This is a genomic window from Streptomyces sp. NPDC048185, from assembly GCF_043202495.1.
Lineage (GTDB): Bacteria > Actinomycetota > Actinomycetes > Streptomycetales > Streptomycetaceae > Streptomyces.
Map to the genome: position 1 here is coordinate 56815 of NZ_JBIDAN010000010.1, position 110925 is coordinate 167739.

A 110925-nucleotide genomic window follows, 5' to 3' on the forward strand; every position below is an offset into this window, starting at 1 on the left:
CCGGTGAGACGTCGAGCGACATGGGTACTCCTCTCGCACCCCCGAACGACAGGGGTTGCCGGACAGTGAAGGGAGCGCGCGATGCCGGACACGCTGAGTACACACCTCGCGACCTCCCGTTCAATACCGTAAGCAACCGATCGTGACCGCACCAGGAGAATGCCCAGATGGGCATCATCCGGTACGCACACAATCGGCCAGTGCGCAACACGGGTCCAATGGGAGAAGTGGGGCGTTCCGTCGGGCGCCGGGGGCGGAGGCGAATCGCGCCGGGAGGGGCGCGTCGAGTAGCGTTGCCGACCATGCGTCTCGTCATTGCCCGCTGCTCCGTCGACTACGCCGGACGGCTCACCGCCCACCTCCCCTCGGCCCCCCGGCTGATTCTGGTCAAGGCGGACGGCAGCGTCTCGATCCATGCCGACGACCGGGCCTACAAGCCCCTGAACTGGATGTCGCCTCCCTGCACCCTCAAGGAGGGCGCCGGTGACGAGGCGGGCGTCTGGACCGTCGTCAACAAGACGGGCGAGAAGCTCATCATCACGATGGAGGAGATCCTCCACGACTCCTCGCACGAACTCGGCGTCGATCCCGGCCTGATCAAGGACGGCGTCGAGGCGCACCTCCAGGAGCTGCTCGCCGACCGCATCGAGACCCTCGGCGAGGGCTACACCCTGATCCGCCGCGAGTACCCGACGGCCATCGGCCCCGTCGACATCCTCTGCCGGGACGCCGACGGGAAGACCGTCGCCGTCGAGATCAAGCGGCGGGGCGAGATCGACGGCGTGGAGCAGCTCACGCGTTACCTGGAGCTGCTGAACCGGGATCCCCATCTCGCCCCGGTGCGCGGCGTCTTCGCCGCCCAGGAGATCAAGCCGCAGGCCCGGGTGCTGGCCACCGACCGCGGCATCGGCTGCCAGGTGCTGGACTACAACGCCCTGCGGGGCATCGAGGACGACAAGCTGCGGCTGTTCTGAGCGGTACGGGCGTCGAGCCCGTGCACGGAAGGGGCCGGGTCCGTGGTGCGGACCCGGCCCCTTCGTGTCGCCTCAGATGATCTGTCCGGTCGTCGGGGCGGATCCCGTGCCGCCGGTGGAGGTGCCGCTCTGCGTCGCGGTCGCGGTGCCGCCGGCGGGAGCGCTCGCGGTGGTCGGGGTGGTGGTGCCGGGGCCGCTCGCGCTGTCGGAGGTCTCCGGGGTCGACGGCGGGGGCGGCTGCGACGTCGGCGACTCGGAGGGCGGTTCGGACGTGGGCGTCTCCGACGGCGGAGTGGTGGGCGGCTTGGACGTCGTCGGCGGCTTCGACGTCGTGGGCGGCTCGGACGACGCCGGCGGCTGCGTCTTCGTCGGCGAGCCCGGGCCGCTCGGGCCGCTCGGGCCGCCGGAACCGCTCGGGTGTCCGGGCCCGCTGCTGCCGCCGGCGCTGCCCGACGGCCGGGCCGTCTCGCTCGGCGCCGGGTCGTCGGAGGTGCCGAGGGTGCCGTCCGGGCCGGGGTCGCTCGGACGGGCGGTCGCCTCGCCGGTGTCCGCGGAGCCGTTGCCGTCGTCCTCCGGCCGGTCGGCGCCCAGACTGCCGTCGTCGACGCCCTGGCTGGCCGACGGGTTGACGCCGACCTGGTCGGCGGGTGTGCCCGCGTCGCCCTCGGAGGTGGCGCCCAGCGTCACCACCGTGCCGAGCACGGCGACGAGCAGCGCGCCCGCGCCGGCGGCCACCAGATTGCGCCGCGCGAGGCCCTTGATGCCGCCTCCGGGCTTGCGGGACGGCCCGGGGGACGGTTCCCGGCGGACGACGAGCGTCGGGGACTGCGGGGACGGCTGGAGCGGCGGGAAGGGCGCGGGCACACCGGCCGGCGGCGACGCGGACTCCTCGTGCCGGGCGTCGGGCACCTCCTCGCCCGCGGTCGGACCGAAGACGGTGCCGAACGCGCTGCCGCCGGCCCCGAGTCCGGCCGCCGTGGCACCGGACGCGCCGGTGCCCGGGCCGGGTGTGTCGCCCGAGCGGTCCACCACCAGCGCGAGGGCACGGCGGCCCGCGACGGCGCCGCGCTTGTCGGAGAGCGCGCCGCGCAGGCCGATGGACGCCTCCAGTTCGGCGCGGGCCCGGTCCAGCTGTCCCTCGCACAGGGCGAGGACGCCGAGTTCGTGGTGGAAGTGCGCCTGCTCGGCGACGTCACCGGCGAGCCGGGAGGCCTCGGCGCCGGAGCGCAGCGCCCGTTCCCAGGCGCTCCAGTGGAGTCCGGCGGCGAACGCGGGCGCCGCGGTGCGGGCCAGCCGGACGGCGGGGCTCTCCTCGTCGTCCACGGGCGGGGTGGTCGCCGGCACCAGCACGGCGAGGGCGGCCAGTACGGCGTCGGCCTCGGTGCAGACCCGCTCGGGCGTGACCGAGGGGTGCCCCGCCCACCAGGCGTAGTGCCGGGCGGCGGCCAGTGCCCGCTCCCGGGCGTCGTCGGCGTACCCGGCGCTCTCCAGCTGGGTGAGGACCCCGGCGGCGAGCCGGTAGCGGGAGCCGACCGGCGAGACCAGTCCGCAGTCGGCCAGCTCGCCGAGGGCGGCGTCCGCGTGGGTGTCGCCGACCAGCGCGGGCAGGTGCGCCTGGTGCGGCACCTCGCCGCCGAGGGCGACGGCCAGTTCGAGGGCGGCGCGGGCGGAGGCGCTCAGCCGGGCGGCGAGCAGCGGCGCGGGTGCGGCGGCCTCGCCGACGGACGGCAGGGGCACCTCGTCGCCGTCGGCGCCGTCGTAGGGCGTGTCGTCGTCCGGGCGGGCGTCGGCGAAGACGCCGAACTCGTCGACGGCGTCGGCCCCGGCCCGCAGCCGGTCGCGCCGGCGCAGCAGCGCACCGGCCTGCACGAAGCGCAGCGGCAGGCCCTCGGACTCGAACCACAGGTCGCCCGCCCAGTTGGCCTCCTCGTCGGTGAGGGACCGTCCGGCCGCGCGCTCCAGCAGCTCCACGCCGTCCGAGCGGTCGAGGCCGGTGAGGAAGACCTCCTCGACGGCGGAGCCGGCGGAGGGGGCGGGCACGTCCGGCGTCGCGGCGACGAGGAAGGCGCACTCGGGGGTGGCGTCCAGCAGTTCGTCGAGGGCGGTGGCGCCGAGCTCGGCGTCGTCCAGGACGACGACCGCGCCGACATCCCGGACGAGGCCGAGCAGTTCGTCCCGTTCCGGCCGGTGCAGGGGGGCGCGGTACACGGCGTGGAAGAGGTCGTACAGCAGGTCGTCGACCGTGCGGCGGAAGCCGTTGAGGCGGATCACGCCGTCGGGGGCGAGGTCGGCGCAGTCCTCGGCGACGACGTCGAGGAGGCTGGTGCGGCCGGAGCCGGACGGGCCGGTCAGGCGCACCGACCGGCCGCGGGCGAGCAGCCGGGCCAGGCGCTCGCGTTCGTCCTGGCGGGCCAGGAGCCCGAGCGCGGGCGGCACCGGCCCCGGGGGGACGGGCGGCCGGGCGGCGCGCTCCAGCTCGGCGCGTTCGGCCGCGGTGAGCCGCTGCGGCCGGGCGGGGCGCTCGGTGGGCGGGCAGACCTCGATCTCGCTGCCGTCGACGGGGTTGACGGTGAGCAGGAAGTCGCCGGAGACGAGCCGCACGGTGCGGGCGAGCGCGGGCGCGTGCTGTCCGAAGTCGGGTGTGAGGGGGTCCCTGGGCGGGCGCGGGCGCGGCGTGCTGCCGTCGTGGCCGTGCTCCTCGGGTCCCCGGGTGTTCGGGTCCATAGGTCCAAGCCCCCCAAAAGCGTCGTGTGCCGGGTCCCCGGTCGGGACCACCCCTCCCGGCCTTGCCGCACACCGCGCTGTCGCTTCTGGTCCGGGCCCGCCAGTGGGTTGCGATGCGGCGGGCAGCCAGACCCTAAACCTTCGCTCAGTATGTCCGACAGTCCGGGGTGCCGGCCCGTCCGAGACGTCACGGTCTCGTGAGGATTGCGCGCGTCGGGCGTTTCGCCGGACCGTGTCCCGCGGGTCCGCGCGGCCGCCGGAGGGCACCGGCTCCCGGGCGTCACACCCTGGGCAGGGTCTCCACGCCGATGCCGCCCTCGATGGCCAGGATCCTGTGCAGCCGGGTGGCCACCAGCAGGCGCTGCATCTGCGGCGGTACGCCGCGCAGCACCAGGCGCCGGCCGCAGCGGCCGGCCCGCCGGTGGGCCCCCATGATCACCCCGAGCCCGGTGGCGTCCCAGGAGTCCAGCTCTGACAGGTTCAGGACCAGGTCGCCGACTCCGTCGTCGACGGCCGAGTGCAGGACCGTACGGGCGTCCGCCGCGCTGCGCACGTCGAGGCGGCCCCCGACGACCAGCTCGACGTGGTCGCCCCTGATGTGCATATGCGCTCCCCGGCATGCGTCTCGGCGATGTGTCCCACGGGGTGATTTCTCGTCCCGCGAGGTGGTCTCTCGGCGGTATCAGGTCATGCAACCTCTGACTGACCGGAACGATCGGAGGTTGCCGCCTGTAAGCGAACCGATACCGAATTCACCCCGGCGTGTGATGTTGCGCGGGCCGGGGGTGGACTCGGTGCGGACTCAGTGCTTGTAGAAGCCCTGCCCGCTCTTGCGCCCGATGTCACCGGCGTCCACCATCCGGCGCATCAGCTCCGGCGGGGCGAACTTCTCGTCCTGGGACTCGGTGTAGATGTTGCTCGTGGCGTGCAGCAGGATGTCGACGCCCGTCAGGTCGGCGGTGGCCAGCGGCCCCATGGCGTGGCCGAAGCCCAGCTTGCAGGCGAGGTCGATGTCCTCGGCGGTGGCGACGCCCGACTCGTACAGCTTCGCGGCCTCGACGACGAGGGCGGAGATGAGGCGGGTCGTCACGAAGCCGGCGACGTCGCGGTTGACGACGATGCAGGTCTTGCCGGTGGACTCGGCGAACTCGCGGGCGGTGGCGAGCGTTTCGTCGCTGGTCTTGTAGCCGCGCACCAGCTCGCACAGCTGCATCATCGGGACCGGCGAGAAGAAGTGGGTGCCGACGACCCGCTCGGGGCGCTCGGTCACGGCCGCGATCTTGGTGATCGGGATGGCGGAGGTGTTGGACGCGAGGATCGCCTCGTCCTTCACCAGCTTGTCGAGGGCGCGGAAGATCTCGTGCTTGACTTCCAGCTTCTCGAAGACGGCCTCGACGACCACGTCCGCGTCGGCGGCGGCGTCCAGGTCGGTGGTCGCGGTGATGCGGGCGAGGGCGGCCTCGGCGTCGTCCGCGGCGAGCTTGCCCTTGGCGACGAACTTGTCGTACGAGGCCTTGATGCCGTCGGTCCCCCGCCGGATCGCCTCGTCGGTCACGTCGCGCAGGACGACGTCCCAGCCCGCCTGGGCGGAGACCTGGGCGATGCCGGACCCCATGAGTCCGGCTCCGATGACGGCGAGCTTCCGTGCCACTGTGCGACTCCCCTGATACAGGCCGTTTGTGTCCTCTCGGCCGGAGATTAGCGGGCGTGAGCCGCTGTGTGACCGGTTAGTAACGCGCGTCACGTCTCAGATGACGGACATCACACCGGGGGGTGCCATTCGGGTGTCAGTCCGCGCCCCGGACGGCGTAGTTGAGGACCCGGTCGCTCAACAGGTCCTCCATCTCGTCCAGCAGCACGAGGGTGTCCCGGGACACTTCGGCGGGTTTCCCCCCGGCCGTCATGCGGCGGCCGACGGCCGTCATCACCGTGCCGTGCAGCCAGCTGATCTGACCGGCCATCAGCGACGGCACGGGGTCGTCGTCGGGGGCGCCGGTCACCTCGCGCAGGGTGCGCTCCAGGTCGTTCTGCACCTCCTGGGCGATCGCCCAGAGCCGGGAACGCAGGGCGGGCGAGGCCTCGATGACCCCCATGAACCGCGCGTATCCGTCCATGAGGCCCATCCGGGGCGAGACCGACTCGACCTCCTCGCGCAGCTCCCGCAGCACGGCCCGGGCCGCCGACTCCCCGTCGCGCCGCCCGCGCACCCAGCGCGAGAGCCGGTCGGTCACACCCTTGGAGCGGTCGAGGAAGAGATCCTCCTTGGCCGGGAAGTAGTTGTAGACGGTGTTGACGGAGACGTTCGCGGCGTCCGCGACCTCCGCCACCGTCACCGCCTCGAAGCCGCGCTCCAGGAACAGCCCCGTGGCCACATCCGAGATGTACTGCCGGGTCTGCCGCTTCTTCCGTTCCCTGAGTCCCTCTGCCATGTCCGCATCCTAGCTTCGCTGGGGCCGATCAAAACTTGGGGTCATTGCAAAATTACAGTGACTCTGTTTTTCTGGGCGCATGGCAATCATCAGTACGGCCGGACTGGCCCGTACCTTCGTCACGAAGCAGGGCCCGGTCGAGGCCGTGCGCGGCATCGACCTGACGGTGCGCGAGGGCGAGATCCTCGGCCTCCTGGGCCCCAACGGCGCCGGCAAGACGACGACCCTCCGGATGCTCACGACCCTGCTCGCCCCCACCGGCGGCGCGGCCACCGTCGCCGGCCACGACCTGGCGACCGACCCCGCCGGGGTGCGCCGGGCCTGCGGGTACGTGGCCCAGTCGGGCGGCGTGGACCCGCAGCTCACCGTGCGGGAGGAGCTGGTCACCCAGGGCCGCCTGTACCGCCTGTCCAGGGCGCGGGCGGCCGAACGCGCCGGAGAGCTGGCCCGCGACCTGGATCTGGAGGGGCTGCTCGACCACAGGTGCGGCGCCCTCTCCGGCGGTCAGCGGCGCCGGCTGGACATCGCGATGGCGCTCACCCACGGTCCCGAGGTGCTCTTCCTGGACGAGCCGACCACCGGTCTGGACCCGGGCAGCCGCGCCGGCCTGTGGGACCTGGTGCGCCGGCTGCGCGACGAGAACGGCACGACCGTCTTCCTGACCACCCACTACCTCGACGAGGCCGACGCGCTCTCCGACCGCCTGGTCGTCGTCGACCGGGGCGTGGTGGCGGCCGAGGGCACGCCGGCCGCCCTGAAGCTGGAGTACGGCGGCTCGCTCGACGCCTCGCTCCAGGACACCTTCCTCGCCATCACCGGCCGCGGCGCCGCGCCCGCGGACGCCACCCCCGTCGCCGTCTAGCACCCCCCGGGAACTCCGATGCTGCTCCACGACACCGGCCTGATCTACGGCCGCTATCTGCGCCAGTCCCTGCGCTCACGCTTCGCGCTGCTCTTCGGCGTCCTGATGCCGCTGCTGTACCTGCTCTTCTTCGGGCCGCTGCTGACCGATCTCCCGCTGGGCGGGCGGGGCAGCTCCTGGCAGGTGCTGGTGCCCGGACTGCTGCTGCAACTCGGGCTGTTCGGCGCCTCGTTCGCCGGCTTCATGATCATCCTGGAGAAGGGGCAGGGGGTGGTCGAGCGGATGCGCGTCACGCCCGTCAGCCGGCTGGCCCTGCTGCTGGGCCGGGTGCTGCGGGAGGCGACGGTGTTCGTCTTCCAGGCGGTGCTGCTGGTGCTGGCCGCCGTCGCGATGGGGCTCAGGGCACCGCTGCCCGGCGTGCTGATCGGGTTCGCGTTCGTCGCGCTGCTCACCGTCTCCCTGGCGTCGCTGTCCTACGCGCTGGCGATGAAGGTCGCCACCCCGCAGGGGTTCGGGCCGGTGATCAACGCGCTGACCATGCCCGCGATGCTGCTGAGCGGCCTGATGCTGCCCATGACGCTGGGCCCGCGCTGGCTGGACGTGCTGTCCCACCTCATGCCGTTCCGCTATCTGGTGGACGCCGTGCGGGACGCCTTCGTCGGCCACTACGCCACCGCGCACATGCTGTACGGCGCCCTGGTCGCCGTCGGACTGACGGCACTGTCCGTGACGGTGGGCACACGCGTGTTCCGGACCGCCGGGGCGTAACTACGCTGGCCCCATGGTCAACCTGACGCGCATCTACACCCGGACCGGCGACCAGGGCACCACCGCCCTCGGTGACATGAGCCGGGTCCCCAAGACCGATCTCAGGATCTCCGCGTACGCCGACGCCAACGAGGCGAACGCGGTGATCGGCACGGCGATCGCCCTCGGCGGCCTGCACGAGGAGGTCGTGAAGGTCCTCGTCCGCGTCCAGAACGACCTGTTCGACGTGGGCGCGGACCTGTCCACGCCGGTGGTGGAGAACCCGGAGTACCCGCCCCTGCGGGTCGAGCAGTTCTACGTCGACAAGCTGGAGGCGGACTGCGACCGCTTCCTGGCCGAGGTGGAGAAGCTCCGCTCCTTCATCCTCCCCGGCGGCACCCCCGGCGCGGCCCTGCTGCACCAGGCGTGCACGGTGGTGAGGCGGGCCGAGCGCTCGACGTGGGCGGCGCTGGAGGTCCACGGCGAGACCATGAACCCGCTCACCGCGACCTACCTCAACCGCCTCTCCGACCTGCTGTTCATCCTGGCGCGCGTCGCCAACAAGGAGGTCGGCGACGTGCTGTGGGTGCCGGGCGGGGAGCGCTAGCGCGCCCCCTCCGTCTCCCGGCCCGAGGGGGTCGGGACCGTCCCGCCCGGGGCCTTCTTCGGCCAGATCGCGTACGTCAGCGCGATCAGGCCGTGGATGCCCACCGCCCTGAGCGCCACCCACTGGAAGTTCCGCAGGGACGAGATGTTCCCGTCGTCCCCGACGTACCACACGGCGCCCTGGAGCAGCGCGCAGGCCACCGCGGCGCCCAGCACCGTGCGCAGCCACAGCCGTGCCTCGTGCAGGGCGCGGGCCGTGCCGTAGCGGGGCGGCTTCGGCGGGGGCGGGCCTCCGGCCAGGCGGTGGGCGGCGTGGCCGTCGAGCCAGCGGATCGTGTAGTGGCCGTACGCGACGGTGTAGCCGATGTACAGCGCCGCCAGGCCGTGCTCCCAGCCCGGCTCGGCCCCGTTCCTGAGGTCGACCGCCGTGACGGCGAACAGCACCAGTTCCAGCAGCGGCTCGCACAGCAGCAGGACCACACTGGTACGGCGCCACTTCAGCAGGTAGCGGGCGGCCAGCCCGAGCGCCAGCAGCACCCAGAAGCCGGCCTCGCAGGCGATGATCAACGCGACGACCACGACGCACTCCTCTCGTTCACCCTTCCAGGCTCCCGGGGGAATCCGCGGCGTACGTCGTCGCCGGTGACGAACCCGCGGTACATCGAAAGATGCAGTACCGGACCCTTCCCGGGGATCAGGCGGGCGGGGCGCGGGCCGTGTTGGATGGTGGCATGGCCGTCTCCCTCCCCCGCCCGCGCCGCTTCGACGTGTACGCCGCGTCGGCCGGTCTGCTCGGCGGGCTGCTGCTGTGGGGCATCGGCCTGGGCGTCCGGCCGGCCGACGAGCCGGTCGTGCTGTTCGACGGCCGCTGGCCGCTGCTGGTCCCGCTCGCCGTCACGGCGGGCTGCGAGCTGCTGCGCCGGGCCGCGCCGCGCACGGGCCTGCTGATCGGCACGGCCGCCCTGATCGCGGACACGCTCACGCAGGGCAGCCTGGTCACGGTGATCATGTACACCGACCTGATGTACGCCGCCGTGCTCTACGGCCCGCCGGCCTCGGCCCGCCGCATCCCGTGGATCACCGGCCTGCTCACGGTGGCCGGCACGGTCGTGCCGTTCGCGCTGTGGCGGGTGCCCGAGGCGCTGCTGATCGGCGTCGCGGTCGGCATCGTGTCGTTCGCGCCCGCCTCCACGGGCCTGATCGTGCGCAGCCACCGCGAGGCCGCCGACGCGGCCCGGCTGCGCGCCGAGCAGACCGCGCTGCTGGCCGAGATGGACCGCGTGCAGGCGGTCACCGCGGAACGGTCGCGGATGGCCCGCGAGTTGCACGACATGGTCGCCAACCACCTCTCCGCGATCGCCATCCACTCCACGGCCGCCCTGTCCCTGGACGACCCGGCCACCACCCGGCAGGCCCTGGGCGTGATCCGGGAGAACAGCGTCGAGGGGCTGGCCGAGATGCGGCGGCTGATCGGCCTCCTGCGGGACACCGGCGGCGACACCGGGCCGGCCGCCGCGCCCACCCTCGACGGTCTCGGCGCCCTGGTCGACGGCGCCCGCGCCAACGGCCTCGACGTCACCCTGGAGGCCGCACCCGGCGAAGGCATCCCCGCGCCGGTCGAGCTGGCCGCGTACCGCATCGTGCAGGAGTCGCTGACGAACGCGCTGAAGCACGCCTCGAAGGGGCCGGTCGGTGTGGCCGTCACCCGCGACGGACGCCTCCTGCGGGTCCGGGTCACCAGCGCGTACGGTGACCGGGACGTGCCGCGCGCCCCCGGCTCGGGCGCCGGTCTGGTCGGCATGCGGGAGCGGGCCGCACTGCTGCAGGGCACGTTCGAGGCCGGGCCGGAACCGGCGGGCGGCACGGAGGTCTGGGCCGTCCGCGCCACCCTGCCCCTGACCGAAGGAGACCCCGCATGATCCGCGTCCTCGTCGCCGAGGACCAGTCCGCCGTCCGCGCGGGACTGGTGCTGATCCTGGGCAGCGCCCCGGACATCGAGGTGGTCGGCGAGGCGGCGGACGGCGAGCGGGCGGTGGAGCTGGCCCGGGAGCTGCGACCCGACCTGGTCCTGATGGACGTGCAGATGCCCCGTCTGGACGGGGTGTCGGCGACCCGGCGGGTGGTCGGCGAGGGCCTGGCCGACGTGCTCGTGCTGACCACGTTCGACCTCGACGAGTACGTCTTCGGGGCGCTCAGGGCGGGCGCCGCCGGGTTCCTGCTGAAGAACACGGAGGCGAAGGACCTGATCACCGCCGTGCGCACGGTGGCGGGCGGCGAGGGGATCGTCGCCCCGGCCGTCACCCGGCGCCTGATCGCGGAGTTCGCGGCGCGGCCGGTCCGGGAGGCCACCGCCGACCCGGCCGTCCTCGACGGCCTGACCCGCCGGGAGCGCGAGGTCCTGTCCTGCCTCGGCGAGGGGCTGTCCAACGCCGCGATCGCCATCCGCCTGGACATGGCCGAGGCCACGGTGAAGACGCACGTCAGCCGTCTGCTGGGGAAGCTGGAGCTGCGCAGCCGGGTGCAAGCGGCGGTTCTTGCCCAGGAGTTGGGGATCTAGCCACCTTCGCGAGCACTGGTCCAGACCTATTGACCTATGGTCCAGACCTTTCTATTCTCGCGGCACGCTGGCATGAGGCTCAGTCATGCCCACAACAACATCCCCACATAAGGAGGCGCAGCATGCGCTTCGGACACAGAGCCGCGGCCCTCGCCGCGACCCTGGCCCTCCCCCTCGCCGGACTGGTCGGGCTCGCGAGTCCCGCCCAGGCGGCCACGAGCGCCACGGCCACCTTCGCCAAGACCTCCGACTGGGGGACGGGCTTCGGCGGCAGCTGGACCGTGAAGAACACCGGAACCACGGCCATCAACTCCTGGACCGTCGAGTGGGACTTCCCCACCGGCACCAAGGTCACCTCCGCCTGGGACGCCACCGTCACCAACTCCGGTGACCACTGGACCGCCAAGAACGTCGGCTGGAACGGGACGCTCGCCCCCGGCGCCTCGGTCTCCTTCGGCTTCAACGGCAGCGGCCCCGGCTCCCCCTCCAACTGCAAGCTCAACGGCGGCAGCTGCGACGGCACCTCCGTCCCCGGCGACGCGGCACCCTCCGCGCCGGGCACACCCACCGCCTCGAACATCACCGACACCTCGGTGAAGCTGTCCTGGTCGGCGGCGACCGACGACAAGGGCGTCAAGAACTACGACGTCCTGCGGGACGGCGCCAAGGTCGCCACCGTGACGGGCACCACCTACACGGACAACGGCCTCACCAAGGGCACCGACTACTCGTACACCGTCCAGGCCCGGGACACCGCCGACCAGACCGGACCGGCCAGCGGCGCCGTGAAGGTCACGACCACCGGCGGCGGGGACGGCGGCAACCCGGGCACCGGTGACGAGGTCAAGATGGGCTACTTCACCAACTGGGGCGTCTACGGGCGCAACTACCACGTGAAGAACCTGGTCACCTCCGGCTCCGCCGAGAAGATCACGCACATCAACTACGCCTTCGGCAACGTCCAGGGCGGCAAGTGCACCATCGGCGACGCCTACGCCGACTACGACAAGGCGTACACCGCCGACCAGTCCGTCGACGGCGTCGCCGACACCTGGGACCAGCCGCTGCGCGGCAACTTCAACCAGCTGCGCAAGCTGAAGGCCAAGTACCCGCACATCAAGGTCATCTGGTCCTTCGGCGGCTGGACCTGGTCCGGCGGCTTCCCCGACGCGGTCAAGAACCCGGCCGCCTTCGCCAAGTCCTGCCACGACCTGGTCGAGGACCCGCGCTGGGCCGACGTCTTCGACGGCATCGACCTGGACTGGGAGTACCCGAACGCCTGCGGCCTGAGCTGTGACACGACCAGCACCAAGAACGCCTTCAGCTCCATGATGAAGGCGATGCGGGCCGAGTTCGGCAACGACCTGGTCACCGCGGCCGTCACCGCCGACGGCTCCGCCGGCGGCAAGATCGAGGCCGCCGACTACGGCCCGGCGTCGCAGTACATCAACTGGTACAACGTGATGACGTACGACTTCTTCGGCGCCTGGGAGAAGAACGGTCCGACCGCTCCCCACTCGCCGCTGACCTCGTACGCCGGCATCCCGCAGCAGGGCTTCAACACCGCCGACGCGATCGCGAAGTTCAAGGCGTCCGGCGTGCCGGCCGGCAAGCTGCTGCTCGGCATCGGCTTCTACGGCCGCGGCTGGACCGGCGTCACGCAGGCGGCCCCCGGCGGCACCGCGACCGGCCCGGCGGCCGGTACGTACGAGGCGGGCATCGAGGACTACAAGGTCCTCAAGAACAGCTGCCCGGCCACCGGCACCGTCGCCGGCACCGCGTACGCGCACTGCGGCACCAACTGGTGGTCCTACGACACCCCGGCGACCGTGAAGTCCAAGATGGACTGGGCCGAGAACCAGGGCCTGGGCGGCGCCTTCTTCTGGGAGTTCAGCGGCGACACCGCGAACGGCGAGCTGGTGAGCGCCATCGACAGCGGCCTGAAGTAACTCTCACGGGCCTACGGGCCCAAGCAACATTGACGCTCCCCCAGACTTCGTCCGGGGGACCCCCACACAGCGAGTGACTGTGGCTACGCCACATTCACTCGCTGTCCGGGCGGGGCTGCTTCCAGCCACGCGAGGAATCCGGTCAGCGCGTCTTCGCTCATCGCCAGTTCGAGCCGGGAGCCGCGGTGCAGACACGCGAGGACGACGGCGTCGGAAAGCAGCGCCAGCTCCTCCTCCCCGTCCGGGAGCCGGCGGCCGGCCACCTCGATCGCGGACCGCTCGAGGACCCGGCGCGGCCGGGGGGAGTACGAGAAGACGCGGTACCACTCGACCCGGTCGCCGTTGTAGCGGGCCACGCCGTAGGCCCAGCCCTTGCCGCCACCGTCGTCGCCCTCCTCGGGCGCGTCCCAGCGCAGGGAACAATCGAAGGTACCGCCGGAACGCTGGATCAGCCTGCGGCGCAGACCGAAGACGAACAGTCCGACCACCACCAGGGCGACGACAATTCCGCACACGGTCAGAGCGAGGACCATCGGCACCGACCTCCTCGTCTCCTAGGTAACGGAACGGAAAAATCACCCTGATCTGCCTCAGCCGCGGCCGGGTCCGGATCGCTCCGGTCCCAGCCGCGGCTGAGTGACGTCATAGCACAGCGCCGTGGTTCAGCGCCCCGCCGCCGCGCGCAGTCGCACGTCCGCGCGACGCTCGGCGTGGGCGTCGCCCTCCGCCTTCGCGCGCTCGAGCTCCCGCTCCGCACGCTGGACATCGATCTCGTCCGACAGTTCGGCGATCTCGGCCAGCAGCGACAGCTTGTTGTCGGCGAACGAGATGAAACCGCCGTGCACCGCGGCGACGACCGTCCCACCGTCACTCGTACGGATGGTCACCGGGCCCGACTCCAGCACACCGAGCAGCGGCTGGTGACCGGGCATGACGCCGATGTCGCCGGACGTGGTGCGCGCGACGACCAGGGTGGCCTCGCCGGACCAGACCTCTCGGTCGGCCGCGACCAGCGCGACGTGCAGCTCAGCAGCCAAGGTGGCTCCTCGGGTCACCACCCGGCGGGAGAGCCGGGTGTTGGTTACAAGTCTAAGGGGCGTGCCGGAGGGGGCGGGACGTGCCCGCCCCCTCCGGTGTGAGCCCTGGGGCCCACGGTGAGCGCGAGGCTCAGGAGACGCCGAGCTCCTTGGCGTTGTTCTTCAGGTCCTCGATGCCACCGCACATGAAGAACGCCTGCTCCGGGAAGTGGTCGTACTCGCCGTCGCAGATCGCGTTGAAGGCCGCGATCGACTCGTCCAGCGGGACGTCCGAACCGTCCACGCCGGTGAACTGCTTCGCGACGTGGGTGTTCTGGGACAGGAAGCGCTCCACGCGACGGGCACGGTGGACGACGAGCTTGTCCTCCTCGCCGAGCTCGTCGATACCGAGGATCGCGATGATGTCCTGCAGGTCCTTGTACTTCTGCAGGATGTTCTTCACGCGCATCGCGGCCTGGTAGTGGTCCGCCGCGATGTACCGCGGGTCGAGGATGCGGGACGTCGAGTCCAGCGGGTCCACGGCCGGGTAGATGCCCTTCTCGGAGATCGGACGGGACAGAACCGTCGTCGCGTCGAGGTGGGCGAAGGTGGTGGCCGGGGCCGGGTCGGTCAGGTCGTCCGCGGGGACGTAGATCGCCTGCATCGAGGTGATCGAGTGACCACGGGTCGAGGTGATGCGCTCCTGGAGGAGACCCATCTCGTCGGCCAGGTTCGGCTGGTAGCCCACCGCGGAGGGCATGCGGCCGAGCAGGGTCGACACCTCGGAACCCGCCTGGGTGAAGCGGAAGATGTTGTCGATGAAGAACAGCACGTCCTGCTTCTGGACGTCACGGAAGTACTCGGCCATGGTCAGGCCGGCCAGCGCGACGCGCAGACGGGTGCCCGGCGGCTCGTCCATCTGGCCGAAGACCAGCGCGGTCTTGTCGATGACGCCGGACTCGCTCATCTCGTCGATGAGGTCGTTGCCCTCACGGGTGCGCTCGCCGACACCGGCGAACACGGAGACACCGTCGTGGTTGTTGGCGACGCGGTAGATCATCTCCTGGATGAGCACCGTCTTGCCGACGCCGGCGCCGCCGAACAGACCGATCTTGCCGCCCTTGACGTACGGGGTCAGCAGGTCGATGACCTTGACGCCGGTCTCGAACATCTCGGTCTTCGACTCGAGCTCGTCGAAGTTGGGCGCCTTGCGGTGGATCGGCCAGCGCTCACCGTCGTACTGCTCGTCGACGTTCAGCACCTCACCGAGGGTGTTGAACACCTTGCCCTTGGTGAAGTCGCCGACGGGGACGGAGATGGCCGTGCCCGTGTCGGTCACCGGGGCCTGGCGGACCAGGCCGTCGGTGGGCTGCATCGAGATGGTGCGGACCAGGCCGTCACCGAGGTGCTGCGCGACCTCGAGGGTCAGCGTCTTCAGCTCGCCGGCGTTGGCCGGGTCGGCGACCTCGACGTGCAGCGCGTTGTAGATGTCCGGCATCGCGTCGACGGGGAACTCCACGTCGACGACCGGGCCGATGACCCGCGCGACGCGGCCGGTGGCCACGCCCGACGCAGCGGTCGGCTCAACAGTGGTGGTCATTAGTTGTCACTCCCCGCGGTCGCGTCGGCCAGTGCGCTCGCGCCACCGACGATCTCGCTGATTTCCTGGGTGATTTCGGCCTGGCGGGCCGCGTTGGCAAGACGGGAGAGCGTGTTGATCAGCTCGCCCGCGTTGTCGGTGGCCGACTTCATCGCGCGCCGCGTGGCGGCGTGCTTGGAAGCGGCCGACTGCAGCAGCGCGTTGTAGATGCGGCTCTCGACGTAGCGCGGCAGCAGGGCGTCGAGGACGTCCTCCGCCGACGGCTCGAAGTCGTACAGCGGGAGGATCTCGTCCTTCGCCGCCGACTCCTGCGCGACCTCTTCGAGGCGCAGCGGAAGCAGCCGGGAGTCGACCGCCGTCTGCGTCATCATCGAGACGAACTCGGTGTAGACGATGTGGAGCTCGTCCACGCCGCCCTCGGCCGTCGCCTTCTCGATGGTCTCGATCAGCGGCGCCGCGACCTTCTTGGCGTCCGCGTACGTCGGCTCGTCGGTGAAGCCCGTGAACGACTCCGCGACCTTGCGCTCACGGAAGTTGTAGTGGGCGAGACCGCGCCGGCCGACGATGTACGTGTCGACCTGCTTGCCGTCGCGCTCGAGGCGCTCGGTCAGCTGCTCCGCCGCCTTGATGGCGTTGGAGTTGAAGGCGCCGGCCAGACCGCGGTCGCTCGTGAGGAGCAGAACCGCGGCACGGGTCGGGTTGTCCGCCTCCGTGGTCAGCGGGTGCTTCGTGTTCGACCCGGTACCGACCGCCGTGACCGCGCGGGTCAGTTCCTGCGCGTACGGCGTGGAGGCCGCCACCTTGCGCTGCGCCTTGACGACGCGCGAGGCGGCGATCATCTCCATCGCCTTGGTGATCTTCTTGGTCGCGGTGACGGATCGGATGCGACGCTTGTAGACCCGGAGCTGGGCTCCCATGAGTCAGGTCCCTTCCTTACGTCACTTGGCGGTGGACGGGGCGTCCTCGCCGAGCAGCTTGCCGTCCGAGGTCTCGAACTGCTTCTTGAACGACGCGATCGCCTCGGCGACGGCCTGCAGGGTGTCGTCGGACATCTTGCCGCCCTCGCGGATGGAGGTCATGAGGCCCTGCTCCTGGCGGTGCAGGTACTCGAGGAGCTCCTTCTCGAAGCGGCGGATGTCACCGACGGGCACCTCGTCCATCTTGCCGGTGGTGCCGGCCCAGACGGAGACGACCTGGTCCTCGGTGGCCATCGGCTGGTACTGGTCCTGCTTCAGCAGCTCGACCATGCGCTGACCGCGCTCCAGCTGCGACTTCGACGCGGCGTCCAGGTCGGAGCCGAAGGCGGCGAACGCCTCGAGCTCACGGAACTGGGCGAGGTCCACGCGCAGTCGGCCGGAGACCTGCTTCATGGCCTTGTGCTGGGCGGAGCCACCGACGCGGGAGACCGAGATACCGACGTTCAGGGCCGGACGCTGGCCGGCGTTGAACAGGTCGGACTCCAGGAAGCACTGGCCGTCGGTGATGGAGATGACGTTGGTCGGGATGAACGCCGAGACGTCGTTGGCCTTGGTCTCGACGATCGGCAGACCCGTCATCGAACCGGCGCCCATGTCGTCGGAGAGCTTGGCGCAGCGCTCCAGCAGACGGGAGTGCAGGTAGAAGACGTCACCCGGGTAGGCCTCGCGGCCCGGCGGGCGGCGCAGGAGCAGCGACACGGCGCGGTAGGCGTCGGCCTGCTTCGACAGGTCGTCGAAGATGATCAGGACGTGCTTGCCCTCGTACATCCACTGCTGGCCGATGGCCGAGCCGGTGTACGGCGCCAGGTACTTGAAGCCGGCCGGGTCGGACGCCGGGGCGGCCACGATGGTCGTGTACTCCAGCGCGCCGTTCTCCTCCAGCGCGCGGCGGACCGACGCGATGGTGGAGCCCTTCTGGCCGATGGCGACGTAGATGCAGCGGACCTGCTTGTTCGGGTCGCCGGTGCGCCAGTTGTCACGCTGGTTGATGATCGTGTCGACGGCCAGGGCGGTCTTGCCGGTCTGGCGGTCGCCGATGATCAGCTGACGCTGACCACGGCCGATCGGGGTCATGGCGTCGACGGCCTTGTAGCCCGTCTCCATCGGCTCGTGCACCGACTTGCGCTGCATGACCGTGGGGGCCTGCAGCTCGAGGGCGCGGCGGCCGGACGTCTCGATCTCGCCGAGGCCGTCGATCGGGTTGCCGAGCGGGTCGACCACGCGGCCGAGGTAGCCCTCGCCGACGGCCACGGAGAGGACCTCACCGGTACGCGAGACCGGCTGACCCTCCTCGATGCCGCTGAACTCACCGAGGACGATGGCACCGATCTCGCGCTCCTCGAGGTTGAGGGCGAGGCCGAGGGTGCCGTCCTCGAACTTCAGCAGTTCGTTGGCCATGGCCGAGGGGAGACCCTCGACCTTCGCGATGCCGTCGCCGGCAAGGGTGACCGTACCGACCTCCTCGCGCGAGGCCGCGTCCGGCTTGTACGACTGGACGAAGTTCTCCAGCGCGTCCCGGATCTCCTCCGGCCGGATCGTGAGCTCCGCCATCTGAGTTCCCTGCTCTCCTTGTTGGGCCCGAAGTTTCACTTGGGGGGTATTCCACGAGTCGGGACTCCCCCCAATAAGAGGTGAATCCTCTGCACGGCCCAACCAGGGCCGTCGTAAGTACGTACTGCTTGTTGTGCTGTTGTCGCGCGGGGAGCGTCAGCTCGCCAGACGGCGGCCGGCGTCCTCGAGACGGTCCGCGATGGAGCCGTTGATGACCTCGTCACCGACCTGCACCCGGATCCCGCCGAGGACCTCGGGGTCCACGTCGAGGTTGAGGTGCATCGGACGGCCGTAGACCTTCGCGAGGGCGGCGCCGAGGCGCTGCTTCTGCGTGTCGCTCAGCGGCACCGCCGAGGTGACGACGGCGACCATCCGGTCTCGCCGGTCGGCGGCGAGCTTGGACAGGGATTCGAGTCCCGACTCCAGGCTACGTCCCCGCGGCGCGGTCACGAGGCGCGTCACCAGACGCTCGGTGGTCCGCTCCGCCCGGCCGCCGAGCAGGCTGCGCAGCAGCTCGCCCTTGGCCGAGGTGGTGGCCGACCGGTTGGTCAGCGCGGCGCGCAGCTCGGTGTTCGAGGCGACGATCCGGCCGAACCGGAACAGCTCGTCCTCGACGTTGTCGAGCCGGCCCCGCTTCTGCGCGGCGGTGAGGTCGGCGGTGTTCGCCAGCTCCTCCAGGGCGTCCACCAGGTCGCGGGACTGCGACCAGCGGGAGCGCACCATGCCGGACACCAGGTCGGCGGCGGGGCCGCTGATCTGGGTGCCGAGGAGGCGCTGGGCGAGCTCGGCCTTGGCCTCGCCGGCCTGCGCCGGGTCGGTCAGGACCCGACGCAGCGACACCTCGCGGTGGAGCAGCGCGGTGACGGAGGCCAGCTCGTCGGCGAGCGAGCCGGCGTCCACGGACGTGGAGTCCGTCAGCGCGTCGAGACGCTCACGTGCGGCGGCCAGGGCCTCGCGGCTCGCTCCGTTCATCGGGTTGCCTCTGCCTTCGTCGCCTTGTCGTCCAGCTCGTCCAGGAACCGGTCGATCACACGGCTCTGGCGGGCGTGGTCCTCGAGGGACTCGCCGACCAGCTTGCCGGCCAGCTGGGTCGCCAGCTGTCCGACGTCCTGGCGCAGCGCGGACGCGGCGGCCTTGCGGTCGGCCTGGATCTGGGCGTGACCGGCGGCGATGATCTCCTCACGCTGCCGCTGGCCTTCCGCGCGCATCTCGGCGATGAGCGTGGCGCCCTGCTCCTGCGCCTCCTGGCGCAGGCGCGCGGCCTCGTGCCGGGCCTCGGCGAGCTGGGCCTTGTACTGCTCAAGGACGCTCTGGGCCTCGGTCTGCGCGGCCTCGGCCTTCTCGATACCGCCCTCGATGGCCTCGCGGCGCTCTTCCAGAACCTTGTTGATGTTCGGGAGGAGCTTCCAGGCGAGGAAGCCGAAGACGATGACGAAGGCGATCAGGCCGATGACGAGCTCGGGGATCGGCGGGACGAGGGGATTCTCCATCTCCTCGGCCGCGATCTGGAGCATCGGGCTCATGGGTTTGCCTTTCGTCTAGTCGGCTGGTCTGGGATCAGCGATCAGTAGCCGTAGACGAACGGCATGACCAGACCGATCAGGGCGAGCGCCTCACAGAAGGCGAAGCCCAGGATCTGGTTGGCGCGGATCAGGCCGGCCGCCTCGGGCTGACGGGCCAGGGCCTGGGTGCCGTTGCCGAAGATGATGCCGACGCCGACGCCGGGGCCGATGGCAGCGAGGCCGTAACCGATGGAACCGAGGGAACCTTCGACGGCAGCAAGGGTCTGGGACATGCCAGTTCTTCCTTTTCTCAACGGACCGGTGGGGGTTGGCCACCGGACGAATAGTGGAGTGTCGGGGGCGCGCTTGCTCAGTGGTGCTCGGCCATGGCGCCCTGGATGTAGGTGCACGTCAGAAGGACGAACACGTACGCCTGCAGAGCCTGGATGAAGAGCTCGAAGGCGGTCATCACCACGGTCATGATGAATGACACGCCCGCGTAGGCGATGCCGATGCCGTTCAGCAGGTACCAGCTGGCGATCGTGAAGAGCAGCAGCAGGGTGTGACCGGCGAACATGTTCGCGAACAGTCGCACGGCGTGGGTGAACGGCCGGATCAGGATGTTCGAGAAGAACTCGATCCCCATGGCCAGCGGCAGCACCGGGCCGAGCGACTTGTCGTAGCCGGTGACGTTCTTGAAGAACCCGACGAACCCCTGACGCTTGAAGGTCAGCGAGATCCAGGTGACGTAGACGATCGCCGCCAGCACAGCCGGGTACGCGATGATCGAGGTGACCGGGAACTGGGCGACCGGGATGATCGACCAGAGGTTCATCATCCAGACGAAGAAGAAGAGCGAGACGACGAGCGGGACGTACTTCTCGCCTTCCTTCTTGCCGATGGTCTCGTAGACGACCCCGCGCCGGATGAAGTCGTAACCCGCCTCGGCGACCATCTGGAGCTTGCCGGGGACGACCTTCGGCTTACGGAAGGCCGCCCAGAAGAACCCGACGATGACGATCGAACCGAGCAGCGCCAGCAGCATCGGCTTGTTGAAGTACACGTTGCTGTCGTGGTCGCCCCACAGGGGCTCGAACAGGAACGAGTGCAGGCCGGGAGAAGGGAAGCCACAGCCGTCAAAGATGTGGCAGTCGGTCTCGAAGGCGAGCACCTGCGTCGGGTCAGCACTCACCGCGGGCTCCTTCATCGTGGCGCATGGGTACGGCAACCTCGTTGTGTCGGCGCGGCGCGGGGCCGCGGTTCGGCACGGGACTGGTGTTACGGATGTGGGGGCGGCTGTGGGGCATCTCGCCTCGCGATTGAGCAGGCGTCAGCTGGGATGCCCGCGCCCGCGATGCCGCAGTTGGCACCGGACGATAGCAGGACTTCACATGCCTCTTTATCCCGGCCCTACCCCTCACGACGAGTGGCCCGTCTTTTCGGGCTTTTTACCCGACGACTCGGGCTCGACGTAAAGAATCTTGGACTTCATGTGGGCGCGCGTCTGGGCGGCGATCCAGGCGAGGGTGCCGGCGACCAGGGTGAGCGCGAAGGCCCGGGGGTTGAACAGCGTCGTGTTCTTGAACGCGGCGACGAAGACGAACAGCAGAAGAATCTGCGCCGCGTAGAGCATCAGGCCCATCGCCTGGAAGAGGTGCGGAAGCGATTTGGCGGTGCGCTGAAGGATGTAGAGACCGAGCCCCATGAAGAGAATCACCACGAGCGTTCCCACCACGGCTCCGACCGCCCCCTTGCCGCCGGCGACCACGGCGCTGACGACGGCGGCGACAGCGCCGACGGCAGCCGTGGGCACGGCAGCCTGAAGCAAGATCCGGACGTCATTGGACGGCATGGCGGCAACTCCGCTTTTCACAGGGGGCAGTGTGTCGTCATGGACGAGCGTAGCCCCGGGCCGAACGGGGTCCTGACGGCCAAGAGACCGTCGCACTACGGTCCTTAGGCTCTACCCGGGGGTTCTCGTGAACCGTATCACAAACTATTTGATGAGGTCTTTACCTGTGGGTGTGCTTGCTGTCACACATGAGAGTGACCGTGCGCGTCTGTGCAATTACCGCACCGACTTGTCTGGTATTGCGACGCTTCGTTCCCCCACGAGTTGGCAATGCTCTCGTCAGATTCTTACCTTGTGCCCGAGCGGGGGCCGACGGCGGTCGCGCCGTTGACGCCCGAGACGCCCGCGGCGACCGGGACGCGCTCCTCCGCCTCGTCCGCGGCGGCCGGCACCTCCTCCGCCGCCTTCCTGCGGCGCCGGTAACGCGGCGGCACGAAGTGCTCGGCCCAGCGCGGGGCGCGGGGGGTGAAGCGGGGCAGCAGGAGCAGCACCAGGCCGACCGCGCTGAGGAAGACGACGCCCAGCACGATCCACATCGACGCCGAGTTGACGGAGTAGGCGAGCGCGCCGAAGGCGATCAGCGCCGACCAGAAGTACATGATCAGCACCGCCCGGCTGTGGGAGTGCCCGACCTCCAGCAGCCGGTGGTGCAGGTGCCCCCGGTCCGCGGCGAACGGCGACTGGCCGCGCCAGGTGCGCCGCACGATGGCGAGGATCAGGTCGGCGGCCGGGATGGCGATGATGGTCAGCGGCATCAGCAGCGGGATGTACACCGGGACCATCTGGTGCACCGTGTTGCGCTCGGAACCGGAGAACAGCTTCATCACGTCCGGGTCGACCTGCCCGGTGACCGAGATCGCGCCGGCCGCGAGGATGAGCCCGATCAGCATCGACCCGGAGTCGCCCATGAAGATCCGCGCGGGGTGCATGTTGTGCGGCAGGAAGCCCAGGCACATGCCCATGAGGATGGCGGCGAACAGCGTGGCCGGGGCCGCGGCCTCGATGCCGTAGGAGTACCAGATCCGGTAGGCGTACATGAAGAACGCCGCCGCCGCGATGCACACCATGCCGGAGGCGAGCCCGTCCAGGCCGTCCACGAAGTTGACCGCGTTGATGGTGATGACCACCAGCGCGACGGTGAGCAGCGTGCCCTGCCACTGGGTGAGGGCCACCGTCCCGACGCCCGGCACGGGGATCCACAGGATGGTCAGACCCTGCACCACCATGACACCGGCGGCGATCATCTGGCCGCCGAGCTTGATCAGGGCGTCGATCTCGAACTTGTCGTCCAGGACACCGATCAGCCAGATCAGGGCGGCGCCGGAGAGCAGGGCCCGCGGCTCGTTGGACTTCTCGAAGACCTCGTTGAGGTTCGTGAGGTGGTCGGCGACCAGCAGGCCGGCGCACAGCCCGAAGAACATCGCGATCCCGCCGAGCCGCGGAGTGGGTTCCCGGTGCACGTCACGCGCCCGGATCTCCGGCATCGCTCCGGCCACGATCGCGAACTTCCGTACCGGCCCTGTCAGCAGATACGTCACCGCGGCCGTGACGCAGAGCGTCAGCAGGTATTCACGCACGGGCTTCCCCACAGGTCTCGCTGGCCATTCCCAGCCTCACACCCTAGCGATGCGCGCATATGGGTGAGGACTTCCGGGTAGCGACGATGGTTGCACGAGTGGCTGTGCACAGGTGTGCGCCTACCCTGCCTCAGGCCGGGTACGGCGGGAATCGCGCGGCCAGGTCGCGTACGCCGTCCCGGGTCGCGGCGGGGTCCGCGTCGTCCCGCAGCGCCCCCGCGAGCAGCGTGGCCACCGTCCGCATCTCCCGCTCCCCCATGCCCTGCGTGGTCAGCGCCGCCGTGCCCAGGCGCAGCCCCCGGGCGTGCGCGTGCGGCAGCGCACAGCAGTCCAGCACGATCCCGGCCGCCGCCAGCCGGCCCCGCGCGGCCCTGCCGTCGACGCCGAGCGGGGCGGGGTCGACGGTGAGCAGGTGGGTGTCGGTGCCGCCGGTGGTGACGCCGAAGCCCTCCGCGGCCAGGTGGGCGGCGAGGGTGCGGGCGTTGGCGACCACCTGGCGGGCGTACGCGGCGAAGGCCTCGGTCGACGCCTCTCCGAAGGCCACGGCCTTCGCGGCGACGGTGTGCATCTGGGCGCCGCCCTGGGTGAACGGGAAGACGGCGCGGTCGACCCGCTCGGCGAGTTCGCTCCCGCAGAGGATCATGCCGCCGCGCGGGCCGCGCAGCACCTTGTGCGTGGTGGCGCAGACGATGTCGGCGTACGGCACCGGACTGGGCGCCGCTCCCCCGGCCACCAGGCCGATCGGGTGCGCGGCGTCCGCGATCAGATGGGCGCCGACCTCGTCGGCCACGTCGCGGAAGAAGGCGTGGTCCAGGTGGCGGGGGTAGGCGATCGAGCCGTACACGATCGCCTTGGGCCGGTGCGTGCGGGCCAGGGTGCGCACCTGGTCGTGGTCGACGAGCCCGGTCTCCGCGTCGACGCCGTAGCCGACGAAGTCGAACCAGCGGCCGGAGAAGTTCGCGGGCGAGCCGTGCGTGAGGTGACCGCCGTACGGCAGGCCGAGCGCGAGGACCGTGTCGCCGGGGCGCAGCAGCGCGGCGTAGGCGGCGAGCACGGCGGAGGAGCCGGAGTGGGGCTGCACGTTGGCGTGCTCGGCGCCGAACAGGGCCTTGGCCCGCTCGACCGCGAGCCGCTCGGCCACGTCGACGATCTCGCAGCCGCCGTGGTGGCGGGCGCCCGGGTACCCCTCGGCGTACTTGTTGGCGAGCGGGGAGCCGAGGGCGGCCAGCACGGCGGGGGACGTGAAGTTCTCGGCGGCGATCAGCTGGAGCGTCGTCGACTGCCGGCGGCGTTCGGCGAGCAGGACCTCCGCCAGCTCGGGGTCCTGCCGCAGCAGGACGTCGAGCCCGCTGTCATCGGCCGCGAGGGCGTGGGTGACCGACATGATGCGCTCCGGGCATGCGTCGACGGTGACGTACGACCAATGTAGGCCCGGAAAGTCCCGAACGCCCGAATTACCGCGTCACGTCCGCGCCGCGACCCCCGTCAGCGCCGTGACCACCGGGTCCAGAGCCTGGTGTATCTCGTCCCCGATCGACCGGAAGAACGTCAGCGGCGCCCCGTACGGGACCCGAACCCCGACGCGCCCCTCGCACCGCTCGGCCCTGGCGGGCCTCCCGGGCATCGGCACGCTGCGGCGGACTCCGCCCGCCGGCACACCGGCCCTCACGTCCGCGCCGCGACCCCCGTCAGCGCCGTGACCACCGGGTCCAGAGCCTGATGTATCTCGTCCCCGATCGACCGGAAGAACGTCAGCGGCGCCCCGTAGGGGTCGTACACCTCGTCCGCCTCGGCCGTCGGGGCGAGGAGCCACCCGCGTAGAGCCGCCGCCGCGCGGACCAGGGCGCGCGCACGTGCGACCACGCCCTCGTCCAGGGACGGCAGGGTCGCGGGGTCGATGGCGTTCACCAGGCGGGTGAACTCCTTGAGCGTGAAGGTGCGCAGCCCCGCCGAGTGGCCCATGGAGATGACCTGCGCCCGGTGGTCCCGCGTCGCCGTCAGCACCAGGTCGGCCCGGATCACGTGCTCGTCGAGCAGTTCACGCCCGGTGAAGCCGGCCGCGTCCGCGCCGAACTCCGCGAGGACCGTCTCCGCGTTCGCCTCCATGGGCGCGCCCTCGTGGCCCCAGGTGCCCGCGCTCTCCACGATGAGGCCGCCGCCCAGGACGCCCAGCCGCTCCGTCACGAAATGCCGGGTCAGCCGCTCGGTGATGGGCGAGCGGCAGACGTTGCCCGTGCTGACGTGGAGGATGCGGAAGCTGTCCCGGGGAAAACCGAACGTCGTCGTGACCTCCGCGGCGCGTTCCCCGATGCCTATGCCACGCCCCGTCTCAGGGGCCGTCAATTCGCCACCTCGAGGTCGGGTACCACCTTGCGCAGCTCCTCCGCCGACAGCGCGCCGGCGCGCAGCAGCACCGGCACCTCGCCGGTGACGTCGACGATGGACGACGGGACGTTGCCGGGGGTGGGGCCGCCGTCGAGGTAGACGGAGACGGAGTCGCCGAGCATCTGCTGGGCGGCGTCGCAGTCCTCGGGCGCCGGGTGGCCGGTCAGGTTGGCGGAGGAGACGGCCATGGGGCCGAACTCGGTGAGCAGCTCGATCGCCACGGGGTGCAGCGGCATCCGCACGGCGACCGTGCCGCGGGTCTCGCCGAGGTCCCACTGCAGCGAGGGCTGGTGCTTGGCGACGAGGGTCAGCGCGCCCGGCCAGAACGCGTCGACCAGTTCCCAGGCCTTCTCGGAGAAGTCGGTGACCAGCCCGTGCAGGGTGTTCGGGGAGCCGATCAGGACGGGGCTCGGCATGTTGCGGCCGCGGCCCTTGGCCTCCAGCAGGTCACCGACGGCCTCCGACGAGAACGCGTCGGCGCCGATGCCGTACACCGTGTCCGTGGGCAGCACCACGAGCTCGCCACGGCGGACGGCGGACGCGGCCTCACGCAGACCGGTCACACGGTCGGTCGCGTCGTTGGTGTCGTATCGCCGAGCCATTTAGCGGGCCTCCTCGTACACGTACTGCGGGGTCGAAGTCATCAGGGTGTTCACGGCAGCGCCTTGCGGGCGGTCGCGAAGCGGGGGCGCTTGTTGAGGTCGGGGTGGTCGGCCGCGTCGGCCCAGCCCCGCTCCTCGGTGAAGATCCACGGCACCTGGCCGCCCTGGGTGTCGGCGTGCTCCACGACGACGACGCCGCCGGGGCGCAGCAGGCGGTGCGCGGTGCGTTCGAGGCCGCGGATCAGGTCGAGGCCGTCCTCGCCGGAGAACAGGGCCATCTGCGGATCGTGGTCGCGGGCCTCGGGGGCGACGTACTCCCACTCGGTGAGCGGGATGTACGGCGGGTTGGACACCACCAGGTCGACCTGGCCGTCGAGGTCCGGGAAGGCGGTCAGGGCGTCGCCCTGGCGCAGCTCGACCCTGGACCCCTCCATGTTCTTGCGGGTCCACACCAGGGCGTCCTCGGACAGCTCCACGGCGTACACGCGCGAGCGGGGCACCTCCTGGGCGAGCGCGAGCGCGATGGCGCCCGAGCCGGTGCACAGGTCGACGATGCACGGCTCGACGACGTCCATGGCGCGCACGGCGTCTATGGCCCAGCCGACGACCGACTCGGTCTCGGGGCGGGGCACGAAGACGCCGGGGCCGACCTGGAGCTCCAGGTAGCGGAAGTAGGCGCGGCCGGTGATGTGCTGGAGCGGTTCGCGGGCCTCGCGGCGGGCGACGACCTCCCAGTACCGGGCGTCGAAGTCCGCGTCCGGCACGGTGTGCAGCTCGCCCCGCTTGACGCCGTGCAGGTACGCGGCGAGCTCCTCCGCGTCGGTGCGCGGCGAGGGCACGCCGGCGTCGGCCAGCCGCTGGGTGGCCTGGGCCACCTCCGCGAGCAGCAGGTTCACGCTGGTCCTCCGGGGCTGAGCTGTGGTCCGGTGCGGGTGGTGCGGGGTGCTTAGGCGGCGGCCAGCTTGGCCGCCGAGTCCGCGTCGACGCAGGCCTGGATCACCGAGTCGAGGTCGCCGTCCAGGACCTGGTCCAGGTTGTACGCCTTGAAGCCGACGCGGTGGTCCGAGATGCGGTTCTCCGGGAAGTTGTACGTGCGGATCTTCTCGGAGCGGTCGACGGTACGGACCTGGCTGCGACGGGCGTCCGCGGCCTCCTTCTCCGCCTCCTCCTGTGCCGCCGCGAGCAGCCTGGAGCGCAGGATACGCATCGCCTGCTCCTTGTTCTGCAGCTGGCTCTTCTCGTTCTGGCAGGAGGCGACGACTCCGGTCGGGATGTGCGTGATGCGCACGGCGGAGTCGGTGGTGTTGACCGACTGGCCGCCGGGTCCGGAGGAGCGGTAGACGTCGATGCGCAGGTCGTTGGGGTTGATCTCGACGTCGATCTCCTCGGCCTCGGGCGTGACGAGCACGCCGGCCGCGGAGGTGTGGATGCGCCCCTGGGACTCGGTCGCGGGCACGCGCTGCACGCGGTGCACGCCGCCCTCGTACTTCAGCCGGGCCCAGACGCCCTGGCCGGGCTCGGTGGCGCCCTGGCCGCCCTTGGTCTTCACGGCGACCTGGACGTCCTTGTAGCCGCCCAGCTCGGACTCGGTGGCGTCGATGATCTCGGTCTTCCAGCCGACCCGCTCGGCGTAGCGCAGGTACATCCGCAGCAGGTCGCCGGCGAACAGCGCCGACTCGTCGCCGCCCGCACCGGCCTTGATCTCCAGGATGACGTCCTTGTCGTCGCTGGGGTCGCGCGGGACGAGCAGCAGGCGCAGCTTCTCCGTGAGCTCCTCGCGCTGCTTGTCCAGCTCCTTGACCTCGGCGGCGAAGTCCGGGTCGTCGGCCGCGAGTTCGCGCGCGGTCTCGATGTCGTCACCGGTCTGCTTCCAGGAGCGGAACGTGGCGACGATCGGGGTGAGCTCGGCGTAACGCTTGTTCAGCTTGCGCGCGTTGGCCTGGTCGGAGTGGACCGACGGGTCGGCGAGCTTCTTCTCCAGGTCGGCGTGCTCGGCGACGAGTTCCTCGACGGCCTCGAACATCTTGGGCTCCTGCTACTGCGGTGAAGGGGAAGGCGGGCGACCAAAAACGCCGGTCCCGGCGCCCCCCGCCCGGGGGTGCGGCCGTGGACCGGCGATCGGTGGCTCGCTACTTCTTGGAGCCGGCGGCAGCCTTGCCGAAGCGGGCCTCGAAGCGGGCCACGCGGCCACCGGTGTCGAGGATCTTCTGCTTGCCCGTGTAGAACGGGTGGCACTCGGAGCAGACCTCGGCCCGGATGGTGCCGGAGTCGATGGTGCTGCGGGTGGTGAACGACGCGCCACAGGTGCAGCTGACCTGCGTCTCGACGTACTCGGGGTGGATGTCGCGCTTCAAGGTGTCTCCTAGGTTCGGGAGGGCGCCGGGTCGCCGCCGCGGGATGCGGGAGCGTGAACCGGGGCCGACGTACCAGTCTGCCAGGACCGGCCGCATCTCCCAAAACCGGGGGGCGGCGGGATCTATTCCGCGGGTGCCGTCGGCGCCTTCGGGGTGCCGGGCGGCTCAGGACGCCGAGACGACGTCCTCGGCCTGGCCGCCGGCCGTGCCCTCGGTCGCGCTCGCCGGGATCGGCCGGTCGTCGCGCAGCGCGTCCCACACCTGCCGGGCCTTGGCCTCCTCGACGAGGACGCGGTTGCCGTCGGCGGGGTCGTAGATCACCGGCATGGTGACCATGTGCATGGCGCCGGGGCCGATGCCCTTGAGGCCGCTCGCGAAGGACATCAGGGAGTTCACCGAGCCCAGGTCGGAGTCGGTGGTGACGGTCTTGGTGGCGGTGTCGGCGATGTCGTACAGCTTCTTGGGGTTGCCGAGCAGGCCGATGTCCTTGACCTGGTCGACCAGGGCCTTGACGAAGGCCTGCTGGAGCTGGATGCGGCCGAGGTCGGAGCCGTCGCCGACGCCGTGCCGGGTGCGGACCAGGCCGAGGGACTGCTCGCCGTCGAGCCGGTGGGTGCCGGCCTCCAGGTCGAGGTGACTGTCGGGGTCCTTGATGTCCTCGGTGGTGGTGACCTGGACGCCGCCGAGGTCGTCGATGAGCTGCTGGAAGCCGCTGAAGTCGACCTCGAGGTAGTGGTCCATGCGCAGTCCGCTGACCGACTCGACGGTCTTCACGGCGCAGGCGGCGCCGCCGGTGGAGTAGGCGGAGTTGAACATCACGTCCGTCGCGGCGGGGTGCTCGTCGCCGTCGGTGCCGGTGCACTCGGGCCGGTCGATGAGGGTGTCGCGGGGGATGGAGACCACGCTGGCCTTCTTGTGGCCCTTGTGGACGTGCACGACCATCGCCGTGTCGGAGCGGGCGGTGCCGTCGTCGGTGCCGCCGCCGAGCTGCTTGTTGCCGCCGGAGCGGGTGTCCGAGCCGAGGACGAGGATGTTCTCGGAGCCGTTGTCGGCCTTCTCGGGCCGGTCGGTGCCGAGGGCCTGGTCGATGTCGACGCTCGTGAGGTTGCCGTTGAGCTTGAAGTACAGGACTCCGGCGCCGGTGCCGCCCAGGACCACGATGCCCGCGGCGGTCCAGGCCATGGCGAGCAGCGCCTTGCGCCGTCTGTCACGGGGCTTGCGGCGGCGTCCCTTGCCCCGGCGGCGGGACCCGTCGTCGCGGGACTCTCCGGGGCCGGGTATGGCGGGATCCGGCGTGCTCTCGGCGGACATGTGCTCCTCGGTTCTCGTCCGGTCGGCTTACCCCCTGTGCTCAGGGTCGGGTCGGTGCGGCTCCGGCGGTTGTCCACCGGTACCTCACCATCGTCCCCCCGTACGCGGGACGGCGGAACTCGGGACAGGGTTGCACAACGCACTGTGCCCGGCGCGTGTCGCGCCGGGCACAGAGAGTCGCCTCGTCGACCGCCGGCAGGGCGGTCACCTGCGGTTTCAGCCGATGATGTCGTACGCGCCGTAACCGCTGCCGGTCTTCACGGCTGTGGCGAAGATCGCGGTGCCGGCCTTTCCGGTACCGGCGTAGAGGTACATGTTCCCGGCCTTGGTGACGGCCAGGACGTCGGCCTTGCCGTCGCCGGTCACGTCGCCGGGCGAGACGACGCTCTTGACCTCGGGCCAGGCGCGCAGCTTGATGCGGGTGGAGAAGGCTCCGGAGGCCGTCCCGCGGCCCGGGTACAGGTAGAGGTCGCCGTTGCCGGCGCGGGCGAGCAGGTCCGCCTTGCCGTCACCGGTGAAGTCGCCGTGGCCGCGGAGCTGGTTGTAGGCGGAGAAACCGGTGGTCACCTTGATCGGGCTGCCGAAGGTGCCGTTGCCGCGGCCCGGGTAGAGCAGCAGGGTGTTCGCGGAGTCCAGCGAGAGCAGGTCGGCCAGGGTGTCGCCGGTCAGGTCGCCCGGCACGAGGATCTGCTTGCGGCTGCCCCAGCCGGTGGCGAGGGTCTTGTGCGCCCAGGACTGGGTGGAGGGCTGGTAGTGCGACCAGACCAGGCTGCCGTCGATGTCCCGGCTGACGAGGTCCTGGTAGCCGTCCCGGTCGAGGTCGGCCTGGACGACGAGGTTGACGCCGTTCCAGTTGCCCCAGGTCTCGCGGGCGGCGAAGGACGTGCCCTTGGAGTTCTGGGAGTAGCCCACCTTGTTGGACGCCTGGCGCAGCCACAGGTCGGCCCGCCCGTCGCCGTTGAGGTCGGTGTCGTCCACGCGCGGGTAGGTGGTGCCGGCGTAGGTGCTGACCTTGGAGAAGACGCCGTACGCGCCCTTCGCGACGCAGTCCTCCACGCCCCAGGAGACGACGCCGACGATGCGGCCGCCGACGACCAGGGGGCCGCCGGAGTCGCCGTTGCACGGCGTGACGGTGCCCGCGTCGGACCCGGTGGCCGGCGTGCCGGCGCAGACCATGTGGCCCTTGACGTAGTCGGCGCCCCAGGCGGCGGCGCAGGTGCCGTCCGACTGGACGGGCAGCGTGGCGGTCTTCAGGACCTCGGAGATGTCGTCGGAGGTGGAGCTGGTGCGGCCCCAGCCGTAGACCTTGGCGCTGGTGCCGGCCTGGTAGGAGGCCGTGTCGCCGGACGTCGTCATCGGGATCGGCTTGGCCGTGACCGGGTTCGGCAGGGTCAGCAGGGCCATGTCGTTGTCGAGGGTCACCGCGTTGAACGACGGGTGGTTCCACTGCCGCCACACGCCGGACACGGTGCCGCCGTGCAGGTCGGCGTCCGTGGCCAGCTGCGCGGTGCCGGTGACGACGGCGCCGTTGGCGTTCCAGTTGTAGCCCTTGACGCAGTGCGCGGCGGTGAGGATCTTCGTCGGTGCGACGACGGCGCCGCCGCAGAAGAAGCCGATGTCGTCGCTCTCGGCGGTGGTGCCGCGGTCGTCGTAGTACCAGAGCTGGGCCATCCACGGGGCGGTGGAGATGCCGGTCTGGGTACCGCCGATGATCTTCGGGTCGATGGGTGCGGCGCTGCCGGTGGTGTCGCCGCGCTGGGCGCGGCCCGTGCGGTCGCCGGGCTTGTCGTCGCCGGCCACGGCGCCCGCGATGCGGCGCTCCAGCTCGGCCTGCGGCACCGTCCTCGCGGCGGGCCGGACCGACGGGTCCGGCACGGTGGGCGCGGCGATGGCGGGCGACGTCGTCAGCGTGGCGGCCACGAGGCCGGCCAGGCCCGCGGCGAGCGTGGGCAGCGCGAGACGCGTCCCGCGTCTGTGACGGCGCCGTGCGGACGCGGGCAGGGATGTAGGCACTCAAGTCCCCCCAGGAGATGAGAGATTCGGGAAGCGAGCCGTGTGACGTCCGTTGGTCCCCCCGGACGCCGGGCACTCGCGAGGGCGTGATCGTACACCTGTTCACAGACAACGCACAGAGCCGCCCCCGTCACGGGTGTGACGGGGGCGGCTCTGTGCGTTGTCCGCGGCGTTCTCCGCGGTGGTGCGAAGACGTCAGTCGCCGTTGCCCGGCGTCGGAGTCGTCTTCTGGATCTGCAGCAGGAACTCGGCGTTCGACTTCGTCTGCTTCATCTTGTCGAGGAGCAGTTCGATCGCCTGCTGCGAGTCGAGCGCGTGCAGCACCCGGCGCAGCTTCCAGACGATGGCCAGCTCGTCGCTGCCGAGCAGGATCTCTTCCTTGCGGGTGCCGGACGCGTCGACGTCCACCGCCGGGAAGATGCGCTTGTCGGCGAGCTTCCGGTCGAGCTTGAGCTCCATGTTGCCGGTGCCCTTGAACTCCTCGAAGATCACCTCGTCCATGCGGGACCCGGTGTCCACCAGGGCGGTGGCGAGGATGGTCAGCGAGCCGCCGTCCTCGATGTTGCGGGCCGCACCGAAGAAGCGCTTCGGCGGGTACAGGGCGGTCGAGTCGACACCACCGGACAGGATGCGGCCGGAGGCCGGGGCGGCGAGGTTGTACGCACGGCCCAGACGCGTGATCGAGTCGAGCAGCACGACGACGTCGTGACCCAGCTCCACCAGTCGCTTGGCGCGCTCGATGGCGAGCTCGGCGACCGTGGTGTGGTCCTCGGCGGGGCGGTCGAAGGTCGAGGAGATGACCTCGCCCTTCACCGACCGCTGCATGTCGGTGACCTCTTCCGGACGCTCGTCGACGAGGACGACCATCAGGTGGCACTCGGGGTTGTTGTGGGTGATCGCGTTGGCGACCGCCTGCATGATCATGGTCTTGCCGGTCTTCGGCGGGGCCACGATCAGACCGCGCTGGCCCTTGCCGATGGGCGAGACGAGGTCGATGATGCGGGTGGTGAGCACGCCGAGGTCCGTCTCCAGGCGGAGGCGGTCCTGCGGGTACAGCGGCGTCAGCTTGTTGAACTCCGGCCGCCCGCGGCCGTGTTCGGGCGCCATGCCGTTGACCGAGTCCAGGCGGACCAGCGCGTTGAACTTCTCGCGCCGCTCGCCTTCCTTCGGCTGCCGCACCGCACCGGTGAGGTGGTCGCCCTTGCGCAGGCCGTTCTTGCGGACCTGGGCGAGGGAGACGTACACGTCGTTCGGGCCGGGCAGGTAGCCGGAGGTCCGGATGAACGCGTAGTTGTCGAGGATGTCGAGGATGCCCGCGACCGGGATCAGGACGTCGTCCTCGGTGATCTGCGGCTCCTGGACCTCGTCGCGCCCGCGGCGGCCCCGGCGGTCCCGGTAGCGGCCGCGACGGCCGCGGCGGCCGCCGTCGAAGTCGTCCCCGTCCTCGTCGGGCCGCTGCTGGCGGTCCTGGCGTCCGCCGCCCTGCTGGCGCTGACCGCCGCCCTGGTTCTGCTGGTCGTCGCCCTTGCCACGGCGGTCGCGGTCACGCCCGCGGTCACGGTCACGCCCGCGGTCACGGTCGCGGCGGCGGCCCTCGCCGCCGTCACCGGCGTCGCCGCGCGCGTCGCCCTGGTTCTGCTGCGACTGCTGCGCGGACGAGTCGTTGCGCGGCTCGCTCTTGACCTCGGCGACGGCCGTGTCGGTGGCGCCGGCCGGGCTGCCGGCGTCGGCGGTGGCCCGGCGACGGCGGCGCTCGGAGGGGGCGTCGTCGGCGGGGGCGCCCGACTGGTCGGCGGAGGCCGAGACCTTCGGGGACGGCTGGCCGGGGATGTCGATCTGCTGCTGGGCCACGGCCTGGTCGGCGGCCGTCTTGTCGGCCTTCTTCTCGGCCTTGCCGGCCTTCGCCGCCTTCTCGGCGGTGGCGTTCTCCTCGCCCGTCCGGGTTCGGGAGGTGGCGCGGCGCTTCGGCTTGGTCTCGCCGGCGGCGTCCGCGGCGGGCGCGGCCTTGGCGGGGGCGCCCCCCGCGGCCTGCGCCTCCTTGATGACCTCGATCAGCTGGCTCTTGCGCATCCGCGCGGTGCCCCTGATGCCGAGGCCGGATGCGACCTGCTGCAGCTCGGCCAGCACCATGCCCTCGAGGCCGGTACCGCGGCGCCGCCGGGAGCCGGCACCGGTGGCAGGCGCGGAGGCGTCCGTGGCGGGCGCGGCAGCGGTCTCCTCGACACGTGCGCCCATCAGATCGGTGGTGTCGCTCACGAAGGGTCCTTCCCTGGAGCGGACGTCGGCCTGTCTGGCTCGGCGACCGTTTGTGCTGTCCGGCTTCGGTCCTTGCTGTGTGAACCGTGCCGGGGCGGTGGTCCGCCCAATCGGCGGAAGAAATATCTGGTGATGGCGCGCCCCCTGGCCGTGGCACCCAGTGTCTGTGTCACGCGGTGTGGTCGCACCGGTTCCGAAGCGTGCCCGGCGGGCCGCTCAGTGTCCGTGTCGGCCGTACTGACGTACGACGTCGAGCACACAATGCGGCTTGGGGGGCTCCCGGAAGAATGTCTGTCCCGGACGGGGACACGAGGCACCTCGCCATGGTGGGGTCGGGTGCAGACTTGAGATTAACACTACCGGATCCAACAAACATTCCCCCTCTCGAAATCCGGCAACCGTCCGCGTCTAGAGGTCACCGGACGTCGCCAGTGGCAGGACGCTCGCGCCCCGCTGGTCCAGGCTCAGCCGGTTGGCCGCCCAGTCCGTGCCCGCCAGCGCCTCGACCTTGTCGGCCGTGCCGGCGTCGGCCAGCGCCATCACCGTGGGGCCCGCGCCGGAGATGACCGCCGGGATGCCGTCGCCGCGCAGCCGCTCCACCAGGGCGGCGCTCTCCGGCATGGCCGGCGCGCGGTACTCCTGGTGGAGCCGGTCCTCGGTGGCCGGGAGCAGCAGCTCGGGGCGCCTGGTCAGGGCCTCGACGAGCAGGGCGGCGCGGCCCGCGTTGGCGGCGGCGTCGACGTGCGGCACGGTGCGCGGGAGGAGCCCGCGCGCGGTCTCGGTCAGGACCGGCTTTCCGGGTACGAAAACCACCGGAACGATGGAATCGGAGGGGTCCATCCTGATGGCCCGGGCAGCGCCGGCCTCCATCCAGGACAGGGTGAAGCCGCCCAGCAGACAGGCCGCCACGTTGTCCGGATGGCCCTCGATCTCGGTGGCGAGGTCGAGCAGCGCGGCGTCGTCGAGGCGGGCCTCGCCGCCTATGGTCACCGCGCGCGCGGCGACGATGCCGGCGCAGATGGCGGCGGAGGAGGAGCCGAGGCCGCGGCCGTGCGGGATGCGGTTGGCACAGACGATCTCCAGACCGCGCGGCTGTCCGCCGAGGAGGTCGAAGGCGGTGCGCAGGGAGCGGACGAGCAGGTGCTTCTCGTCGCGCGGCAGCGTCTCGCTGCCCTCACCCGCGATGTCGATGTGCAGCCCGGAGTCGGCCACCCGGACGACCACGTCGTCGTACAAGCCCAGCGCGAGGCCGAGGGCGTCGAAGCCCGGGCCGAGGTTGGCGCTGGTGGCGGGGACGCGCACCCGGACGGCGGCGGCGCGGAACGCTGGACCGGCCATCGCTCGATGACTCTCCTTGAGCTGCGTGGTGGTCGAATGACGTTCGATCGGCATTCGGTGACGTACAGGAACTCCGGGGCCGCCGCTTCCTGCCGAACGGGCGACCGCACCGCTGCCGCTTGCCGACCGCGGAGACAGCGCGGTACCGCGGCATATGCGGCGGGCGGGTTCGGTACAGCCTATCGAAGGAAGGTTCTGTGGCGACACAGGGCGCACAGGAGGCGCACGATGCGTGTCGTAAGCCCCCTGTGCACCCCCCGTTCAGTGCTTTCCCGCTCGGGCGTCGCTTACGCCCGTTCGCGCCGGTGGGAGGGGCGCTTTTCCTCGTCGGCGGGGCGGCCCGGCCGCCCCGCCGAGTGCCTGGCGCGCGCCCGGCCGGGCGCGCTCTCAGACGAGGCCGAGGCGCTCGGCCGCGGTGGCCGCGTCGACCGGGACGGTGACCGGCTGGGGGGCGCCGGCGACGGCCCAGTCGGGGTCCTTCAGGCCGTTGCCGGTGACGGTGCACACGATGCGCTGGCCGGGGTCGACCTTGCCCTGCTCGGCGGCCTTCAGCAGACCGGCCACCGACGCGGCGGACGCGGGCTCGACGAAGACGCCCTCCTGGGACGCCAACAGCCGGTAGGCGCGCAGGATCTCACGGTCCGTCACCTCGTCGATGGCGCCGCCGGACTCGTCCCGCGCGGCGAGTGCGAAGTCCCACGAGGCGGGGTTGCCGATGCGGATGGCGGTGGCGATGGTCGACGGGTCCTTGACGACCTCGCCGCGCACGATCGGGGCGCTGCCGGAGGCCTGGAAGCCCCACATGCGCGGCGCCTTCGTGCTGACCTTGTCCGCGGAGTACTCCTTGTAGCCCTTCCAGTACGCGGTGATGTTGCCCGCGTTGCCCACCGGCAGGACGTGGATGTCGGGCGCGTCGCCGAGCATGTCCACGATCTCGAAGGCGGCCGTCTTCTGCCCCTCGATACGCACCGGGTTGACCGAATTGACCAGCGCCACGGGGTAGTTGTCGCTGAGCGCGCGCGCCAGCGTGAGGCAGTCGTCGAAGTTGCCGTCGACCTGGAGGATCTTCGCGCCGTGCACGAGGGCCTGGCCCATCTTGCCGAGCGCGATCTTGCCCTGCGGCACGAGGACGGCGGAGACCATCCCGGCCCGCACGCCGTACGCGGCGGCGGAGGCGGACGTGTTGCCCGTGGACGCGCAGATGACGGCCTGCGCACCCTCCTCCTTGGCCTTGCTGATGGCCATGGTCATGCCGCGGTCCTTGAAGGACCCGGTCGGGTTCGCACCCTCCACCTTGAGGTGGACCTCGCAGCCCGTGCGCTCGGAGAGCACCTGCGCGGGCACGAGCGGCGTGCCGCCCTCACGGAGCGTCACGACCGGCGTGCTGTCGGAGACCGGCAGCCTGTCCCGGTACTCCTCGATGATTCCGCGCCACTGGTGGGTCATTGCTGGTTACTCTCCTTCAACCCGCATGATGCTGGCGACACCCCGCACGGTGTCGAGCTTGCGCAGCGCCTCGACCGTACCGCCGAGGGCGGCGTCGGACGCTCGGTGGGTGACGACGACGAGGGAGGCCTCGCCGTCCTTGCCCGACTGCCGGACGGTGTCGATGGAGACACCGTGCTCGGCGAACACGGTCGCCACCTGGGCGAGGACGCCCGGTTTGTCGGCGACGTCGAGGCTGATGTGGTAGCGCGTGACGACGTCGCCCATCGGCGAGACGGGCAGTGCGGCATAGGCGGACTCGCCGGGCCCGGTGGCGCCGCCGATCCGGTTGCGGCAGACGGCGACGAGGTCGCCGAGCACGGCGGACGCGGTCGGCGAACCGCCGGCGCCGGGCCCGTAGAACATGAGCTGCCCGGCCGCCTCGGACTCCACGAAGACGGCGTTATAGGCCCCGCGCACGCTCGCCAGCGGATGGCTGAGCGGGATCATCGCGGGATGGACGCGCGCGGTGACCGACGCGCCGTCCGCGGCCCGCTCGCAGATGGCGAGCAGTTTGATGGTGCAGCCCATCTCCTTGGCGGAGGCGAAGTCGGCGGCGGTGACCTCGGTCATGCCCTCGCGGTGGACGTCGTCGAGGCGCACCCGCGTGTGGAAGGCGATCCCGGCCAGGATGGCGGCCTTGGCGGCGGCGTCGAAGCCCTCGACGTCGGCGGTCGGGTCGGCCTCGGCGTACCCGAGGGCGGTGGCCTCGTCCAGGGCCTCCTGGTACCCGGCGCCGGTGGTGTCCATGGCGTCGAGGATGAAGTTGGTCGTCCCGTTGACGATGCCGAGCACCCGGTTGACCTTGTCGCCGGCGAGGGACTCGCGCAGCGGCCGGATCAGCGGGATGGCGCCGGCGACGGCGGCCTCGTAGTAGAGGTCCTTGCCGTTCGCGTCCGCCGCGGCGTGCAGGGCGGCGCCGTCCTGGGCGAGGAGCGCCTTGTTGGCGGAGACGACGGAGGCGCCGTGCTCGAAGGCCGTGGTGATGAGGGTCCGGGCGGGCTCGATGCCGCCGATGACCTCCACGACCACGTCGATGTCCCCGCGCTTGACGAGGGCGGTGGCGTCGGTGGTGACCAGGGCGGGGTCGATGCCCTCACGCACCTTGTCGGGCCGGCGTACGGCGACCCCGGCGAGCTCCACCGGGGCCCCGATGCGGGCGGCGAGGTCGTCGGCGTGCGTCGTCATGATGCGCGCCACCTCTGAGCCGACCACTCCACAGCCCAGCAGCGCCACCTTCAGCGGACGCGTACGCATCATCCGACCTCGTTTCCTTCATACCTTCTACGGTTGGACCAGTCTCACGCACCGGACGCGATTTTCTTCCTTTCGTCCGGATCGTGAGACATATATTTCATTTTCGCAGGGGTGCCGGGCGGAAGATCTTCCCGTCGCCCCCTGCCCCGCGACTCAGCCGACGTCGAGACGGAGCAGGTCCTCCTCGGTCTCCCGCCGGACGATGACGCGTGCCTCACCGTCCCGCACGGCCACGACGGGCGGCCGCAGCACGTGGTTGTAGTTGCTGGCCATGGACCGGCAGTACGCCCCGGTGGCGGGCACGGCGATGAGGTCACCCGGTGCCAGGTCGCCCGGCAGGAAGGCGTCCTTGACCACGATGTCACCGCTCTCGCAGTGCTTGCCGACGACCCGGACGAGCATGGGCTCCGCGTCGGAGGCGCGGGAGACGAGGGCGACGCTGTACTCGGCGTCGTACAGCGCGGTGCGGATGTTGTCCGACATGCCGCCGTCGACGGAGACGTACGTGCGCAGCGCCTCCAGCGGCTTGATGGTGCCGACCTCGTAGAGCGTGAAGGCGGTGGGCCCGACGATGGCCCGCCCGGGCTCGACGGAGATACGGGGGGTGGCCAGCCGGGCGGCCTCGCACTCCCGCGTCACGATCTCGGTCAGCGCCTTGGCGATCTCGTGCGGCTCGCGGGGGTCGTCGTCGCTGGTGTACGCGATCCCGAGGCCGCCGCCGAGGTCGATCTCGGGCAGCTCGACACCGTGCTCGTCGCGGATGTCCTTCAGCAGCCCGACGACGCGGTGCGCGGCGACCTCGAAGCCCGACATGTCGAAGATCTGCGACCCGATGTGGGAGTGGATCCCGATGACCTCCAGCCCGTCGAGCTGCAGCGCCCGCCGCACGGCCTCGGCGGCCTGCCCGCCGGCCAGCGGGATGCCGAACTTCTGGTCCTCGTGGGCGGTGGCGATGAGCTCGTGCGTGTGGGCCTCGACGCCGACGGTGATCCGGATCTGCACGCGCTGGCGCCTGCCGAGCTCCTGCGCGACGTGGGCGACGCGGACGATCTCCTGGAACGAGTCGAGCACGATCCGCCCGACACCGGCCTCGACGGCCCGCCGGATCTCGCTCTCGCTCTTGTTGTTGCCGTGGAAGGCGATGCGGTCGGCGGGCATCCCCGCGGACAGCGCGGTGGCCAGCTCACCGCCGGAGCACACGTCGAGGTTCAGCCCCTCCTCGTCCAGCCACCGCACGACGGCCCGGGACAGGAAGGCCTTGCCCGCGTAGAAGACGTCGGCGTCGGCGCCGAAGGCGGTGCGCCAGGCCCGCGCCCGGGCCCGGAAGTCGGTCTCGTCAAGCACGTAGGCGGGCGTGCCGTACTCCTCGGCGAGCCGGGTGACGGCGATCCCGCCGACGGTGACGGCACCGTCCGCGTCGCGGGTGACGGTCTGCGCCCACACCTTGGGGTCGAGGGCGTTGAGGTCGGCGGGCGGCGCGGAGTAGTGGCCCTCGGGGAGGACGTCGGCGTGACGGGGCCCGGCGGGGTGGGCGGAACGGCTCATGGCGTCTTCAGAGCTCTCTCAGAGATGGTCGGGTGCGTCGATACCGAGCAGGGACAGGCCGCCGGCCAGCACCGCCCCGGCGGCTTCGGCGAGCGCGAGCCGGGCGCGGTGGGCGGCCGAGGGTTTCTCCGCCCCGCGCGGGAGCACGGCCGGCAGGAAGGGCAGCGCGGCGTCGGCGACGGTGACGAGATGCCGGGCGAGCCGGTCGGGGGCGCGGTGCTCGGCCGCGGCGGCGAGGACGCGGGGGTGGTCGGCCAGGGCGGTGAGGAGGGGGTCCGCGGGGAGGGGGGCGAGGGCCGCGGGGCGGCCGGGGGCGGTGGGGGGCACTGCCGGGGCCGGTACGGCGAGGGTCGCGGCGGGGGCCGCGGCGGGACCGGCGGGCTCGGTGCCGGGGCCGGGCACGGTACCGGGGCCGACGCCGGCGAGGGGGCCCGGCTCGGCGGGGCCCGCGGTGACATCGGAGAGGGCGGTGCTGAGGCCGACCGGCTCGGCGAGGGCCCCCGGGGCCGCGGTGAAGCCCAGGTCGGCGGCGTTCCGGGTGAGCGCGCGGGTGCGGGCGTGGGCGTACCGGACGCGGAAGAGCGGGTTGCTCTCGCGCTGGACGAGGTGCTCGTCGCCGGTGCGGGGCCGGTCGTGCGGGGCGGGGTGGAGCAGCGCCCAGCGACCGGCGTCGCGACCGAGGCGGAGGGGGTCGGGCTCGCCGGGGGCGGGGACGGGCCGGACGTTCACGGCGAGCTCCGCGGGCGCCGGCCCGGCGGCGTCGACGCGCACTCCGAGGGCGGCGGTCCACTCGGGGTCGGGGGCGGCCGCGCAGCTCGTCCGCACGAGGGCGCCCTGGGAGCGGAGGAGGCGGGCGGCGGCCTCGGCGACGACGACGGCACGCAGGTCGTGGGGGCAGTGCAGCTGCACGACCCGGCCGTCGGGGGCGTCCGCGTACCCGTAGCGCTTCCCGCGCCGCAGGATCTCCTCGACGAGGGCGACGGGGGCGGTGCCGTGGAGGCTGATGTTGAGGAAGCCGGGCCCGGTGAGGACGACGTCCGCGATGCCGTCGACGTCGACGAGATACGGCCGCAGCACCTCGGCGACACGGCGAGGGGGCTGCCCGGCCGGCCGGGCGAGCTGGAGGGCGATGTTGGTGGCGTAGTCGCCGCACCCGCCGGGCCCCGGCGGAGCGACGACGGCCCGCTCGGGCACGGCCACCCGGAGCTCACCCGCGTCGACGGCGCGACGCACCGCGTGCAGCACGGTGCGGGAGAGCTCTACGGGAGTCACGGGTCAAGCGTATGGGAGGAGGGGGGTGGGTAAGCGAACCGGTTATCGGCAATCCCGGGATGTGGACGGCAGCCCGCCTCAACGGTGCGGACGGACTACCCGGCCGACTCGGCCTGAGCGGACGCCTCGCTCTCCCCCGCGGCGCCGAAGACACCGCTGCGCCCGTCGACCAACTGCCGTACGAGGGCGACGAGCTCGGCGGGCTCGAAGGGCTTGGACAGGAAGGCGTCGACAGCGGCCTCGCCCCCTGCGCCGGCCTCGTACTGGGAGGTGGCACTGACGATGGCGAGAGGAAGGTCCCGGGTCCGTGGATCCGCACGCAGCCGCGCGGCGGTCCGGAGCCCGTCCAGCCGCGGCATGACCACGTCCAGCGTGACGGCGTCTGGCCGCACCTGATGGATCACTTCCAGACACTCGACACCATCGGCCGCGGTCACGACCTCGAAGCCCTCCAGCTCGAGATTGACCCTGATCAGCTGCCGGATGACCTTGTTGTCGTCCACAACAAGAACTCGGCCAGACGCCCTAGGCACAACTCGAGAGTAGGTCGGGCCCCGCCACCGCGTCCGGCGTTTCCCGACTTCCACCCCGACCGGGGGGCGCGGGGGTGCCGGCCTTGAACGCCGGGGCTCCGGTTGCGGCGCCGGTGGGGTGGGAGTCGGGGGCTCCGGTGGGGAGGGGCGCCGAGGGGCCTACTCAGGTGCCGCCGCCGGGACGGCGGGGACACAGGCGGTGCTCCGGCGGCCGGGGCGCCGGGACGCCGGTAGAACGGGCGGCAGGGCCCAGGCAGGCAGCCCCGGCCGCCGGGATGCCGGGGCGTCGTCGAGGGCTCCACCGGCTGGGACGTCGAGAGGAGAAACCCGTTGATGACCACCCCGGACGAGCTGGTAGTGTTCTACCCGTCGCCGCGAGCAACAGCTCACCGGCCGACACGCCCCCGTAGCTCAGGGGATAGAGCAACGGCCTCCGGAGCCGTGTGCGCAGGTTCGAATCCTGCCGGGGGCACCTCGCTTCAACCAGCCAGATCATGCGGTTGACCAGCGCAGATGCCAAGCATGAAGAGCGGGAACCAGTCTCACTGGGTCCCGCTCTTTGTCGTTGCTGCGCACTGATCGCGATAGACCTGCGATAGATCACGGTTCGCCCCACACGCGTTCGACTCTTCAGGCAACATCGGGCAGATGACCACTGAGGACGGGGAAGTACGCCGCATCGCCACCGTGACACGCCAACGAATCTCGCAGGCGGCGATGCGGAGAGCTATGCGTCTCGCAGGGGGGCGGTGCGCCTTCCCTGGATGCCCCTCCCCCAGGACGCTGGACAACGGGCTTCCCCTGCTGGAGATCGCTCAGATCTCGTCGTACGCGCCAGGCGCCCCCAGGTACGTGGATGGAGACCACCCCAGCGCTGAAGAGTTGGGCGACAACATCATTGTCCTGTGCCCCACCCATCACGTCCTCGTGGACAGGAATCCTGATTCATACCCCGTTGATGTGCTCTTGCGCATGCGTGAAGCCCACTTCGAGCGCGTCGCCAACGGATTCGAAGAATCTGGAGCAGCCGTTAATCGGCTGGCTGAAGCCTTGGCGGTATGGGAGAGTGAACGCAATAACTCCAGCGAGGAGTTCTGGCATCGCTTCTTTGCTGAGCGGCCGGAAGTACTAGCAATCCCTTTGGAAGGCAAGGCGTACAGCCTTCTCAGCAAATGTTACGTCGGCGGGAAGAACGTGACCAACTCTGGAGGAAACATTCTTGACTTCTTGGCCCAGAACACAGGGAACTGTGCTCTCTTGGAGATCAAGACCCCATCAGCCGAGCTCCTGATGCCTTCCCCGTACCGCACGAACGTATTTGCACCGTCGCGCGAGCTGTCAGGTTCCTGCGTGCAGGTTCTGACCTACAGGGAGAGCCTTACACGCGAACTCATGACATTCGCTTTCTCCGCACCTGACCTTCGCGCCATCAGCCCTCCATGCACGGTGCTCATCGGCGATTTGGAAAGCGAGGGCATGTCCGAAAGTGGACGACATTCTTTCGAGATATTCCGGTCCTCCCTCAAGGACGTTCGCGTTCTAACATACGACGAGCTGTTTCAGGGGATCCGCATGCTCCTAAGCGCTTTGTCATGACTCGGGGGCGCGCAGCCCTACCCCCGAGCCAAACAGCAGCTAGGGCCAGTCGAGTTCCTTTTCGATCTTCTTGTTCATGGCCTCCTCTTGGCCGAGGGTGGAAGCCTGAAGGTCCGGCGAGAGCTCGTACTCCCGAGCGTCCCGCCACACGCGCCAATAGGTGCTGCCGCCCACAGCTAGCGCGTAGAATCACACGGCTATCTGTCCGAGTTCTTCTTTTTCGAACACCCCTTCTCGATATGAAACCTTGACGTCATCCCCGTAGAAGGTGACATCAGACATCACGTCAGGCAGCAGGATGGGCATGCTGGCGATTACAGTTCGTACGGTCCAGTGATCGACCCGGAGGAATTCGGAAATTCCTGGAACCGAGGATGCCTTCAGGCAGAATAATCGTCCATTGTAGGACTCGGATCCGAACGACAGAACCCTGTACGGGCGAGGAGGCAGCGCCACCCTTCGGCCATCGACCCGGTACTCCAGCCACCGACGCCGGACATCCACCAATGCCTTTCGAAGTTCCGGATCGAACCAAGTGATGGTGCACGCCAGATCCGCCGGATACTCCACGGAGCATTCCGGGCACCAGGACGTAGTGACTGAAGACCTCCAGGGTTTGGACCCAGCCGAAGGGCTGAGCTTGTCCACCCTGCTCTAGGCGAGTTCGGTGTTCGTGGAGGTCTTTCCAGCTCCGCAGTAGTGATCCCGAGAATGCACCACCTGAATTCGAATCCACTAGGCGACAGCAGGTAGCGCAGAGTCAAATACCATTCGAGATATGGGATCGTTCTGCGTCCGACAGGCCGCCGGCCCCCGGGGCCCTTTCCGCAGCGGCAAAGATGTGAGCGGCTGTGCCCGTGTCGGTGACACCTTCCGAACCGAGGCCGGGCCCGATTGTGAGCGCCTCACACCTCGGGTTCGAGCAGCGAAAGGCCGCACGCTGGGCAAGGAGCCGTCGGGTCTTGTCGTTGAAGCCGGCTTGTCCACGACCGCTGCCGCTTCCCACAGTTGGCACCGAACATTCCCCCTCGTCTGCAGGTCGCTATGGGGCTGACGATACCTAGGTCGAGGCAGCCCTAACCCCTTTCGGTCTAGGCCGTAGAGACGGCGATTCCCCGGGTGTCCTCCGGGGAACGTGAGTTAGCGAGAAGGTCACAGTTCAGACGTGGCGAGCGGAGCCCGCTGTAAATCTGTCGAGCGCATGCATAGGGTCAGCTCTCGGGCCGTCTGTGGGTCGTCGAAGGGGGCACCGGGTGACCAACGACGACCGCTGACGACTGCCAGGGCCCCCGTGAGTGCTGCATGAGTGTCGATCGCCTGAGGTTGCTCTGGTGTCACGCCACTTCCTGCGCAACAAGCCGCGGGAGTAGAGGTCTCGGTACCGCGGGGACGGTGTTCGACCAAGAGGCTCATCGGCAGGGTGACGCCTGCTCTCTTGAGAAGACGAGTCGCTCTGCGCACGGTATGCGATAGAGATCGGCCCAAGGCTGCACGCGACGGGAAGGGCCCGCAGGTCACGGGTGGTTTCTAGATCGGCCTAAGCATGCCCTTCGGAGCCCTGTGCGCAGGTTCGAACCGAGGGCACCCAGCACGAGGTGCCCAAAGACCCCGTCACCAGCGGAAACGCTGAGGCCGGGGTCACTGCGTATGTGCAGGCCAGTGCGGCCCGGAGCAGTCTTGTGGCGCGGGTCATGGACTGTTCGCGGACACGAAGTTCAGGCTTCTTGCCTGGTCAGCACCGGAGAGCGCAACAGCCCCGAGATGCCTCCAGCCGCTCGATCGAGCGACCGCGGAATCGTCCCGGCGTCACTCCACAACGCCGTTCCCGCCTTGTAAGGTCGTCGGCCACCCTCGCTTTCCCGGATGTCCCGAAAGGTGCCGCATGGCCGAGCTCGCCACCGTAGACCTGACGAAGGCCGCGCCCACGGTCTCCCTGCACAAGCACGGTGTGACGTCGGGGCTGATCAAGGTCAACCTCAACTGGACCTCGCCGCAGGCCACCGCCCGGCGCACGGCCGGCGACGCCCGTGGACTTTTCGGTCGGATCCGGGCATCTCTGCGGTCGGCCGCGGCCAGGAAAGTGGATCTCGACCTCGGGTGCATGATCCGCTGCACCGACGGCACGAAAACAGTGGTCCAGGCCCTGGGGAACGCGTTCGGCGCGGTGGATCGCTTCCCGTACGTCGCACTGGACGCGGACGATCGGACCGGCTCCCGTGCGGTGGGAGAGAACCTCGTCATCAACCTGGACCATCAGGCGGAGTTCCAGAAGCTTCTGCTCTTCGTCTACATATACGAGGGGTCAGGCGACTTCCGCGGCCTCGACGCGGTGGTGACCCTGACCTCGGATCGTGGCGACCGCTTCCGGGTGGTTCTGGACGAGTGCCCGCCCCAGGCGCACGCGTGCGCCATCGCCCTCATCAAGCGTCAGAAGGGCGAACTCGTCATCGGACGCGAGGTGCGCTGGTTCACTCCGAAGGACGGACCCGGCGTCCAGGACGTGATCTCCCGCGCGTACCGGCTCGGCATGAAGTGGACGCCGGGTCGGAAGTAGCTACCGGGTCCTCCGGGAGTGAGGCTCGGTCTTCGGGGTGGTCGTCTACGGCGTGGGCTGGTCGCGGTAGCTGATCTCGCCCAGTACGGCGACCTCTTCCCTTGTCAGGCCGTCGCGTTCCATCGTGTAGGCCATGTGCGCCTCGCGTGCCGCCGCCGCGTCGGCTGCCAAGTGCTGAAGAAGGTCACCGATGGACGCTTCGGGGTTCCGTTCCGCCCAGGAGGCGACCGTGTCATGGCAGAAGGTCTTGATCTGCGCCTCCGTGCTCAGGCGGAATCCCTCGAAGGCGGTTCGTCGAGTCATGCGGCAATCCTGCCCGAGAGGACGCCGGCCCGTGCAGGTGGAGCTGTCGCTGGCCCGGCACGCTGCTATCACATCGGGATCGACGGCGGCCGGGAAGTGAGGAAGAGGCCCCGGTGGTCGGCGTGTTCGCGACCCTGTCTTCCGCTAAGGGATGGTTAACAGGGAGGTTCCGTCATGGTGTACGTGCGTACCAGCACACTCGACTGGATCGAGGACACCGTCGACCGCAACGACGGTGTCGCCGTCATCCGGAATGCTGCTGTGCGTGACCGGGAGGGAAAGGACCGGTTGCGGCTGACGCGTCTTCAGTCCGTGCGGAATCTGATCGTGCGCCGGGGGCTGCGGACGTTCCCCGATCGCTTGCTCTACTCCGAGGAGACCTGGTCCTTCGTCGTCTATCGGCCTGAACTGCTCGTCGTGGACGTCGGCGTGATCGCCGCCGATCCCGGGAAGCGTGCGGCTCTGGAGTTCGTCATGACCGCGCTCAACGAGACCGCCCACGGTCAGTTCTACGTCAGTGAGCACAGCTTCCGTAAGAATCTGCTGGCGCTCGCGTCGGCTCACCCCGACATTCGCTGGCAGTTCACGCGACAGAAGGCCACGGCGTAGGAAGCGGCGTTGCGCCGGCTCGCGCCCCGGCTGGGCGTACGCCGAATATGCACAGCTCGGGAAGGCACGGGCAAGGGCAGGCCCGTCGCGGAGTGGACGGGCCTGCCCTCCAGCTAGCCTGCGGAGCAGAGGCCTTCGTTCGGGCAGAACACCACTCCCGTGAAGTTGTAGCCGGTCCGGATGGTGACCGGATTCGGGTCGGGAGGGAAGTTGACGTAGGAACCGGCGTCAGCCGTGGCGGTGAAGTGGACGGTCGTCCCGACCACGAAGGTCGCGGTGCACGTGCCGGTCGGGGTGGGCGCCGGGTCCCCGGCGTACGGGTCGAACGCCGAAATGTGACAGTTGATTCCGGCGGGGCTGCTGGTGATGGTTCCACCACCCCAGCCGTCGGCCACGTACGCGCCGAGTTGAGCCGTGGACTGAGCATGAGCCGGAGCGACGAAGCCGAGGGCGGTCGTCGTGGCGAGTGCGGTGATGACTCCCATCCCGCGCCAGGCTCGGTTCCTGTGTGTACTCACGGGTGGCCCCTCCGATCGAAGCGATCCCCCTCTCATCACGTTATTCGCCTCCTCGGGGTCCGCAACCGGGGCTCTCCGGCCCTGGCATCGGCGGCGCGTCATCCGCTTCCGGAGTGCCTCACCCACGCCCCGCAGCGAGAGCAACGCACGTGGCCATCGTGGGTGCGTCAGCCTGCCGTTCGGGACAGTTCGATGCCCTCGCGGAGGCGGGCCGGGGCTCCCTCGCTGAGGGTCCAGCCGTGCGGGGCCGCGATGTCCAGGAGGCCGCGGGCGCCCACGCAGCGGTACTTGTGGGTCCAGATGAGCGTCGTGCGCTGTGTCGGCTTCTGCTTCCGGAGTTGCTTCTCTATGCGCTCCCGGTGGAAGGCGGGATCGTCCTCGCGTCGCAGTTCGCTCCAGGACGTCCACCAGCGTGGGCGGGCGGGGAAGACGCCGAGCGTTCGGTCCACGAGGTTCATCACCGGGCGTTCCAGGAAGGGGAGGATTCCGCAGACGACCTCCATCACCAGGCCGTAGGCCACGACGAAGGCCGTGATGGCCAGCCACAGCACCACGTGGAACGGGAAGTACAGCACCGTCAGGGTGTAGCGGAGCCGGCGGTCCGTCTTCGAGCGCGGTGGGCGTGGTTCCCACACGGCGGACAGTGCCGCCGCCGGTGGCGGGGCGGTGGGCCAGGGTGCCGGCTGGGTGTACGCCGGGTGGGCCTGGGCCTGGTGGCCCACCTGGGGGTAGGGGGCGTTCTGGCCGTTGGGGCCGTACGGGGGGTGAGGGAGCGACGGTTGCACCGGGTCACCCAATCACCGGCCCTGTCGGCATGGCAATGTGGCGCCACGCCGACGTCAATCCGTCGCTCAGATACGTCAGTTGACGAAGGGGGCCGTAGTCACTGCCGTGGTCTGGTCCGGGTCCGTTCGCTGGCCCGGGACGTGGTCGTCCACCACCGGCTTGCCCATCGCCGCGGCGATGTGGTCCTGGAGGACCCTGCGCCGTTGCTCGAAGAAGGCGTCGAAGTCGTCGGACCGCATCAGGGCGGGGTCCGCCAGGTGGGTCCTGATGCGCTGTTCGACGCCCTCCGGGCTGGTCTCGGCCGCCTTGGCCAGGCGGTGCAGGTACTCGGACGGTGCGTGGCCGCCGATGATGCGGTTGGTGCGGGCGGTCAGCGGGGTCTTGTTGACGATGGAGTTGTAGACCGCGCGGTCGTGGCCGTTCTTCTGGCACCAGGCCTGCGGGAAGATGTGGTGGATGTCCATCGCCTCGTCGAAGTAGACGCTGACCTCCGCCTTCTCCCCCGTCCGCCAGTCCGCGGCGCCCGCCTTGAGCAGGAGCGCGTAGATGCCCTTGTACGCGGCGCTCAGCCGTGTCCGCAGGGTGAGCAGGCGGCTCGCCGCGAACTGGGCCTGGGTGACGGTGCGGGGTTCGCGGGTCGAACCGCGGATCCATTCGACGACGTCGGGGAGGTCGAGGTTGAACCGGGTCTCGGTCGTGCCGCCGTAGAGCTCGCCGAAGACGCCGCACCAGTACCAGCGGGCCAGCTTCTCCTGTGCCCCGGCGGTCTCCGCCTCCTTGCCGGCGAGGGCGAAGATCGCTGCCAGCGGGATGAGTTGGGTGCCGTACGGGAGGAAGCGGGTGTCGAAGACGAACTGCTGGCGCAGGAACTTGGCGGCGGCCTTGAAGCCGGCGACGACGCCGGGCGCGTAGCGGCGGTAGTCCTCCAGGCTCAGCGCGAGCATGTCCTTGCGCTTGCAGCCGATGCGCGGCAGGCGCTCCTCGTCCGTGCCGGCCTCTTCCTCCTGCCGGCGGCGTTCGGCGGTGGCGAGGAGGGTGACCGCCTGGAGGAAGTCGGTGTTGGAGACCTCCCGCAGGATGGCGTACTCGGGCGCCTCCCAGGCGGTGCGGCACTCGTGCCAGTGCCGGCGCAGGTCGAACTCGTCGGCGGCGTACGTCGCGGTGAGCAACTCGAAGACGGTGAGGGTGACTCCGCCCGTGTTGACCTTCTCGAAGACCTGGCACACGGCCTGGCGCGGGGTGTCCTTGCCGAGTTCGATGACCGGGAAGTGGTAGAGCTCGAAGGGGTGGAGGAAGCTGTCCCGGAAGCCGTACCAGAGTTCCATCGCCTCCGGTGCGAAGCCCCAGTGGCGGGCGAAGCCGTCGCCCCAGGAGTTGTCGAAGAGGCTCCGCAGCGGGAAGACGCGGTGGCTGTACTCCAGCTCCGGTGTCGAGTAGTCCTCGAGGACTTCGCCGCGGAAGTTGACCACCTTGCGCGAGGACGGGATGAAGCGGATGGCGTCCTCCCGGTCCTCGTTCTCGTCGAGGGCCTTGACCATGTCGACGTAGAACCAGCCGCCCACCCTGCGCTTGCGTTCGTCCTGGGTGTCCACGGGGCTGTCCATCGCGAGCGACTGGAACAGGGAGGTGAGGCGCTGCTGGCCGTCGAGGACCAGTGACTCCGGGCGCACCTGTTCGCCGGGGGCCGCTCCCTCGATCGGCCGGTACTTGAAGCGGACGTCTCCGCCGCCCTTGAGCAGCATCACGGTGCCGATCGGGTAGTTGAGGGACACCGAGGCCAGCAGACTCGCGATGTTGGGCCAGGGCCAGACCCAGCCGCGCTGGAACTCGGGCAACTGGATCTTCCCCGCCTCGACCTGCCGCAGCAGGTCCCGCAGGGGCCGCTTGTCGATACTGAACGTCTCGGTCGCCACTTCTCCTCCTTGTGCAGCACAACGCGTCCGTCGGCGCTCGGTCACCGGCCCGGGGGCGGGGGTGCGGGCCGGGACGGTCGTCCACGTCGGCCGCGCTCCGACCGGTCTTCGGGTGTGGCTTCCACCCTGCCCGGGTGCGGCGCGTCCCGGGGGCGTTTTCGATCATTTCCGTGGTGTGCGGAGGCTCGTCACCCGTGCCTACGCTGAGCAGGACGGACGTCGTCCCTGGAGAGGGGCCCTCGGGTGCCGGTAGCTGGACGATCCGGGCTGTGCCGGGCTCGCCGGCGCGGGCGTGAGCGAGAAGGGACGGACACGGTATGCACTGGCTCTTCGGTGACCAGCTCGGTCCGCACTTCCTCGCCCCGGGCGACGGCGGGCCGGGTCGTGACGCGCCGCTGCTGATGATCGAGGCCCGTTCGGTGTTCCGTCGCCGGCGCTTCCACCGGGCCAAGGCGCACCTGGTGCTGTCCGCCATGCGCCACCGGGCGGCCGAGCTGGGTGACCGGGTGACCTACGTCCGGGCCGACACGTACCGGGAGGGGCTCGCGCGGGCCGCGGGCGACCGGCCGGTCACCGTCCACCACCCGACCTCGTACGCCGCCGTTCGGCTGGTGCGTTCCCTGCCCCAGGTCACGGTGGGGCCCGCGCGGGGGTTCCTGGTGGCGACGGACGACTTCGCGCGGTGGGCGGACGGGCACGGCGGCGGGCGGCTGCGCCAGGAGGACTTCTACCGGTGGGTGCGCCGGGGCCACGACCTGCTGATGGACGGCGACGCCCCGGCCGGGGCCCGGTGGAACCTGGACCACGACAACCGGCAACCCCCGCCGGGTGACGCCCCCACCCTCGGCGTCCCGCCGCCCTACCGGCCCCGCGAGGACGCGATCGACGACGAGGTGCGCCACGACCTGGACCGCTGGGAGCGCGACGGCGACGTGTCCTTCGTGGGCCGGGACGGGCCGCGCGCCTTCCCCGCGAGCCGTGCCGAGGCGCGGGCGGCGCTCAAGCGGTTCCTCGCGCACCGGCTGACGACCTTCGGCCCCTACGAGGACGCCGTGCTCGCCGCCGACCCGGTCATGAGCCACAGCCTGCTGTCGTCCTCGCTCAACCTCGGCCTGCTCGACCCCGCCGAGTGCGTCGAGCGGGCCGAGGCGGAGTGGCGCGCCGGCCGGGCGCCGCTCAACAGCGTGGAGGGGTTCGTCCGGCAGATCGCGGGCTGGCGGGAGTACGTGTGGCAGCTCTACTGGTACTTCGGCGAGGACTACCGCCACTCGAACGCCCTCGGGCACACCGACCCGCTGCCCGGCTGGTGGAACGAGCTGGACGCGGACGCGGTGGAGGCGCGCTGCCTGCGCACGGTGCTGGCGCAGGTGCGGGACACGGGGTGGACCCACCACATCCCCCGGCTGATGGTGCTCGGCAGCCACGCGCTGCAGCGGGGGTGGGACCCGGCCGCGGTCACGGACTGGTTCCACCGGTGCTTCGTGGACGGGTACGACTGGGTGATGGTGCCGAACGTCGTCGGCATGTCCCAGTACGCCGACGGCGGCCGGATGACGACCAAGCCCTACACGTCCGGCGGTGCCTACCTGCACCGGATGAGCGACCTGTGCGGGCCGTGCCGCTACCGGCCGGGCGACCGGACCGGCGAGCACGCCTGTCCCTACACGAGCGGCTACTGGGCCTTCCTCGACCGGCACCGGGAGCGGCTCGTCCACAACCACCGCACCGCCCGGCCGGTGCGGCAGCTGGAGGGGCTCGCGGGGCTCGACGAGGTGCGCCGCCGGGAGCGGGACCGCGGTGACGCACCGCCATGAGGCGGCTGCTGCTGGGCCGGTGGAGTGACCCTCGCCCCGGCAACCCGTCCGCCGGACGGCGATCGGCGCATCCATAAAGGGGCACTCAGCCGAAGCACTGGTGTGCGGGTGATCGAGAGCGACAAGGGGTTGTGCATGCTGGGACTGCGGCCCACGGTGGCCGAACAGGTCGGGCGGGTCGACGGTCCACGGACGGCGCGCGACGCGGTCCGCGCCGTGGAGGCGGAGCTGGGGCGCCTGCTCGACGACGCGCTGGGGCGGGCCCGGGACACCGATCCGGTGTTCGCCCGTGACGTCGCGGGCCGGGTCGCGGCGCTGGTCCTGCGGGGCGGGAAGCGGCTGCGCACGGCGTTCGCGTGGTGCGGGTGGCGTGCCGCGGGCGGGACGGGGGACGCCGCGGCGGTGCTGCGCACGGGCGCGGCCCTCGAACTCGTGCAGGCGTGCGCTCTCATCCACGACGACGTGATGGACGGGTCGCCGTTGCGCCGGGGCGCTCCGGCGGTGCACGTGGACCTGGCCCGCATGCACGAGGCGGCGGGCATGACGGGTCCGTCCGAGGCGTTCGCGGCCTCCGGGGCGGTGCTGGCGGGTGACCTCGCGCTGGCCTGGGCGGACGACCTGATGACCGAGACGGCGCTGGGCTCGCCGCACGGGCTCCGGCTGCACCGGGAGTGGCAGGCCATGCGGACCGAGATGGTCGCCGGGCAGTACCGGGACATCCACGCGCAGGCCACGGGTGAGTCCGGTGTGGAGGAGGCGCTGAGCATCGCCACCCTCAAGAGCGCCCTGTACACCGTGGAGCGGCCGCTGGCCCTGGGCGCGTCGCTGGCCGGCGGCGAGGGCGCGGTCCTGGACGCCCTGCGCTCCGCCGGTCGGTGCGCCGGCCTCGCCTTCCAGCTCCGCGACGATCTCCTCGGGGCGTTCGGGGACCCGGCCGTGACGGGCAAGCCGGCCGACGACGACCTGCGCACCCGCAAGCTGACCTGCCTGCTCGCCGTCGGCTCGCGGCTGGCGCGGGCGTCCGGTGACCGGGAGGCCGCGGAGGCGCTCGCCCCGGGCGGGCCCGCGTCCGACGACACGGTGCGCCGGATGCGGGCGGCGCTGGAGCGCACGGGCGCCCGCGCGGTCGTCGAGTCGAGGATCGCGGAGCTGGCCGCGGCGAGCGTGCGGCACTTCGAGGGGACCGGGGCCCCGCCGCCGGTGCGGCGGGAGTTCGCGGCGCTCGTGGAGCGGGCGGCCGGGACGGCGCCGCGGCGCACCGGGGAGGCGGCGTGAGGACCGTGCCGGGCGCCACGGACCACGTGGTGGTGGTGGGTGCCGGGCTGTCCGGGCTCGCCTGCGCGCTGCACCTGCTGGGCGCGGGCCGCCGCGTGACGGTCGTCGAGCGGGACGCCGGGCCGGGCGGCCGGGCGGGCCGGGTGCGGCTGGGCGGCTACGAGGTGGACACCGGGCCGACGGTCCTGACCATGCCGCACCTGGCCGACGAGGCGTTCGCCGCCGTCGGCGACAGCCTGCACCGGCATGTGGAGCTGACGGCCCTGCACCCCGCGTACCGGGCGTCGTTCGCGGACGGCAGCGCGCTCGACGTGCACACCGACGGCGAGGCGATGGAGGCCGAGGTCGAGCGGTTCGCGGGAGCGGCGGAGGCGGCCGGTTACCGTCGGCTGCGGGAGTGGCTGGAGCGGCTGTACCGGGCGCAGATGCGGCGGTTCATCGACACGAACTTCGACTCCCCCTTCCAGTTGCTGCACCCGGATCTGGCGCGGCTGGCGGCGCTGGGCGGTTTCGGGCGGCTGGACCGGCGCATCGGCCGGTTCATCGGCGACCCGCGGCTGCGCCGTGTCTTCTCCTTCCAGGCCCTGTACGCCGGAGTGGCGCCGGCCAGGGCCCTCGCGGCGTACGCGGTGATCGCCTACATGGACACGGTGGCCGGTGTCTGGTTCCCGAAGGGCGGCATGCACGCGCTCCCGCGGGGGATGGCGGACGCGGCCGGTGCGGCGGGCGCGGAGTTCCGCTGGTCGGCGGAGGTGACGGCGCTGGAGCGGTCGGGGGGCCGGGTCCGTGCGGTGCGCCTGGCGTCGGGTGAGCGCATCGCCTGCGACGCGGTGGTGCTGACCTGCGAGCTGCCGGCGGCGCACGAACTCCTGGGCCGCGCGCCCCGGCGCCCGGTGCGGCTGCGGCACTCCCCGTCCGCCGTGATCCTGCACGCCGGGACCGACCGGACCTGGCCCGGTCTCGCCCACCACACCCTGTCCTTCGGCGCGGCCTGGGAGCGGACCTTCGAGGAGCTGACCCGTGCGGGGCGGCTGATGAGCGACCCCTCCCTGCTGATCACCCGGCCGACGGCGCACGATCCCGGCCTGGCGCCGCCCGGCCGGCACCTGCACTACGTCCTGGCGCCGTGCCCGAACACCGACGTGGGCCCTTCGGGCGCCGAGTGGCGGGACCTGGGGCCGCGCTACCGCGAGGATCTGGTCGCGGAGCTGGAGCGCCGGGGCCTGGACGGGTTCGCGGCGAGCGTCGAGGAGGAGCTGCTGGTGACGCCCCTGGACTGGGCGGCGCAGGGGCATGCGGCGGGCAGTCCCTTCTCGGTGTCCCACACCTTCGCCCAGACCGGCCCGTTCCGGCCGCGCAACCTGGTGCGCGGCCTGGAGAACGTGGTGCTGGCGGGCTGCGGCACCACCCCAGGGGTGGGTGTGCCGACGGTGCTGATCAGCGGCAAGCTCGCCGCCGCCCGCGTGACCGGCGGCGGGACCGCCGGCGCCCGTCGCGCGCCCGTCCGTGCGGTGCGGCGGCCCGGCGCCCGGACCCTCACCCCGACCGCGGAGGGCACCCATGACGCGTCGTGAGCTGGACGCCGCGGGCATCACCGACCCCGCCCTGCGCGCCGCCTACTCCGCGTGCCGCCGGCTCAACGCCCGGCACGGCAAGAGCTACTTCCTGGCCACCCGGCTGCTCCCGGTGGAGCGGCGGCCGGCCGTGCACGCGCTGTACGGGTTCGCCCGCTGGGCGGACGACATCGTGGACGACCTCGGCCGGGACCGGACGCCCGCGGAACGCGACCGGCTGCTGCGGCGCCTGGAGGGCGACCTCGCCCACGGGCTGCGCACCGGCGCGGGCGACGAGCCGGTGGTGCGGGCGGTGGCCGACACCGCCGAGCGGTACGCGATCGAGCCCGCGCTGTTTGCGGACTTCATGGCCTCGATGCGCAGCGATCTGCACGTCACGGACTATCCGACCTACGCCGACCTGCGGGGCTACATGCACGGTTCGGCCGCGGTGATCGGGCTGCAGATGCTGCCCGTGCTGGGCACGGTCGTCCCCCGCGAGGAGGCCGCGCCGCACGCGGCGGCCCTCGGGGTGGCCTTCCAGCTCACCAACTTCCTGCGGGACGTCGGCGAGGACCTGGACCGGGGCCGGATCTACCTGCCGGCGGACCTGCTCGCCGCCCACGGCGTGGACCGGCCGCTGCTGGAGTGGAGCCGGCGCACGGGCCGCGACGACCCGCGGGTGCGGGCGGCCCTCGTCGCCGCGGAGGACCTGGCGCGGGGCGAGTACCGGGTGGCGGAGGCGGGCATCCCCATGCTCGACCCGCGCACGCGCCCCTGCATCGGCACGGCGTTCACCCTCTACGGCGGCATCCTGGACGCGATCGCGGACCAGGGGTACGCGGTCCTGCACCGCCGGGCGGTGGTGCCGCGCCGGCGCCGCGCGGCCGTGGCGGCGGCTGGAGCCGTGCGGGTCGCCCTCGCGCGCCGGCGCGCGGCCCGCACCGGACGCCGGGCGCCCCGCCCGGACGCCGCCCCGCTCGAGACGAAGGGAACCGTGGGATGAGTGACCGGGCTGACCGGGCCCGCTGGACACCTCCGCTGCGGCGACGCCGCCGGTCGGACTGGGGGACGCAGACGCCGACCTGGCGGGAGGCCCGCCCGGCGCTGATCGCCGAGGCGCTGAAGCGGGCCTCGGCCCGTCCGTCGGGCAACTGGTTCGTGGTGGGCTCCTCCCGTGAGGTGCGTGCCGGCGGCCGGCCCTACGGCAGGACGGTGGGCGGTGAGGAGGTCGTGCTGTGGCGGGCGGACACCGGTGAGCTGCGGGCGGGCCCGGGGGTCTGCCCGCACCTCGGCGCGCCCCTGCGGGACAGCCGGGTGGTGTGCGGGACGCTGGTGTGCCACTGGCACGGACTGGCCCTGGACGGCGGGCCGTTCGCCGGGTGGGACCCCTACCCGGTGCACGACGACGGGGTGCTGGTGTGGGTGCGGCTGGACGCGGTCGGCGGCGAGGAGCCCACGGACCGGCCCGTGGTGCCGGCGCGGCCGGCGGCGGGCAGCGGGGTGGACGCCGTCTTCACGGCCGTCGGGCGGTGCGAGCCGGAGGACGTGGTCGCCAACCGGCTCGACCCGTGGCACGGTTCCTGGTTCCACCCCTACTCGTTCGTCGACCTGACCGTCGCCCGGCCGCCCCGGGGCGAGGACGACGACGCCTTCGTCGTCGACGTCTCGTTCCGGGTGACGGGCCGCCTGGTGGTGCCGGTGCGGGCGGAGTTCACGGCGCCCGAGCCGCGCACGGTCGTCATGCGCATCACGGAGGGGGAGGGCCGTACGTCGGTGGTGGAGACGCACGCCACGCCGCTGACGGCCGCGGGCGCGGACCGGCCACGGACCGCGGTCGTGGAGGCGGTCGTGGCCGCATCGGACCGGCGCGGCTTCGCCCTGGCGCGGGCCGCGGCGCCCGCGCTGCGGCCGCTGATGCGCCGGACCGCCGGCCGGCTGTGGCGCGACGACCTCGCCTACGCGGAACGGCGCCGGGAGCTGCGCAGCACGGGCCGCTTCCCCGGCTGAGGGCGCGGGACGGTGCTCAGCCTGTCCCGACGCCGCTGAGAGCACGGCGGCGGTACTCAGCCGCTCCCGACCTCGTCGAGGGGGCGGGAGTGATGCCCAGCCGCTCCCCATGCCGCTGACGGCGCAGGTACGGTGCTCAGCCGGTCCGATGCCGCACGGGCACAGGGGCGGTGCCCAGCCGCTCCCGATGCCGCTGAGGGCGCGGGGCGGTGCCCAGCCGGTCCGCTGCCGCAGGGGCACAGGGGCGGTGCCCAGCCGGTCCGACGCCGCCGAGGGTGCCGCGGGCCGATACTCGGCCGCTCCTCAGCAGCCGGGGGCGCGACGGTGCTTCAGCCGGCCCCGGCGCCGACGAGAGCGCGGGGCCGGTGTCCAGCCGTTCCCCACCCCACCGAGGCACGGCGATACCGCAGCCGGTCCCCATGCCGCCGGCGCGGGGGTGCCGAGCCGCTCCCGGCCCCGCCGAGGGCGCGGGGCGGCTCAGCCGGCGCCGATGCTGCTGAGGGCGCGCAGGGCCGCGGAGCGGCCGGCCCGGGGCACCGTCCACAGGGTCTGGCCGCGTACCCCCCAGTCGGCGAGGAGGCGTCCGGCCGCCAGGAAGCCGGTGGTGGCCGCGCGTTCCATCAGGGCCACGGGCAGGTCGCTGCGGATGGCGTCGCCGGCCAGGGTCACCCTCGGGTGGGGCGTCGCCACCGTGGGCCGCCGGGCGTGGGAGCCGACGGGGAAGAACGGGCAGTCGGCGCGCCACTCGTGCCGGGCGTCGACGATCCGGGCCCGCCGGATCTCCGGGTACACCCGGTGCAGGCTGTCGATCAGGCGGTTCTGCACGGTCCGGGGCGCCGATCCGGCGGCGACGGCGTAGGCGTGCAGTTCGACGACGGAGCCGCCGGTGCGGGCGGCCCAGCGGGCGGCCTCGCCCTCGTAGCGGTCGAGGACGCTGATGTTGTCCAGGCCGTCGTAGCCGCTGGTGCCGAGGAAGCCGGGGCGGCCGGCGCGGACCGGCCGGTCGAGCCAGAGCCGGGAGACGAGGAAGGGCGGTGCGGTGGTCAGGGCGGCGACGTCGTCCCGCCAGGGCTCGGTGCCGAGGTCCGGGGACGCGGCGACCACGGCGCGCAGGGCCCCGGGGTCGAGGGCGAGGACCGCGGCGTCGTACCGCTCCAGGGTGCCGTCCGTGCGCACCTGGACGCCGCCGTCGGCGTCGGGGTGGACGCCGCGCACGGGCGTACCGGTGCGGATGTCGGTGCCGAGGCGCCGGAGGTAGTCGCCGAGGGGCTCCCAGAGGGCGTGCGGGAAGGGTTCGTCGGGGACGTCGAAGAGCAGGCCCTCGGCGGAGCCGAGGAAGTAGATGTGGAACATCAGCAGCAGCTCGGCGGCGGACAGTTCGCGCGGGTCGGCGAAGAAGCTGCGGGAGAACACCTCGAAGGCCAGGTGGTGCGCGGCCGCGGGGAAGCGGACGCGTTCCAGGAAGTCCGTGGCGCTCGTGCCGTCGAAGCGTTCGTAGACCCGCGGTACGCGGACGTCGAGGAGCGGCAGGGCGGCGCGGGCGTCCATGCCGGCGAGGTCGCGCCAGCCGAAGGTCGGGCTGAGGGCGACGAAGCCGAGGGCGCTGAGGGGCGGGGTGCGCGGGACGCGGGCGAAGCTGTCGGTGAGTCCGCCGCTGTGCCGCAGCGGGTAGTCGGGCAGCGGGCGGAGGCGGTCGAGGCCGGGGTCGGTGCGCCGCAGCAGGCCGCGCAGGTTGTAGTACTGGCGGAAGAAGGCGTGGAAGCCGCGGCTCATGGTCACCCCCGTCCCGTCGGAGAGCCGGGTGGGCCAGCCGGCGAGGCGGCCGCCCAGGGACTCCTCGCGCTCGTGGAGGGTGACGCGGGCGCCCCGTTCGGCCAGCAGGGTCGCCGCCGCGAGGCCGGCGATGCCGCCGCCGGCCACGGCGACGCGGGGGGCGTCGCCGGGGGCGAAGCGGGCCCGGCCGGGCGGGGGCGTGAGGATCTCGGCCTTGCGGTCGCGGCCGCGGCGGGCGGTCATCGGGCGCTCTCCGCGGCCGGGCCGGCGGTGCCGTTGCGTGCCGTGAAGGTGTGCACGATGCCGGTCTGCCATCCCGCGACGGGGGTGGCGCGTACGCCGGTGAAGCCTGCGTCCGCCAGGCGGGCGGTGAAGGCGGGGGCGGTGTCGAAGTCGACGACGCTGCGCCACAGGTGCCGGTAGAGGGCGCGGTCGCCGCTCAAGGTGCCGGCGGGGATGATCACGCCGTGGCACACGGTCGTCCACAGGGCGCGGTGGGCGGCGGAGCCGCTGAGGCTGTACTCGTGGACGGCGAGCCGGCCGCCCGGCCTCAGCAGCGAGCGGACGGCGGCGAGGACGCCGTCCGGGTCGGTGACGTTGCGGAACAGGTAGGCGGCGAACACGGCGTCGTACGGTCCCTCGCCCGCCGTCGTGGCCTCTTCGGCGGTCAGGTGCCGGAACCGCACGCGGTCGGGCCACGGCTTGGCCAGGGCGCGGCGCAGCATTCCGGCGGAGGCGTCGACGGCCGTGATCCGGGCGCGGGGCGCGGCGCGCAGGAGGGCCGCGGTGGACGCGCCGGTGCCGCAGCCGAGGTCGAGCAGGTGCAGGCCGGCCCCGGCCCGGGGCAGCCGCAGGCGGCGGGCCGAGCGCAGCAGGTCGGTGCGGTAGCCGGGGTTGAGGGCCGTCAGGCGGTCGTAGGTGTGGGAGGCGTGGTCGAAGGCCCGTGCCAGGTCGTGGTCGCGCAGCAGTGTCATCGGTGGCCTTCTCCGGTTCGTGGGGCGGGCGGCGGGCGGCGGGGCAGGAAGGGCAGTTCGGCGGCGGTCCGGAGCATGGGGCCGACGGGGGTGCGCAGGCCGACGCTCCACTCCTCCCAGGGGGAGGTGTCGCCGTCGAGGAAGCGCAGCAGGCGTGCGGGCGGGACGCGGCGGAACAGGTCCGTGAAGAAGGCGGGACCGTCGATGCGCCCGGTGTCCAGGGCCCGCAGCATCACGGCGTCCATGGCGAGGGCCCGGCGCCCGTGCGGCGGGGGGACGTGCGCGCGTCCCGCGTGGAGGGCGGCGGCGATGGCGCGGCTCTGGCGCTGGACGGCGGCGAAGGTGTAGCCGGTCGCCGGGCGGGTGGCGCCGCCGGCGGTGCCGATGCGGAAGACGGCCGGCCCGGTGCGCCGGGCGAAGCGCGCGTCGGTCATGGGGATGATCCCCTGCTCGGCGGACTCGACGGTGAACGCGCCGAGCCGCAGGACGTCGCGGCAGTAGTGGGTGAGCGCCGCCTCGTACGCCGCGGTGGTCAGCGGGGTGCGGGAGAACTCGGTGTACTCGACGAGGGCACGGTCGGGCGCCGTGGGCAGGACGTAGCCGAAGGCGAGGCCGTGGCGCGGTTGCGGCACCCGGAAGTCCATCAGGTCGGCGACGCCGGGGTCGAAGCGGTCCGTGGCGGTGTGCACGAACCAGCCGCGGAAGTGCTGGAGGAGCCGGGTGCGGGCCGGGGGGAGCGTGCGCCTCGGCCGGGAGTCGAAGACGTACCGTGCCCGCAGGGTCAGGGGCCGCCCGCCGGGGTCGGTGCACCGTACCTCCGCGCCGTCGGCGGTGTCGCGTACCGTGTCGGCCGTCGCGCGCAGGACGTGTACGCGCGGGGAGCGGGCGAGCCGGGCGTGCACGAGGTCCTCGAAGTCCGTGGACCGGAGCATGCGGTAGGTCAGCGGCGACGGTCGCACGGTGATCGCCCGCCCGTCGCCGCCGTGCACCCGGAGCCTGGCCCAGGAGGCGCTGACCGCCTCGTCGAGGTCGTCGCCGCCGTGGTCCCAGTAGCACCAGGTCCGCTCGCCGGGGCGCAGCGGTCCGTCGGGGGCCTCCACGAGGGTCACGGTGGGCGAGGTGGGCGCGGTGAGGCGCAGGGCCAGGCTGAGGCCGGCCGCGCCGCCGCCGAGGATGAGCACGTCGCAGGGCTCGGCGGCGGTGCGGGGCGGCCGGCTCACCCGACGCGCCGTTCACCGACGGGGCTCCCGTCCGGGGCGGTGCGCGGCGGGCCGGGCTCCGGCTCGGTGAGGTCCACTCTTCGCTCCCCCTCGCTGCGAGGTCACCGGCTGTCGTTCTCCATCGTGTGTTCCCCGCGCCGGGCACCGCTGGATGCGGCGTGCGCGATCCGGTCGGCTCTCACCCGGATGCCGGATCGCCGTGTGCGCGTGACGTCCACCGGGTCGCGTCCCGCCCGGCGTGGGGAGCGCCATCGGGCGCGCGTACCCGGCGGCGGCGCCTCCTCACCTGCGGACGACGGACTCGATCGCCGCCACGGCCTCCGCCAGCCCGGGAGGGTGCGGCGACCCGGGCACGGTCTGTCCGGCCCAGCCGGGCCCGAGGGTGAGGACGACCGGACTCCGGCGGGCGCCGCGCACTCCCCACTCGATCGCCGCGACGTACTGCGCCAGCGGCCGGCTGGCCGTGGTCCGGGACTGCGCCCACAGGGCCACCGCGGCCGGGCCGGTCCTGCGGACCGCGGCGACGAGGGACTCCACGGGCAGCGAGCCGCCGAACATCCTGATGGGCAGGCCCCGTTCGGCCAGGACGGCGGCCAGCACCTCGAGCGGCAGCGTGTGGTTCTCGGCGGGGACGCAGGCGAGCACGGTGACGGCGCCGGGGGGACCGGCCGGCCCCGGGGGCGTGTGGCGCCGCAGCGCGCCGGAGACGTGCCAGGACAGGAAGTGCTCGACCTCGACGTACCGCTCCCCCGAGCTCTCCCACTTGCGGCCGGCCGCCTGGAGCGTCGGCATGATCACCTCGGTCCAGGCGGCGACCAGGCCGTACTCCTCGATCACGCCGCCCAGCAGCTCGTCGAGGGCGGCGGCGTCCAGGCGCAGGGCGGCGCGGGCGATGCCCTTGCACTCCTGGCGCGCGTCCCCGAGCCGCAGCCCCGTCGCGGCCCGGCTGCGCGCCCGGGCCGTGAGCGGCGTGCCGGGTGCGCGGCCCTCCGGGGGCGGGGGTGTGCCGGTGGCCGGGGGCAGGGGTGCGCCGGTGTCCGCACCGCCGAGGGCCAGGCGGGCGGCCTCGGCCGGTGGCAGTCCGGTGGCCGTCAGGGCGCACATCCGCTCCAGCCGTGCCACGTCCCCGGCGGTCCAGCGGCGGTGCCGGCCGCCGGTGCGGGCGGCCGGACCGAGGCCGTAGCGGCGGTCCCAGGAGCGCACCGTCGTCGGCGCCACCCCCAGGCGGCGCGCCACCTCTCCCGTGGTGAGGCCGCCGCCGGGTCCCGCGTCGGCCGCGCCGTTTCCGTCCATGAATCCACCATACGACGCACAAGCGACGCATGTTGCCTGCGTCGTTCCGCGTGCGAAGAGTGGACCGTACGAGCCGGTGACGACGGCGTACGCGCCGCCTCCATCCGCTCCGCGGGCGGCCCTCCGCCACGGACGACGCAGACGGCAGGAGGAACAGGTCATGACCACGAACACGCGGCGCACCGGCGCACCCGCTCCCGCCGCGCAGGAGACCCCGTACGAGGAGGAACTCGCCCGTGGCCTGCTCGCCGCCGACGAGCACGCCTTCGAGGCCGTCTACCGGCGCTGGGGCTCGCTCGTCCACGGCATGGCCACGCGATCGCTCGGCGACGCGCACGAGGCGGAGGACGTGACGCAGCAGGTCTTCCTCGGCGCCTGGCGCGGCCGGAACGGCTACCGCCCGGAGAAGGGACCGCTGGGCGGCTGGCTGGTCGGCATCACCCGCCGCAAGATCGTCGACGCGCTCGCCGCCCGGACCAGGCGCCTGGCCCTCGTCGACACCGTCGGGCACGACGCCGACGCGGGGCGGCACGAGGACGGCGCGCCGGACGAGGTCCTGGACCGCGTGCTCCTGGTCGACGCGCTGTCCCGGCTGCCGCACGGCCAGCGCGAGGTGCTGTGCCTGGCCTTCTACCAGGACCTCACCCAGGCCCAGATCGCCCGGCGCACCGGGCTCCCCCTCGGCACCGTCAAGAGCCACACCCGGCGCGGCCTCCTCCGGCTGCGCGACGCCGTCGAACAGGGCCGCTCCGACGGGAGTGCGGCGCGGACGCCGGACGGCGGGTGCCACCGCACGCATCCGCGGCGGCCCCCGCGCACGAACCACTGACGAGACCGCGCGAACGTCGCGGCCGCCACGAAGGGATGATCCCCATGACCTCCCGGACCCCCCTCATCCTCGGCGCGTCGGCCGGAGCCTGCGCCCTCGCGCTCACCGTCGCCGCGCCCGTCATGGCCGCGCCCTCCGCGGCCGGCGGCGACACCGCCGAGGTGTCGGTCTTCCACGGCGTCCCCGGCCTGACCGCCGACGTCTACGCCAACGGCGACAAGCTCGTGAGCGACTTCGAGCCGGGCACGGTGACCGACCCCCAGTCCCTGGACGCGGGCACCTACGACATCAAGGTCTTCCCGGCCGGCCAGGGGCCCGACGGCACCCCGGCCGTCGAGAAGCAGATCAAGGTGCCGGCGGGAGCGAACGCCACCATCGCCGCCCACCTCTCCGCCGGCGGCAAGCCCGAACTGTCGTCGTTCGTCAACGACGTCTCCCCGACCGGCGCCGGCCAGGCCCGGCTGACGGTGCGCCATGTCGCCGCCGCGCCGGCCGTGGACGTCCGGGCGGGCGGCCAGCCCGTCTTCACGGGGCTGGAAAACCCCGACCAGGACACCGCCGTCGTCGACGCCGGCACCGTCTCGGCCGACGTGGTGCTGGCCGGCACCGGCACGGTGGCGATCGGGCCGGCGGACCTCCAGCTCAAGGCCGGCGCCGACAACATCGTCTACGCCTGGGGCAGCGCGGCCGACAAGAACCTCGCGCTGGCGACCCAGACGCTCAGCGGCACGGAGTCGGCACCGAAGGGCATGGGCGGCGGCGCCGCGGCCGCGGCCTCCTTCAACTCCTCGGAGCAGTGGCTGGCCTGGGCGGCGGCGACCGGCATGGTCACGCTCACGGGCGTGCTGGTGATCCGCCGGGCCGCGGGCCGGCGTGGATGACGCGGTACGGCGGCTCACCGGTCCCGTCGTGACGGCCGCCGCGCTCGCGGCGGCCGTCACGCTCGGCACCGCCTCCTCACGGCCGACGCCACCACCCGGCGGCGCCGTTCCGGTGCTCGTCGGGCACGTCGACGGTGGCGCCGGTCCGGTCGTCACCCCGGAGCCGACAGGAGAGTGACGGTGTCACACGTCGACGCGGCGCACCTGGTGGAGCTGGCGCTGGGCAACGGCGTCGCGCACGACGACGCGCGTGCCCTGGAGCACATCGCCGGGTGCGAACGCTGCCGGGACGAGCTGCGCCTGATGACCCGTCTGGTCACGGCGGCCCGCTCGGTCGAGGAGGCGGACCTCCCCGCCGCCCCGCCGGGACGGGTGTGGCGGCGCATCACCCGGGAACTGGCCGGCGACTCCGGCCCCGCGGCGAGGCCGGCCCGTGAAGTGCCGGCGGTCCCGGCCGGCCCGGACCGGCCGCGCCGCTCCCCGGGCGCCCCGCGCGCTCCCGGGCGGCGAAGCGGTCCGGCGTGCTGTCTGCTCGCCGGCGCACTGATCGCGTGGTGGCGCATCCGCAGACGCCGGCCCCGGGCGCCCGGGGCGAGCGCGCTCCCGGCCGGGCGGGGGCCGGGTCCGCCCCGTCTCAGCCGCCGACGAGGGCGACCAGCTTGACGAAGACCAGGGTGGCGCCGGCCGTGAGGTCCACGGTCTCGTCGAGGTCCTCCAGCTGGCGGTCGCCGGACAGGACGAAGAAGCCGTTGGCCGTGAAGGCGCGCTCGGCCGCCTCCGTCTGGCGGGCCGCGTCGACGGGACGCGGTCCGGGGAGGCGGTAGCCGTCCCGGACCGGTTCGGCGCCGTCGGGGCGGACCAGGCCGGTGAAGAGATCGGTGGGGTGGGCGTTGTGGCGGGCGGCCTCCTCCCGGACCCGGAGGCCGATCAGTTCTCGTACGGTCGTCCGGTCGGGCAGGCCGGACAGCTCCCACTCGGCGATCCCCTTGCCCGTCGCGGTCTCGTCCCGGAAGGTCACGGTGGCCATCAGGCACCTCGCTCGATCTGGCGGAGGATGGTCTCGTCGGTGATGTCGGTGTCGGCGGCCAGCAGGAACGCCTTGCTGAGGATCAGGGCGAGCCGTTCGTCGTCGAAGGGCAGGAACACCGAGCGGTCCGCCGGGCGCCGTGCCGCGACGACGCACAGGTAGCTGTCGTCCGGTTCCATCAGGACGTTGGCCGAGAAGAGGTGGATCCTGTAGGTGCGCAGATCGCCCCGGACGCGCAGGAAGCGGCCGTCGAGCGTGCAGCGGTCGGCGATCTTCAGACGGGGCAGGAGCCTCTCCAGTACCTCGCGGCGCGCCAGGGCGCTCTCGGTCAGCTCGCCGAACGCGGTCCGCTCCCAGTAGGCGCGGCGGTCGCCGCCGTCGCTCCAGTCGGGGTCGGTGGCGATCGAGGTCACGCCGACGAAGAGGTCCACGTCGCGCATGGCCTCGCTGAACACCAGCGGGGGCACGTCGGCGAGCGGTGACTCGCGCCAGCCGCCCTGCTGCCGGCGGTCGAAGCGCACCTGGTCGGTCGTGGCCAGGCCGTCGTCGCCCGCGGAGCCGGACCAGGTGTGCAGGAAGCGGACCCGCCACTCCCCCGCCGCCAGGGTCCGCTCGGCCTCGTCGCCGTCCCCGTCGTCCCAGGGCCCGAGCAGGCGGCTCTTCCACCCCCGGGCGCGGAACAGGGCGAACATCCTGCGGTAGTGGACGAGGTGCGCGGCGAAGCGGTGGGAACAGACGCCGGTCCGTTCCTCGGCCGGGGTGAGGAGGTAGACCTCGCGGAACGCCTGCTTGAAGGGCTGCCGTATGCGCCGTTCGGTGAGCAGGTCCCGCCAGGCCCGCACGGCGTCGGGGTCCGAGCGGAGTGGGTGCCAGAGTCGTACGGGGGTGTCGTCCGGCACGTCGGGGAGGGCCTCGCCCGTCGCGGGGAGCACGGCCCGCCACTCGCCGGGCGCGACCTCGATCTCCCAGATCAGGCGGCCGGTGAGGGTGCGGGCGAGGGGGTGGCCGGCCAGCTCGGTGCGCCACCGGCCGTACGGGTGGACGGTGTCGACGGTGAAGCCGCCCTCCAGGGCCCGCAGGAGGGTGGCCAGCTGGGCGTTCAGCCGCTTCACCAGGTCGCGCGTCTCCTTGACCAGGCCGGCGTGGTCGCGGCGGACCGGTGCCGGGACGGAGCGCAGCGGGCGGCCGTCCTTCTCCCAGGTCAGTGAGGCGGTGTCGGTGACCGTGACGACCGCCTGGTAGTCGCCGGCCGTCCGCCGCAGGACGCCGTCGTCGTCGAAGTCCAGCCTGGGCAGCCGTAGCGCCACGTCGGTGCGTTCGGCCAGGGCGGAGTCGGCCTTCTTGAGCATCTTGTCCAGTTGCCTGGGCACCCCCGCGTGACGGACGGTCCGGCGCACGGTGCGGATCGCGGTGACCAGCTCGGGGGTCGGGAAGTCCTGGGCGGCGCGGACCACCTCGTACAGCAGGGCCTGGGAGGGGAGCGTCCTGGCCGCCGTCGGGGCGAGCGCGATGCCGGGCAGCAGCCGGTCGAACAGCTCGGGGAGCCAGGGTTCGTCGCGCAGCAGCGCGACCCGCAGGGCCTGGCCGAGCGAGGTGACCTCCCGGTCGGTGAACGCCTTGTCCGCGCGGTAGGGGATCGCGCCGGCCCGGATGGCGTCGGTGCGGTCGGCGGCCGCTTCCAGCGCGCGGCGGGTGAACGCCACGTACGCCGGGCTGTCGGCCGACCGGTGCCAGGTGTGGGCGAGCGGCGGGGCGAATCTGCTCTCCCGGTCCATCTCGGACAGAGCCGCCTGTTCGGCCGGGGGCAGCCCGGCGACGACGGCTGTCTCGTCGGCGACGATGGGGCCGACGTCGCGGGAGAGCCGCTCCACGGCCGTGCTCAGCGTCTCCTCCCCGGCGAGGGCCGCGACGGCGAGCAGCGCGTACGGCTGGCGCACGACGTCCTTGTCCAGCCACGCCCCGACCAGGGCGCGGGCCGGTTCGGACACGTCGGGCGACGGCCCCGTGCGGTGCCGCAGCGCGTCGAGGCCCAGGGTGAGGTCGGCCCAGCCGTGCTCCGCGCACTCCTCGACGAGCAGTTCGAACATCCGGCGGCATGCGGCGGGCGTGTAGCGCGGCTGCCGTTCGGCGGCCGCGGCCCGGATTGCGAGGGCCGCCGCCCGCCTCGCGGGTGTGTTCGAGGCGTCCACCCGGTGGGCCGCGACGAGCAGCGTGCCGAGTTCCTCGTCGGTGACCTCCGACGGGTCGGGGAGCCCGTGCTCGCCGGTGTCGTCCGGGCCGGTCAGCGCGCGCATCAGCCGGTCGGCGGGGCTCGACGGACCCCTCTCACCGTCCCGGGTCACCTGGGCGTCGTTCAGCATGGCCGGATGATCGCAGAGGGGACTGACAACGGGGTCCGATCGCGAGGCTCGATACCCCCGGGGGTACCCGTGCTACGGTGGGAGATATACCCGGGGGGGTACTCAGCCCATGAAGGAGTGACCCGGATGTTCTTCGTCGACACCCTCGAGCTGGAGGGGCTCGGCAACCGTTCCTACCTGGCCGGCGGCGCGCGGAGCGCGGTCGTGGTGGATCCGCCGCGCGACATCGACCAGGTCCTGGCGGTGGCCGCCCGGCGCGGGGTGCGGATATCGCACGTCGTCGAGACGCACCTCCACAACGACTACGTCAGCGGCGGTCCGGAGCTGGCCCGGGTGACGGGCGCCCGCCACCTGGTGCCGGCCGGGGCCGGCGTCTCGTTCTCGCGGGTGCCGGTGTCGGACGGTGACACGGTCGGCGTCGACGCCGGGCTGGAGCTGTGGGCGGTGGCCACGCCGGGGCACACCCCGCACCACACCTCGTACGTGCTGCGGGAGAACGGCGCCCCGGTGGCGGCGTTCACCGGGGGCTCGCTGCTGATCGGCACCGTGGGGCGCCCGGACCTGGTGGAGCCGCGGCTGACCGAGGAGCTGGCGCGGGCGCAGCACGCCTCCGCGCACCGCCTGGCCGCCGAGCTGCCGGACGACACCTCCGTGCTCCCGACGCACGGCTTCGGGAGCTTCTGCTCCTCCGCGCAGGCCGGCGGAGACGCCACCACGATCGGCCGGGAGAAGGCCGTCAACGCCGCGCTGACCGAGGACGTCGACACCTTCGTGGCCCGGCTGCTGGCCGGGCTGGACGACGTGCCCGCGTACTACACCCACATGGGCCCGGCCAACGCCGGCGGTCCCGCGCCCGTCGACCTGACCCCGCCGGCCGTCGCCGACGCCGAGGAGATCGCCGCCCGGCTGGCGGCCGGTGAGTGGGTCGTGGACCTGCGCAGCCGGGTGGCCTTCGCCGAGGGGCATGTCGCCGGGTCGTACAACTTCGAGGCGGACGGCAAGCTCGCCACCTACCTGGCCTGGATGATCCCGTGGGGCAAGCCGGTCACGCTGCTCGCCGCGTCCCCGGAGCAGGTGGCCGCCGCCCAGCGGGAGCTGGTCCGGGTGGGCATCGACCGGCCCGCGGGCGCAGCGACCGGGTCGCCCGAGACGTGGGTGCCCGAGGGCGGGCGGCCGGTGTCGTTCCCGAGGTCGACGTTCGCCGGACTGGCCGAGCGCGGCACGGACGGCGTGGTCGTCCTCGACGTAAGGCGGGACTCCGAGCGGGCCGCCGGACACATAGCGGGCTCCGTGCACCTTCCGGTCCACGAGCTGCACGGGCGGCTGGGCGAGGTGCCGGCGGGCAGCGTGTGGGTGCACTGCGCCGGTGGCATGCGGGCCGCGATCGCCGCGTCGCTGCTGCACGCCGCCGGACGGGACGTGGTGGCGGTCGACGACGGTTTCGACGCCGCCGCGGCCGCCGGGCTGCCGGTGACCGGCACCGGCCCGGACGACCCGGGCCACGGCGGCCGGGGCCACGAGAGCGACCGCACCGACCGCACCGACCGCACCGACCGCACCGACCGCTGAGCATGACCGCTCTGATCGCCGCGCTCCTCGCCGGTGCCGTCGTCGGCCTGGCCCTCGGGGGTCTCGGCGGGGGCGGCAGCGTCCTCGCCGTACCCGCCCTGATCTACCTGCTCCGTTTCGACCCGGCCGACGCGACCACGGCCGGTCTCGTCATCGTCACCCTCACGTCCGTCACCGCGCTGAGCGGGCACGCCAGGGACGGCAACGTCGCCTGGCGCACCGGGCTCCTGTTCGCCGCCGCGGGTGTCGTGCCCGCGATGCTCGCCGGCACGGTGGCCGACCGGGTGCCCGCCGCGGTGCTCCTCGTGGCCTTCTCGGTCGTCGCCGCGCTGGCGGCGTCGCGGATGCTGCGTCCTCCGGTCACCGGCCCGTCCGGCCGCCCCGTCCGCCCCGCGAGGGCCGGTGCCGTCGGCGCCGGGCTGGGCGCGGTGACCGGGTTCCTGGGGGTGGGTGGCGGCTTCCTCGCCGTTCCGGCGCTGGTGGGCGTGCTGGGTCTGGCCATGCGCCGGGCCGTCGGCACCAGCCTCCTCGTCATCACGGTCAACTCCCTGGCCGCGCTCGGCGCCCGGGCCGGCACCGGGATGCACCTGGACTGGGCCGTCGTCGGCCCCTTCACCGCGGCCGCGGTGCTCGGCGCCTGGGACGGCAGACGCCTGACCGAGAAGGTCAGCGGCCGGACGCTGCAGACCCTCTTCGCCTGCGCGCTCCTCGCGGTGGCCCTGTTCATGCTCGCCGACGCGCTCGTCCCGTGAGCGGCCGCCACCGCACGACCGACACATCCGCAGAAAGGACCTCCCCATGACCACCCCCGCCGCTCTCGACCCCCGCCAGGCCCACGCCCGCCTGCACGAACTCACCGTCATCGACGTCCGCACCCCCGGCGAGTACGCCGGCGGTCACCTGCCCGGCGCCCTCAACGTGCCGCTGGACCGGCTCCGGCGTGCCCTGCCCGCCGTCCGTGCCGCCGCCGAGCGCGGCGACGTGCTCGTGGTCTGCGCCTCCGGCAACCGCTCGGCGAACGCCTGCCGTGTCCTCGCCGAGCACGGCATCCGCGCCGCGACCCTCGCCGGAGGCACCGGGGCCTGGGCCGCGCAGGGACACGCACTCGCCCGGCCCGAGGGAGCCGCGAAGGCCACCTGGGGCATGGAACGGCAGGTCCGCCTCACCGCCGGCCTCGTCGTCCTGCTCGGCCTCCTGCTCGGCGTGCTGGTGCACCCGGCCTTCCAGTTGCTGTCCGCGGGCATCGCGGGCGGACTGGTCTTCTCCGCCCTCACCGACACCTGCGGCATGGCGGCCGTGCTCGCCAAACTCCCCCACAACCGGCCCCGCCGCCCCGGCCTGGACGCCACGCTCGCCCGGCTGCGCGGCCACTGACGGCGCCCCGGCGCCGCCCTCAGACCTGCCGGAGCACCACGAGGACGACCAGGAGCACCGTCGCTCCCGCGCTCATGCCGTGCGCGACCACCCCGGTCAGCGGGAAGTGGCGTTCCGCCGTGCCGGTGGCCTGGGAGTGGCGGCCGGAGCTGGGCAGCCAGCGCAGCAGCATCATGAAGCCCAGGGCCGCCACGACCAGGACCGCGGCGCAGGCCGCCCACGCCGTGCCCCGGAGGCCGCCCAGGAGGTACACGGCCCAGGCGGCCAGTCCGCTGACGGCCAGCAGGACGTGACCGACCACCAGCCACAGCGGCAGCCGCGTCACGCCGGGCGTCCGCTGGCGCAGGCCGCCGTGCCGGATCCAGACCGTGGCGAGGTAGGTGCCCAGGGCCGCGGTCAGCAGCCAGGCGCCGAGGACGACCATGTCCATGTGTACCGTTCCCCCCTGCCCGGTGACGGCGCGCTGTGTCTCAGCGGACTCAGCACAGCGCACCCGGCGGGGGCGGACCGGACGTCCATTCCGGGATTCACCCGTAGGCGTGAACCATGGCGCCCGGGTCTGGCCAAACGGGGCCCGGAGTGTCAGGCCAGGGACAGCACCGACGTCAGCACCTGACGCAGCATCGCCGCGGGGTCCGGCGCCGGTCCGGGGGCACGCCACGCCACGAAGCCGTCCGGGCGCACCAGGACCGCTCCGCCCCGCGTCACGCCGTGGGCCTTCGCCCAGTCGGTGTCGTCGTCCTCGGGCAGCAGTTCGGCGTCCGGGGACTTGCCCACCCGGTACGCCGTCAGCGGGACGCTCATCTCGTGGGCCAGCCGCGTCGCCGCCTCGTGCCACCCGCTGGGCTCCGTGGCGTCGCTGAGCAGGACGAGGGTGCGCTCGTAGAGGTCGAGGGTGGAGACGCGGTCCTCACCGCGGCGCAGCCACAGGTGCGGGGCCCTGCTGCCGGGTTCGCCCGTCAGCGAGAGCGCGTCCGGGACCACCGGCGTCGCCGGGTCGGCGCCGACGACCGCGCCCTGGGGGTAGCGGTAGCCGAGGGCGACGTTGAGGATGCCGCGCTGCGGACCGCCGCCGCCTCCGGGGGCCGGGGGCGGGGCGAAGCCGGGGTGGCTGTGCTCGGCGGAGCGGGCGGCGGCACGGGCGCTGGTGGCCTCCGCGACCGGGCGGCGTTCGGCGTCGTAGGTGTCGATCAGGCCGTCACCGGCCCAGCCGTCGAGGACGGCGGCCAGTTTCCAGGCGAGGTTGTGGGCGTCCTGGATGCCGGTGTTGGAGCCGAAGGCGCCGGTGGGGGACATCTCGTGGGCCGAGTCGCCGGCCAGCAGGACGCGGCCCGAGCGGTAGCTGCGGGCGACGCGCTGGGCGGCGTGCCAGGGGGCCTTGCCGGTGATCTCCACGTCGAGGCCGGGGTCGCCGATCGCGCGGCGGATGTGGGCGGCGCAGCGCTCGTCGGTGAAGTCCTCGACCGTCTCGCCGTTCTCCGGGTGCCAGGGGGCGTGGAAGACCCAGTCCACCCGGTTGTCCACCGGGAGCAGGGCGCCGTCCGCGTCCGGGGCGGTGAGGTAGCAGACGATGAAGCGGCGGTCCCCCACGACGTCGGCCAGCCGACGGGAGCGGAACGTGATGCTGATGTTGTGGAAGAGATCCCCGGGGCCGCTCTGACCGATGCCGAGCTGCTCACGGACGGGGCTGCGGGGGCCGTCGGCGGCCACCAGGTAGTCCGCGCGGATCGTGGTGTGCTCGCCGGTCTCCCGGTTCTCCACGATCGCCGTGACCCCCTCGTCGTCCGCGTCGAACGACATCAGCTGCGTGCCGAAGCGCAGCTCGCCGCCGAGTTCGCGGGCGTGGGCGAGCAGTTCGGGCTCGAGGTCGTTCTGGCTGCACAGGCACCAGCCGCTGGGGCTGAACCGGGCGAGTCCGTTGCCGGGGTCGATCTGCTTGAACAGCCACTCCCCCTCGTCACCGACCAGCGTCGGCGTCTGGAGGATGCCGTGGTTGTCGGCCAGCGTGGCGGCGGCCCGGCGGATGCCCGGCTCCGTGCCCGACACCCGGAAGAGTTCCATCGTGCGGACGTTGTTGCCGCGTCCCCGCGGGTGGATGGAGGTGCCGGCGTGCCGCTCCACCAGGGTGTGCCGGACGCCGAGCCGACCCAGGAACACCGAGGTCGACAGGCCGACCAGGGACCCTCCGACGATCAGCACCGGGACGCGGTGGATCCCGGGTCCCGATCGATCGGCTCTTTCGTTCATCGCTCGTCCTCCGTTGGTCGGGCCCCGCTGGGCCGCGGTCGAGTGGCAGGTCCCGTGACATGCAGGGGCCGGGCCTTCATGCATGCCCCGTGACGCCTGCGGCGGCTCAGGCTTCACCCGCTTAACCCGCCTGGTTCGCGGTCCCCGCGGGCACGGCACACGATCGTGCTTGTGCGGCCGGCGCACCCCGCCCCACACGGCGCGCGCGGCGTGCGGTCGCACTCCCCCAGTCCACGAGGAAATTCCCCCGAGAAGAGGTGGGCCGGATGACGGTCTCTCCCGTCGTGTCGTCGGATGCCGCAGCCACGGGTGCCGGGGCGACGGCCGCCGTGTCCGCGGACGCGGGCGGCGTCTCGATATCGGCGTTCGACGGATCGCGCGTGCGGGTCGTGCTGATGCTCGACATCCACGACGGCATGCAGCAGGAGTTCCTCAACGCCTACGAGCGCATCCGTCACCGGGTCGCGGCCGTGCCGGGACATGTCAGCGACCAGCTGTGCCAGTCCCTGGAGAACCCGACGCAGTGGCTGCTCACCAGCGAATGGGAGAGCGCGGCGCCCTTCCTGGCGTGGGTCAACAGCGACGAGCACCTGTCGGCCGTCGAGCCGCTGCAGGACTGTGTCCGCGACACCCGCTCCCTGCGCTACAGCGTGCTGCGGGAGACCCTCGCCGACGGCATCGAGCCGTCCGCCGGGGCCGGTGAGGCGCTGCGGGCCGCTCCCCGGGTGGGGGGCAACGTCGTGCGGCACGCCCTGACCTTCACCGTGCGGCCGGGCAGCGAGGCCAAGGTCGCCGAGCTACTGTCCAACTACGCGTCGCCCGAGGCGCAGGTCGACGGGAACACCCGGCTGCTGCGCACCTCGCTCTTCATGCACGGCAACCGGATCGTGCGGGCCGTGGAGGTGCGGGGCGACCTGCAGAACGCGCTGCGCCACGTCGCCCGGCAGCCCGGGGTGCGGGCCGTCGAGGAGGCCCTCGACCCGTACCTGGAGCAGGACCGCGACCTGGACGACCCGCACTCCGCCCGCCGGTTCTTCACCCTGGCGGCGATGCCGGCCGTCCACCACGTGGCGTCCGCGACCGGGGCCGAGGCCCGCCCGCAGCGGTGTGCGCTGCTCTATCCCGTCCGGGCGGGTGCGGGACCGGAACTCGCCCGCCTGCTGGCCCGGCAGGACGCGTCCGCCGTGTACACGCCGGACGGTCCGGTCCTCGCCGCCACCGTCTTCCACCGCGACGACCTCGTCGTCCGGCTCGTCGACGTGGCCGGGGACCCGGACGAGTCGCCCGCGTTCGTCCTGGGACTGCACGACCGTGCCGGGTCCTCGGACGCGGCCGGTGTCGCGGTGGCCGAGCGGCTGCTGGACACCGCCTCCGTCGGCATCGACGGGCCGCTGACGGACGCCGGCACGCTGTCGCGGCTGCTCGCGCGGGCCCGCATGACGCCGCTCACCGACCGGCGTTCGCTCCCCTCCTGAACCGTCGGCGCGCGCCGGCCCGCCGGCCGGGCCGCGCGCCGTCCTCCCCCACCGCCTTCCGTCCTTCCGGAGTGACCGACATGACAGACCAGCAGGTACGCATCGTCTCCCTCGGCGACATCGCGCCCAACACGCGTCGCGGCGGAGACCTCCGCGCCCTTCTCACGCCCACCACCGCCGGGTCGACCAGCGGCTTCATGGGTGTGGCCATCGTGCAGCCGGGCGAGCGCATCGCCGAGCACTACCACCCGTACTCCGAGGAGTTCGTGTACGTCACCGACGGCACCCTCGAGGTGGACCTGGACGGGGCACCGCACTCGCTCTCCGTCGGGCAGGGCGTGCTGATCCCGCAGAACGTGCGCCACCGCTTCCGCAACGTCGGCGCGGTCGAGGCGCGGATCGTCTTCCACCTGGGGCCGCTGGCCCCGCGGCCGGAGCTCGGCCACGTCGACACCGAGGACGCGGAGGGCAACGCCCTGCCGCACGAGGGCCACGCGGGGTGCGCCGGGCACGAGCGTCCCGCCGCGGCGGCCGAGGCGGTGTCATGACGCGGCGACGGGTCGCCGTCACGGGCATAGGCGTCGTCGCCCCCGGCGGGATCGGCGTGCCCCAGTTCTGGGGCCTGTTGTCCGACGGCCGTACGGCGACGCGGCGCATCTCCCTCTTCGATCCGGCGGGCCTGCGCTCGCAGATCGCCGCCGAGTGCGACTTCGACGCCTCGGCGCTGGGGCTGGACATCGCCACCGTGCAGCGGTGCGACCGGTACGTGCAGTTCGCGCTGGTCGCCGCCGCCGAGGCGGTGCGCGACGCGGAGCTCGACCTGGGCCGGCTGGACCCGTGGCGGGCCGGTGCCACGCTGGGCACCGCGGTCGGCGGCACGACCCGGCTGGAACACGACTACGTCCTGGTCAGCGAGCGCGGCTCGCGGTGGGACGTGGACGACCGGCGGGCCGAGCCGCATCTGGAGCGGGCCTTCACCCCGGCGACGCTCGCGTCGGCCGTGGCCGAGGAGTTCGGCGTGCACGGGCCGGTGCAGACGGTGTCCACCGGGTGCACGTCCGGTCTGGACGCGGTGGGGTACGCCTACCACGCCATCGCCGAGGGACGTGTCGACGTGTGCCTGGCGGGCGCGGCGGACTCGCCGATCTCGCCGATCACCATGGCCTGCTTCGACGCCATCAAGGCGACCTCGCCGAACAACGACGACCCGGAGCACGCCTCCCGGCCCTTCGACGCCGACCGCAACGGTTTCGTCATGGGCGAGGGCGCGGCGGTCCTGGTCCTGGAGGACCTGGAGCACGCCCGGGCCCGCGGCGCGGACGTGTACTGCGAGGTCTCCGGCTACGCGACCTTCGGCAACGCGTACCACATGACCGGGCTGACCAAGGAGGGCCTGGAGATGGCGCGGGCCATCGACACGGCGCTCGACATGGCCCGGCTGGACGGCTCCGCGGTCGACTACGTCAACGCGCACGGCTCCGGCACCCAGCAGAACGACCGGCACGAGACCGCGGCCGTCAAACGGTCGCTGGGCGACCACGCCTACCGGACGCCGATGAGCTCGATCAAGTCGATGGTGGGCCACTCGCTCGGCGCGATCGGCTCGATCGAGGTGGCGGCGTGCGTGCTGGCGATGCACCACCAGGTGGTGCCGCCCACGGCCAACTACACGACCCCCGACCCCGAGTGCGACCTGGACTACGTGCCGCGCGAGGCCCGGGAGCGTTCGCTCCGTCACGTGCTGTCGGTGGGCAGCGGCTTCGGCGGCTTCCAGTCCGCCGTCGTACTCAGCGGTTCCGGTTCTGGTTCCGGCTTGGAAGGAGGGCCGCGATGAGCGGACGACAACGGCCCCGGCGGGCGGTCGTCACCGGCCTCGGCGTGGTGTCCCCGCACGGCATCGGGGCCGAGGCGCACTGGAAGGCCGTCGCGGACGGCACCAGCAGCCTCGGGCCCGTCACCCGGGAGGGCTGCGAGAACCTGCCGCTGCGGGTGGCGGGCGAGGTGCGCGGCTTCGACCCGTCGGAACTGATCGAGGAGCGGTTCCTCGTCCAGACCGACCGGTTCACGCACTTCGCGATGACCGCCGCTCAGCTCGCGCTGACCGACGCACGGTTCGGCCGTGCCGACGTGGAGTCGCCGTACTCGGTCGGTGTGGTCACCGCGGCCGGTTCGGGCGGCGGCGAGTTCGGGCAGCGGGAGCTGCAGAACCTGTGGGGCCAGGGGTCGCGGTACGTCGGCCCGTACCAGTCGATCGCCTGGTTCTACGCGGCCAGCACCGGCCAGATCTCCATCAGCAACGACTTCAAGGGTCCGTGCGGTGTCGTCGCCGCCGACGAGGCGGGCGGTCTGGACGCCCTCGCGCACGCGGCGATGGCCGTGCGGGGCGGCACCGACACGGTGGTGTGCGGCGCGACGGAGGCGCCGCTCGCCCCGTACTCGATCGTCTGCCAGCTCGGCTACCCCGAGCTGAGCCGGGCCACCGAAGCGGACCGCGCCTACCGCCCGTTCACGCAAGGTGCCTGCGGTTTCGCACCGGCCGAGGGCGGGGCCGTGCTCCTGCTGGAGGCGGAGGAAGCGGCGCGCGAGCGCGGGGCCGACCTGCGGGCGACGGTGGCCGGGCACGCGGCGACCTTCACCGGCGCCTCCCGCTGGGAGGAGTCGCGGGCCGGGCTGGCACGGGCGATCGAGGGCGCGCTGGCCGAGGCCGGCTGCCGGCCCGAGGAGGTGGACGTGGTGTTCGCGGACGCCCTCGGGGTGCCGGAGGCGGACCGAGCCGAGGCCCTGGCGATCGCCGACGCCCTCGGACCGCACGCGCGGCGGGTGCCGGTCACCGCGCCCAAGACCGGGACCGGGCGGGCGTACTGCGCGGCGCCGGTGCTGGACGTGGCCACCGCCGTGCTCGCCATGGAGCACGGGCTGATCCCGCCGACCCCGAACGTGTACGACGTCTGCCACGACCTGGACCTGGTGGCCGGCCGGGCCCGTCCCGCCGAGTCGCGCACCGCCCTGGTCCTCGGCCGGGGGCTCATGGGCTGCAACTCGGCGCTGGTCCTGCGCCAGGGCGCGCCCGCCGCCTGAGCACCGGCCCGGCCCGTCCGGAGCCGCCACCGTCCCGAGCAACACCGTCCCGAGCGGGCGCCGCCTCCCGGTGGGCGCCGATCCGAGTGAAGGAGCACCTCCGCATGACCGACCAAGTGGACTACCAGGTGACCGTCGAGGAACTGTCGGCGCTCATGAAGCGCACCGCCGGTGTGCACGTCGACCCGGTCACCCTCCAGCAGCAGGCCGACGCCGGTTTCGACACGTTCGGCCTGGACTCCCTCGGCCTGCTGGGCATCGTGGCCGAGCTGGAGAAGCGGTACGGGCTGGGCCTGCCGGAGCAGGCCGAGCGCTGCAAGACGCCCACGGATTTCCTCGCGCTGGTCAACGGCGCACTGAAGACGGGAGTGTGACGTGGCAGGGCACACGGACAACGAGATCACCATCGCCGCGCCGATGCCGCTGGTCTGGGACATGACCAACGACATCGAGAACTGGCCGCGGCTGTTCAGCGAGTACGCCTCGGTGGACGTCCTCGAACGCGACGGCGACCGGGTCACCTTCCGGCTCACCATGCACCCGGACGAGGAGGGGCGGGTGTGGAGCTGGGTGTCGGAGCGCGTCGCCGACCCGGTGACCCGCACCGTCCGCGCCCACCGGGTGGAGACCGGTCCCTTCCAGTACATGAACATCGTCTGGGAGTACACCGAGACCGCGGAGGGGACCCGGATGCGCTGGGTCCAGGACTTCGCGATGAAGCCGGAGGCGCCCGTCGACGACGCGGGGATGACGGACAACATCAACCGGAACTCCCGCACGCAGATGGCGCTGATCCGGGACCGCATCGAGCAGGCCGCGGGCGAGCGGCGGACCGCCGCGGCCGTCGCCGAGTGACACCGACGAGCCGACTGGCACCGACGAGCCGACTGGCACCGACGAAGGGCACCTCCCCATGCACCACACCCTGATCGTCGCCCGGATGGCACCGGGCGCGGCACCGGACATCGCGAAGGTGTTCGCCGAGTCCGACCGCGGCGAGCTGCCCCATCTGGTGGGCGTCAACCGGCGCAGTCTCTTCGAGTTCGGTGACGGTGTGTACCTGCACCTCATCGAGAGCGACGACGACCCGGCCCCCGCCATCGGCAGACTGACCGGGCATCCGGAGTTCCGCCAGGTCAGCGAGCGGCTGGAGCCGTACGTGTCGGCGTACGACCCGGCGACCTGGCGCGGTCCGAAGGACGCGATGGCGCGCTGCTTCTACACCTGGGACCGGAGCAGCGCCGGCTGACGCCGGTCCGCCGCCGCAGCGTCGGGGCCGCCCGCCTTCCGCGGGCTCGGTGCCGCCGCGGGTCCAGCCCGCGGCGGTCGGCGAGCCCTACGACCGCGACGGCGGCTACCTGGGCGGCCCCCCGGTTCCCTGACCGCGGCCGGCCGCGCCGGCGGGCGGTTCGCGGGACAGCCGGCGGGGCGAGGGGTGATGATCCCCTCATGACCACCACACCCTCCTTCGACCCGCGCGCCCTGCTGGCGGCGAGCCGGCTCGGCGTGCTCGCGACGATCAAGGCGGACGGCCGCCCCCAGCTGTCCCCCGTCAGCCCGTCCTACGGCCCGGAGTCCGGCGTCATCCGGGTCTCGACCCGCGAGGGCCTGGCCAAGACCGCCAACCTGCGCCGGGACCCGCGCGCCACGCTGGAGGTGACCGCCCCCGACGGCAGGTCCTGGGCCACCGCCGAGGGAACGGCGGTCCTGACCGGACCGGGCACCGACCCGCACGGCCCGGAGGTCGACGCGCTCGTGGAGTACTACCGGGCGGCCGCCGGGGAGCACCCGGACTGGGACGAGTACCGGGCGGTCATGGTGTCCGACCGCCGGGTGCTGGTCACGATCACCGTCGACCGGGTCTACGGGGCGGATCTCGGCTGAGCGGGTGCGGGTCGTGGGCCGGCCGGAGTTTTGTGCCGGAGCGGTGATCGATCCGTCCGCCGTTTGCGTACCTCCTGGCGTACGAGTCCCCCGTGTCGCCCTGGAGGCATCATGCGGCCGTCCCGCAGCAGGATCGGAGTCGTCGTCCTGTTCGGTGCGATGACCCTGACCCTCACCGCGCTGGCCTTCCCCGCCGTGCTCGGTCTGGACAAGCCCGACGGCGGTCAGGACCGCGTCGTCGCGAGCACGAAGTACGGCCCGCTGACCGAGGCCGACCGCGACTTCGTCGTCAAGGTCCGGGCCGCCGGGCTGTGGGAGTACCCGCTGGGCGAGATGGCCATGCGGCGCGGCACGACCGAGGCGATGAGGACGGCCGGCGAACACCTCGTCGTCGGGCACGCCGGCCTCGACGCGATGTGCCGCGAGATCGCCCCCGAGCTCGGCATCACCCTGCCCAACAAGGCCTCCCCGCAGCAGCAGGGCTTCGTGGCGACCGTCGACGCCAAGAGCGGCGGGGAGTTCGACTCCTCGGCGGTCAACATCATGCGCGTGACCCACGGTCAGATCTTCCCGGCCATCGCCAAGATCCGGGCCACCACGAAGAACACGCTCGTGCGGCAGCTCGCCGACCTGGCGAACGACACCGTCCTGGACCACATCACGGTCCTGGAGAAGACCGGGCTGGTCGAGTACGACCAGGTCACCTTCCAGCAGACCGGCCCGGCCAAGCTCCCGAAGGACAGGGTCACCCCGCCCCCGCCCCAGCCGGGCGAGGGGGTCCTGGTGCTCAAGCCGCGCCCCGACCTGGACGTGAACACCGCCGCGCCGGCGCCGACGCCGTCACCCGCCGCACCCTGACAGGGCGGCGGGCGGTCAGGCGCCGGGGGGCGCCGTGACGTCCGCCGCCCAGCCCAGCGGGTGCGGCTCGGAGTCGTCCGGTGCCGGGACCAGGGGCTCGCCGCCGGCCTCGCTGAAGGCGGTGAGCGCCTCGACGAGCGCCGCCCGCTGCCGCGGAGCGAGCCGTTCGACGATGGCGGCGACCTCCGTGCGGCGCCGCGAGGTGACGTGCTCCACCGTGCGCCGGCCCTCGTCGGTGAGCCGCAGCAGGGTCTCGCGGCGGTTGGCGGGGTTGGTCTGCCGGTCGGCGAGGCCGGCCGCGATCAGCCGGTCGAGCATGCGCATCGCCGTGGACGGGGCCACGTGCAGCAGGTCGGCCAGGGTGACCAGTTTGGTGGCGCCCCTGGTGGAGAGGACCACCAGCATCCTGAACTGCGGCAGGGTCACCCGCTCCTCCACCTCGGCGAGCGACCGGGCGGAGACCGCCACCAGCAGTCTCGACGCGGCCAGCACGGCGCGGGTGACCGCGTCGACGTCGTCCAGGGCCCCCGCGGGCGTCTCACGCTCCGGCATGTCTCCTTTCTACCGTGCCCGCACGGCCCCGCCACGCACGCGACCGGAACCGCACCTGCCGCCCACCTTTCGACTGTGCAAAGGTGGGCTCGGAAGACGGTTCTCGGTCCGGGCCCGTGCCGGTCGCCCGCGAGAGCCGGGATCCCTGCCACCGAAGGGCGAGCATGACGCGCACCGACACCCCTCCGCACCGGCCCCCGCCGCCCGCCGGATGGCGGCGCTTCGCCGCCCGGCTGCCGATCCTCCTCCACCGCGTGGGGCTCGGACCGCTCTTCGGCGGACGGCTGCTTCTGCTGCACCACACCGGCCGGGTCAGCGGCCTGGACCGTCAGGTGGTCCTGGAGGTGGTGTCCCACGAACCGCAGGGGCCGGCCTGGACCATCGCCTCGGGCTTCGGCCCGCAGGCCGACTGGTACCGCAACCTGCGGCAACAGCCCAAGACCGTCGTCCAGTTCGGCAATCGCCACCACGCCGTCACCGCCCGCTTCCTGCCGGCCGAGGACGGTGCCGCGGTCATGGCCGCGTACGCACGGCGGCACCCGGGGACGGCCCGGCGCCTGTGCGCGTTCATGGGGTTCGCGGTGGACGGCGGCGAGGCGTCGTTCCGCGAGGCCGGGCGGGCCGTCCCCTTCGTGCGGCTCGACGCGTCCGAGGGAGGCCGCCGGGCGTGAGAACGGGCCGGCGGGCCCGGCCGCCGCGCGGGCGGCGCGGGTCACGCGCTGCGCCTGCGGGACGCCGTCTTCTTCGCGGTGCTCTTCGAGGCGGCGCTCTTGGCCGTCGTCTTCTTCCCCGTCGCCTTGGCCGCCGTCTTCTTCCCCGACCGCCCGGCCGACGACTTCTTCGTGGCGGCCGTCTTCTTCGCCGCCGTCTTCTTCGCGGCCGTCGACGTGGACTTCTTGCCGCCGGTCTCCTTCGGCGTGCGGGAGGCCGCCGCCTTGGGCAGCGTCCTGACCTCGGCCTCCTCCCCCTCCTCGCCCCGGGACTCGCGCGCCGCCCGCACGCTGTTCTCCAGGGCGGCCATGAGGTCCAGCACCTTGCCGGACCGCGCCGGCTCCGGGCTCTCCGGGGGTGTCTCGCCGGCGGCCTTGGCGGCGATGACCTCCTCCAGGGCCTCGCGGTACTCGTCGTGCAGGTCGTCCAGGTCGATCTCGCCGAGCGTGTCCATCAGGGCGTCCGCGAGGTCCAGCTCCTGGTCGCGGACCGTGACGTTCGTGTCCGGGGCGACGCCCTCGGGAGCGCGCACCTCGTCCGGCCACAGCAGGCCGTGCATCGCGATGGCCTCGCCGACGACCCGCAGCATCCCGAGGCGCTCGCGGCCCCGCAGCGCGTACTTGGCGATGGCCACCCGGTTGCTGCGCTTGAGCGCCTCGCGCAGCAGGGTGTACGGCTTGGCGGCGGGGGCGCCGCTCGCCGCCAGGTAGTACGCGGCGTCCAGCTGGAGCGGGTCGATGCGCTCCTCGGGCACGAAGGCCACGATCTCGATCGTCCGCGCGGTCGGGATCGGCAGGTGGGACAGGTCGTCGTCGGTGATCGGGATCATCGAGCCGTCCGCGTCCTCGTACGCCTTGCCGATCTCGCCCTGGGTGACCTCGCGGTCCTCCAGCTCGCAGACCTTGCGGTACCGGATCCGGCCGCCGTCCTCGGTGTGGATCTGGCGGAAGGAGATCGCGTGGCTCTCGGTCGCGTTCACCAGCTTGATCGGGATGCTGACCAGGCCGAAGGAGATGGCGCCGTTCCAGATGGACCTCACGTGCAGCTCCTTTCTGATCGCTTGCCACGCTGGGCGGTTTGTCCATGTTTCATGAGTTTCGTGAGATTCTCATCGTATGGCGCCTATCACGGAGGTGGAGGGGCGGCGGGTGGCCCTCAGCAACCTGGAGAAGGTGCTGTATCCGGCGACCGGCCTCACCAAGGGCGAGCTGCTGCACTACTACGCGACCACCGCCGAGGTGCTGCTGCCGCACCTGCGGGACCGCCCGGTGTCCTTCCTGCGCTACCCGGACGGACCCGACGGCCAGCTGTTCTTCACCAAGAACGTGCCGCCGGGTACGCCCGACTGGGTCACCACCGCCGAGGTGCCCCGGTCGGAGGGGCCGGCCCGGATGGTGCTGGTGCAGGACCTGGCGAGCCTGATGTGGGCGGCGAACCTGGTGACCGAGTTCCACACGCACCAGTGGACCGCGGACGATCCCGGCGAAGCCGACCGGCTGGTGTTCGACCTCGACCCCGGGCCGCCCGCGACCGTGGTGCAGTGCTGCGAGGTCGCGCTGTGGCTGCGGGACCGGCTGGCGGCGGACGGGATCGAGACGTACGCCAAGACGTCCGGCGCGAAGGGGCTGCACCTGCTGGCCGGGGTGCGCGGGTCGTCGTCCGAGCGGGTGTCGGAGTACGCGAAGGCGCTGGCGGTGGAGGCGGAGCGGGCCCTGCCGCGGCTGGTGGTGCACCGGATGACGCGCAGCCTGCGTCCGGGGAAGGTGTTCGTGGACTGGAGCCAGAACGCCGCGCGCAAGACGACCGCCGCGCCGTACACGATGCGCGCCCGCACCGAACCGGCCGTGTCCACACCGGTGACATGGGAGGAGGTGGCCGGGTGCGGGCGGCCGGAGCAGCTGGTGTTCCGGGCGGGGGACCTCGCGCCGCGGGTGCGGGACCACGGCGACCTGCTGGCGCCCCTGTTCGACCGGCGCCGTGCGGCGCCGCTGCCCTGACGGTCCTCGGGCCCGGCCGGGCGCCGAGACGGGTTCCCGGGCCGGCGCCGGGCCGGCGGGCCCGCGTCACGCGATGCCCTTTTCACGCCCGTGCGTGCACTCCGCCCGGACGGTCCCCGTGCCGGACCGTCAGACCCGCGCCCACGCGGTGCGGTCCCGGGCCATCGCGTGCAGGGCCTCCACGTCCGCCGGCTTGAGCACCCCGCCCTGGCGGGCCAGACCCGGCAGCTCCTCGGCGGTCAGGACGCGGACCTCGCGCGGCGGGACCGTGACCTCCACACCGGCCGGGCCGGCGAGGACCAGGACGGGACGCACCTCGGCGGTCAGGGCGTAGGAGGCGCGGCCGGCGTCGGCGCGGACCCGGTCCAGCAGGGGCCACGGCGCGCGGCGGCCCAGCGTGACCAGCGGGTCGGCGACCCGGACCCACTGCCTGCGGGCGGGCAGCACGTGGACGGCGAAGAGGCCGCCGGGCCCGATCACCAGGTGGTGGATGCGGTCGCCGCCGGGCAGCGGGACCGAGTGCAGGGTGTGCCAGCCGGCGCCGTCGAGCCGGTCGAGGACCTGCCCGGTCAGCTCCTCGGCCGCCAGCTCCCGGCGGCGCGGGTCGGGGCGCAGCCGGTGCGCCGGACGGGGGTCGCGGTCCAGGGCGACCAGGAGCGCCTCGCCGGGCCGGTTGGGGGCGAGGTCGTCGTCCGGGTGGAGGGAGAGCCGGGCCAGCTCGGCGGGGGTGGGGACCGGGGGCGGGCCGACGGTGACGGCGCCGGTGAGGAAGGGGCCCAGGGCCTCGAGCACCTCGTCCTCGCGCTCGTCGCTCAGCAGGCTGACCCGGGCCGCCTCACGGTCGTACCAGGCGACGTTCCCGCCGTCCGCGCGGCAGACGTAGAGCCGCTCCCGGCCGTGCCGCCAGGTCGGTACGACGCGCAGTCCGCTCATGCACCATCACCCCACGACCATGGGACCAGGAGGGTGCTCCCGGGGCAAGACCGGGCTACCTTTGGACGGGAGCGGGCAGGTCCTCGGGCGGGGTGGGGAGGCGCGTTGCGTACCCGTGGCAAGGGATCCGACGTACCGGCCCCGGCCAGGCCGTGGGACGAGATCGTGCCCGGGCTGTGGATGGGCGGGCACGAGTTCAGGCGGCAGGGCGGGCTGCTGGAGTCCGCCGTGGTGCGGGACGAGTTCGACCTCGTGCAGACGCTGATCAGGCTGCCCGGTCACGGCCCCGGCCCGGGCGTCGAGCACCAGGTGTGGCCGATCCCCGACGGGCCCCTGGACGGGACACAGCTGGCGGGGGTGATCCGGCTCGCCCAGGCCGCGGGCGAGGCGCTGGACGCGGGACGCAGGGTCCTGGTCCGCTGCTACCACGGGTACAACCGCTCCGGGCTCGTGGTCGCGCAGGTCCTGATGTACCGGGGCCGCGGCGCCGAGGAGGCGATGCGGCTGATCCGGACCCGCCGCTCGCCGTGGGCGCTGCACAACGAACTGTTCGCGGAGTACCTGCGGGCCGGTCTGGTGACCGCCCGGCTGCTGGAGGAACTGGCCGAGTAGCCCGGCACGCGACCGGGCAGGCAAAATGGACTCCCGTACGAACGAGGGTGCGGGCCACAGACGATCGCCGACTCGACGGTCACCGAACTCCAGGAGAGCCGTGCTCCCCAGCCGCCGTGGGCGCCCGGCCCGTCTCCCCGCCGCCTGCGCGCTGCTCCTGGCGACCGCGGCGGCCTCGGCGGCACTGGCCGGCTGCGGCGACACGGGCGGGCTGCGGAGCGCCGGCGCCACACCCACCGCGGTCAGCCCCGCCCGCCTGTGGCCGGACCTGACGCCGGCCTCGTCCCCGGCCTACGACATCGGCGAGGTGGACCACGAGGTGGTCGAGGGCGTCGCCGTGCCGGACGGTGACATCCGCCGCGCGGACCCGGTGGCCGCCGTACGGGCCGAGATCGCGGCGCACCCGGACGACTACGCGGGCGACAAGGCACCGTACCGGGAGACGGCCCGCCGCATGCGGGACTGCGGCGCGGCCGGCGAGAGCGCCCGCTGCCCCGTCCTGCGGCCGTACTACCGGGACCTGACCGGCGACGGACGTCCCGAGCTGACGCTGGGCTTCCGGCTGCTGCCCGCGAAGATGACGGCCGTGCGCGTCTACGGCGTCGAGAAGGGACGGCTCGTGCGGGTCATGTCCTACGAGGACGCCGTGAGCGCGGTCGAGCTGGCCGGGCGGTCGGTGATCGTCCGGTCGCCGTCGGAGGTGGCGGGCTACGAGTACCGCCTCCAGTGGACGTGGGACCCCGACCAGGACGCGATGCTCCTCACCCACGACGAGATGCTGCGCACCGGCGACGCGGCGGGCACGGAACGCCCCTCGCCTTCCCCGTCGGTCTCTCCGTCGGCCTCTCCGTCGGTCTCCCCGTCGGCGAGCACCCGGTGAGGGCCGTCCTTCCGCGGTGGGCCGGCCCGCTCGCCCTGAAGGCGGCCGTCTTCATCACCGTGATGTGCTGCGCGCTCGCCGCCCTGCTCGGCGTCCTGGTGCACGTCTCGGTGACCGACCAGACCGTGGGGCAGGCCCGCGACGTCGCCCTGGCCCGGCTGCGGGAGGCGACGGAGGCGTACGAGGCCGGGGACCCGCTGCGCCGGGGCGCGGGCGTCGATCCGCCGGGGCTGCCGCGGTCGCTGCGGGAGCTGGCCGCCTCCGGCCGGCGCGGCACGATGGTCGCCGAGCACGACGGACGCCCCACGATGTGGGCGGCGGGCCCGGCCGCCGGCGGCCGGGCCATCGCGGTGCGGGTCGACCACTCCCAGGGCGAACGCACCATCGACGGCCTGGACCGGGCGATCGTGTGGTCGTCGGGGCTGGCGATCGGGGCGACGCTGGTGGTGGGCGCCTTCGCCGTGACCCGGGTGACGCGCCGGCTGCACACCACGGCGCGCGTGGCCCGGCGGATCAGCGCGGGCGACCTCGACGCACGGGTCGGCGACCCCCGGACGAAGGATCCGACGCGTCCGCAGGACGAGGTGGCCTCGGTCGCCGCCGCGCTGGACTCCATGGCCGCGTCGCTGCAGGGCAAGCTGCTCGCCGAGCAGCGGTTCACCGCGGACGTGGCGCACGAGCTGCGGACCCCGCTGACCGGGCTGCACGCGGCGGCCGAGCTGCTGCCGCCGGGCCGTCCGACCGAGCTGGTGCGGGACCGGGTGGCCGCCCTGCGCACGCTGACCGAGGACCTGCTGGAGATCTCCCGGCTGGACACCGGGCGGGAGCGCCTGGAGGCCGACCCGGAGGAACTGGGCGCGCTGGCCCGGCGGGTCGTGCGGGGATCCGGCACCGGCGCGCGCGTGGACGTCGTACGGGACGCGCGGGTGGAGACCGACCGGCGGCGGCTGGAGCGGGTGCTGGGCAATCTCGTCGCCAACGCCGACCGGCACGGGCGGGCTCCGGTGGTGCTCACCGTGGACGGGCCGGTGATCACCGTGCGGGACCACGGCGACGGCTATCCCGAGTACCTCCTGGCGCACGGTCCGCAGCGGTTCCGCACCGAGAGCGGCGCGAAGGGGCACGGGCTCGGGCTGACGATCGCGCTGGGGCAGGCGGAGGTGCTCGGCGCGCGGCTGGAGTTCGCGAACCCGCCCGGCGGCGGGGCGCTGGCCGTCCTGACGCTGCCTCAGCGGCCCTGACCGGCACGGGCTCCGGACGGACCGCCCGGCCCGTCGCCCGGTCCTTCCCCGATGGCGCAGTGCGACGGGCGACCCCCGCCCGGCGCTCCTAATGTGGCGGTTAGTCACATTCGGCCACGTCGGCACTTTCGACCGCGTCGGCGCTCTCGCCTCCCGGGAGGTATCCATGTCGCTGCTGCACCCTCGTTCCCCCCTGACCCGGCGCATCGCCGTGACGGCCGCCGCCGGCGCGCTCGCCGCCGCCGTCGCCGTCGCCGTCACGCCCGCCGTCGCGAACGACGACTGGGGCGGCGGGGGCTCCGCTTCGGACAGTGCCGGCGTCAACCCCGCCGGGGGAAACGGCGGCGACGGGGGCGGGCGCGACGGCCGGCAGCAGCAGGGCGAGTACCGGGGCCGTGTCACGGCCGACCGGCTCGCCCTGCGCACCGCGCCGAACCGCGGCTCGAAGGTCATCCGGTACGCCCGCCGGGGCGAGGTCGTCCGCATCTACTGCAAGACCCCCGGCGACCGGGTGCAGGGGAACCCGCTCTGGTACCTCCTCACGGACGGCACCTGGGCCTGGGGCGCGGCCCGCTACATCGACAACATCGGTCCCGCGCCGCGCTGGTGCTGATGCCGACGGCCCCCACACCGCACCATTTGGGTAAGTTCCGGACATGACCAAGGCCGGAACCGAGACCGGAATCACCGTGGCACAGGCGGACACACCCGCTCCCGCCGCCCGCCTCCCCCGGCGCCGTGGCATCGAACTCGCCCTCATCGTCATGGCCGTCCTGCTGTCGGTGTTCGGTTACTGCAACGTCGGCCTCGCCCAGCAGGGCGCCCTGCCGCCCGGCGCCGCCGGTTACGGCGCCGGGCTCGGCGTGCTCGCGGTCCTCGCCCATCTGGCGGTACGGCTGCGCGCCCCCTGCGCAGACCCGCTGCTGCTGCCCATCGGCGTGCTCCTCAACGGCCTCGGCCTGGTGCTGATCTACCGGCTCGACCTGGAGACGCCGGGCGACCGGGCGGCCCCGGCCCAGCTGGTGTGGTCCACGCTGGGCGTGGCGCTGTTCATCGTCGTCGTCCTGCTCCTGCGCGACCACCGCGCCCTGCAGCGCTACGCCTACGTCTGCGTCGCCGCCGCGCTCGCCCTGCTCACCCTGCCGATCCTGTTCCCGGCCGTGAACGGCGCCCGCATCTGGATCAGGATCGAGGGCTTCTCCATCCAGCCCGGCGAGTTCGCCAAGGTGCTCCTCGCTGTGTTCTTCGCCGCGTACCTGGCCGCCAACCGCAGCGCCCTGGCGTACGCGGGCCGCCGCGTGTGGCGGCTGCAACTGCCCACCGGACGGGTGCTCGGCCCGATCGTCGCCGTGTGGCTGGTCAGCGTCGGCGTCCTGGTCCTGGAGCGCGACCTCGGGACCTCGCTGCTCTTCTTCGGCCTGTTCGTCGTCCTGCTCTACGTCGCCACCGGCCGCACCGGCTGGATCGCCGTCGGTCTGCTGCTGGCCTCGCTGGGCGCGGTCGCCGTGGGCTGGCTGGAGCCGCACGTGCACAGCCGGGTGGAGGACTGGCTGCACCCCTTCGCGTCGATCGAGGCGGGCGGGGGCGCCAACCAGCTCGCCCAGTCGCTGTTCGCCTTCGCCGCGGGCGGGGTGACCGGCACGGGCCTCGGCCTCGGGCACTCCGTGCTGATCGGGTTCGCCGTCAAGTCGGACTTCATCCTGGCGACGGCCGGGGAGGAGCTGGGCTTCCTCGGCCTGACCGCGGTCTTCCTGCTGTACGCGCTGCTGGTGGAGCGCGGCTTCCGTGCGGGCCTCGCCGCGCGCGACCCGTTCGGCCGGCTGCTCGCGGTCGGCCTCTCCTCGATCGTGGCGCTCCAGGTGTTCGTCATCGCGGGCGGCGTGACCGGGCTGATCCCGCTCACCGGCATGGCGATGCCGTTCCTGGCGCAGGGCGGCTCGTCGGTGGTCACCAACTGGGCGATCGTGGCGCTGCTGATCCGGGTCAGCCACGCGGCCCGCAGCCTGGGCGACGGGCGGGCGGCGCCGTGAGCGGGGAGGGGCCGCGGTGACCCGGCACATCCGGCACGCCGCCGCCTTCTGCGCCCTGCTGCTGGTCGCCCTGGTGCTGAACGCCGCCCGCGTGCAGATCGTTCAGGCGCCGGAGTACGACGACAACCCCGCCAACCGCCGTCCGGACATCGCCCGGTACCAGCAGCCGCGCGGCAACATCCTGGTCGGCGGCGAGCCGGTCACCGGCTCCGTGGACACCGGCGAGCACCTGCGCTTCGAACGGACGTACGCCAACGGCCCGATGTACGCCCCGATCACCGGCTTCGCCTCGCAGGTGTACGGGACGACCCTGCTGGAGCACGCCGAGGACAGCCTGCTGTCCGGTGCCGACCCGATGCTCGCGCCGCTCCCGCTGTGGAACGACGTCACGGGCAACCGCAATCCGGGCGGCGACGTGGAGACCACGATCAACGGTGCCGCGCAGCAGGCCGCGTTCGAGGGGCTCGGCGGACGCAAGGGGGCGGTGGCCGCGATCGAGCCGTCGACGGGACGGATCCTGGCACTGGTGTCCACCCCGTCGTACGACCCCCAGCTGCTGTCCGGCAACAGCGCGGCAGCCACCCGGACCTGGCAGCGGCTGAACGACGACCCGGACAGGCCGATGCTCAACCGGGCGGTGCGTCGGACCTACCCGCCCGGTTCGACGTTCAAGGTGGTCACCGCGGCGGCGGCGCTGGACGCCGGAGTGGTCCGGGACCTCGACGCGCCGACCCGCTCCCCCGACCCGTACACGCTGCCCGGAACGCGGACCCGGCTGACGAACGAGGGCGAGGGCTGCCGGGACGCCTCGCTGCGGGAGGCCTTCGAGTGGTCCTGCAACACGGTGTTCGCCAAGCTCGGCGTGGACGTCGGCGTGGCGGACATGGCGGCCACGGCGGAGGCGTTCGGCTTCAACGACGACGGGCTGCGCGTCCCGTTCTCGGTCGCGCGGAGCACCTTCGACACCTCGGTGGACCGGGCGCAGCTCGGACTGTCGTCGATCGGCCAGTACAACACGCGGGCCACCCCGCTGCAGATGGCGATGGTGGCGGCGGCCGTGGCCAACGGCGGCCAGGTGCGGGCACCGTACCTGGTGGAGCGGACGGTGCGGGCGGGCGGCAGCCTGGTGGCGGCGGCCGGGTCGCGCCCCGCCCGGGAGGTGATGCGGCCGTCGACGGCCAGGCGGCTGAAGGAGCTGATGACCGGCGTCGTGGAGGACGGCACCGGCGCGAACGCGGCGATCCCGGGTGCCACGGTCGGCGGCAAGACCGGCACCGCCCAGCACGGCGTCGGCAACTCCGGCACCCCGTACGCCTGGTTCGTCTCCTGGGCGCAGGGCGACCTCGACCTGGAGCCGAAGGTCGCGGTGGCGGTGGTCGTGGAGGGCTCCCCGGGCGGCCGGGAGGCCATCAGCGGGGGCGGGCTGGCGGCGCCGATCGCACGGTCGGTGATGGAGGCGGTGCTCGCGGAGTGAGCCGGGCACCGGCCCGCGGCCGGCCCGGCCCGACGTCTGAGCACCCCTCACTTCTTTACTCGCGGTCAACAAGTCCCGTCCAGGGGATTGACGAGCTTGCTGACAGGCAGTCTCATAAGACGAGTGAGTGACCGCGGGTGACACGAAGAGGTGGGACAGCCATGACGACCCTGACGGAAGCCGACGCGCTCGACGGTCTGCGCGACGCGCTCGGCCTGCTCAAGGACCGGGAGCAGGTGGCCGAACGGCTCCTCGACTCGTCCGCCAAGCACTCCTTCGACCCGGACAAGGAACTGGACTGGGACGCGCCCTTCGAGGAGGGCAAGTGGTTCTGGCCTCCGGAGCTGGTGTCGCTGTACGACACCCCGATGTGGAAGCGGATGAGCGAGGAGCAGCGCATCCTGCTCTCCCAGCACGAGGCCGCCGCGCTCGCCTCCCTCGGCATCTGGTTCGAGCTGATCCTCATGCAGCTGCTGGTGCGGCACATCTACGACAAGTCGGCGACGAGCGCGCACGTGCGGTACGCGCTGACGGAGATCGAGGACGAGTGCCGGCACTCCAAGATGTTCGCCCGGCTGATATCCCGCGGTGAGACCCCGTGGTACCCGGTCAGCCCGGTCCACCAGCACCTGGGCCGCCTGTTCAAGACGATCTCCACCACGCCCGGCTCCTTCACCGCCACGCTGCTCGGCGAGGAGGTCCTGGACTGGATGCAGCGGCTGACCTTCCCGGACGAGCGCATCCAGCCACTGATCCGCGGCGTCACGCGCATCCACGTCGTGGAGGAGGCCCGTCACGTGCGCTACGCCCGTGAGGAGCTGCGCCGCCAGATGGTGACGGCCCCGAAGTGGTCGCAGGAGTTCACCCGGGTCACCTCCGGCGAGTTCGCCCGCGTCTTCTCCAAGGCTTTCGTCAACCCCGAGGTCTACACGAACGTCGGCCTCGACAAGCGGGAGGCCGTGGCCCAGGTCCAGGCCAGCGGCCACCGCAGGGAGATCATGCAGACCGGCGCGAAGCGCCTGACGGACTTCCTGGACGACATCGGCGTCCTCCGCGGCACCGGCCGCCGCCTCTGGAAGTCCTCCGGCCTCCTGGCGTAACCCACCCCCGCGCCGCCCCAGCCACGCGTAGTCGCGCCGCCGTGCCACCCCAACTGCCGGCAGTCGTGCCACGCCGCCGAGCCCCCGTGCCGCACAGCTGCGGGCAGGCGTACCGCACAGCTGCCGACAGTCATGCCGCACAGCTGCGGGCAGTCGTACCGCACAGCTGCCGGCAGTCATGCCGCACAGCTGCGTGCAGGCATACCGCACAGCTGCCGGCAGTCGTACCGCACAGCTGCCGACAGTCGTACCGCACAGCTGCGGGCAGTCGTGCCGCTGGGGCGGCACGGGTGGGCGCAGCGGCACCCCGTCAGCGCCGGACCACGCGACCCACCCCCGCCGAGCCTCGGCGCCGGGCACCCCCGTGGCGCCGGGCCACGCGACCCACCCGAGCCTCGCCTCGGCGCCGGGCACCCCGTCAGCGCCGGACCACGCGCCTCACCCCACCCAGCCACCCCCACGGCACGTTCCGGACACCACCCACCCCACCGACCCCCCAGCCGCACCCAGCGGAGCGATTACGCTGCGGTCCATGACCCCGCAGGCCCCCACCCCCGCCTACCGCCGGCTCAGCGTCGAGGAGCGCCGCGGTCAGCTCCTCGATGCCGCGCTCGCCCTCTTCGCACACCGGCCGCCGGAGGAGGTCTCCCTGGACGACGTCGCCGAGCAGGCCGGGGTCTCGCGCCCGCTGGTGTACCGGTACTTCCCCGGCGGCAAGCAACAGCTCTACGAGGCCGCCCTCAGGTCGGCCGCCGACGAGCTGCGGCAGTGCTTCGACGAACCCCGCGAAGGGCCCCTGCTGACCCGGCTGTCCCGCGCCCTGGACCGCTACCTGGCCTTCGTCGACCAGCACGACACCGGCTTCAGTGCGCTGCTGCGGGGCGGCAGCGTCGCCGAGACCTCCCGGACCACGTCCATCGTGGACGGCGTGCGCCGGGCCGCCGCGGAGCACATCATGAGCCACCTGGAGGTCGCCGAGGCCGGCCCACGGCTCCGGATGACCGTGCGGATGTGGATCACGGCGGTGGAGGCGGCCTCGCTGATCTGGCTGGACGAGGGCAAGCAGCCGCCCGTCGACGAGCTGCGGGACTGGCTCGTCGAGCAGTTCCTCGCCATGCTGACGGTCACCGCGCGACGCGACCCGCAGACCTCGGCGCTGGTCGAGGTGCTGGCGGAGGATGTCTGACACTGGTGCCGTGAAGAGCGAAGACACCCCCTTCGAGGGCGGCCCCATGGACGGGCGGGTGCTGCCCGTGCTGGTCGGCGCGACCGGGCACCCGCCGAAGACGTACCGCATCCCCGTACCGGCCCCGGACGGCGGACCGCCCACCGTCCTCGTCTACCGGCGCGTGCCCCGCTCGGACCGGGGACGGATCGGGTTCGCGCGGTGGAAGTACGCCTACGACCCCGAGGGCGGCAAGGGCTCCCGCCGGCGCTGGCCGTGGTCCCGGCCGGACGCCACGCCGGATGCCACGCCGGGCGGCAAGCCGGACGACGCCGACGGGTGACGGGATTGCGCCGAACCGCGCACACTCGGCGCGCGCGATCCGGAGGGCCCCCTGATGCTCGCGGTGCGGAGCGGACGAAGGGGCCGCCGCACCGGAGGTGACAACATGTCAGGAAGGCTTCTCCGTCTGGCCTGTACGGCGGCGGTGACGGCGGGGATCGTGTTCGCGCCCGTGCCCGCCACGGCACAACCCGCGCCCCCGCCCGCGCCCGTACTCTCACCCCCGCCCGCTCCCGCTCCCGCAGCCGCACCCGCACCCGCGCCCGCACCCGCGCCTGCGCCCGCATCCGGCGAGCGGTCCGTGACCGAGCTGCTGACAGAGCTTCAGGGCCTGTACCGCGAGGCGGAGAAGGCCACCGAGGCGTACAACGGCACCGAGGAGAAGCTGACGCGACAGCGCGCCGTGGTGCAGCGACTGGAGACCGAGCTGGCCCGGGCCCGGCTCTCCCTGCGGGACGGCCGGGGCGAGGTGGGCCGGCTGGCCCGGCAGCAGTACCGGAACAGCGGCGACCTCTCCCCCTACCTGCGGCTGCTGCTCGCCCGCGATCCCCAGCACGCGCTCGAACAGGGGCATGTGATCGGGCGGCTGGCCCTGGAGCGGGTCGAGACGGTCGGTCGCCTGGCCGACCACGAGGAGAAGGCCGACGACCTGGCCCGCCGGGCCCGCGAAGCCCTCGATGAGCAAGTCGCCCTCGCCGGCCGGCAGAAGAAGGAACGGGACGGGGTACGCGACCGGCTCCATGCCGTCGAGGAACTGCTCGCCTCGCTCAGCGCCGAGCAGCTGGCCCGGCTGGCCGCCCTGGAGAAGAACGGCATCGCCGAGGCCCAGGAGCGGTTCATGGCGTCGGGCGCGATCGGCGACGACGACAAGCCGTCCGCGGAGGGCGACCGGGCGGTGCGCTTCGCGGTGGAGCAGCTCGGCAAGCCGTACGAGTGGGGCGCGGAGGGCCCGGCGGCGTACGACTGCTCGGGGCTGACCTCCGTGGCCTGGCAGCGGGCCGGGACGCCGATCCCCCGGACCAGTCAGGAGCAGTGGGCGCGGCTGGAGCGCGTCTCGCTGGAGGACCTGCGGCCCGGGGACCTCGTCGTCTACTTCCCCGAGGCCACCCACGTGGCGCTGTACCTCGGCGACGGCATGGTCGTCCAGGCGCCGCGGCCGGGCGCCGAGGTCAAGGTGTCGCCGATCGCGGCCAACCCGGTGCTGGGCGCCGTACGGCCCGACCCCGGTGGGGAGCCCCTGCCGCGGTACACGCCGCCGAAGCTCCCCGAGGGGGCCGCGGGCGGATCCGACGAGGGATACGCCGCGCCCTACGCGCCGGCGGCTCCGGAGACCTCCATCAGGTAGCCCTCGGTCTTCTGCGGGTCGAAGAAGAAGTTGTCGAAGTCCGCCGGGTTGTCGAACCCGTTGGCGAAGCGGTCGGCGACCGGCTGGAGCTGACCGGCCGCGCCGATCAGGTTCAGCACGTGCTCCGGCGGCGGGGCGAGCATCGCGTTCGTCCACTTGACGACGTGCTGGGCCGTCTCCCAGTAGCGGTCGAAGGTCTGCTGCATCCAGACCTCGTCGAACTCCTTGTCCCCGTGCTCGAGGATCGAGGCGAGGTAGGCGGCGGCGCACTTGGAGGCCGAGTTGGAGCCCTGGCCGGTGATCGGGTCGTTGGCGACGACCACGTCGGCGACACCGAGGACCGCGCCGCCGCCGGGGAGCCGGCCGATGGGGTTGCGGACGGTGGGGGCGTAGCGGCCGGCGAGGGTGCCGCCGGCGTCGGTCAGTTCGACCTTGGTGGCCCGCGCGTACTCCCAGGGGAGGAACTTCTCCATGAGTTCCAGGGTCAGGGAGAGGTGCTCCGAGGGGTCCTTGACGTCCTTGAAGGCGTCGAGCGGGCCGCCGGGTATGCCCTCCCAGAACAGGATGTCGGCGCGGCCGGAGGTGGTGACGGTCGGCATGATGAACATCTCGCCCACGCCGGGCACCAGGTTGCAGCGGACGGCCTCGGTGTCCGGGTGCTCGGGGCGCGGGCCCAGCCCGTGGACGTAGGCGACGGCGAGGGCGCGCTGCGGCGTGCTGTACGGGGAGCGGGAGGCGTCCCGGCCGAACATCTGAACCAGCTCGCCCTTGCCCGCCGAGACGAGGACCAGGTCGTAGGCGCGGGAGAAGTAGTCCAGGTCGCCGACGGCCACGCCGTGGATGACGAGCTGGCCGCCGCGCTGGGCGAAGGTCTCCATCCAGCCGGCCATCTTCACCCGCTGGTCGACCGACTGCGCGTAGCCGTCGAGCCGGCCCAGCCAGTCGATGGCGCGCTGCGAGGGGCCCGGGTCGAAGGAGCCGGGGGCCGCCACCGAGACGCCGAGTCCCTCGATCTTCGGGGCCTGGGACTCCCAGAAGTTCAGCTGGAGATCGCGCTCGTGCTGGAGTGCCGTGTGGAACATGCACTGCGTCGACATGACCCGGCCCGTGCGGATCTCGTCCGCGGTCCGGTTCGACATCAGGGTGACCTCGTAGCCGTGCGACTGCAGGCCGAGGGCGAGCTGGAGACCGGACTGACCGGCTCCGACGACGAGTATCTTCCGCATGCGGTGTTCCGTCTTCTACTCGGGGGTTTCGTCGAGCGCGTGGCCCACGAGGGACAAGAGGGTCTCGATGGCCGAGATCCGGCGGCGCGCATCCATGATCATTACAGGTATGTGCGCGGGGATCGTCAACGCCTCCCGCACGTCCTCCGCCTCGAACAGCTCGCTGCCGTCGAAGTGGTTGACCGCGACGACGTACGGCAGTCCGCAGCTCTCGAAGTAGTCGAGCGCCGGGAAGCAGTCCGTCAGGCGGCGGGTGTCGGCCATGACGACGGCGCCGATCGCACCGCGCACCAGGTCGTCCCACATGAACCAGAACCGCTGCTGGCCCGGCGTGCCGAACAGGTAGAGCACCAGGTCGTCGTCGAGCGTGATGCGGCCGAAGTCCATGGCCACGGTGGTGGTGAGCTTGTCCGGGGTGGCGGTGAGGTCGTCGGTGTCCTCGCTCGCCTCGGTCATCAGCGCCTCGGTCTGCAGGGGCGTGATCTCGGAGACGGCGGTGACCAGTGTGGTCTTGCCGACGCCGAAGCCGCCCGCCACGACGATCTTCGTCGCGATCGGCGCACGGGTGCGGTCCGTCTGCCAGGGCTGCACGGTCTCGTCCGGTTCGACGAGTGGGGAGACGCCGTAGGCGGCGGCGTCAGAGACGACGGAGTCCACTGAGCACCCTTTCGAGCAGAGCGCGGTCCGGGCGGCCCGTGCCGTGGCCGGTTCCGGTGCCGTACACACGGATCTTTCCCTGGTCCGCGAGGTCGCTGAGGAGCACGCGGACCACGCCGAGCGGCATCTTCAGCAGCGCGGCGATCTCGGCCACCGTACGCATACGGCGGCACAGTTCGACGATGGCCCGCATCTCCGGCATCACCCGGGAGGTCAGCGAACCGTTCGTCAGTTCCTTGCGCTCCTCGGCGGCTTCGAGCGCCGCGGTGCCGGCCGTGGCACCGACGAACGTCTCGACGAGCAGCACGTGGCCGAAGCGGGTGCGGCCGCCGGTGAGCGAGTAGGGGCGGACGCGGGCCGGCTTGCGGTCCGCGCCGCGCACGGGGAGGTTGTTCGAGCCTTTGCTCGGACTGCTGCTCATCGGGCGCTCCCGGTCGACTCGGACTCCAGGGACTGCCGCAGCTCGCTGCGGAGTTCGGGGGTCAGGACGTGACCGGCACGGCCGACGAACAGCGCCATGTGGTACGCGATGACGCTCATGTCGCAGTCCGCGGCGCCGTGCACGCCGAGCAGCGAACCGTCGCTGATCGACATCACGAACAGGCTGCCCTCGTCCATCGCGACCATCGTGTGCTTCACGTTGCCGAAGTCCATCAGCCGGGCGGCGCCGATGGTCAGGCTGCCCACACCGGAGACGACCGTGGCGAGGTCGGCGGCGGAGCCGCGCGGGCCGGTGCGCCGCTCGCCCCTGGCCACCCGGGCCGCCTCGTTCCTGTCCTGGTCGGAGGAGAGCAGGAGCAGGCCGTCGGAGGAGACCACGGCGACGGACAGGATGCCGGGGACCTCCTCGACGAGGTTGGTCAGCAGCCAGTGTAGATTGCGGGCCTCGCTGCTCAGCCCGAACGTACTGGGAGCGGTCAACTGCTTGCCTCCTCGACAGTGCCCCCCGTGGCTTCTTCGGTCGTGCCTGCGGCCGGCGGCGCCTGGTTCTGGTCCGTCCGCTCGGCGATCTCGGCCTCGACGTCGCGCCGCCCGGCCTCCGCCCCCCGGCGGAACCCTCCCAGGCGGCGGCGCAGCGCCTCGGCGTCGACGGAACCCGCCGTGCGCGGCCGTGGGACCGCGGCGGGTGCGGTGATCTTGGGTGTCCGCTTGGGCAGGCCCTTGGCGGTGACGGTGCCACCGGCCGGCTCGGCACCCTCGTCCGCGGTGCGTTCGTGGACGTCGGGGCCGATGGCGTAGGGATCGGCGGCAGCCGGCGCCTCCGGCGGGGCGGCGGCGTGCGGCGGAGCCGGAGGCTGCGGGGCGGCAGGTCCGGGGACCGGGGGCTCGGCCGGAGCCTGGTCCCGAGTCTCGGTGCGCTCCTGCTCCTGCGGCTGTGCCGGGAGGAAGAGCTCCATGGTGGTGTCGTCCGGGAAGTCCCTGACCCCATGCGCGCCGCCCGTCTCCGGGGCTTCCCGCGGCTCGGCGAACTCCTGGGGCTCGACGGCCTCCCGCGGCTCGGCGGCCTCCCGCGGCTCGGTGAACTCCCGCGGCTGGGCGGCCTCCGGCTCGCCGGTGTCCGCGGCCTCGCCGGTGGGCTCCTGCGCGTGGGCGCCCGCCTCCGTCGGCTGGGAGGTTGCCTCAGCGTCCGACACCTCCGTCGGGTCGGGGGCCGCCGCCTCGGCCGCCGACTGCGCGCCGGCCTCCGCCTCCGCGCGCCGTACGGCCTCTTCCGCCGAGGCCACCAGCGGGTCGACGTCCTGGCGCGCGCCCTTCTCCGCGCGGCCCTGCAGGACGTTGGAGTTGGCCTCAGCGTCGGCGCCCGGCAGCGTGAAGGAGCCCGTGCCGTCGGACACCGGCGCGACCGGGGCGAGGGCCGCCGGGGGTGCCGCCGCGAGCAGCGTGCTCGGCAGGACCACGACGGCCGCGACGCCGCCCTGCTTCTGCTCCCGCAGCCGCACGCGAGCCCCGTGCCGGTGGGCGAGCCGGGCCACCACGTACAGGCCGAGCCCGAGCCCGTCCTCCCCCTCCTGGTCGTAGGGAGCTTCCGGGTCGAAGTCGGTGAGGTGGGCGTTGAGCCGCTGGAGCCGCTCGGTGGCCATGCCGATGCCCTCGTCCTGGACGGAGAGCATCACCTCGCCGTTCTCCAGCAGCCAGCCGGAGACCTCGACGGGCAGGTCGGGCGGCGAGAAGGAGGTGGCGTTCTCCATCAGCTCGGCGAGCAGGTGGGAGAGGTCGTCGGCGGCGAAACCGGCCACGTGCGCGTGCGGCGGCAGGGCGGCGATGCGGACGCGTTCGTAGCGCTCGATCTCGCTGACCGCGGCCCGGACGACGTCCACCAGCGGCACCGGACCGGCGCTGTGCTGGATGTGCTCGGTGCCGGCCAGCACGAGGAGGTTCTCGCTGTGCCGGCGCATGACCGTGGCGAAGTGGTCGAGCTTGAACAGGGTGGCGAGGCGGTCCGGGTCCTGCTCGCGGTCCTCCAGGCTCTCGATGACCGCGAGTTGCCGCTCGACCAGGCCCAGGGTGCGCAGCGCGAGGTTGACGAAGGTGGAGCCGATGCTCTTGCGCACGACCTCCAGCTGGGCGGCCGACTCGGTGAGTTCGGCGCGCAGTTCCTCGCGGGCGTCGGCCATCTTCTGCCGCTGGCCGACGAGGTGCTTGCGGTCGGCCTCCAGCGTGGTGACGCGTTCGGCGAGCGTGGCGGCGTGCGCGTGCAGGGTGTTGACGGAGCGCACGACCTGCGCGAACTCGTCGTTGCGGCCGGTGAAGGCGACCGGCTCCTCGACGGCGGGGTCCGCGGCGCCGGCCAGGCGGGCCGAACCGCGGCGCAGCACCGAGAGCGGGCGGGTGAGGGTGCGGGCCATGGCGGTCGCGATGCCGAGCGCGAGCAGGATCAGGGCGCCGAGGGCGGCGATCCGGATCTCCAGCGCGGTCACGTCGTCGTCGCGCAGCTGCTCCAGCGCCGTGGTGCGCTTCTCGTACAGGGCGGACTCGGCGCCGCGCATGGCGTCGACGCGGGCGGAGAGCGCGGCGTCCAGCTTCTTGACGGAGGTGCCGAGGTCGTCGTCGGACAGGGTGGGCTGGTCGGTGAGGCCGGCGAGGTACTTCTCGGCGGAGTTGACCTCGGGCCCGGCGACCGTGGCGTCGAAGCTGTCCCGCGCCGCCTTGGGCGCTCCCTCGCGGAAGTCGGCGAGGGCCGCGTCGGAGCGCACCCGGGCCTGCTGGGCGGCGGCGGTCAGGGCGTCGCGCTGCTCGGTGTCGGCGTCCGAGGAGGTGACGGACTCGGTCGGCAGCCCGGTGATCGGGTCGATGACGGTCTCGGTGCTGCTCGGCACGCCCAGGGCGGCGAGGAGCAGTCCCCGGGTGGCGGCCGCCTGCTGGACGGCGGTGTCCAGTTCGGCGAGGGCGTGGGCGCCGGCGCCCGCGCGGGGCGGCATCTGCTCGGCCAGGTCCTCGGCCAGGGCGTGCAGCTCGGCGATCGCCTCGGAGTAGGCCTCGTGCGCCTGGAGGGCGGTGCTCTTCCCGGTGAGCGCCGACCGGCGCAGCGCGGCGACGGCGTCGAGGTCCTCGCGCAGGGACGCGGGCGTGTCGGTGTCGGCGAGCAGCTCCTCCACCTGCCGGTCGACGCGTGCGCTGCGCTGTTCGGAGGGGGCCTTGGACTTGGGGCGGCCCGCCGCGATGTAGGGGGTGACCTCGTCCCGCTCGTCGGCGAGGGAGTGGGCGAGGGTCAGCGCGTCCTGGGTCTGCTCGGCGAGCGTCACCAGGTCCTGCGAGTCGTGCAGTTGTCCGGAGGCGGCCACGACCGAGGGGGCCCCGGCTCCGGCGACGGCGGCTGCGACGATCGCCACGGCGACGATGAGCCGGTTGCGTACATGGGTGGGACGGCCCTTGCCGACGGGCGGCGCCTCGGCCGCCGGGGTGGAGGGGGTGCCGGGGGCGGTCCGCTCCGCACTCCCCGCGGGGGCCGCCTGCTTGCCTGTGCGACGAGGCCGCGTCTTCTGCACCGGTGCTCGCATTCCTGACTCGTGTACCCGTGGGCCCGGGTGGCGCTCCGTCAACTGGCCGGCCGGCGCGTGCACCCTTTCCCAAGCTCTGGGCCGCTCCCCCGCCGCCGACCGTGCGCCGGACGGGGTGACCTCGTGAGCAGGGCAGGCCCCCCACCGGTTCCCGACCCTCCCAGTGCCGGTGGGCGGTGGGCGTGCATCACCTGACCCGCCACCCGAAGGAGTGAACCCCGGACGGGAGTTGGTGGGCAAGTTTTCGTGGCTCGCGCGACGGGCCCGGCGCGCGCGCCGGTTGGACGTCTGCGGCGGGCGGTGGCACTATGTGCCGCCACGCGCTCCCGGAGTGAAGCATTCCAGCCCAAATCCGGCTGCTGACCTGCGTGACCGGGGCGTTTTCCGGGAGACTTGCCAGCCTTTTGCGGACGCTGTGAAGAGGTCGTGCAGACTGGCCGGATGCGTACGGAAGTCGTTTCGGAACCAGGCCTCGCGGACCGACCCAACGAGGACTTCGCGAGTGTCGCACTACCGGCCTCGGGACAGGGCGGTTCGCTCGTCGTGCTGGACGGCGTGACACCGCCGAGGATCGCGACGGGCTGTCTGCATTCCGTGCCGTGGTTCACCGCGCGGCTCGGTGGGGCGCTGGCCGAACTGACCGTTTCACTCGCGGATGTTCCTCTCTCCGACGTCCTGTCCCGCGCCATCGCGCGTACCTCCGCGGCACACGCGGAAACCTGTGACCTTTCTCACCCGCGCACACCTCAGGCAACCGTGGTCGTGGCGCGCTGGTCCCCCGACCTGGTCGAGTACCTGGTGCTGTCCGACTCGGCCCTGCTCGTGGAGTCTCCCGCCGGCACGGTCACGGCGGTACTGGACGACCGGCTGGCCCGCCTGCCGCGCTCGGCCCTCGCCACGGACGCGATCGTGGACGCCGGCTTCCGCAACAAGGAGGGCGGCTTCTTCACGGCCGCGGCCGACCCGGCGGTGGCGGCGCGGGCGGTGACGGGGACGCTGCCGCGCGAGGAGGTGCGGGCGCTGGCGGCGCTGACGGACGGGGCCGCGCGCTGGGTGGAGAGGTTCCGGGAGGGCGACTGGGCGGACTGCCTCGCCCTGGTGCGCGAACAGGGCGCGCGGGCGCTGGTGGACCGGGTGCGGGAGCTGGAACGCGGGGACGCGGCGGGGACGCGGGAGTACCTCGGCGGCAGCAAGACGCACGACGACGCGACGGTGGTGTACGCGGAGCTCTGAACGGGGCGGTCGCCTCCGGCGCTACTTCTCCATCCCCCGGTTCAGTTCGTGCAGCAGGCGGGCCAGTTCGGCCACTTCGCGCGGGTTCCAGTCGCCGAGCCGGCGGGCGTAGCGGGCACGGCGGGCCTCCCGCACCCTGCCCACCCGCTCCTGCCCTTCCGGGGTCAGGGTGACCAGCCAGGCGCGGCCGTCGGCGGGGTCGGGCTCCCGGGCGACGAGGCCGAGTTCCTCCAGGGCGCGCAGCTGGCGGGACATCGTGGCCTTGCCGACGCCGATGTAGGCGGCGAGCTCCGTGGCGCGCTGCCCACCGGACTCGCCGAGCCGGACGAGGAGGCCGTAGGCGGACGACTCCAGGTCGGGGTGGACCTCCCGGGCCATCTCCCCCTGGTTGGCCCGGGCGCGCCGGAAGAGGACCGTCAATTCCCGTTCCAGCGCCAGGAACTGCGGTTGGTTCACACCACTTCCGGACGGGAGGGATTCGCCCTGGCGACCGCCGCCGTTTCCGTCTTCGTGCACGTCAGCCCCTGCCTCGATTTTCCCGGTCCTGAAAGTTTCCGCCACGGGCCGCCATCACCGCAGCTCGGCAAGTATTTCGCAGGCTTAGACCAACGGCAGCTTCCGGCTCCTCTTCCCAGCCCCGGTTCTACGTGCGTAGCGTCTTCACCGGTCCTGTGAATGGCATGCCCACGCCACTCACGGATTCTCCCCACTCGCGCAACCCCCACCGAGCACCACCGAGCCATCGGAGGCACGTTCATGCTCGTGCACAGATCCGGATCGGCCCGCGGCCGGCGTTTCGCCGCCACCGGGATTCTGCTCGCCGCCCTCTCCCTCCTCCTCGCCCAGCCCGCGTCGGCCGCGGACGTCCCGGCGCGGGGCTCCGCCCACATGGGCATGGGCGTCCTGGCGCACGACGGACAGCAGGGCACCCCCGTCCCCGGCGACGCCACCCAGACGGAGGGCGTGGACGTCTCCGGCCACCAGGGCAACGTCGCCTGGTCGACCCTGTGGAACAGCGGGGTCAGGTGGGCCTACGTGAAGGCCACCGAGGGGACGTACTACACGAACCCGTACTTCGCCCAGCAGTACAACGGCTCCTACAACGTCGGAATGATCCGCGGCGCGTACCACTTCGCCACCCCGGACACGACGAGCGGCGCCACGCAGGCCAACTACTTCGTCGACCACGGCGGCGGCTGGTCCCGGGACGGCAAGACGCTGCCGGGCGCGCTGGACATCGAGTGGAACCCGTACGGGGCCGCCTGCTACGGCAAGACACAGAGCGCGATGGTGACCTGGATCCGGGACTTCCTGAACCAGTACAAGGCCCGCACCGGCCGGGACGCCGTCATCTACACGGCCACCAGCTGGTGGACCCAGTGCACCGGCAACTACGGCGGCTTCGCCGCGAACAACCCGCTGTGGATCGCCCGGTACGCCTCCACGGTGGGGACGCTGCCCGCCGGCTGGGGCTACTACACGATGTGGCAGTACACCTCGTCCGGCCCGACGGTCGGGGACCACGACAAGTTCAACGGGGCGCTGGACCGGGTGCAGGCACTGGCCAACGGCTGAGCGACACACACCCGGCCGGGGGCCCGGGGGTCGCCCCCCGGACAGACACGGCAACGGGGCGCTGGACCGGGTGCAGGCACTGGCCAACGGCTGAGCGACACACACCCGGCCGGGGGCCCGGGGGTCGCCCCGCGGACAGACACGGCAACGGTGCGCTGGACCGGGTGCAGGCACTCGCCAACGGCTGAGCGACACACACCCGGCCGGGGGCCCGGGGGTCGCCCCCCGGACAGACACGGCAACGGGGCGCTGGACCGGGTGCAGGCACTGGCCAACGGCTGAGCGGGCACCGCGTCCGCGCGGCTGCTGACGGCTCACCCGCACGGGGGCCGGGCCCGGGTCTCCCTCTCGGGGACCCGGGCCCTCACCTCTCCCGGTCACGTCCGTCACGCCGCGACCGGAACCTCCGGCTCGGCACCGCTCGCCGCCGGTGCCAGGGCCAGCTCCAGGACCTGGCGGACGTCGGTGACGGCGTGGACGTCGAGCCTGTCCAGCACCTCCGCCGGGACGTCGTCCAGGTCGGGCTCGTTGCGCTTGGGGATGATCACCGTGGTGATGCCGGCCCGGTGCGCGGCGAGCAGCTTCTGCTTCACACCGCCGATGGGCAGGACCCGGCCGGTCAGCGACACCTCACCGGTCATCGCCACGTCCGTACGGACCAGACGCCCGCTGAGCAGCGAGGCGAGGGCGGTCGTCATCGTGACGCCCGCGCTCGGCCCGTCCTTGGGGACCGCGCCGGCCGGGAAGTGGATGTGCACGCCCCGGTCCTTCAGGTCGGCCACCGGCAGCTCCAGCTCGGCGCCGTGGCTGCGCAGGAAGCTCAGCGCGATCTGCGCGGACTCCTTCATCACGTCGCCCAGCTGACCGGTCAGCGTCAGACCCGCCGCGCCCGTCTCCGGGTCGGCCAGGGACGCCTCGACGTACAGCACGTCGCCGCCCGCGCCGGTGACCGCGAGGCCGGTGGCCACGCCCGGCACGGCGGTGCGCCGCTCGGCCGGGTCCTGGGCGGACTCGGGCACGTGGTGCGGCCGGCCGATCAGGGCGCGCAGGTCCCCGTCGGTGACGGTGAACGGCAGCTTCCGCTCGCCCAGCTCGTGCTGGGCCGCCACCTTGCGCAGGAGCCGCGCGATCGACCGCTCCAGGGTGCGCACGCCGGCCTCGCGGGTGTACTCGCCGGCCAGCCTGCGCAGCGCACCCTCGTCGATCGTGACCTCGTCCTCGTCCAGACCGGCCCGCTCCAGCTGACGCGGGAGCAGGTGGTCGCGGGCGATGACGACCTTCTCGTCCTCGGTGTAGCCGTCGAGGCGGACCAGCTCCATGCGGTCCAGCAGGGCCTCGGGGATGGCTTCGAGGACGTTGGCGGTGGCGAGGAACACGACGTCGGACAGGTCGAGCTCGACCTCCAGGTAGTGGTCCCGGAAGGTGTGGTTCTGGGCCGGGTCGAGGACCTCCAGCAGCGCGGCGGCCGGGTCGCCCCGGAAGTCGGAGCCCACCTTGTCGATCTCGTCGAGGAGCACGACCGGGTTCATCGACCCGGCCTCCTTGATCGCCCGCACGATCCGGCCGGGCAGCGCGCCGACGTACGTGCGCCGGTGGCCGCGGATCTCGGCCTCGTCGCGGACGCCGCCGAGGGCGACGCGGACGAACTTGCGGCCCATGGCGTGCGCGACGGACTCGCCGAGCGACGTCTTGCCGACGCCGGGCGGCCCCACCAGGGCCAGCACCGCACCGCCGCGCCGGCCGCCGACGACACCGAGGCCGCGGTCGCTGCGGCGCTTGCGCACGGCCAGGTACTCGGTGATGCGCTCCTTCACGTCCTGGAGCCCGGCGTGCTCGGCGTCCAGGACGGTCTGGGCGCCCTGGATGTCGTAGGCGTCCTCCGTGCGCTCGTTCCACGGCAGTTCGAGGACGGTGTCCAGCCAGGTGCGGATCCACGAGCCCTCGGGCGACTGGTCGGAGGACCGCTCCAGCTTGTCGACCTCCTTCAGCGCGGCCTCGCGGACCTTCTCGGGCAGGTCGGCCGCCTCGACGCGGGCGCGGTAGTCGTCGGACTCGTCGCCCTCCTGCTCGCCGCCCAGCTCGCGCAGCTCCTTGCGGACGGCTTCGAGCTGACGGCGCAGCAGGAACTCGCGCTGCTGCTTGTCGACGCCCTCCTGGACGTCCTTGGCGATGGTCTCGGCCACGTCCTGCTCGGCGAGGTGGTCGCGCAGCTGCCGGGTGGCGAGCTTCAGGCGGGCGACCGGGTCGGTGGTCTCCAGCAGCTCGACCTTCTGCCCGGTGGTGAGGAAGGGCGAGTAGCCGGAGTTGTCGGCGAGCGCGGAGACGTCGTCGATGGCCTGGACGCGGTCGACGACCTGCCACGCGCCGCGCTTGCGCAGCCAGGCGGTGGCGAGCGCCTTGTACTCCTTGACGAGTTCGGCGACCTGACCGGGCAGCGGTTCGGGCACGCTCTCGTCGATACGGGTGCCCTCGACCCACAGCGCGGCTCCGGGGCCGGTGGTGCCGGCGCCGATGCTCACCCGGCCCCGGCCGCGGATCAGCGCGCCCGGGTCGCCGTCGGCCAGCCTGCCGACCTGTTCGACCGTGCCGAGGACTCCGGTCTTCGCGTAGGTGCCGTCGATGCGCGGGACGAGGAGGACCCGGGGCTTGCCGGGCTCGGACCTGGCGGCGGCCTGGGCGGCCTCCACCGCGGCCCGTACCTCGGAGTCGCTCAGGTCCAGGGGGACGACCATGCCGGGCAGGACCACTTCGTCGTCGAGCGGCAGCACGGGCAGGGTGAGCGGTGTGAAGGCAGCGGACTCAGCAGCCATGATCTCCCCTTCGGCAGTCAAGTTGAGTTATGCCGACTCAATGCTTGGGGACCGATGATTGTTCCCGCGGGGCTGTTCGCTGTGAGCGATCAAGGTGCGCCGTCGGCCACGAGCCGCCCTCACCCCTCACCAGCGCGGCCGTATCGCCGGTCATTCCCCCTGCCGGAGTGCCAGGATGGGCCGATGCCCATCACCTCTTACGGCACCCACGACACCCCGGAAGTTCTGGACCGTCGCGAGGGCCCGTACGGCGAGGTCGTCCTGCGCCGGCACGGGGCGCTGCTGCAGATCATCGCGAACGGCTGCTTCCTGATGGACACCTCCGACGGACGCTCGGAGCGCCGGCTCGTGGACGCGGCGGCCGAGGCGCTCGACGGCCGGGCGGCACCGCACGTCCTCATCGGCGGGCTCGGCGTCGGCTTCTCCCTGGTCCACGCGGCCGCCGACCCCCGCTGGGGCCGGATCGCCGTGGTCGAACGCGAGCGCGCCGTCGTCGACTGGCACCGCGCCGGACCGCTGGCCGAGCTGTCCGCCGGGGCGCTGGCCGATCCGCGCACGGAGATCGTCGAGGCGGATCTGGTGGACTACGTCAATGAGACTTCCGCCACGTACGACGCGCTCTGCCTCGACATCGACAACGGCCCCGACTGGACCGTCACCGAGGGCAACGACGGGCTGTACTCACCGTCCGGACTGGCGGGCTGCGCACGGGTGTTGAGGCCCGGCGGAGTGCTTGCCGTATGGTCCGCACAGCCCTCTCCGGAATTCGAAGAAACCTTGCGTAATGCCGGGTTCCAGCAGGTGCGTACCGAAGAGATCCCCGTTGCCCGGGGCGTTCCGGACGTCGTCCACCTCGGCATCGGGCCTGGATAGCAAAGGCGCGGCACCTCCCCGTACGCTGCTGCCCTGGCGCAGATCATTCAAGCGTCAAGCGCAGTCATGGGATCACCCCACGGATTCCGGAAAGCACACCTCAGGGGCGGGCGATGGAGCAGACACAGACCTCCCACAACGGCACGGCGACGGCCACCCAGGGCGCACAGCGCCGCGTACTCGTGGTCGAGGACGACCAGACGATCGTGGACGCCATCGCGACCCGCCTGCGCGCCGAGGGCTTCCTGGTGCAGACGGCGGGCGACGGACCGGCCGCCGTCGACACGGCCGAGGCCTGGCAGCCCGATCTGCTGATCCTCGACATCATGCTGCCCGGCTTCGACGGCCTGGAGGTCTGCCGACGTGTGCAGGCCCAGCGTCCGGTTCCGGTGCTGATGCTCACCGCGCGTGACGACGAGACGGACATGCTGGTCGGGCTCGGCGTGGGCGCCGACGACTACATGACCAAGCCGTTCTCGATGCGTGAGCTGGCCGCCCGCGTGCACGTGCTGCTGCGCCGGGTGGAGCGGGCCGTCGTGGCCGCCTCGACGCCGCGCAGCGGCATCCTGCGCCTCGGTGAGCTGGAGATCGACCACGCGCAGCGCCGGGTGCGGGTGCGCAGCGAGGACGTCCACCTGACGCCCACCGAGTTCGACCTGCTGGTCTGCCTGGCGAACACCCCGCGCGCGGTGCTCTCCCGCGAGCAGCTGCTGGCCGAGGTCTGGGACTGGGCGGACGCCTCCGGCACCCGCACCGTCGACAGCCACATCAAGGCGCTGCGCCGCAAGATCGGGGCCGAGCGCATCCGCACCGTCCACGGCGTGGGTTACGCGCTGGAGACGCCGACGCCATGAGCGACGGACGGGAAGCCGCACGGAGGAGCCCCGGGGAACCCTGGGGCGGCGTACGCCCGTTCTCGATCAAGACCAAGCTGGGCGCGCTGGTCGTCACGTCGGTGCTGATCACCACCGGCCTGTCGGTGATCGCCGTGCACACCAAGACGGAACTGCGCTTCATCACGGTCTTCTCGATGATCGCCACCCTGCTGATCACGCAGTTCGTGGCGCACTCGCTGACCGCGCCGCTGGACGAGATGAACGCCGTGGCCCGGTCCATCTCGCACGGCGACTACACCCGCCGGGTGCGCGAGAACCGGCGCGACGAGCTGGGCGACCTGGCCGTCACGATCAACCGCATGGCCGACGACCTGGAGGCCCAGGACCTCCAGCGCAAGGAGCTGGTGGCGAACGTCTCGCACGAGCTGCGCACCCCCATCGCGGGCCTGCGCGCGGTGCTGGAGAACATCGTCGACGGCGTCACCGAGGCCGACCCGGAGACCATGCGGACCGCGCTGCGGCAGACGGAGCGGCTCGGCCGGCTGGTGGAGACGCTGCTGGACCTCTCCCGCCTGGACAACGGCGTCGTACCGCTGCGCAAGCGGCGTTTCGAGGTGTGGCCGTACCTGTCGGGCGTGCTGAAGGAGGCCAACATGGTCGCCTCGGCGCGCGCGGGCATCGCTTCCGGATCCGGCAGCCACACGCGTACCGACGTGCATCTGGCCCTCGACGTGTTCCCGTCCGACCTGACCGCCCACGCCGACCCCGAGCGCATCCACCAGGTGGTCGCCAACCTCATCGACAACGCGGTGAAGCACAGCCCGCCGCACGGCCGGGTGACGGTCAGGGCGCGCTGCGGGGCACAGCCGGAATCCCTCGAGCTGGAGGTCCTGGACGAGGGGCCCGGCATTCCGCGGTCGGAGTGGCGACGGGTGTTCGAGCGGTTCAACCGGGGTTCGGTGTCCCGGCCGCACGGTCCCGGCAGCGACGGCGGCACCGGGCTCGGCCTGGCGATCGCCCGCTGGGCGGTGGATCTGCACGGCGGCCGGATCGGTGTGGCCGAATCCGAGCGGGGCTGCCGGATTCTCATCACTCTTCCGGGCCTGCCGTCGGCGTCGGGTTGACGTAGGGTTCGAAGCGGAGCACCAAGATCCACGAGTGTTCGCGCTGACGGACACGTGTGACCAGGCACAGGCCCGCGCATTCTTCGCGCAGGGCCGCGGTCTCCCCTTCCCACCCGCAACAGAACCTCGCTTGTTTCCCGCCATTTCCAGCGCCGAAACACGGTCCGCGATGTGACTTACGCGACGTTGAACGGGCCCGGTCTGACCTTCCGGTCCGGGGAGGCGTAGCCTTGATTCCCGCTGTCCACCACCTTGTGAAGCGGAAGAGGGCGGTTCTCGCCGTGTCGCCACAGTCCCCCAGTAACTCGAGCATCTCGACCGACACCGACCAAGCGGGCAAGAACCCCGCTGCCGCGTTCGGTGCCAACGAATGGCTCGTCGACGAGATCTATCAGCAGTACCTCCAGGACCCGAATTCCGTGGACCGAGCCTGGTGGGACTTCTTCGCCGACTACAAGCCCGGGGCGGCCGCCGCCCAGGCCGCGTCCGGCTCCGCGACCGCCACCGGCACGCCGCAGGCCGCCCCGGCGCCCCAGGCGCAGGCTCCCGCCCCGGCCGCCCCTGCGCAGCCCGCCCCGGCCCAGGCCCCGGCGGCTCCCCGGCCGGCCGCCGCCCCCGCGAAGCCGGCCGCCCAGCCCGCGGCCGCGGCTCCCGCCGCTCCGGCGGCTCCGGCGGCTCCGGCGGCGAAGCCCGCCGCCAAGCAGGCCGCGAAGCCGCAGGCGAAGGCCGAGCCCGCCAAGGAGGCTCCCGAGGGCCCCGAGCACGTGACGCTGCGCGGCCCCGCCGCCGCGGTCGCCAAGAACATGAACGCCTCGCTGGAGCTGCCCACGGCCACGTCCGTGCGCGCCGTCCCGGTGAAGCTGCTGTTCGACAACCGCATCGTCATCAACAACCACCTCAAGCGCGCCCGGGGCGGGAAGATCTCCTTCACGCACCTGATCGGCTACGCGATGGTGCAGGCCATCAAGGCCATGCCGTCGATGAACTACGCGTTCGGCGAGAAGGACGGCAAGCCGACCCTGATCAAGCCGGCGCACGTCAACCTCGGCCTGGCCATCGACCTGGTGAAGCCCAACGGCGACCGCCAGCTCGTCGTGGCCGCCATCAAGAAGGCCGAGACGCTGAACTTCTTCGAGTTCTGGCAGGCCTACGAGGACATCGTCCGCCGCGCCCGCGACGGCAAGCTGACGATGGACGACTTCACCGGCGTCACCGTCTCGCTGACCAACCCCGGCGGCCTCGGCACCGTCCACTCCGTGCCGCGCCTGATGCCCGGCCAGTCGGTGATCATGGGCGTCGGCTCCATGGACTACCCGGCGGAGTTCCAGGGCACCAGCCAGGACACCCTGAACAAGCTCGGCATCTCGAAGGTCATGACGCTCACGTCGACCTACGACCACCGGGTCATCCAGGGCGCCGCCTCCGGCGAGTTCCTGCGCCAGGTCGCCAACCTGCTCCTCGGCGAGAACGGCTTCTACGACGAGATCTTCGAGGCGCTGCGCATCCCCTACGAGCCGGTCCGCTGGCTCAAGGACATCGACGCGTCCCACGACGACGACGTCACCAAGGCCGCCCGCGTCTTCGAGCTGATCCACTCCTACCGGGTCCGCGGCCACGTCATGGCCGACACCGACCCGCTGGAGTACCAGCAGCGCAAGCACCCCGACCTGGACATCACCGAGCACGGGCTCACCCTGTGGGACCTGGAGCGCGAGTTCGCCGTCGGCGGCTTCGCCGGCAAGTCGATGATGAAGCTGCGCGACATCCTCGGCGTCCTGCGCGACTCGTACTGCCGCACCACCGGCATCGAGTTCATGCACATCCAGGACCCGAAGCAGCGCAAGTGGATCCAGGACCGCGTGGAGCGCGCCCACTCCAAGCTGGAGCGCGAGGAGCAGCTGCGCATCCTGCGCCGGCTGAACGCGGCGGAGGCCTTCGAGACCTTCCTGCAGACCAAGTACGTCGGCCAGAAGCGGTTCTCCCTGGAGGGCGGCGAGTCCGTCATCCCGCTGCTGGACGCCGTGCTGGACTCGGCCGCCGAGTCCCGCCTCGACGAGGTCGTCATCGGCATGGCCCACCGCGGCCGGCTGAACGTGCTGGCCAACGTGGTCGGCAAGTCGTACGCGCAGATCTTCCGCGAGTTCGAGGGCAACCTCGACCCGAAGTCGATGCACGGCTCCGGCGACGTGAAGTACCACCTGGGCGCCGAGGGCACCTTCACCGGCCTGGACGGCGACCAGATCCGCGTCTCGCTGGTGGCCAACCCCTCGCACCTCGAGGCGGTCGACCCGGTCCTGGAGGGCGTCGCGCGCGCCAAGCAGGACATCATCAACAAGGGCGGCACGGACTTCACCGTCCTGCCGGTGGCGATCCACGGCGACGCGGCCTTCGCGGGCCAGGGCGTGGTGGCCGAGACCCTGAACATGTCGCAGCTGCGGGGCTACCGCACCGGCGGCACGGTCCACATCGTCATCAACAACCAGGTCGGCTTCACCGCGGCCCCCGAGTCCTCGCGTTCCTCCATGTACGCGACGGACGTGGCCCGCATGATCGAGGCCCCGATCTTCCACGTGAACGGCGACGACCCGGAGGCCGTCGTGCGCGTCGCGCGGCTCGCCTTCGAGTTCCGCCAGGCGTTCAACAAGGACGTGGTGATCGACCTCATCTGCTACCGCCGCCGCGGGCACAACGAGTCCGACAACCCGGCCTTCACCCAGCCGCTGATGTACGACCTGATCGACCGCAAGCGCTCGGTGCGCAAGCTCTACACCGAGTCCCTGATCGGCCGCGGCGACATCACCCTGGAAGAGGCCGAGCAGGCGCTCCAGGACTACCAGGGTCAGCTGGAGAAGGTCTTCACCGAGGTCCGCGAGGCCACCTCGCAGCCCGCGGCCGCCGAGCCCACCGACCCGCAGGCCGAGTTCCCGGTCTCCGTGAACACCGCGGTCACCGCCGAGGTCGTCAAGCGGATCGCCGAGTCCCAGGTCAACATCCCCGACCACATCACCGTCCACCCGCGCCTGCTGCCGCAGCTGCAGCGCCGGGCGGCGATGGTCGAGGACGGCACGATCGACTGGGGCATGGGCGAGACCCTCGCCGTCGGCTCCCTCCTCCTGGAGGGCGTGCCGGTGCGCCTGGCCGGCCAGGACTCGCAGCGCGGCACC

Annotated in this window: 104 protein-coding genes, 1 tRNA gene and 1 pseudogene (2 of these 106 cut by a window edge); 50 read left to right on the plus strand and 56 right to left on the minus strand. The window is 72.5% G+C overall.

Annotated features, from left to right (window positions below; genetic code table 11):
* Positions 1–22, minus strand: partial view of an SCO5389 family protein gene (locus ACGF3H_RS26535; RefSeq protein WP_362496940.1) — the 5' portion only. Its footprint begins 371 nt before the window's first position; the window shows 22 of its 393 coding nt (coding positions 1–22); its start codon is at positions 20–22; its stop codon lies off the left edge, out of view.
* A gap of 280 nt (positions 23–302) precedes the next feature.
* On the opposite strand from ACGF3H_RS26535, the gene nucS reads away from it, so the two are divergent.
* The gene (nucS, locus tag ACGF3H_RS26540; protein WP_362496943.1) at positions 303–974 is read left to right on the plus strand and encodes an endonuclease NucS; all 672 of its coding nucleotides are present in this window, start codon (positions 303–305) and stop codon (positions 972–974) included.
* Positions 975–1046: 72 nt separating this feature from the next.
* Here nucS and ACGF3H_RS26545 read toward each other — a convergent pair whose 3' ends face one another.
* The 4 genes from ACGF3H_RS26545 to ACGF3H_RS26560 form a co-directional block, all read right to left on the minus strand.
* On the minus strand, positions 1047–3698 hold the full coding sequence (locus tag ACGF3H_RS26545; protein WP_362496946.1) for an ATP-binding protein: 2652 nt from the start codon (positions 3696–3698) through the stop codon (positions 1047–1049).
* A gap of 280 nt (positions 3699–3978) precedes the next feature.
* On the minus strand, positions 3979–4302 hold the full coding sequence (locus ACGF3H_RS26550; protein ID WP_362496949.1) for an STAS domain-containing protein: 324 nt from the start codon (positions 4300–4302) through the stop codon (positions 3979–3981).
* A 198-nt stretch (positions 4303–4500) separates the two neighbouring features.
* Positions 4501–5349, minus strand: a complete 849-nt coding sequence (locus ACGF3H_RS26555; protein WP_362496952.1) for a 3-hydroxyacyl-CoA dehydrogenase family protein — start codon at positions 5347–5349, stop codon at positions 4501–4503.
* Between the two features lie 136 nt (positions 5350–5485).
* Complete coding sequence (locus tag ACGF3H_RS26560; RefSeq protein WP_362496955.1) at positions 5486–6127, minus strand: TetR/AcrR family transcriptional regulator; 642 nt, start codon at positions 6125–6127, stop codon at positions 5486–5488.
* Positions 6128–6206: 79 nt separating this feature from the next.
* Here ACGF3H_RS26560 and ACGF3H_RS26565 point away from each other — a divergent pair, with 79 nt between their 5' ends.
* Genes ACGF3H_RS26565 through ACGF3H_RS26575 form a run of 3 tightly spaced genes read left to right on the plus strand, consistent with a single transcriptional unit; the run spans position 6207 to position 8343 of the window.
* Positions 6207–6989, plus strand: a complete 783-nt coding sequence (locus ACGF3H_RS26565; protein ID WP_362496957.1) for an ATP-binding cassette domain-containing protein — start codon at positions 6207–6209, stop codon at positions 6987–6989.
* Between the two features lie 18 nt (positions 6990–7007).
* Positions 7008–7757 (plus strand): ABC transporter permease, encoded by a 750-nt coding sequence (locus ACGF3H_RS26570; RefSeq protein ID WP_362496960.1) that lies wholly within the window; start codon positions 7008–7010, stop codon positions 7755–7757.
* A gap of 13 nt (positions 7758–7770) precedes the next feature.
* Positions 7771–8343, plus strand: coding sequence for a cob(I)yrinic acid a,c-diamide adenosyltransferase (locus ACGF3H_RS26575; RefSeq protein WP_362496964.1), 573 nt, complete (start codon positions 7771–7773; stop codon positions 8341–8343).
* Here ACGF3H_RS26575 and ACGF3H_RS26580 read toward each other — a convergent pair.
* Positions 8340–8921: a hypothetical protein gene (locus ACGF3H_RS26580; protein ID WP_362496967.1), complete on the minus strand. Its 582-nt coding sequence runs from the start codon at positions 8919–8921 to the stop codon at positions 8340–8342. The two genes, ACGF3H_RS26575 and ACGF3H_RS26580, sit on opposite strands and share 4 nt — an antisense overlap.
* Positions 8922–9073: 152 nt before the next feature.
* On the opposite strand from ACGF3H_RS26580, the gene ACGF3H_RS26585 reads away from it, so the two are divergent.
* The 3 genes from ACGF3H_RS26585 to ACGF3H_RS26595 all read left to right on the plus strand — a co-directional run bounded on the left by ACGF3H_RS26585 (position 9074) and on the right by ACGF3H_RS26595 (position 12848).
* Positions 9074–10261, plus strand: a complete 1188-nt coding sequence (locus tag ACGF3H_RS26585; protein WP_362496970.1) for a histidine kinase — start codon at positions 9074–9076, stop codon at positions 10259–10261.
* Entirely contained in the window at positions 10258–10899 is a 642-nt protein-coding gene (locus ACGF3H_RS26590) for a response regulator transcription factor (protein WP_362496972.1), read from the plus strand. The genes ACGF3H_RS26585 and ACGF3H_RS26590 overlap by 4 nt, the downstream gene beginning before the upstream one ends.
* Positions 10900–11021: 122 nt before the next feature.
* Positions 11022–12848 (plus strand): glycoside hydrolase family 18 chitinase, encoded by a 1827-nt coding sequence (locus ACGF3H_RS26595; RefSeq protein WP_362496975.1) that lies wholly within the window; start codon positions 11022–11024, stop codon positions 12846–12848.
* Between the two features lie 83 nt (positions 12849–12931).
* Here ACGF3H_RS26595 and ACGF3H_RS26600 read toward each other — a convergent pair whose 3' ends face one another.
* The 27 genes and pseudogenes from ACGF3H_RS26600 to ACGF3H_RS26730 all read right to left on the minus strand — a co-directional run bounded on the left by ACGF3H_RS26600 (position 12932) and on the right by ACGF3H_RS26730 (position 41274).
* Positions 12932–13381, minus strand: coding sequence for a DUF2550 domain-containing protein (locus tag ACGF3H_RS26600; RefSeq protein WP_362496978.1), 450 nt, complete (start codon positions 13379–13381; stop codon positions 12932–12934).
* Between the two features lie 129 nt (positions 13382–13510).
* Positions 13511–13885, minus strand: coding sequence for a F0F1 ATP synthase subunit epsilon (locus ACGF3H_RS26605; protein ID WP_019326852.1), 375 nt, complete (start codon positions 13883–13885; stop codon positions 13511–13513).
* 130 nt (positions 13886–14015) lie between these two features.
* A complete protein-coding gene (gene atpD, locus ACGF3H_RS26610) occupies positions 14016–15464 on the minus strand; it encodes a F0F1 ATP synthase subunit beta (RefSeq protein WP_362496981.1) in 1449 nt (482 codons plus the stop codon).
* Positions 15464–16381 (minus strand): F0F1 ATP synthase subunit gamma, encoded by a 918-nt coding sequence (locus ACGF3H_RS26615; RefSeq protein WP_350719327.1) that lies wholly within the window; start codon positions 16379–16381, stop codon positions 15464–15466. The genes atpD and ACGF3H_RS26615 overlap by 1 nt, the downstream gene beginning before the upstream one ends.
* Positions 16382–16402: 21 nt before the next feature.
* The gene (gene atpA / locus ACGF3H_RS26620; protein ID WP_362496985.1) at positions 16403–17992 is read right to left on the minus strand and encodes a F0F1 ATP synthase subunit alpha; all 1590 of its coding nucleotides are present in this window, start codon (positions 17990–17992) and stop codon (positions 16403–16405) included.
* A 156-nt stretch (positions 17993–18148) separates the two neighbouring features.
* The gene (locus ACGF3H_RS26625) at positions 18149–18964 is read right to left on the minus strand and encodes a F0F1 ATP synthase subunit delta (protein WP_239762803.1); all 816 of its coding nucleotides are present in this window, start codon (positions 18962–18964) and stop codon (positions 18149–18151) included.
* Positions 18961–19515, minus strand: coding sequence for a F0F1 ATP synthase subunit B (locus ACGF3H_RS26630; protein WP_102929168.1), 555 nt, complete (start codon positions 19513–19515; stop codon positions 18961–18963). Before ACGF3H_RS26630 ends, ACGF3H_RS26625 begins: the two co-directional genes overlap by 4 nt.
* A gap of 41 nt (positions 19516–19556) precedes the next feature.
* Positions 19557–19787 carry an ATP synthase F0 subunit C gene (atpE, locus tag ACGF3H_RS26635; RefSeq protein WP_009321656.1) on the minus strand — a complete coding sequence of 77 codons (231 nt, stop codon included), beginning with the start codon at positions 19785–19787 and terminating at the stop codon, positions 19557–19559.
* 77 nt (positions 19788–19864) lie between these two features.
* Positions 19865–20701, minus strand: a complete 837-nt coding sequence (gene atpB, locus ACGF3H_RS26640) for a F0F1 ATP synthase subunit A (RefSeq protein WP_362496989.1) — start codon at positions 20699–20701, stop codon at positions 19865–19867.
* A gap of 210 nt (positions 20702–20911) precedes the next feature.
* Entirely contained in the window at positions 20912–21346 is a 435-nt protein-coding gene (locus tag ACGF3H_RS26645; RefSeq protein ID WP_362496992.1) for a hypothetical protein, read from the minus strand.
* A 287-nt stretch (positions 21347–21633) separates the two neighbouring features.
* Complete coding sequence (locus ACGF3H_RS26650) at positions 21634–22923, minus strand: MraY family glycosyltransferase (protein WP_362496994.1); 1290 nt, start codon at positions 22921–22923, stop codon at positions 21634–21636.
* Between the two features lie 130 nt (positions 22924–23053).
* Positions 23054–24307 carry a serine hydroxymethyltransferase gene (gene glyA, locus ACGF3H_RS26655; protein ID WP_362496996.1) on the minus strand — a complete coding sequence of 418 codons (1254 nt, stop codon included), beginning with the start codon at positions 24305–24307 and terminating at the stop codon, positions 23054–23056.
* 78 nt (positions 24308–24385) lie between these two features.
* A pseudogene (locus ACGF3H_RS26660) lies at positions 24386–24490 on the minus strand (protein-tyrosine-phosphatase); the annotation flags it as partial.
* Between the two features lie 98 nt (positions 24491–24588).
* Complete coding sequence (locus ACGF3H_RS26665) at positions 24589–25266, minus strand: protein-tyrosine-phosphatase (protein ID WP_239762788.1); 678 nt, start codon at positions 25264–25266, stop codon at positions 24589–24591.
* Positions 25263–25910 (minus strand): L-threonylcarbamoyladenylate synthase, encoded by a 648-nt coding sequence (locus tag ACGF3H_RS26670; RefSeq protein ID WP_189228642.1) that lies wholly within the window; start codon positions 25908–25910, stop codon positions 25263–25265. Before ACGF3H_RS26670 ends, ACGF3H_RS26665 begins: the two co-directional genes overlap by 4 nt.
* 50 nt (positions 25911–25960) lie before the next feature.
* Complete coding sequence (gene prmC / locus ACGF3H_RS26675) at positions 25961–26806, minus strand: peptide chain release factor N(5)-glutamine methyltransferase (RefSeq protein ID WP_161168806.1); 846 nt, start codon at positions 26804–26806, stop codon at positions 25961–25963.
* A gap of 50 nt (positions 26807–26856) precedes the next feature.
* Positions 26857–27933 carry a peptide chain release factor 1 gene (gene prfA / locus ACGF3H_RS26680; RefSeq protein WP_361574416.1) on the minus strand — a complete coding sequence of 359 codons (1077 nt, stop codon included), beginning with the start codon at positions 27931–27933 and terminating at the stop codon, positions 26857–26859.
* Between the two features lie 106 nt (positions 27934–28039).
* Positions 28040–28264 carry a 50S ribosomal protein L31 gene (gene rpmE, locus ACGF3H_RS26685; RefSeq protein ID WP_018571447.1) on the minus strand — a complete coding sequence of 75 codons (225 nt, stop codon included), beginning with the start codon at positions 28262–28264 and terminating at the stop codon, positions 28040–28042.
* A gap of 165 nt (positions 28265–28429) precedes the next feature.
* Complete coding sequence (locus tag ACGF3H_RS26690) at positions 28430–29575, minus strand: LCP family protein (protein ID WP_362497002.1); 1146 nt, start codon at positions 29573–29575, stop codon at positions 28430–28432.
* Between the two features lie 216 nt (positions 29576–29791).
* The gene (locus ACGF3H_RS26695; protein ID WP_362497004.1) at positions 29792–31588 is read right to left on the minus strand and encodes a trypsin-like serine protease; all 1797 of its coding nucleotides are present in this window, start codon (positions 31586–31588) and stop codon (positions 29792–29794) included.
* 195 nt (positions 31589–31783) lie between these two features.
* Positions 31784–33844, minus strand: a complete 2061-nt coding sequence (gene rho, locus ACGF3H_RS26700; protein ID WP_393816537.1) for a transcription termination factor Rho — start codon at positions 33842–33844, stop codon at positions 31784–31786.
* A 408-nt stretch (positions 33845–34252) separates the two neighbouring features.
* Entirely contained in the window at positions 34253–35182 is a 930-nt protein-coding gene (gene thrB, locus ACGF3H_RS26705) for a homoserine kinase (RefSeq protein WP_362497009.1), read from the minus strand.
* Positions 35183–35569: 387 nt separating this feature from the next.
* Positions 35570–36628 carry a threonine synthase gene (thrC, locus tag ACGF3H_RS26710; RefSeq protein WP_362497012.1) on the minus strand — a complete coding sequence of 353 codons (1059 nt, stop codon included), beginning with the start codon at positions 36626–36628 and terminating at the stop codon, positions 35570–35572.
* A gap of 6 nt (positions 36629–36634) precedes the next feature.
* Entirely contained in the window at positions 36635–37927 is a 1293-nt protein-coding gene (locus tag ACGF3H_RS26715) for a homoserine dehydrogenase (RefSeq protein ID WP_359394212.1), read from the minus strand.
* Between the two features lie 150 nt (positions 37928–38077).
* The gene (lysA, locus tag ACGF3H_RS26720; RefSeq protein ID WP_393816538.1) at positions 38078–39469 is read right to left on the minus strand and encodes a diaminopimelate decarboxylase; all 1392 of its coding nucleotides are present in this window, start codon (positions 39467–39469) and stop codon (positions 38078–38080) included.
* An 18-nt stretch (positions 39470–39487) separates the two neighbouring features.
* On the minus strand, positions 39488–40741 hold the full coding sequence (gene nrtL, locus ACGF3H_RS26725; protein ID WP_362497019.1) for an ArgS-related anticodon-binding protein NrtL: 1254 nt from the start codon (positions 40739–40741) through the stop codon (positions 39488–39490).
* 95 nt (positions 40742–40836) lie between these two features.
* Positions 40837–41274, minus strand: a complete 438-nt coding sequence (locus ACGF3H_RS26730) for a response regulator (RefSeq protein ID WP_362497022.1) — start codon at positions 41272–41274, stop codon at positions 40837–40839.
* Between the two features lie 400 nt (positions 41275–41674).
* Here ACGF3H_RS26730 and ACGF3H_RS26735 point away from each other — a divergent pair.
* Together ACGF3H_RS26735 and ACGF3H_RS26740 are read left to right on the plus strand one after the other, a co-directional pair.
* A tRNA-Arg gene (locus tag ACGF3H_RS26735) sits at positions 41675–41746 on the plus strand.
* 176 nt (positions 41747–41922) lie between these two features.
* On the plus strand, positions 41923–42870 hold the full coding sequence (locus ACGF3H_RS26740) for a Shedu immune nuclease family protein (protein WP_362497024.1): 948 nt from the start codon (positions 41923–41925) through the stop codon (positions 42868–42870).
* A gap of 189 nt (positions 42871–43059) precedes the next feature.
* Here ACGF3H_RS26740 and ACGF3H_RS26745 read toward each other — a convergent pair whose 3' ends face one another.
* Positions 43060–43440, minus strand: a complete 381-nt coding sequence (locus ACGF3H_RS26745; protein ID WP_362497026.1) for a hypothetical protein — start codon at positions 43438–43440, stop codon at positions 43060–43062.
* A gap of 1312 nt (positions 43441–44752) precedes the next feature.
* Here ACGF3H_RS26745 and ACGF3H_RS26750 point away from each other — a divergent pair.
* Positions 44753–45424, plus strand: coding sequence for a hypothetical protein (locus ACGF3H_RS26750; RefSeq protein WP_362497028.1), 672 nt, complete (start codon positions 44753–44755; stop codon positions 45422–45424).
* 45 nt (positions 45425–45469) lie between these two features.
* Here ACGF3H_RS26750 and ACGF3H_RS26755 read toward each other — a convergent pair whose 3' ends face one another.
* The gene (locus ACGF3H_RS26755) at positions 45470–45727 is read right to left on the minus strand and encodes a hypothetical protein (RefSeq protein WP_362497031.1); all 258 of its coding nucleotides are present in this window, start codon (positions 45725–45727) and stop codon (positions 45470–45472) included.
* A gap of 174 nt (positions 45728–45901) precedes the next feature.
* Between ACGF3H_RS26755 and ACGF3H_RS26760 the strand changes: the two genes are divergently transcribed.
* Complete coding sequence (locus ACGF3H_RS26760; RefSeq protein ID WP_362497034.1) at positions 45902–46336, plus strand: hypothetical protein; 435 nt, start codon at positions 45902–45904, stop codon at positions 46334–46336.
* Between the two features lie 113 nt (positions 46337–46449).
* Here ACGF3H_RS26760 and ACGF3H_RS26765 read toward each other — a convergent pair whose 3' ends face one another.
* From ACGF3H_RS26765 to ACGF3H_RS26775, 3 genes are all read right to left on the minus strand, one after another.
* On the minus strand, positions 46450–46821 hold the full coding sequence (locus ACGF3H_RS26765; RefSeq protein WP_362497036.1) for a hypothetical protein: 372 nt from the start codon (positions 46819–46821) through the stop codon (positions 46450–46452).
* A 200-nt stretch (positions 46822–47021) separates the two neighbouring features.
* Complete coding sequence (locus ACGF3H_RS26770) at positions 47022–47639, minus strand: hypothetical protein (RefSeq protein WP_362497038.1); 618 nt, start codon at positions 47637–47639, stop codon at positions 47022–47024.
* A gap of 75 nt (positions 47640–47714) precedes the next feature.
* Positions 47715–49553: a DUF262 domain-containing protein gene (locus tag ACGF3H_RS26775; protein WP_362497040.1), complete on the minus strand. Its 1839-nt coding sequence runs from the start codon at positions 49551–49553 to the stop codon at positions 47715–47717.
* A 317-nt stretch (positions 49554–49870) separates the two neighbouring features.
* Between ACGF3H_RS26775 and ACGF3H_RS26780 the strand changes: the two genes are divergently transcribed.
* The 5 genes from ACGF3H_RS26780 to ACGF3H_RS26800 all read left to right on the plus strand — a co-directional run bounded on the left by ACGF3H_RS26780 (position 49871) and on the right by ACGF3H_RS26800 (position 56205).
* Positions 49871–51367: a cryptochrome/photolyase family protein gene (locus ACGF3H_RS26780; RefSeq protein WP_362497043.1), complete on the plus strand. Its 1497-nt coding sequence runs from the start codon at positions 49871–49873 to the stop codon at positions 51365–51367.
* Between the two features lie 135 nt (positions 51368–51502).
* Positions 51503–52642 (plus strand): polyprenyl synthetase family protein, encoded by a 1140-nt coding sequence (locus ACGF3H_RS26785; RefSeq protein ID WP_362497045.1) that lies wholly within the window; start codon positions 51503–51505, stop codon positions 52640–52642.
* The gene (gene crtI / locus ACGF3H_RS26790) at positions 52639–54216 is read left to right on the plus strand and encodes a phytoene desaturase family protein (RefSeq protein ID WP_362497048.1); all 1578 of its coding nucleotides are present in this window, start codon (positions 52639–52641) and stop codon (positions 54214–54216) included. Before ACGF3H_RS26785 ends, crtI begins: the two co-directional genes overlap by 4 nt.
* Positions 54203–55201: a phytoene/squalene synthase family protein gene (locus ACGF3H_RS26795; protein WP_393586589.1), complete on the plus strand. Its 999-nt coding sequence runs from the start codon at positions 54203–54205 to the stop codon at positions 55199–55201. The genes crtI and ACGF3H_RS26795 overlap by 14 nt, the downstream gene beginning before the upstream one ends.
* Positions 55198–56205 carry a DUF5914 domain-containing protein gene (locus tag ACGF3H_RS26800; RefSeq protein WP_362486664.1) on the plus strand — a complete coding sequence of 336 codons (1008 nt, stop codon included), beginning with the start codon at positions 55198–55200 and terminating at the stop codon, positions 56203–56205. Before ACGF3H_RS26795 ends, ACGF3H_RS26800 begins: the two co-directional genes overlap by 4 nt.
* A gap of 477 nt (positions 56206–56682) precedes the next feature.
* Here the strand turns inward: ACGF3H_RS26800 and ACGF3H_RS26805 are convergent, their stop codons facing one another.
* From ACGF3H_RS26805 to ACGF3H_RS26820, 4 genes are all read right to left on the minus strand, one after another.
* Positions 56683–58221, minus strand: coding sequence for an NAD(P)/FAD-dependent oxidoreductase (locus tag ACGF3H_RS26805; RefSeq protein WP_362486666.1), 1539 nt, complete (start codon positions 58219–58221; stop codon positions 56683–56685).
* Positions 58218–58952 (minus strand): methyltransferase, encoded by a 735-nt coding sequence (locus ACGF3H_RS26810; RefSeq protein WP_362486668.1) that lies wholly within the window; start codon positions 58950–58952, stop codon positions 58218–58220. Before ACGF3H_RS26810 ends, ACGF3H_RS26805 begins: the two co-directional genes overlap by 4 nt.
* Positions 58949–60172, minus strand: a complete 1224-nt coding sequence (locus ACGF3H_RS26815) for a lycopene cyclase family protein (protein WP_362486670.1) — start codon at positions 60170–60172, stop codon at positions 58949–58951. The genes ACGF3H_RS26810 and ACGF3H_RS26815 overlap by 4 nt, the downstream gene beginning before the upstream one ends.
* Positions 60173–60454: 282 nt before the next feature.
* Entirely contained in the window at positions 60455–61465 is a 1011-nt protein-coding gene (locus ACGF3H_RS26820; protein WP_362486672.1) for a MerR family transcriptional regulator, read from the minus strand.
* Between the two features lie 160 nt (positions 61466–61625).
* On the opposite strand from ACGF3H_RS26820, the gene ACGF3H_RS26825 reads away from it, so the two are divergent.
* From ACGF3H_RS26825 to ACGF3H_RS26840, 4 genes are read left to right on the plus strand one after another with little or no spacing between them, the layout of a single operon-like run.
* The gene (locus tag ACGF3H_RS26825; protein WP_362486673.1) at positions 61626–62294 is read left to right on the plus strand and encodes a sigma-70 family RNA polymerase sigma factor; all 669 of its coding nucleotides are present in this window, start codon (positions 61626–61628) and stop codon (positions 62292–62294) included.
* A gap of 44 nt (positions 62295–62338) precedes the next feature.
* On the plus strand, positions 62339–63175 hold the full coding sequence (locus ACGF3H_RS26830) for a DUF4397 domain-containing protein (protein ID WP_362486675.1): 837 nt from the start codon (positions 62339–62341) through the stop codon (positions 63173–63175).
* The gene (locus ACGF3H_RS26835) at positions 63168–63353 is read left to right on the plus strand and encodes a hypothetical protein (protein ID WP_362486676.1); all 186 of its coding nucleotides are present in this window, start codon (positions 63168–63170) and stop codon (positions 63351–63353) included. The genes ACGF3H_RS26830 and ACGF3H_RS26835 overlap by 8 nt, the downstream gene beginning before the upstream one ends.
* Before the next feature lie 2 nt (positions 63354–63355).
* The gene (locus ACGF3H_RS26840; protein ID WP_362486678.1) at positions 63356–63838 is read left to right on the plus strand and encodes a hypothetical protein; all 483 of its coding nucleotides are present in this window, start codon (positions 63356–63358) and stop codon (positions 63836–63838) included.
* Here ACGF3H_RS26840 and ACGF3H_RS26845 read toward each other — a convergent pair.
* Positions 63810–64202 (minus strand): hypothetical protein, encoded by a 393-nt coding sequence (locus tag ACGF3H_RS26845; RefSeq protein WP_362486680.1) that lies wholly within the window; start codon positions 64200–64202, stop codon positions 63810–63812. The two genes, ACGF3H_RS26840 and ACGF3H_RS26845, sit on opposite strands and share 29 nt — an antisense overlap.
* A complete protein-coding gene (locus ACGF3H_RS26850; RefSeq protein ID WP_362486681.1) occupies positions 64202–66562 on the minus strand; it encodes a DUF4132 domain-containing protein in 2361 nt (786 codons plus the stop codon). The genes ACGF3H_RS26845 and ACGF3H_RS26850 overlap by 1 nt, the downstream gene beginning before the upstream one ends.
* A gap of 126 nt (positions 66563–66688) precedes the next feature.
* On the opposite strand from ACGF3H_RS26850, the gene ACGF3H_RS26855 reads away from it, so the two are divergent.
* From ACGF3H_RS26855 to ACGF3H_RS26865, 3 genes are read left to right on the plus strand one after another with little or no spacing between them, the layout of a single operon-like run.
* Positions 66689–68131: an MBL fold metallo-hydrolase gene (locus ACGF3H_RS26855; RefSeq protein WP_362486683.1), complete on the plus strand. Its 1443-nt coding sequence runs from the start codon at positions 66689–66691 to the stop codon at positions 68129–68131.
* A 2-nt stretch (positions 68132–68133) separates the two neighbouring features.
* Entirely contained in the window at positions 68134–68883 is a 750-nt protein-coding gene (locus ACGF3H_RS26860; protein ID WP_362486684.1) for a sulfite exporter TauE/SafE family protein, read from the plus strand.
* Between the two features lie 46 nt (positions 68884–68929).
* A complete protein-coding gene (locus tag ACGF3H_RS26865; RefSeq protein WP_362486686.1) occupies positions 68930–69505 on the plus strand; it encodes a rhodanese-like domain-containing protein in 576 nt (191 codons plus the stop codon).
* A gap of 19 nt (positions 69506–69524) precedes the next feature.
* On the opposite strand, the gene ACGF3H_RS26870 is transcribed toward ACGF3H_RS26865, so the two are convergent.
* Entirely contained in the window at positions 69525–69935 is a 411-nt protein-coding gene (locus ACGF3H_RS26870; protein WP_362486688.1) for a hypothetical protein, read from the minus strand.
* Positions 69936–70087: 152 nt separating this feature from the next.
* Positions 70088–71752, minus strand: a complete 1665-nt coding sequence (locus ACGF3H_RS26875; protein WP_362486690.1) for an FAD-dependent monooxygenase — start codon at positions 71750–71752, stop codon at positions 70088–70090.
* Between the two features lie 266 nt (positions 71753–72018).
* On the opposite strand from ACGF3H_RS26875, the gene ACGF3H_RS26880 reads away from it, so the two are divergent.
* The 9 genes from ACGF3H_RS26880 to ACGF3H_RS26920 all read left to right on the plus strand — a co-directional run bounded on the left by ACGF3H_RS26880 (position 72019) and on the right by ACGF3H_RS26920 (position 79047).
* Positions 72019–73227 carry a SchA/CurD-like domain-containing protein gene (locus ACGF3H_RS26880; RefSeq protein WP_362486692.1) on the plus strand — a complete coding sequence of 403 codons (1209 nt, stop codon included), beginning with the start codon at positions 72019–72021 and terminating at the stop codon, positions 73225–73227.
* Between the two features lie 80 nt (positions 73228–73307).
* Positions 73308–73775 (plus strand): cupin domain-containing protein, encoded by a 468-nt coding sequence (locus tag ACGF3H_RS26885; RefSeq protein ID WP_362486694.1) that lies wholly within the window; start codon positions 73308–73310, stop codon positions 73773–73775.
* Positions 73772–75061, plus strand: coding sequence for a beta-ketoacyl-[acyl-carrier-protein] synthase family protein (locus ACGF3H_RS26890; protein WP_362486697.1), 1290 nt, complete (start codon positions 73772–73774; stop codon positions 75059–75061). Before ACGF3H_RS26885 ends, ACGF3H_RS26890 begins: the two co-directional genes overlap by 4 nt.
* Positions 75058–76305, plus strand: a complete 1248-nt coding sequence (locus tag ACGF3H_RS26895) for a ketosynthase chain-length factor (protein WP_362486699.1) — start codon at positions 75058–75060, stop codon at positions 76303–76305. Before ACGF3H_RS26890 ends, ACGF3H_RS26895 begins: the two co-directional genes overlap by 4 nt.
* Before the next feature lie 104 nt (positions 76306–76409).
* On the plus strand, positions 76410–76679 hold the full coding sequence (locus ACGF3H_RS26900) for an acyl carrier protein (RefSeq protein ID WP_362486701.1): 270 nt from the start codon (positions 76410–76412) through the stop codon (positions 76677–76679).
* 1 nt (position 76680) lies between these two features.
* Positions 76681–77160, plus strand: a complete 480-nt coding sequence (locus ACGF3H_RS26905) for an SRPBCC family protein (protein ID WP_362486703.1) — start codon at positions 76681–76683, stop codon at positions 77158–77160.
* A gap of 58 nt (positions 77161–77218) precedes the next feature.
* Positions 77219–77554, plus strand: a complete 336-nt coding sequence (locus ACGF3H_RS26910; RefSeq protein WP_362486704.1) for a TcmI family type II polyketide cyclase — start codon at positions 77219–77221, stop codon at positions 77552–77554.
* A 200-nt stretch (positions 77555–77754) separates the two neighbouring features.
* Positions 77755–78189 (plus strand): PPOX class F420-dependent oxidoreductase, encoded by a 435-nt coding sequence (locus ACGF3H_RS26915; protein WP_362486706.1) that lies wholly within the window; start codon positions 77755–77757, stop codon positions 78187–78189.
* 111 nt (positions 78190–78300) lie between these two features.
* Positions 78301–79047 carry a DUF4142 domain-containing protein gene (locus tag ACGF3H_RS26920; RefSeq protein ID WP_362486708.1) on the plus strand — a complete coding sequence of 249 codons (747 nt, stop codon included), beginning with the start codon at positions 78301–78303 and terminating at the stop codon, positions 79045–79047.
* A gap of 15 nt (positions 79048–79062) precedes the next feature.
* Here the strand turns inward: ACGF3H_RS26920 and ACGF3H_RS26925 are convergent, their stop codons facing one another.
* The gene (locus tag ACGF3H_RS26925) at positions 79063–79599 is read right to left on the minus strand and encodes a MarR family transcriptional regulator (protein ID WP_362486709.1); all 537 of its coding nucleotides are present in this window, start codon (positions 79597–79599) and stop codon (positions 79063–79065) included.
* Positions 79600–79763: 164 nt separating this feature from the next.
* Here ACGF3H_RS26925 and ACGF3H_RS26930 point away from each other — a divergent pair, with 164 nt between their 5' ends.
* Entirely contained in the window at positions 79764–80270 is a 507-nt protein-coding gene (locus ACGF3H_RS26930; protein ID WP_362486711.1) for a nitroreductase family deazaflavin-dependent oxidoreductase, read from the plus strand.
* Positions 80271–80311: 41 nt separating this feature from the next.
* Here the strand turns inward: ACGF3H_RS26930 and ACGF3H_RS26935 are convergent, their stop codons facing one another.
* On the minus strand, positions 80312–81349 hold the full coding sequence (locus tag ACGF3H_RS26935; RefSeq protein ID WP_362486713.1) for a Ku protein: 1038 nt from the start codon (positions 81347–81349) through the stop codon (positions 80312–80314).
* Positions 81350–81425: 76 nt separating this feature from the next.
* Here ACGF3H_RS26935 and ligD point away from each other — a divergent pair, with 76 nt between their 5' ends.
* A complete protein-coding gene (gene ligD, locus ACGF3H_RS26940; RefSeq protein ID WP_362486715.1) occupies positions 81426–82307 on the plus strand; it encodes a non-homologous end-joining DNA ligase in 882 nt (293 codons plus the stop codon).
* Positions 82308–82436: 129 nt separating this feature from the next.
* Here the strand turns inward: ligD and ACGF3H_RS26945 are convergent, their stop codons facing one another.
* Positions 82437–83240: a nuclease-related domain-containing protein gene (locus tag ACGF3H_RS26945; RefSeq protein ID WP_362486717.1), complete on the minus strand. Its 804-nt coding sequence runs from the start codon at positions 83238–83240 to the stop codon at positions 82437–82439.
* A gap of 105 nt (positions 83241–83345) precedes the next feature.
* Here ACGF3H_RS26945 and ACGF3H_RS26950 point away from each other — a divergent pair, with 105 nt between their 5' ends.
* From ACGF3H_RS26950 to ACGF3H_RS26995, 10 genes are all read left to right on the plus strand, one after another.
* A complete protein-coding gene (locus ACGF3H_RS26950) occupies positions 83346–83852 on the plus strand; it encodes a dual specificity protein phosphatase family protein (RefSeq protein ID WP_362486719.1) in 507 nt (168 codons plus the stop codon).
* A gap of 100 nt (positions 83853–83952) precedes the next feature.
* Positions 83953–84732, plus strand: a complete 780-nt coding sequence (locus ACGF3H_RS26955) for a hypothetical protein (RefSeq protein ID WP_362486720.1) — start codon at positions 83953–83955, stop codon at positions 84730–84732.
* Complete coding sequence (locus tag ACGF3H_RS26960) at positions 84729–85973, plus strand: ATP-binding protein (RefSeq protein WP_362486722.1); 1245 nt, start codon at positions 84729–84731, stop codon at positions 85971–85973. Before ACGF3H_RS26955 ends, ACGF3H_RS26960 begins: the two co-directional genes overlap by 4 nt.
* A gap of 166 nt (positions 85974–86139) precedes the next feature.
* Positions 86140–86586: an SH3 domain-containing protein gene (locus tag ACGF3H_RS26965; RefSeq protein WP_362486724.1), complete on the plus strand. Its 447-nt coding sequence runs from the start codon at positions 86140–86142 to the stop codon at positions 86584–86586.
* A gap of 43 nt (positions 86587–86629) precedes the next feature.
* Positions 86630–88003 (plus strand): FtsW/RodA/SpoVE family cell cycle protein, encoded by a 1374-nt coding sequence (locus ACGF3H_RS26970; protein ID WP_362486726.1) that lies wholly within the window; start codon positions 86630–86632, stop codon positions 88001–88003.
* 16 nt (positions 88004–88019) lie between these two features.
* Positions 88020–89477 (plus strand): penicillin-binding transpeptidase domain-containing protein, encoded by a 1458-nt coding sequence (locus tag ACGF3H_RS26975; protein ID WP_362486728.1) that lies wholly within the window; start codon positions 88020–88022, stop codon positions 89475–89477.
* Between the two features lie 161 nt (positions 89478–89638).
* Positions 89639–90577, plus strand: a complete 939-nt coding sequence (locus tag ACGF3H_RS26980) for a diiron oxygenase (RefSeq protein ID WP_361573035.1) — start codon at positions 89639–89641, stop codon at positions 90575–90577.
* Positions 90578–91109: 532 nt separating this feature from the next.
* On the plus strand, positions 91110–91763 hold the full coding sequence (locus ACGF3H_RS26985; protein ID WP_239762649.1) for a TetR/AcrR family transcriptional regulator: 654 nt from the start codon (positions 91110–91112) through the stop codon (positions 91761–91763).
* A gap of 10 nt (positions 91764–91773) precedes the next feature.
* Positions 91774–92085: a hypothetical protein gene (locus ACGF3H_RS26990; protein ID WP_362486731.1), complete on the plus strand. Its 312-nt coding sequence runs from the start codon at positions 91774–91776 to the stop codon at positions 92083–92085.
* 105 nt (positions 92086–92190) lie between these two features.
* The gene (locus ACGF3H_RS26995) at positions 92191–93429 is read left to right on the plus strand and encodes an NlpC/P60 family protein (RefSeq protein ID WP_362486734.1); all 1239 of its coding nucleotides are present in this window, start codon (positions 92191–92193) and stop codon (positions 93427–93429) included.
* On the opposite strand, the gene ACGF3H_RS27000 is transcribed toward ACGF3H_RS26995, so the two are convergent.
* The 5 genes from ACGF3H_RS27000 to ACGF3H_RS27020 are packed head-to-tail and all read right to left on the minus strand — an operon-like array spanning position 93393 to position 99310.
* Positions 93393–94655, minus strand: coding sequence for a styrene monooxygenase/indole monooxygenase family protein (locus ACGF3H_RS27000; RefSeq protein WP_362486735.1), 1263 nt, complete (start codon positions 94653–94655; stop codon positions 93393–93395). The two genes, ACGF3H_RS26995 and ACGF3H_RS27000, sit on opposite strands and share 37 nt — an antisense overlap.
* A gap of 15 nt (positions 94656–94670) precedes the next feature.
* Positions 94671–95312 (minus strand): ATP/GTP-binding protein, encoded by a 642-nt coding sequence (locus tag ACGF3H_RS27005; protein ID WP_362486737.1) that lies wholly within the window; start codon positions 95310–95312, stop codon positions 94671–94673.
* The gene (locus ACGF3H_RS27010; RefSeq protein WP_362486739.1) at positions 95293–95733 is read right to left on the minus strand and encodes a DUF742 domain-containing protein; all 441 of its coding nucleotides are present in this window, start codon (positions 95731–95733) and stop codon (positions 95293–95295) included. Before ACGF3H_RS27010 ends, ACGF3H_RS27005 begins: the two co-directional genes overlap by 20 nt.
* Positions 95730–96233 (minus strand): roadblock/LC7 domain-containing protein, encoded by a 504-nt coding sequence (locus tag ACGF3H_RS27015; RefSeq protein ID WP_362486741.1) that lies wholly within the window; start codon positions 96231–96233, stop codon positions 95730–95732. The genes ACGF3H_RS27010 and ACGF3H_RS27015 overlap by 4 nt, the downstream gene beginning before the upstream one ends.
* The gene (locus ACGF3H_RS27020; RefSeq protein ID WP_362486743.1) at positions 96230–99310 is read right to left on the minus strand and encodes a nitrate- and nitrite sensing domain-containing protein; all 3081 of its coding nucleotides are present in this window, start codon (positions 99308–99310) and stop codon (positions 96230–96232) included. Before ACGF3H_RS27020 ends, ACGF3H_RS27015 begins: the two co-directional genes overlap by 4 nt.
* A 441-nt stretch (positions 99311–99751) precedes the next feature.
* Between ACGF3H_RS27020 and ACGF3H_RS27025 the strand changes: the two genes are divergently transcribed.
* A complete protein-coding gene (locus ACGF3H_RS27025) occupies positions 99752–100543 on the plus strand; it encodes a protein phosphatase 2C domain-containing protein (protein ID WP_362486745.1) in 792 nt (263 codons plus the stop codon).
* A 21-nt stretch (positions 100544–100564) separates the two neighbouring features.
* Here the strand turns inward: ACGF3H_RS27025 and ACGF3H_RS27030 are convergent, their stop codons facing one another.
* The gene (locus tag ACGF3H_RS27030; protein ID WP_362486747.1) at positions 100565–101059 is read right to left on the minus strand and encodes a MarR family transcriptional regulator; all 495 of its coding nucleotides are present in this window, start codon (positions 101057–101059) and stop codon (positions 100565–100567) included.
* 240 nt (positions 101060–101299) lie between these two features.
* Here ACGF3H_RS27030 and ACGF3H_RS27035 point away from each other — a divergent pair, with 240 nt between their 5' ends.
* Positions 101300–102118: a lysozyme gene (locus ACGF3H_RS27035; RefSeq protein ID WP_362486749.1), complete on the plus strand. Its 819-nt coding sequence runs from the start codon at positions 101300–101302 to the stop codon at positions 102116–102118.
* A gap of 386 nt (positions 102119–102504) precedes the next feature.
* Here the strand turns inward: ACGF3H_RS27035 and lon are convergent, their stop codons facing one another.
* Entirely contained in the window at positions 102505–104928 is a 2424-nt protein-coding gene (lon, locus tag ACGF3H_RS27040) for an endopeptidase La (RefSeq protein ID WP_362486751.1), read from the minus strand.
* A gap of 183 nt (positions 104929–105111) precedes the next feature.
* Between lon and ACGF3H_RS27045 the strand changes: the two genes are divergently transcribed.
* The 4 genes from ACGF3H_RS27045 to ACGF3H_RS27060 form a co-directional block, all read left to right on the plus strand.
* Positions 105112–105801, plus strand: coding sequence for a spermidine synthase (locus tag ACGF3H_RS27045; protein ID WP_362486753.1), 690 nt, complete (start codon positions 105112–105114; stop codon positions 105799–105801).
* Between the two features lie 113 nt (positions 105802–105914).
* Positions 105915–106655, plus strand: a complete 741-nt coding sequence (locus tag ACGF3H_RS27050; RefSeq protein WP_043380000.1) for a response regulator transcription factor — start codon at positions 105915–105917, stop codon at positions 106653–106655.
* Positions 106652–107761 carry an ATP-binding protein gene (locus tag ACGF3H_RS27055; protein WP_362486756.1) on the plus strand — a complete coding sequence of 370 codons (1110 nt, stop codon included), beginning with the start codon at positions 106652–106654 and terminating at the stop codon, positions 107759–107761. Before ACGF3H_RS27050 ends, ACGF3H_RS27055 begins: the two co-directional genes overlap by 4 nt.
* 281 nt (positions 107762–108042) lie before the next feature.
* On the plus strand, positions 108043–110925 hold the 5' portion of the coding sequence (locus ACGF3H_RS27060; RefSeq protein WP_362486758.1) for a multifunctional oxoglutarate decarboxylase/oxoglutarate dehydrogenase thiamine pyrophosphate-binding subunit/dihydrolipoyllysine-residue succinyltransferase subunit. The gene runs 954 nt beyond the window's last position; only the first 2883 of its 3837 coding nucleotides appear in the window; the start codon lies at positions 108043–108045; the stop codon falls past the right edge of the window.

Excerpts from the sequence above, each read along its gene's own strand:
- nucS (WP_362496943.1), top strand. The coding sequence starts at position 303 with ATGCGTCTCGTCATTGCCCGCTGCTCCGTCGACTACGCCGGACGGCTC.
- ACGF3H_RS26545 (WP_362496946.1), bottom strand. The coding sequence starts at position 3,698 with ATGGACCCGAACACCCGGGGACCCGAGGAGCACGGCCACGACGGCAGC.
- ACGF3H_RS26550 (WP_362496949.1), bottom strand. The coding sequence starts at position 4,302 with ATGCACATCAGGGGCGACCACGTCGAGCTGGTCGTCGGGGGCCGCCTC.
- ACGF3H_RS26560 (WP_362496955.1), bottom strand. The coding sequence starts at position 6,127 with ATGGCAGAGGGACTCAGGGAACGGAAGAAGCGGCAGACCCGGCAGTAC.
- ACGF3H_RS26565 (WP_362496957.1), top strand. The coding sequence starts at position 6,207 with ATGGCAATCATCAGTACGGCCGGACTGGCCCGTACCTTCGTCACGAAG.
- ACGF3H_RS26570 (WP_362496960.1), top strand. The coding sequence starts at position 7,008 with ATGCTGCTCCACGACACCGGCCTGATCTACGGCCGCTATCTGCGCCAG.
- ACGF3H_RS26575 (WP_362496964.1), top strand. The coding sequence starts at position 7,771 with ATGGTCAACCTGACGCGCATCTACACCCGGACCGGCGACCAGGGCACC.
- ACGF3H_RS26585 (WP_362496970.1), top strand. The coding sequence starts at position 9,074 with ATGGCCGTCTCCCTCCCCCGCCCGCGCCGCTTCGACGTGTACGCCGCG.
- ACGF3H_RS26590 (WP_362496972.1), top strand. The coding sequence starts at position 10,258 with ATGATCCGCGTCCTCGTCGCCGAGGACCAGTCCGCCGTCCGCGCGGGA.
- ACGF3H_RS26595 (WP_362496975.1), top strand. The coding sequence starts at position 11,022 with ATGCGCTTCGGACACAGAGCCGCGGCCCTCGCCGCGACCCTGGCCCTC.
- ACGF3H_RS26600 (WP_362496978.1), bottom strand. The coding sequence starts at position 13,381 with ATGGTCCTCGCTCTGACCGTGTGCGGAATTGTCGTCGCCCTGGTGGTG.
- atpD (WP_362496981.1), bottom strand. The coding sequence starts at position 15,464 with ATGACCACCACTGTTGAGCCGACCGCTGCGTCGGGCGTGGCCACCGGC.
- ACGF3H_RS26615 (WP_350719327.1), bottom strand. The coding sequence starts at position 16,381 with ATGGGAGCCCAGCTCCGGGTCTACAAGCGTCGCATCCGATCCGTCACC.
- atpA (WP_362496985.1), bottom strand. The coding sequence starts at position 17,992 with ATGGCGGAGCTCACGATCCGGCCGGAGGAGATCCGGGACGCGCTGGAG.
- ACGF3H_RS26625 (WP_239762803.1), bottom strand. The coding sequence starts at position 18,964 with ATGAACGGAGCGAGCCGCGAGGCCCTGGCCGCCGCACGTGAGCGTCTC.
- ACGF3H_RS26630 (WP_102929168.1), bottom strand. The coding sequence starts at position 19,515 with ATGAGCCCGATGCTCCAGATCGCGGCCGAGGAGATGGAGAATCCCCTC.
- atpE (WP_009321656.1), bottom strand. The coding sequence starts at position 19,787 with ATGTCCCAGACCCTTGCTGCCGTCGAAGGTTCCCTCGGTTCCATCGGT.
- atpB (WP_362496989.1), bottom strand. The coding sequence starts at position 20,701 with ATGAAGGAGCCCGCGGTGAGTGCTGACCCGACGCAGGTGCTCGCCTTC.
- ACGF3H_RS26645 (WP_362496992.1), bottom strand. The coding sequence starts at position 21,346 with ATGCCGTCCAATGACGTCCGGATCTTGCTTCAGGCTGCCGTGCCCACG.
- glyA (WP_362496996.1), bottom strand. The coding sequence starts at position 24,307 with ATGTCGGTCACCCACGCCCTCGCGGCCGATGACAGCGGGCTCGACGTC.
- ACGF3H_RS26670 (WP_189228642.1), bottom strand. The coding sequence starts at position 25,910 with ATGGCTCGGCGATACGACACCAACGACGCGACCGACCGTGTGACCGGT.
- prfA (WP_361574416.1), bottom strand. The coding sequence starts at position 27,933 with ATGTTCGAGGCCGTCGAGGAACTCGTCGCCGAGCACGCCGACCTGGAG.
- ACGF3H_RS26690 (WP_362497002.1), bottom strand. The coding sequence starts at position 29,575 with ATGTCCGCCGAGAGCACGCCGGATCCCGCCATACCCGGCCCCGGAGAG.
- thrB (WP_362497009.1), bottom strand. The coding sequence starts at position 35,182 with ATGGCCGGTCCAGCGTTCCGCGCCGCCGCCGTCCGGGTGCGCGTCCCC.
- thrC (WP_362497012.1), bottom strand. The coding sequence starts at position 36,628 with ATGACCCACCAGTGGCGCGGAATCATCGAGGAGTACCGGGACAGGCTG.
- ACGF3H_RS26715 (WP_359394212.1), bottom strand. The coding sequence starts at position 37,927 with ATGATGCGTACGCGTCCGCTGAAGGTGGCGCTGCTGGGCTGTGGAGTG.
- lysA (WP_393816538.1), bottom strand. The coding sequence starts at position 39,469 with ATGAGCCGTTCCGCCCACCCCGCCGGGCCCCGTCACGCCGACGTCCTC.
- ACGF3H_RS26740 (WP_362497024.1), top strand. The coding sequence starts at position 41,923 with ATGACCACTGAGGACGGGGAAGTACGCCGCATCGCCACCGTGACACGC.
- ACGF3H_RS26750 (WP_362497028.1), top strand. The coding sequence starts at position 44,753 with ATGGCCGAGCTCGCCACCGTAGACCTGACGAAGGCCGCGCCCACGGTC.
- ACGF3H_RS26755 (WP_362497031.1), bottom strand. The coding sequence starts at position 45,727 with ATGACTCGACGAACCGCCTTCGAGGGATTCCGCCTGAGCACGGAGGCG.
- ACGF3H_RS26760 (WP_362497034.1), top strand. The coding sequence starts at position 45,902 with ATGGTGTACGTGCGTACCAGCACACTCGACTGGATCGAGGACACCGTC.
- ACGF3H_RS26765 (WP_362497036.1), bottom strand. The coding sequence starts at position 46,821 with ATGGGAGTCATCACCGCACTCGCCACGACGACCGCCCTCGGCTTCGTC.
- ACGF3H_RS26780 (WP_362497043.1), top strand. The coding sequence starts at position 49,871 with ATGCACTGGCTCTTCGGTGACCAGCTCGGTCCGCACTTCCTCGCCCCG.
- ACGF3H_RS26785 (WP_362497045.1), top strand. The coding sequence starts at position 51,503 with ATGCTGGGACTGCGGCCCACGGTGGCCGAACAGGTCGGGCGGGTCGAC.
- ACGF3H_RS26795 (WP_393586589.1), top strand. The coding sequence starts at position 54,203 with ATGACGCGTCGTGAGCTGGACGCCGCGGGCATCACCGACCCCGCCCTG.
- ACGF3H_RS26800 (WP_362486664.1), top strand. The coding sequence starts at position 55,198 with ATGAGTGACCGGGCTGACCGGGCCCGCTGGACACCTCCGCTGCGGCGA.
- ACGF3H_RS26805 (WP_362486666.1), bottom strand. The coding sequence starts at position 58,221 with ATGACCGCCCGCCGCGGCCGCGACCGCAAGGCCGAGATCCTCACGCCC.
- ACGF3H_RS26810 (WP_362486668.1), bottom strand. The coding sequence starts at position 58,952 with ATGACACTGCTGCGCGACCACGACCTGGCACGGGCCTTCGACCACGCC.
- ACGF3H_RS26820 (WP_362486672.1), bottom strand. The coding sequence starts at position 61,465 with ATGGACGGAAACGGCGCGGCCGACGCGGGACCCGGCGGCGGCCTCACC.
- ACGF3H_RS26825 (WP_362486673.1), top strand. The coding sequence starts at position 61,626 with ATGACCACGAACACGCGGCGCACCGGCGCACCCGCTCCCGCCGCGCAG.
- ACGF3H_RS26830 (WP_362486675.1), top strand. The coding sequence starts at position 62,339 with ATGACCTCCCGGACCCCCCTCATCCTCGGCGCGTCGGCCGGAGCCTGC.
- ACGF3H_RS26845 (WP_362486680.1), bottom strand. The coding sequence starts at position 64,202 with ATGGCCACCGTGACCTTCCGGGACGAGACCGCGACGGGCAAGGGGATC.
- ACGF3H_RS26850 (WP_362486681.1), bottom strand. The coding sequence starts at position 66,562 with ATGCTGAACGACGCCCAGGTGACCCGGGACGGTGAGAGGGGTCCGTCG.
- ACGF3H_RS26855 (WP_362486683.1), top strand. The coding sequence starts at position 66,689 with ATGTTCTTCGTCGACACCCTCGAGCTGGAGGGGCTCGGCAACCGTTCC.
- ACGF3H_RS26860 (WP_362486684.1), top strand. The coding sequence starts at position 68,134 with ATGACCGCTCTGATCGCCGCGCTCCTCGCCGGTGCCGTCGTCGGCCTG.
- ACGF3H_RS26865 (WP_362486686.1), top strand. The coding sequence starts at position 68,930 with ATGACCACCCCCGCCGCTCTCGACCCCCGCCAGGCCCACGCCCGCCTG.
- ACGF3H_RS26870 (WP_362486688.1), bottom strand. The coding sequence starts at position 69,935 with ATGGACATGGTCGTCCTCGGCGCCTGGCTGCTGACCGCGGCCCTGGGC.
- ACGF3H_RS26875 (WP_362486690.1), bottom strand. The coding sequence starts at position 71,752 with ATGAACGAAAGAGCCGATCGATCGGGACCCGGGATCCACCGCGTCCCG.
- ACGF3H_RS26880 (WP_362486692.1), top strand. The coding sequence starts at position 72,019 with ATGACGGTCTCTCCCGTCGTGTCGTCGGATGCCGCAGCCACGGGTGCC.
- ACGF3H_RS26885 (WP_362486694.1), top strand. The coding sequence starts at position 73,308 with ATGACAGACCAGCAGGTACGCATCGTCTCCCTCGGCGACATCGCGCCC.
- ACGF3H_RS26890 (WP_362486697.1), top strand. The coding sequence starts at position 73,772 with ATGACGCGGCGACGGGTCGCCGTCACGGGCATAGGCGTCGTCGCCCCC.
- ACGF3H_RS26895 (WP_362486699.1), top strand. The coding sequence starts at position 75,058 with ATGAGCGGACGACAACGGCCCCGGCGGGCGGTCGTCACCGGCCTCGGC.
- ACGF3H_RS26900 (WP_362486701.1), top strand. The coding sequence starts at position 76,410 with ATGACCGACCAAGTGGACTACCAGGTGACCGTCGAGGAACTGTCGGCG.
- ACGF3H_RS26910 (WP_362486704.1), top strand. The coding sequence starts at position 77,219 with ATGCACCACACCCTGATCGTCGCCCGGATGGCACCGGGCGCGGCACCG.
- ACGF3H_RS26915 (WP_362486706.1), top strand. The coding sequence starts at position 77,755 with ATGACCACCACACCCTCCTTCGACCCGCGCGCCCTGCTGGCGGCGAGC.
- ACGF3H_RS26920 (WP_362486708.1), top strand. The coding sequence starts at position 78,301 with ATGCGGCCGTCCCGCAGCAGGATCGGAGTCGTCGTCCTGTTCGGTGCG.
- ACGF3H_RS26925 (WP_362486709.1), bottom strand. The coding sequence starts at position 79,599 with ATGCCGGAGCGTGAGACGCCCGCGGGGGCCCTGGACGACGTCGACGCG.
- ACGF3H_RS26930 (WP_362486711.1), top strand. The coding sequence starts at position 79,764 with ATGACGCGCACCGACACCCCTCCGCACCGGCCCCCGCCGCCCGCCGGA.
- ligD (WP_362486715.1), top strand. The coding sequence starts at position 81,426 with ATGGCGCCTATCACGGAGGTGGAGGGGCGGCGGGTGGCCCTCAGCAAC.
- ACGF3H_RS26945 (WP_362486717.1), bottom strand. The coding sequence starts at position 83,240 with ATGAGCGGACTGCGCGTCGTACCGACCTGGCGGCACGGCCGGGAGCGG.
- ACGF3H_RS26965 (WP_362486724.1), top strand. The coding sequence starts at position 86,140 with ATGTCGCTGCTGCACCCTCGTTCCCCCCTGACCCGGCGCATCGCCGTG.
- ACGF3H_RS26970 (WP_362486726.1), top strand. The coding sequence starts at position 86,630 with ATGACCAAGGCCGGAACCGAGACCGGAATCACCGTGGCACAGGCGGAC.
- ACGF3H_RS26980 (WP_361573035.1), top strand. The coding sequence starts at position 89,639 with ATGACGACCCTGACGGAAGCCGACGCGCTCGACGGTCTGCGCGACGCG.
- ACGF3H_RS26985 (WP_239762649.1), top strand. The coding sequence starts at position 91,110 with ATGACCCCGCAGGCCCCCACCCCCGCCTACCGCCGGCTCAGCGTCGAG.
- ACGF3H_RS26995 (WP_362486734.1), top strand. The coding sequence starts at position 92,191 with ATGTCAGGAAGGCTTCTCCGTCTGGCCTGTACGGCGGCGGTGACGGCG.
- ACGF3H_RS27000 (WP_362486735.1), bottom strand. The coding sequence starts at position 94,655 with ATGCGGAAGATACTCGTCGTCGGAGCCGGTCAGTCCGGTCTCCAGCTC.
- ACGF3H_RS27010 (WP_362486739.1), bottom strand. The coding sequence starts at position 95,733 with ATGAGCAGCAGTCCGAGCAAAGGCTCGAACAACCTCCCCGTGCGCGGC.
- ACGF3H_RS27020 (WP_362486743.1), bottom strand. The coding sequence starts at position 99,310 with ATGCGAGCACCGGTGCAGAAGACGCGGCCTCGTCGCACAGGCAAGCAG.
- ACGF3H_RS27025 (WP_362486745.1), top strand. The coding sequence starts at position 99,752 with ATGCGTACGGAAGTCGTTTCGGAACCAGGCCTCGCGGACCGACCCAAC.
- ACGF3H_RS27035 (WP_362486749.1), top strand. The coding sequence starts at position 101,300 with ATGCTCGTGCACAGATCCGGATCGGCCCGCGGCCGGCGTTTCGCCGCC.
- lon (WP_362486751.1), bottom strand. The coding sequence starts at position 104,928 with ATGGCTGCTGAGTCCGCTGCCTTCACACCGCTCACCCTGCCCGTGCTG.
- ACGF3H_RS27045 (WP_362486753.1), top strand. The coding sequence starts at position 105,112 with ATGCCCATCACCTCTTACGGCACCCACGACACCCCGGAAGTTCTGGAC.
- ACGF3H_RS27050 (WP_043380000.1), top strand. The coding sequence starts at position 105,915 with ATGGAGCAGACACAGACCTCCCACAACGGCACGGCGACGGCCACCCAG.
- ACGF3H_RS27055 (WP_362486756.1), top strand. The coding sequence starts at position 106,652 with ATGAGCGACGGACGGGAAGCCGCACGGAGGAGCCCCGGGGAACCCTGG.